The 108,103-nt window shown below is 71.0% G+C and carries 91 protein-coding genes, 1 pseudogene and 1 riboswitch; of the genes and pseudogenes, 39 read left to right on the top strand and 53 right to left on the bottom strand.

The window, feature by feature from the left end; all coding sequences use genetic code 11:
- Positions 1-52 precede the first annotated feature (52 nt).
- The 3 genes from ACW9TB_RS29845 (at position 53) to ACW9TB_RS29835 (ending at position 2,930) form a co-directional block, all read left to right on the top strand.
- Positions 53-1,408 carry an MFS transporter gene (locus ACW9TB_RS29845; protein WP_472751409.1) on the top strand — a complete coding sequence of 452 codons (1,356 nt, stop codon included), beginning with the start codon at positions 53-55 and terminating at the stop codon, positions 1,406-1,408.
- A 147-nt stretch (positions 1,409-1,555) separates the two neighbouring features.
- The gene (locus tag ACW9TB_RS29840) at positions 1,556-1,900 is read left to right on the top strand and encodes an RNA polymerase-binding protein RbpA (protein WP_089205581.1); all 345 of its coding nucleotides are present in this window, start codon (positions 1,556-1,558) and stop codon (positions 1,898-1,900) included.
- A 193-nt stretch (positions 1,901-2,093) separates the two neighbouring features.
- A complete protein-coding gene (locus ACW9TB_RS29835; RefSeq protein WP_472751408.1) occupies positions 2,094-2,930 on the top strand; it encodes an isocitrate lyase/PEP mutase family protein in 837 nt (278 codons plus the stop codon).
- A gap of 54 nt (positions 2,931-2,984) precedes the next feature.
- Here the strand turns inward: ACW9TB_RS29835 and ACW9TB_RS29830 are convergent, their stop codons facing one another.
- Positions 2,985-4,175 carry a PP2C family protein-serine/threonine phosphatase gene (locus tag ACW9TB_RS29830; protein WP_472751407.1) on the bottom strand — a complete coding sequence of 397 codons (1,191 nt, stop codon included), beginning with the start codon at positions 4,173-4,175 and terminating at the stop codon, positions 2,985-2,987.
- Between the two features lie 233 nt (positions 4,176-4,408).
- Positions 4,409-4,669: a hypothetical protein gene (locus ACW9TB_RS29825; RefSeq protein WP_472751406.1), complete on the bottom strand. Its 261-nt coding sequence runs from the start codon at positions 4,667-4,669 to the stop codon at positions 4,409-4,411.
- A 248-nt stretch (positions 4,670-4,917) separates the two neighbouring features.
- On the opposite strand from ACW9TB_RS29825, the gene ACW9TB_RS29820 reads away from it, so the two are divergent.
- The 3 genes from ACW9TB_RS29820 to ACW9TB_RS29810 are packed head-to-tail and all read left to right on the top strand — an operon-like array spanning position 4,918 to position 7,256.
- Positions 4,918-5,790 (top strand): MHYT domain-containing protein, encoded by an 873-nt coding sequence (locus ACW9TB_RS29820; RefSeq protein WP_472751405.1) that lies wholly within the window; start codon positions 4,918-4,920, stop codon positions 5,788-5,790.
- Between the two features lie 18 nt (positions 5,791-5,808).
- Complete coding sequence (locus ACW9TB_RS29815; RefSeq protein WP_472751404.1) at positions 5,809-5,979, top strand: hypothetical protein; 171 nt, start codon at positions 5,809-5,811, stop codon at positions 5,977-5,979.
- On the top strand, positions 5,976-7,256 hold the full coding sequence (locus ACW9TB_RS29810; RefSeq protein WP_472751403.1) for a phosphotransferase: 1,281 nt from the start codon (positions 5,976-5,978) through the stop codon (positions 7,254-7,256). Before ACW9TB_RS29815 ends, ACW9TB_RS29810 begins: the two co-directional genes overlap by 4 nt.
- Positions 7,257-7,281: 25 nt before the next feature.
- Here the strand turns inward: ACW9TB_RS29810 and ACW9TB_RS29805 are convergent, their stop codons facing one another.
- On the bottom strand, positions 7,282-7,470 hold the full coding sequence (locus ACW9TB_RS29805) for a hypothetical protein (protein ID WP_472751402.1): 189 nt from the start codon (positions 7,468-7,470) through the stop codon (positions 7,282-7,284).
- A gap of 526 nt (positions 7,471-7,996) precedes the next feature.
- Here ACW9TB_RS29805 and ACW9TB_RS29800 point away from each other — a divergent pair.
- The 3 genes from ACW9TB_RS29800 to ACW9TB_RS29790 all read left to right on the top strand — a co-directional run bounded on the left by ACW9TB_RS29800 (position 7,997) and on the right by ACW9TB_RS29790 (position 10,361).
- Positions 7,997-9,118 carry a S1 family peptidase gene (locus ACW9TB_RS29800; protein ID WP_472751401.1) on the top strand — a complete coding sequence of 374 codons (1,122 nt, stop codon included), beginning with the start codon at positions 7,997-7,999 and terminating at the stop codon, positions 9,116-9,118.
- Between the two features lie 64 nt (positions 9,119-9,182).
- Positions 9,183-9,749 (top strand): snapalysin family zinc-dependent metalloprotease, encoded by a 567-nt coding sequence (locus tag ACW9TB_RS29795; RefSeq protein ID WP_472751400.1) that lies wholly within the window; start codon positions 9,183-9,185, stop codon positions 9,747-9,749.
- A gap of 468 nt (positions 9,750-10,217) precedes the next feature.
- A complete protein-coding gene (locus tag ACW9TB_RS29790) occupies positions 10,218-10,361 on the top strand; it encodes a hypothetical protein (protein ID WP_472751399.1) in 144 nt (47 codons plus the stop codon).
- Between the two features lie 230 nt (positions 10,362-10,591).
- Here the strand turns inward: ACW9TB_RS29790 and ACW9TB_RS29785 are convergent, their stop codons facing one another.
- From ACW9TB_RS29785 to ACW9TB_RS29770, 4 genes and pseudogenes are all read right to left on the bottom strand, one after another.
- The gene (locus ACW9TB_RS29785) at positions 10,592-11,512 is read right to left on the bottom strand and encodes a hypothetical protein (protein WP_472751398.1); all 921 of its coding nucleotides are present in this window, start codon (positions 11,510-11,512) and stop codon (positions 10,592-10,594) included.
- Positions 11,509-12,054 (bottom strand): RNA polymerase sigma factor, encoded by a 546-nt coding sequence (locus tag ACW9TB_RS29780; RefSeq protein ID WP_472751397.1) that lies wholly within the window; start codon positions 12,052-12,054, stop codon positions 11,509-11,511. Before ACW9TB_RS29780 ends, ACW9TB_RS29785 begins: the two co-directional genes overlap by 4 nt.
- 143 nt (positions 12,055-12,197) lie before the next feature.
- A pseudogene (locus ACW9TB_RS29775) lies at positions 12,198-12,489 on the bottom strand (PD-(D/E)XK nuclease family protein); the annotation flags it as partial.
- A 158-nt stretch (positions 12,490-12,647) separates the two neighbouring features.
- Entirely contained in the window at positions 12,648-13,238 is a 591-nt protein-coding gene (locus tag ACW9TB_RS29770; protein ID WP_472751396.1) for a hypothetical protein, read from the bottom strand.
- A gap of 927 nt (positions 13,239-14,165) precedes the next feature.
- Here ACW9TB_RS29770 and ACW9TB_RS29765 point away from each other — a divergent pair.
- Positions 14,166-22,109 carry an RHS repeat-associated core domain-containing protein gene (locus ACW9TB_RS29765; RefSeq protein ID WP_472751395.1) on the top strand — a complete coding sequence of 2,648 codons (7,944 nt, stop codon included), beginning with the start codon at positions 14,166-14,168 and terminating at the stop codon, positions 22,107-22,109.
- Between the two features lie 27 nt (positions 22,110-22,136).
- Complete coding sequence (locus ACW9TB_RS29760; protein ID WP_472751394.1) at positions 22,137-22,754, top strand: hypothetical protein; 618 nt, start codon at positions 22,137-22,139, stop codon at positions 22,752-22,754.
- A 176-nt stretch (positions 22,755-22,930) separates the two neighbouring features.
- On the opposite strand, the gene ACW9TB_RS29755 is transcribed toward ACW9TB_RS29760, so the two are convergent.
- The 4 genes from ACW9TB_RS29755 to ACW9TB_RS29740 form a co-directional block, all read right to left on the bottom strand.
- Complete coding sequence (locus ACW9TB_RS29755) at positions 22,931-23,071, bottom strand: hypothetical protein (RefSeq protein WP_472751393.1); 141 nt, start codon at positions 23,069-23,071, stop codon at positions 22,931-22,933.
- Between the two features lie 527 nt (positions 23,072-23,598).
- Positions 23,599-24,369 (bottom strand): helix-turn-helix domain-containing protein, encoded by a 771-nt coding sequence (locus ACW9TB_RS29750; protein ID WP_472751392.1) that lies wholly within the window; start codon positions 24,367-24,369, stop codon positions 23,599-23,601.
- Complete coding sequence (locus ACW9TB_RS29745) at positions 24,369-24,584, bottom strand: hypothetical protein (RefSeq protein ID WP_472751391.1); 216 nt, start codon at positions 24,582-24,584, stop codon at positions 24,369-24,371. The genes ACW9TB_RS29750 and ACW9TB_RS29745 overlap by 1 nt, the downstream gene beginning before the upstream one ends.
- A gap of 530 nt (positions 24,585-25,114) precedes the next feature.
- Positions 25,115-25,546 carry a hypothetical protein gene (locus tag ACW9TB_RS29740; RefSeq protein ID WP_472751390.1) on the bottom strand — a complete coding sequence of 144 codons (432 nt, stop codon included), beginning with the start codon at positions 25,544-25,546 and terminating at the stop codon, positions 25,115-25,117.
- Between the two features lie 19 nt (positions 25,547-25,565).
- Here ACW9TB_RS29740 and ACW9TB_RS29735 point away from each other — a divergent pair, with 19 nt between their 5' ends.
- Positions 25,566-26,135 (top strand): hypothetical protein, encoded by a 570-nt coding sequence (locus ACW9TB_RS29735; RefSeq protein WP_472751389.1) that lies wholly within the window; start codon positions 25,566-25,568, stop codon positions 26,133-26,135.
- A gap of 253 nt (positions 26,136-26,388) precedes the next feature.
- On the top strand, positions 26,389-27,348 hold the full coding sequence (locus ACW9TB_RS29730; RefSeq protein ID WP_472751388.1) for a MerR family transcriptional regulator: 960 nt from the start codon (positions 26,389-26,391) through the stop codon (positions 27,346-27,348).
- Positions 27,349-27,451: 103 nt separating this feature from the next.
- On the opposite strand, the gene ACW9TB_RS29725 is transcribed toward ACW9TB_RS29730, so the two are convergent.
- Positions 27,452-28,114, bottom strand: a complete 663-nt coding sequence (locus ACW9TB_RS29725) for a hypothetical protein (RefSeq protein ID WP_472751387.1) — start codon at positions 28,112-28,114, stop codon at positions 27,452-27,454.
- A gap of 633 nt (positions 28,115-28,747) precedes the next feature.
- Between ACW9TB_RS29725 and ACW9TB_RS29720 the strand changes: the two genes are divergently transcribed.
- Positions 28,748-29,503, top strand: coding sequence for a DinB family protein (locus ACW9TB_RS29720; protein WP_472751386.1), 756 nt, complete (start codon positions 28,748-28,750; stop codon positions 29,501-29,503).
- A gap of 518 nt (positions 29,504-30,021) precedes the next feature.
- Here ACW9TB_RS29720 and ACW9TB_RS29715 read toward each other — a convergent pair.
- The 4 genes from ACW9TB_RS29715 to ACW9TB_RS29700 all read right to left on the bottom strand — a co-directional run bounded on the left by ACW9TB_RS29715 (position 30,022) and on the right by ACW9TB_RS29700 (position 32,105).
- Entirely contained in the window at positions 30,022-30,414 is a 393-nt protein-coding gene (locus ACW9TB_RS29715; RefSeq protein ID WP_472751385.1) for a hypothetical protein, read from the bottom strand.
- A 231-nt stretch (positions 30,415-30,645) separates the two neighbouring features.
- Complete coding sequence (locus tag ACW9TB_RS29710; protein ID WP_472751384.1) at positions 30,646-30,933, bottom strand: hypothetical protein; 288 nt, start codon at positions 30,931-30,933, stop codon at positions 30,646-30,648.
- 58 nt (positions 30,934-30,991) lie between these two features.
- On the bottom strand, positions 30,992-31,348 hold the full coding sequence (locus ACW9TB_RS29705; RefSeq protein ID WP_472751383.1) for an LLM class flavin-dependent oxidoreductase: 357 nt from the start codon (positions 31,346-31,348) through the stop codon (positions 30,992-30,994).
- A 268-nt stretch (positions 31,349-31,616) separates the two neighbouring features.
- Complete coding sequence (locus tag ACW9TB_RS29700) at positions 31,617-32,105, bottom strand: GNAT family N-acetyltransferase (protein WP_472751382.1); 489 nt, start codon at positions 32,103-32,105, stop codon at positions 31,617-31,619.
- Positions 32,106-32,445: 340 nt separating this feature from the next.
- Here ACW9TB_RS29700 and ACW9TB_RS29695 point away from each other — a divergent pair, with 340 nt between their 5' ends.
- On the top strand, positions 32,446-32,889 hold the full coding sequence (locus ACW9TB_RS29695) for an SRPBCC family protein (protein ID WP_472751381.1): 444 nt from the start codon (positions 32,446-32,448) through the stop codon (positions 32,887-32,889).
- 284 nt (positions 32,890-33,173) lie between these two features.
- Here ACW9TB_RS29695 and ACW9TB_RS29690 read toward each other — a convergent pair whose 3' ends face one another.
- The 4 genes from ACW9TB_RS29690 to ACW9TB_RS29675 all read right to left on the bottom strand — a co-directional run bounded on the left by ACW9TB_RS29690 (position 33,174) and on the right by ACW9TB_RS29675 (position 39,547).
- The gene (locus tag ACW9TB_RS29690) at positions 33,174-33,740 is read right to left on the bottom strand and encodes an FxsA family protein (protein ID WP_472751380.1); all 567 of its coding nucleotides are present in this window, start codon (positions 33,738-33,740) and stop codon (positions 33,174-33,176) included.
- Between the two features lie 194 nt (positions 33,741-33,934).
- A complete protein-coding gene (locus ACW9TB_RS29685; RefSeq protein WP_472751379.1) occupies positions 33,935-34,687 on the bottom strand; it encodes a polyprenol monophosphomannose synthase in 753 nt (250 codons plus the stop codon).
- Positions 34,687-36,555 (bottom strand): apolipoprotein N-acyltransferase, encoded by a 1,869-nt coding sequence (lnt, locus tag ACW9TB_RS29680; RefSeq protein WP_472751378.1) that lies wholly within the window; start codon positions 36,553-36,555, stop codon positions 34,687-34,689. Before lnt ends, ACW9TB_RS29685 begins: the two co-directional genes overlap by 1 nt.
- Before the next feature lie 643 nt (positions 36,556-37,198).
- Complete coding sequence (locus tag ACW9TB_RS29675; RefSeq protein WP_472751377.1) at positions 37,199-39,547, bottom strand: HelD family protein; 2,349 nt, start codon at positions 39,545-39,547, stop codon at positions 37,199-37,201.
- 171 nt (positions 39,548-39,718) lie between these two features.
- On the opposite strand from ACW9TB_RS29675, the gene ACW9TB_RS29670 reads away from it, so the two are divergent.
- From ACW9TB_RS29670 to ACW9TB_RS29645, 6 genes are all read left to right on the top strand, one after another.
- Positions 39,719-40,915 (top strand): ROK family protein, encoded by a 1,197-nt coding sequence (locus tag ACW9TB_RS29670; protein WP_472751376.1) that lies wholly within the window; start codon positions 39,719-39,721, stop codon positions 40,913-40,915.
- 74 nt (positions 40,916-40,989) lie between these two features.
- A complete protein-coding gene (locus ACW9TB_RS29665; RefSeq protein ID WP_472751375.1) occupies positions 40,990-42,333 on the top strand; it encodes an ABC transporter substrate-binding protein in 1,344 nt (447 codons plus the stop codon).
- Between the two features lie 6 nt (positions 42,334-42,339).
- Entirely contained in the window at positions 42,340-43,281 is a 942-nt protein-coding gene (locus tag ACW9TB_RS29660) for a carbohydrate ABC transporter permease (RefSeq protein ID WP_472751374.1), read from the top strand.
- A complete protein-coding gene (locus ACW9TB_RS29655) occupies positions 43,278-44,180 on the top strand; it encodes a carbohydrate ABC transporter permease (protein WP_472751373.1) in 903 nt (300 codons plus the stop codon). Before ACW9TB_RS29660 ends, ACW9TB_RS29655 begins: the two co-directional genes overlap by 4 nt.
- Positions 44,177-45,436, top strand: a complete 1,260-nt coding sequence (locus tag ACW9TB_RS29650) for a 6-phospho-beta-glucosidase (protein WP_472751372.1) — start codon at positions 44,177-44,179, stop codon at positions 45,434-45,436. The genes ACW9TB_RS29655 and ACW9TB_RS29650 overlap by 4 nt, the downstream gene beginning before the upstream one ends.
- Entirely contained in the window at positions 45,433-46,404 is a 972-nt protein-coding gene (locus ACW9TB_RS29645) for an N-acetylglucosamine kinase (RefSeq protein WP_472751371.1), read from the top strand. The genes ACW9TB_RS29650 and ACW9TB_RS29645 overlap by 4 nt, the downstream gene beginning before the upstream one ends.
- 56 nt (positions 46,405-46,460) lie before the next feature.
- On the opposite strand, the gene ACW9TB_RS29640 is transcribed toward ACW9TB_RS29645, so the two are convergent.
- On the bottom strand, positions 46,461-47,420 hold the full coding sequence (locus tag ACW9TB_RS29640; RefSeq protein WP_472751370.1) for a LysR family transcriptional regulator: 960 nt from the start codon (positions 47,418-47,420) through the stop codon (positions 46,461-46,463).
- A 191-nt stretch (positions 47,421-47,611) separates the two neighbouring features.
- Between ACW9TB_RS29640 and ACW9TB_RS29635 the strand changes: the two genes are divergently transcribed.
- The gene (locus tag ACW9TB_RS29635) at positions 47,612-48,670 is read left to right on the top strand and encodes an SDR family oxidoreductase (protein WP_472751369.1); all 1,059 of its coding nucleotides are present in this window, start codon (positions 47,612-47,614) and stop codon (positions 48,668-48,670) included.
- Positions 48,671-48,675: 5 nt separating this feature from the next.
- Here ACW9TB_RS29635 and ACW9TB_RS29630 read toward each other — a convergent pair whose 3' ends face one another.
- The 3 genes from ACW9TB_RS29630 to ACW9TB_RS29620 form a co-directional block, all read right to left on the bottom strand.
- Complete coding sequence (locus ACW9TB_RS29630) at positions 48,676-49,611, bottom strand: nucleoside hydrolase (RefSeq protein ID WP_472751368.1); 936 nt, start codon at positions 49,609-49,611, stop codon at positions 48,676-48,678.
- A gap of 116 nt (positions 49,612-49,727) precedes the next feature.
- Positions 49,728-50,204, bottom strand: a complete 477-nt coding sequence (locus tag ACW9TB_RS29625) for an Lrp/AsnC family transcriptional regulator (RefSeq protein WP_472751367.1) — start codon at positions 50,202-50,204, stop codon at positions 49,728-49,730.
- A gap of 47 nt (positions 50,205-50,251) precedes the next feature.
- Positions 50,252-51,862, bottom strand: coding sequence for a sensor histidine kinase (locus ACW9TB_RS29620; protein WP_472751366.1), 1,611 nt, complete (start codon positions 51,860-51,862; stop codon positions 50,252-50,254).
- A 159-nt stretch (positions 51,863-52,021) separates the two neighbouring features.
- Here ACW9TB_RS29620 and ACW9TB_RS29615 point away from each other — a divergent pair, with 159 nt between their 5' ends.
- The 8 genes from ACW9TB_RS29615 to ACW9TB_RS29580 all read left to right on the top strand — a co-directional run bounded on the left by ACW9TB_RS29615 (position 52,022) and on the right by ACW9TB_RS29580 (position 63,733).
- Positions 52,022-52,984, top strand: coding sequence for a pirin family protein (locus ACW9TB_RS29615; protein WP_472751365.1), 963 nt, complete (start codon positions 52,022-52,024; stop codon positions 52,982-52,984).
- Positions 52,985-53,283: 299 nt separating this feature from the next.
- Positions 53,284-54,957: an ABC transporter substrate-binding protein gene (locus ACW9TB_RS29610; RefSeq protein ID WP_472751364.1), complete on the top strand. Its 1,674-nt coding sequence runs from the start codon at positions 53,284-53,286 to the stop codon at positions 54,955-54,957.
- A gap of 6 nt (positions 54,958-54,963) precedes the next feature.
- Positions 54,964-55,920 carry an ABC transporter permease gene (locus ACW9TB_RS29605; RefSeq protein WP_472751363.1) on the top strand — a complete coding sequence of 319 codons (957 nt, stop codon included), beginning with the start codon at positions 54,964-54,966 and terminating at the stop codon, positions 55,918-55,920.
- A 205-nt stretch (positions 55,921-56,125) separates the two neighbouring features.
- Entirely contained in the window at positions 56,126-56,989 is an 864-nt protein-coding gene (locus ACW9TB_RS29600) for an ABC transporter permease (protein ID WP_472751362.1), read from the top strand.
- Complete coding sequence (locus ACW9TB_RS29595) at positions 56,986-60,303, top strand: dipeptide ABC transporter ATP-binding protein (RefSeq protein ID WP_472751361.1); 3,318 nt, start codon at positions 56,986-56,988, stop codon at positions 60,301-60,303. The genes ACW9TB_RS29600 and ACW9TB_RS29595 overlap by 4 nt, the downstream gene beginning before the upstream one ends.
- Positions 60,300-61,331: a 2-oxoglutarate and iron-dependent oxygenase domain-containing protein gene (locus ACW9TB_RS29590; protein ID WP_472751360.1), complete on the top strand. Its 1,032-nt coding sequence runs from the start codon at positions 60,300-60,302 to the stop codon at positions 61,329-61,331. The genes ACW9TB_RS29595 and ACW9TB_RS29590 overlap by 4 nt, the downstream gene beginning before the upstream one ends.
- A 3-nt stretch (positions 61,332-61,334) precedes the next feature.
- A complete protein-coding gene (locus tag ACW9TB_RS29585) occupies positions 61,335-62,105 on the top strand; it encodes a DUF427 domain-containing protein (protein ID WP_472751359.1) in 771 nt (256 codons plus the stop codon).
- Positions 62,106-62,323: 218 nt separating this feature from the next.
- Complete coding sequence (locus ACW9TB_RS29580; protein WP_472751358.1) at positions 62,324-63,733, top strand: dihydrolipoyl dehydrogenase family protein; 1,410 nt, start codon at positions 62,324-62,326, stop codon at positions 63,731-63,733.
- Between the two features lie 170 nt (positions 63,734-63,903).
- Here ACW9TB_RS29580 and ACW9TB_RS29575 read toward each other — a convergent pair whose 3' ends face one another.
- Together ACW9TB_RS29575 and ACW9TB_RS29570 are read right to left on the bottom strand one after the other, a co-directional pair.
- A complete protein-coding gene (locus tag ACW9TB_RS29575; protein WP_472751357.1) occupies positions 63,904-65,067 on the bottom strand; it encodes an acyl-CoA dehydrogenase family protein in 1,164 nt (387 codons plus the stop codon).
- A 369-nt stretch (positions 65,068-65,436) separates the two neighbouring features.
- Positions 65,437-66,552, bottom strand: a complete 1,116-nt coding sequence (locus ACW9TB_RS29570) for a M24 family metallopeptidase (RefSeq protein ID WP_472751356.1) — start codon at positions 66,550-66,552, stop codon at positions 65,437-65,439.
- A gap of 294 nt (positions 66,553-66,846) precedes the next feature.
- Here ACW9TB_RS29570 and ACW9TB_RS29565 point away from each other — a divergent pair, with 294 nt between their 5' ends.
- From ACW9TB_RS29565 to ACW9TB_RS29555, 3 genes are all read left to right on the top strand, one after another.
- The gene (locus ACW9TB_RS29565) at positions 66,847-67,995 is read left to right on the top strand and encodes a PP2C family protein-serine/threonine phosphatase (protein WP_472751355.1); all 1,149 of its coding nucleotides are present in this window, start codon (positions 66,847-66,849) and stop codon (positions 67,993-67,995) included.
- Between the two features lie 17 nt (positions 67,996-68,012).
- Positions 68,013-68,915 (top strand): 5'-3' exonuclease, encoded by a 903-nt coding sequence (locus ACW9TB_RS29560; protein ID WP_472751354.1) that lies wholly within the window; start codon positions 68,013-68,015, stop codon positions 68,913-68,915.
- 153 nt (positions 68,916-69,068) lie between these two features.
- Positions 69,069-70,526, top strand: a complete 1,458-nt coding sequence (locus ACW9TB_RS29555; protein ID WP_472751353.1) for an RNB domain-containing ribonuclease — start codon at positions 69,069-69,071, stop codon at positions 70,524-70,526.
- Here ACW9TB_RS29555 and ACW9TB_RS29550 read toward each other — a convergent pair.
- From ACW9TB_RS29550 to ACW9TB_RS29520, 7 genes are all read right to left on the bottom strand, one after another.
- Entirely contained in the window at positions 70,508-73,237 is a 2,730-nt protein-coding gene (locus ACW9TB_RS29550) for a DEAD/DEAH box helicase (protein ID WP_472751352.1), read from the bottom strand. The two genes, ACW9TB_RS29555 and ACW9TB_RS29550, sit on opposite strands and share 19 nt — an antisense overlap.
- Before the next feature lie 145 nt (positions 73,238-73,382).
- Positions 73,383-74,258: a diacylglycerol/lipid kinase family protein gene (locus ACW9TB_RS29545; protein ID WP_472751351.1), complete on the bottom strand. Its 876-nt coding sequence runs from the start codon at positions 74,256-74,258 to the stop codon at positions 73,383-73,385.
- Between the two features lie 17 nt (positions 74,259-74,275).
- Positions 74,276-75,217, bottom strand: a complete 942-nt coding sequence (gene tatC, locus ACW9TB_RS29540; protein WP_472751350.1) for a twin-arginine translocase subunit TatC — start codon at positions 75,215-75,217, stop codon at positions 74,276-74,278.
- Between the two features lie 58 nt (positions 75,218-75,275).
- Complete coding sequence (gene tatA / locus ACW9TB_RS29535) at positions 75,276-75,611, bottom strand: Sec-independent protein translocase subunit TatA (RefSeq protein ID WP_472751349.1); 336 nt, start codon at positions 75,609-75,611, stop codon at positions 75,276-75,278.
- On the bottom strand, positions 75,611-75,865 hold the full coding sequence (locus ACW9TB_RS29530; protein WP_472751348.1) for a hypothetical protein: 255 nt from the start codon (positions 75,863-75,865) through the stop codon (positions 75,611-75,613). Before ACW9TB_RS29530 ends, tatA begins: the two co-directional genes overlap by 1 nt.
- 24 nt (positions 75,866-75,889) lie before the next feature.
- On the bottom strand, positions 75,890-76,846 hold the full coding sequence (locus ACW9TB_RS29525) for a helix-turn-helix transcriptional regulator (protein ID WP_472751347.1): 957 nt from the start codon (positions 76,844-76,846) through the stop codon (positions 75,890-75,892).
- Positions 76,843-77,799: a helix-turn-helix transcriptional regulator gene (locus ACW9TB_RS29520; protein WP_472751346.1), complete on the bottom strand. Its 957-nt coding sequence runs from the start codon at positions 77,797-77,799 to the stop codon at positions 76,843-76,845. Before ACW9TB_RS29520 ends, ACW9TB_RS29525 begins: the two co-directional genes overlap by 4 nt.
- Positions 77,800-77,838: 39 nt before the next feature.
- Here ACW9TB_RS29520 and ACW9TB_RS29515 point away from each other — a divergent pair, with 39 nt between their 5' ends.
- Complete coding sequence (locus ACW9TB_RS29515) at positions 77,839-78,924, top strand: DUF3866 family protein (RefSeq protein WP_472751345.1); 1,086 nt, start codon at positions 77,839-77,841, stop codon at positions 78,922-78,924.
- A 161-nt stretch (positions 78,925-79,085) separates the two neighbouring features.
- Here the strand turns inward: ACW9TB_RS29515 and ACW9TB_RS29510 are convergent, their stop codons facing one another.
- The 6 genes from ACW9TB_RS29510 to ACW9TB_RS29485 all read right to left on the bottom strand — a co-directional run bounded on the left by ACW9TB_RS29510 (position 79,086) and on the right by ACW9TB_RS29485 (position 85,267).
- Positions 79,086-80,042: an FKBP-type peptidyl-prolyl cis-trans isomerase gene (locus ACW9TB_RS29510; protein ID WP_472751344.1), complete on the bottom strand. Its 957-nt coding sequence runs from the start codon at positions 80,040-80,042 to the stop codon at positions 79,086-79,088.
- Positions 80,043-80,137: 95 nt separating this feature from the next.
- Complete coding sequence (gene pafA, locus ACW9TB_RS29505; protein ID WP_030904553.1) at positions 80,138-81,496, bottom strand: Pup--protein ligase; 1,359 nt, start codon at positions 81,494-81,496, stop codon at positions 80,138-80,140.
- A 172-nt stretch (positions 81,497-81,668) separates the two neighbouring features.
- The gene (locus tag ACW9TB_RS29500) at positions 81,669-82,382 is read right to left on the bottom strand and encodes a hypothetical protein (RefSeq protein WP_472751343.1); all 714 of its coding nucleotides are present in this window, start codon (positions 82,380-82,382) and stop codon (positions 81,669-81,671) included.
- 168 nt (positions 82,383-82,550) lie between these two features.
- Positions 82,551-83,354, bottom strand: coding sequence for a proteasome subunit alpha (gene prcA / locus ACW9TB_RS29495; protein WP_472751342.1), 804 nt, complete (start codon positions 83,352-83,354; stop codon positions 82,551-82,553).
- A 25-nt stretch (positions 83,355-83,379) separates the two neighbouring features.
- Positions 83,380-84,198: a proteasome subunit beta gene (gene prcB / locus ACW9TB_RS29490; protein WP_472751412.1), complete on the bottom strand. Its 819-nt coding sequence runs from the start codon at positions 84,196-84,198 to the stop codon at positions 83,380-83,382.
- Positions 84,199-85,057: 859 nt separating this feature from the next.
- Complete coding sequence (locus tag ACW9TB_RS29485) at positions 85,058-85,267, bottom strand: ubiquitin-like protein Pup (RefSeq protein ID WP_472751341.1); 210 nt, start codon at positions 85,265-85,267, stop codon at positions 85,058-85,060.
- Positions 85,268-85,682: 415 nt separating this feature from the next.
- On the opposite strand from ACW9TB_RS29485, the gene ACW9TB_RS29480 reads away from it, so the two are divergent.
- Positions 85,683-86,477 (top strand): serine/threonine-protein kinase, encoded by a 795-nt coding sequence (locus ACW9TB_RS29480; protein WP_472751340.1) that lies wholly within the window; start codon positions 85,683-85,685, stop codon positions 86,475-86,477.
- Between the two features lie 260 nt (positions 86,478-86,737).
- A complete protein-coding gene (locus ACW9TB_RS29475; RefSeq protein ID WP_472751339.1) occupies positions 86,738-87,577 on the top strand; it encodes a serine/threonine-protein kinase in 840 nt (279 codons plus the stop codon).
- Positions 87,578-87,745: 168 nt separating this feature from the next.
- Here the strand turns inward: ACW9TB_RS29475 and ACW9TB_RS29470 are convergent, their stop codons facing one another.
- The 10 genes from ACW9TB_RS29470 to ACW9TB_RS29425 all read right to left on the bottom strand — a co-directional run bounded on the left by ACW9TB_RS29470 (position 87,746) and on the right by ACW9TB_RS29425 (position 99,663).
- The gene (locus tag ACW9TB_RS29470) at positions 87,746-89,068 is read right to left on the bottom strand and encodes a cobyrinate a,c-diamide synthase (protein WP_472751338.1); all 1,323 of its coding nucleotides are present in this window, start codon (positions 89,066-89,068) and stop codon (positions 87,746-87,748) included.
- Positions 89,062-89,664 (bottom strand): cob(I)yrinic acid a,c-diamide adenosyltransferase, encoded by a 603-nt coding sequence (gene cobO, locus ACW9TB_RS29465; protein ID WP_329079316.1) that lies wholly within the window; start codon positions 89,662-89,664, stop codon positions 89,062-89,064. The genes ACW9TB_RS29470 and cobO overlap by 7 nt, the downstream gene beginning before the upstream one ends.
- 93 nt (positions 89,665-89,757) lie before the next feature.
- Positions 89,758-91,926, bottom strand: coding sequence for a VWA domain-containing protein (locus tag ACW9TB_RS29460; RefSeq protein WP_472751411.1), 2,169 nt, complete (start codon positions 91,924-91,926; stop codon positions 89,758-89,760).
- Between the two features lie 95 nt (positions 91,927-92,021).
- Entirely contained in the window at positions 92,022-92,585 is a 564-nt protein-coding gene (locus tag ACW9TB_RS29455; RefSeq protein WP_472751337.1) for a histidine phosphatase family protein, read from the bottom strand.
- A complete protein-coding gene (locus tag ACW9TB_RS29450) occupies positions 92,582-93,325 on the bottom strand; it encodes a CbtA family protein (protein ID WP_472751336.1) in 744 nt (247 codons plus the stop codon). Before ACW9TB_RS29450 ends, ACW9TB_RS29455 begins: the two co-directional genes overlap by 4 nt.
- A 7-nt stretch (positions 93,326-93,332) precedes the next feature.
- On the bottom strand, positions 93,333-93,527 hold the full coding sequence (locus ACW9TB_RS29445) for a CbtB domain-containing protein (RefSeq protein WP_472751335.1): 195 nt from the start codon (positions 93,525-93,527) through the stop codon (positions 93,333-93,335).
- A 17-nt stretch (positions 93,528-93,544) separates the two neighbouring features.
- Positions 93,545-93,678: riboswitch (adenosylcobalamin (AdoCbl) riboswitch) on the bottom strand.
- Between the two features lie 136 nt (positions 93,679-93,814).
- Positions 93,815-95,332: a depupylase/deamidase Dop gene (gene dop / locus ACW9TB_RS29440; RefSeq protein WP_472751334.1), complete on the bottom strand. Its 1,518-nt coding sequence runs from the start codon at positions 95,330-95,332 to the stop codon at positions 93,815-93,817.
- Positions 95,333-95,419: 87 nt separating this feature from the next.
- Positions 95,420-96,577 (bottom strand): acyltransferase family protein, encoded by a 1,158-nt coding sequence (locus ACW9TB_RS29435; RefSeq protein WP_472751333.1) that lies wholly within the window; start codon positions 96,575-96,577, stop codon positions 95,420-95,422.
- Positions 96,578-96,815: 238 nt separating this feature from the next.
- Positions 96,816-98,579, bottom strand: coding sequence for a proteasome ATPase (gene arc, locus ACW9TB_RS29430; protein WP_472751332.1), 1,764 nt, complete (start codon positions 98,577-98,579; stop codon positions 96,816-96,818).
- 205 nt (positions 98,580-98,784) lie between these two features.
- Complete coding sequence (locus tag ACW9TB_RS29425; RefSeq protein ID WP_472751331.1) at positions 98,785-99,663, bottom strand: tRNA (adenine-N1)-methyltransferase; 879 nt, start codon at positions 99,661-99,663, stop codon at positions 98,785-98,787.
- A 118-nt stretch (positions 99,664-99,781) separates the two neighbouring features.
- Here ACW9TB_RS29425 and ACW9TB_RS29420 point away from each other — a divergent pair, with 118 nt between their 5' ends.
- Positions 99,782-100,888, top strand: coding sequence for a GNAT family N-acetyltransferase (locus tag ACW9TB_RS29420; RefSeq protein WP_472751330.1), 1,107 nt, complete (start codon positions 99,782-99,784; stop codon positions 100,886-100,888).
- Between the two features lie 113 nt (positions 100,889-101,001).
- Here the strand turns inward: ACW9TB_RS29420 and ACW9TB_RS29415 are convergent, their stop codons facing one another.
- Together ACW9TB_RS29415 and ACW9TB_RS29410 are read right to left on the bottom strand one after the other, a co-directional pair.
- Positions 101,002-102,225, bottom strand: a complete 1,224-nt coding sequence (locus ACW9TB_RS29415; RefSeq protein WP_472751329.1) for an aminotransferase class III-fold pyridoxal phosphate-dependent enzyme — start codon at positions 102,223-102,225, stop codon at positions 101,002-101,004.
- 127 nt (positions 102,226-102,352) lie between these two features.
- Complete coding sequence (locus ACW9TB_RS29410; protein WP_472751328.1) at positions 102,353-103,267, bottom strand: carbohydrate kinase family protein; 915 nt, start codon at positions 103,265-103,267, stop codon at positions 102,353-102,355.
- Positions 103,268-103,373: 106 nt separating this feature from the next.
- On the opposite strand from ACW9TB_RS29410, the gene ACW9TB_RS29405 reads away from it, so the two are divergent.
- Entirely contained in the window at positions 103,374-103,973 is a 600-nt protein-coding gene (locus tag ACW9TB_RS29405; RefSeq protein ID WP_472751327.1) for a TetR/AcrR family transcriptional regulator, read from the top strand.
- 140 nt (positions 103,974-104,113) lie between these two features.
- Here ACW9TB_RS29405 and ACW9TB_RS29400 read toward each other — a convergent pair whose 3' ends face one another.
- On the bottom strand, positions 104,114-104,902 hold the full coding sequence (locus ACW9TB_RS29400; protein WP_472751326.1) for a serine/threonine-protein kinase: 789 nt from the start codon (positions 104,900-104,902) through the stop codon (positions 104,114-104,116).
- 120 nt (positions 104,903-105,022) lie between these two features.
- On the opposite strand from ACW9TB_RS29400, the gene ACW9TB_RS29395 reads away from it, so the two are divergent.
- Complete coding sequence (locus tag ACW9TB_RS29395; RefSeq protein ID WP_472751410.1) at positions 105,023-107,074, top strand: cation:proton antiporter; 2,052 nt, start codon at positions 105,023-105,025, stop codon at positions 107,072-107,074.
- A gap of 91 nt (positions 107,075-107,165) precedes the next feature.
- Here ACW9TB_RS29395 and ACW9TB_RS29390 read toward each other — a convergent pair.
- A partial coding sequence (locus tag ACW9TB_RS29390; RefSeq protein WP_472751325.1) for an FHA domain-containing protein occupies positions 107,166-108,103 on the bottom strand: 938 nt, incomplete at its 5' end.

The following is a 108,103-nucleotide window of genomic DNA, read 5'->3' as shown; positions in this document are numbered from 1 at the left end:
CCTCCGCCCCACCTCCCCCGCACCCCCACCCCCGACACACCGAGGACCGCCCATGACCTCCGAACAGGTCGTCGAGGACTCCCCCCAGTCCCGACGCCGCGAGCAGCGCGGCTGGTACTTCTACGACTGGGCGAACTCCGCCTTCCCGACCACCATCCTGACGGTCTTCCTGGGCCCGTACCTGACGACGATCGCGGAGACCGCCGCCCAGGGCCGCCCGTACGTCGACGTGATCGGGTTCGACGTGCGGCCCAGCGCCTACTACTCCTTCGTAGTGGGCTCCGCGGCCATCCTGCAGATCATCCTGATGCCCATGGTGGGCGCGCTGGCCGACCACACCGGCCGTAAGAAGGAGCTTCTCGGTCTCTTCGCCTACATCGGCGCGGGGGCGACCGTCTGCTTCTGGTTCGTCGCCGACGGGCGCTACCTGCTGGGCGGCGTGCTGTTCCTGGTGTCCAGCGTCGCCTTCGCCGCCGCGTTCGTGATCTACAACTCGTTCCTGCCGGAGATCGCCACCGCGGACGAGCGCGACAAGGTCTCCGCCAGGGGGTGGGGTTTCGGCTATCTCGGCGGCGGCCTGCTGCTCGCCCTCCACCTGGTGCTCTTCCTCGGCCACGAGTCCTTCGGCGTCACCGAGAGCGAGGCCGTGCGTATCGCCCTGGCGTCCGCGGGCCTGTGGTGGGGCGGGTTCACGATCATCCCGCTGCTGCGGCTGCGCAACCGGCGGGCGACCCCCTCAGGCGCGGAGAGCGCGGGCCAGGCCGTGACGGGCAGCTTCCGCCAGCTGGGCCGCACGATCAGGGAGCTACGGCGCTATCCGCTCACCCTGGGCTTCCTGGTCGCCTATCTCGTCTACAACGACGGCGTGCAGACCGTGATCTCCTTCTCGGCCACCTACGCCGACAAGGAGCTCGGGCTGGCCCAGGAGGTGCAGATCCAGGCGATCCTGATGGTGCAGTTCGTGGCCTTCTTCGGGGCGCTGCTGCTCGGCAAGCTCGCCGCCTCGTACGGGGCCAAGCGGGTCGTGATGGTCGCGCTGGTCGCCTGGATCGCCGTGGTGGCCGTGGCCTACTTCCTGCCCAGGGGCTCGGCCCTGCCGTTCTTCGCGCTGGCGTTCGCCATCGCGATCGTGATGGGCGGGACCCAGGCCCTGTCGCGGTCGCTCTTCTCCCACGTGATCCCGAGGGGCAAGGAGGCGGAGTACTACAGCCTGTACGAGATCAGCGACAAGGGCTCGACGTTCCTCGGGTCGTTCACCCTCGGCCTGGCGCTCCAACTGACCGACAGCTATCGCCTGGGAATCATCTCTTTGGTGATCTTCTTCGTGCTCGGTTTCGTGCTGCTCGCCCTCATCGACCTGCCCAAGGCCATCAGATCGGCCGGAAACGAGGTCCCCGAACGCATCTGAGAAGCCTCGAAAAAAGGGTCCTTCGCAGACCGGGTCAAGAACGTGCGATTGGATCACCCTGTCTGTGGGAATCCACACACGGTACCAAGCGTTGTACGCCGTGGGAGACGAACCCCTCACGACGGGGCCCTCAGGAGGCATTCAGACATGGGCGAGCGTGCGCTACGCGGCACCAGACTCGGGGCGACCAGCTACGAGAACGACCGCAACACCGATCTGGCCCCGCGCCAGGAGGTGTCCTACACCTGCCCGAAGGGCCATCGATTCGACGTTCCGCTTGCCGCTGAAGCCGAGATCCCGGCGACCTGGGAGTGCCGCATGTGCGGCGCGACCGCCCTCCGGGTGGACGGCGAGCTGCCGGAGGCCAAGAAGGCCAAGCCCCCGCGAACGCACTGGGACATGCTGCTGGAGCGCCGCACGATCGAGGACCTGGAGGAGGTGCTCAACGAGCGCCTGGCGATTCTACGCGCCCAGCGCCGCAAGAGCGCCTGACCGATTCGAAGATTTCGGAGAGTCACAGACCCCCGGTCCCGCAAGGGCCGGGGGTCTGCGCTTTCCCCGACCCCTGAGACCCCTGAGACCCCCGGTAGGTCGTTCCCGGCGGCGGGCGAAGGGGAGGTGGCCCAATCGATTGGTGCGGAATTGGCCCTGAGGGTCGGTCCACTTCCCGCCTAGGGTCGCCCTCATGAGTACTTCGACCGCTTCGACCGATGGGGACACCGGCGGCACCGCGCCGACGACGGCCCGCGGGAAGGCCTCGGCACTGCGGGCGCTGCACGTACCCGGCCGCCCGCTGGTGCTGCCCAACGTCTGGGACGCCGCGTCGGCCCGCGCCGTCGAGGCGGCGGGCTTCCCGGTGATCGCCACCGGGAGCGCCGCGATCGCCCCGGTGCTCGGCTACGACGACGGCGAGGGGACGCCCGCGGAGGAGATGCTCGCCGCGATCGCCAGGATCAGCCGCTCGGTCGGCCTGCCCGTCACCGCCGACATGGAGCGCGGCTACGGGCTGGAGCCCGCCGAGCTGGTCGGGCGGCTCGTCGCCGCGGGGGTGTCCGGCTGCCTCCTGGAGGACTCCGACCCCCGTACGGGCGCGATGGTCGACGTCGACGAGCAGGTCGCCCTGCTCGGCGCCGTCAGGGCCGCCGCGACCGGCGCGGGCGTGGACCTGGTGATCAACGCCAGGGTCGACACCTACCTCCACGGGACGGGGAGCCCCGAGGAGCGGCTGGCCGAGTCGCTGCGGCGGGGCCGCCGCTACCTGGAGGCGGGCGCCGACTGCGTCTACCCGATCTTCGCGGCCGCGGCGGGGGCCGTCCGCGCACTGGTCGAGGGAGTCGGCGGGCCGGTCAACATCCTGTTCCGCCCCGGCACGCCGTCGCTCGGCGAGCTGGCGGACCTCGGGGTGGCCCGGGTGAGCTTCGGCCACGGCCTGCACGAGGCCGTACGGGCGCACACGGCCCGGATGCTCACGGCGATCCGGGACGGCGAGAGCCCCTACCCTCCCGGGCCTCCGGCCCCCTGACGGGGCAATCACGACCTCGCCGCCCGAAACCGCCCGGGAACGCCGGGGCCGGGCTCAGAGGCGCAGTTTCCCCTGGGCGCCGCCGCGCCACTCCACCAGCAGGACGGTCGCGTCGTCCTGCAGCACCCCGTCGTGATACTTCAGCACGCTGCGGACCAGGCGGCGCAGGGTCTCGGGCACGGGAAGGCCGTCGGCGTTGCGGCGGATGATGAAGTCGACGAAGCGCTCCAGGCCGAACTCCTCGCCCGTCCGGTTACGGGCCTCGGTCATGCCGTCGGTGTAGAGGAGCACGCGGTCGCCGGGCTCCAGCTGCTCCCTGCAGAGGGTCACCGGCAGCCCGAGGCCGAGCCCCATCGGGTGGGCGGGCTTGCACCGCAGGGTGGCGACCCAGCGCCCTCCCCTGATCACCACCGGCGGGTGGTGGCCGCGGTTGACCCAGGTGAACACGCCGGTCCGCGTGTCCAGGTTGGCCAGGACGGCCGTGGCGAAGCGGTTGCCCAGGCCGAACTCCTTGATCAGCACCTCCTCGATCCCCTCGCTGACCTCGACCAGGTCCGCGCCCTGGCGGCGCCGGTTGCGGCAGGCGGCCACCGCGAGGTTCGCGGTCAGCCCCGCGGACGCGTCGTGCCCCATCGCGTCGAAGACCGCCAGATGGACGGACTCGCCGGACAGCGCGTAGTCGAAGGCGTCGCCGCCGAGCTCGTAGGCCGGTTCGAGCGCGGCGCCGATCACCACCTCCTCGTTGGCGAAGGTGAGCGACGGCAGCAGGTTCCACTGCATCTCGGCGGCGACGTTCATCGGCCGGGTCCGTACCAGCCGGGCGTAGGAGTCGCTCTGGGAGCGCTTGCTCACCAGCAGCAGCGCCGTCATGGACGCGAGATGCCTCATGTCCTCCTGGACCCCGTCCTCGTCCGTCTCCGGCCGGGCGCTGACGCGCAGCACCCCGAGGCGTTCCGTGCCGTCGAGCAGCGGCACCCACCAGCGGCCGGGTTCGTCTCCCGAGGGGGGCCTGAACAGGACGCGCACCTCCTGGAAGGCCCGCCCGGCCAGCGTCCCGTCGATCCGCAGCTCGTCCCTGTCCTCTCCGGCGCCGTGGCCGGTCAGCGGGCGCAGCACGTCCTGCTGCAGGTCGGCCAGGTAGATCCGCACGTCGTGCAGGCCGACGTGGGCGGCGTGCTCCCCGACGAGGGCCGGGAGCTTCTCCACCGCGCTCATGTGGCTGGCCTCGGCCAGTCCGGCGAGCATTCTCGCGCGTCCCTCGCAGGGGCCCGCCCCGGCGCCCCCGCCGTTCTCTCGTCTTCCATCCGTTCGCGGCACAAATGGCACAGATCCGTCCACGGCCACTCCTCGACAACTCCGGCCTCATCGGACGGCGGACGCGAGCGGCGCGTCCGGCGCCCATCCAGAACCTCTACCCCCTGCCCGGGAGGTTGACCCGGCCCCCTCGGGCCCCCAGGTCCCCCGTGCCGGGCGGCGGGTCACCACTCGTCGGCGGGCAGGTCGACGCCGTTGACGCGGTCGTAGATGACCACTCCGTCGGACAGCCTGACCACGCGCACCCTCCTGGCGAGCCCTGCCGTCTCCAGGCTACGCGCCGAGTGCACCGCGTAACGCGGGGAGTGGTAGCGGTCGCGGGTGCTCCCGTGCGGCTCGTCGCGATCGCAGACGACCTCGTAGCGGTCCTCCGGCCATATCGGAGGGGGCGGCGTCTTCTGTCCTCGACCGGCGAGCCTGGTCATCGGCCCGCCTCCTCTCCTGGATGTTCACGTCAAGTGAGCGAAACAGTCACTGCGTGCTCGTTTTAGACATTCTTAATCACCACATTATGGCCATTCGGAACAGGGGAACTGTAAGGTGAGCACCCCTCGTAGTGATTGGCCGGTCAACCAGTCACGATACGGGCCACCCCACGATCATCCCCGTCCGGCCGGTCAGGCCCGGCCTCGTTCTGGCACGTTCCAATCCTCCCCGTCCGCAGGAGCCCGTCATGCCTCCCATCGACCACTTCGCCTACGGGCTCGTCACCCCGGCGGCCTCGTACATCATGTCGAGCATCGGCTGCCTGCTGGGGCTGCTGCTCGCCGCGCGGGCACGCGGGGCGGAGGGCGGCTCGCGCGCGCTCTGGCTCGGCAGCGCGGCCCTGTCCATCGGCGGGACCGGCATCTGGGTGATGCACTTCATCGCGATGATGGGCTTCGACGTCCCGGGCACGTCGATCCGCTACGACGTACCGCTGACCATCGCGTCCGCGCTGCTCGCGGTCGTCGTCGTCGGCGCCGGTCTCTTCCTGGTCTCGCGCAGGGAGAACAGCACCGGCGCGCTCGTCGGCGGCGGGCTGCTGACCGGCCTGGGCGTGGCCGGGATGCACTACCTGGGCATGGCCGCCATGAACATGTCCGTGCACGTGAGCTACGACCCCCTCCTGGTGGGACTGTCGCTGCTCATCGCCGTGGTCGCCGCGACGGTGGCGCTCTGGTTCAGCCTGCGGGTACGCGGGGCGCTCGCCACCACCGGCGCCGCCCTGCTGATGGGGATCGCGGTCAATGGGATGCACTACACCGGCATGTTCGCCATGGCGGTCGGCGCCCACAACGCCTCCGCGCCGACGGGCGGGGCGCAGGGGATGGACTTCATGCTCCCCCTGCTCGTCGGGATCAGCATGCTCACCCTCGGGCTGCTCCTGTCCATCTTCCTGTCCCCCTCGGAGGAGGAGATGCGCGAGGACGCGAGGCTCCTGTCCCAGCTGCGGCGCAACCGTGCGGGTGAGGACTCCCAGCCCTCCGGGCCGATGGAACCCCACTCGCAGCCGGTCCGGCGGCACGAGCCCTCCCTGTTCGACGACCACGGCTCCGGGCGCTGACCTCGTCCCACCCCTGTCTTGGCCGTTGTCTTGGCCTCGGCGAGAACCGGTCCCGCAACCGGCCCCACCCTCGACGCCCGGCTCGGCCCGGTCCCGGCCCCCGTCCTGGTCCCCGTCCTGGTCCCCGTCCTGGTCCTCGCGAAAACCCGTGGCACCGGCGGCCTCGCTGACGGCACACTGCCCCCGTGAGCGAAGCATCCGGCCGTACGGTGAGCGCCCTTGTGACGACGGGCGCCGAGTGGCTGGGAACGGTCGGGCCGTTCCCCGTGGCGGTCCCCTGGTGGGCCGAGGTCGGATCGGTCGTGGACCACCTGGAGGGCGTGCTCGGCACGCCCGTGGTGGTGCTGCGCCTGGTCGACGCCGAGGACGGCGGCCACGGCCCCCGCGACGGCCACACGACCTATCACGTCGAGGCCCTGAGCCGCCCCGCGACCGGCCTGGCCTCCCTCGGGCGCGGTGACGCGGACGCCACCGGGAGACCGTCCGCGCCCGGAGCCCCGGGAGACCTGGCGGGTCCCGTGGCGCATCGGGCGGAGTGGGCGAAGGCCTCGGGGGTGCGCGAGGCACTGGGCTGGGCCGAGGCCGCGCTGCGCGAGGCGGGCAGGCCCGCCGAGGGGCCCGCGCGACAGGTGCGGACGTGGAACCTGGCGGGGCTGTTCCGCATCCCCACCCGCCCGGGACCGGTCTGGCTGAAGATCACTCCCGCGTTCGCCGCCGACGAGGCCCGCGCGATCGGGATGCTCGCGGCGGAGGATCCCGGCCTGGTGCCCGCGATCGTGGCGTCCGACACCCCGAACCGGCGGGTGCTCCTGGAGCACGTGCCCGGCGGCGACGGTCACGGGGCGTCGCGAGAGATCGTCGCCGAGGCGGTGAGCCGCCTGGCGAGGGCACAGGCGGCCCTCGCCAGGCACGGGGACGGGCGGCTCGGCGGGCTTCCCGACCGTACGCCCCCGGCCCTGGCCGCCCCGGTGGGTGAGCTGCTCGACGGCGAGGCGGCCGGTGACCTGGACGCCGGGGAGCTGCGCCAGGCCCACCGGCTGGCCGGCCGCCTGCCGTCGCTGGCCGCCGCGCTGGAGTCGTGCGGCCTGCCGCGCACGCTGGTGCACGGCGACTTCCACCCGGGCAACTGGGTGTCGGGGCCGCGCGGCACCGTCGTGCTGGACCTCGCCGACAGCCACTACGGCCACCCCGCCCTCGACGGGCTGCGCCCCCGCGACTTCCTGTCCCCCGACCGCTGGGAGGCGGCCTCGGAGGCCTGGTGCGAGACGTGGGCGGCGGCCGTCCCCGGCTGCGACCCGGCCCGCGCGCTGACCCTGGCGGAGCCGCTGCAGCATCTCGCGTACGCCGTCCGCTACCAGGAGTTTCTCGACAACATCGAGCCCAGCGAGCGGCGCTACCACGAGGGCGACCCGGCGCACGCCGTCCGCGCGGCCGTAGCCGCCGCCGAGAAGATCGGCGTCCTCTGAGGTCTGCTCCTTAACCGGTTACCCGTCACTCACCCGCGCACAGGGCGGGGGCCTTCTGGTACGGGTAGACGTGGTCCAGCTCGTGGTCGGGCGGCAGGACGCAGCGGCGCTCACCGTGCTCGGTGTGCGGGCACCGGAGCGCGTCACTGCGGCGCGGCAGCGTCGCCGTCTCCTCGCTCCCGTCGGCGTCGGCGACGGCTGCTTCGTCAGTCATGGTGCGTGTCCTTCTGTGACATCCGGGCCGTGACGGCCGGGCGGTGAGCGACCTGGACGACGGCCCGCGCGAAGTGTGTCCGGGGAGGACGCGGAACGGACGTCGCGGGGGCGCCTCCCCGCCGACCGGCCACACGTGCGGTGCGGCGATCTATCTTCGCGAGTTCCGGATGTCCAGAACAAGTCATCGCCGTTGCTCCGTTTGATTGCTGCCAGGAATCGGCACCTGCGCGCCGAAGGCGCGGCGACCAGTCTTCCAGAGTTCCCCCCGGCCGCGCGAGTAGCGGAAGCGCGCGATCGTCAATCGCTCCCCCGCCGTTTCGGCTGCATTCCCCAGCTGTTTCGGTCACCTCGCCCCGCCCCGGGAGGAAGGCGTCCTCGGCCCTCGTACGATCACCGCGCGGCCGGTCCGACGGAGGCCCGGAAAAAGAAATCAAGCCCCATAACATCGCGATAGGGACTCTTTGGGAGATCCCTCCGTGCGCCTCTGGCCAATACCTTGACAGCACCCCTCACAAGGAGTGTCTATGTTACGTCGAGGTACCCTCCTGGCCGGCGCCACCACCGTGGCCCTGTACCTGGTCGCCACCGTGGCGCCCGCCGTCGCAGCATCCGCCCCCCCTGCCCCCCAGCCTCAGCCCGCGATGCTCGAGGCCCTCCAGCGCGACCTCGGCCTCACCGCCGAGCAGGCCGTCCAGCGCCTGGCCAACGAGCACCGCGCGGCCGCCTCCGAGGCCGCCCTGACCCAGGAGCTCGGCGCCGAGTACGCCGGCGCCTGGCTCAACGGCGACGCCTCCCAGCTCTCCGTGGCGACCACCGACGCCGCCGACGCGGGCGCCATCAGGGCCAAGGGCGCGCAGCCCGTGATCGTCGGCCGTTCCCTCGCCAACCTCGACGCCGTCAAGGCCAAGCTCGACGGGGCGTCGGCGGAGGCGAAGGCGGGTGCCTCCCTCTGGTACGTCGACGTCGCGACCAACAGCGTCGTGATCCAGGCCGGCAACCAGGCCGCGGGCGAGGCCCTCGCCGCCGCCGCGGGCGCCGACAAGAGCGCCGTGAAGGTGGCGCTCTCCACCGAGAAGCCCCAGGCCTTCATCAACCTCATCGGCGGCAACGCCTACTACATCGGCGGCAGCCGCTGCAGCATCGGCTTCTCCGCGCGTCGTGGCAGCGCCCCCGGCTTCGTGACCGCCGGTCACTGCGGCAGGGCGGGCAGCGTCACCAGCAGCCCGTCCGGCTCCTTCTACGGCTCGTCGTTCCCCGGTAACGACTACGCCTGGGTCTCCACCCCCGGCCACACCGTGACCCCCTACGTCCGCGGCTCCGGCGGCGCCAACGTCACCGTCCGTGGCTCCACCCAGGCGTCGGTCGGCTCCTCGATCTGCCGCTCCGGTTCCACCACCGGCTGGCGCTGCGGCACCATCCAGCAGCACGGCGCCACCGTGAACTACTCGCAGGGCTCGGTGAGCGGCCTGACCCGCACCAGCGCGTGTGCCGAGCCCGGCGACTCCGGCGGCTCGTTCATCTCCGGCAGCCAGGCCCAGGGTGTCACCTCCGGCGGCTCGGGCAACTGCAGCTCCGGCGGCACGACCTACCACCAGCCGGTCAACGAGATCCTCTCGGCGTACGGGCTGACGCTCGTCACCGGCTGATCTCCCCTCCTCACCAGCTGCTCCCCGTGAGCAACCCCCCGATGGCCGAGGAGGCCCGCTAGAAATGTCAAGGATCATTCGCTTCGGCGTCGCCCTCATCCTGGGGCTGGCCTTCCTGGTGACGGTCACCCCCGCCCAGGCAGCGCCCGCCCACGCGGCGGACGCCCGTACGGCAGCGGTTCGCGTGCTCAGGTACGACGCGAGCAGGGCCGCGGAGTTCCGATCCGCCGTGGACCAGGCGGCCCAGATCTGGAACTCCAGCGCCCCGAACGTACGGCTGGTGGCCGGCAGTCCCGCGGACTTCGTGGTGATCGCCGACAACGGCTGGCCCCGCGCGCAGCCCATCAGCCTGGGTCGCGGAACCGTGTGGATGGGACGACAGGCGACCGCGGAGGGTCACAACCCGCTGCGGATCGCCGCCCACGAGATCGGCCACATCCTGGGCCTGCCCGACCGGCGTACCGGTCGGTGCACGGACCTGATGTCCGGCGCGAGCGCGGGCACGAGCTGCACCAACGCGAACCCGAACGCGGCGGAAAGGGCCGAGGTCCAGCGTAACTTCGCCGGATTCAGCCCGGCGATCGACTTCGGTCGGATCTACGTCGACAGTCCGGAGCACGCGGCGTCCTAGACATCCGCGAGCACCTCGCCGGTCCGGCCGTCCCCTCGGCCGGGCCGGCGAGCCCGTTTCGGGGTGTCGGTAAAGCCAGGTACACGCGATTGAGTCCGCCCTGTTCAGCGGCGCCCTGCTGGTCGGCGGGGAGATGGCCGACGGCGTTTTCGAGATCGGCGCGGGTGGGCAGGGTGTAGCGGCGGGTGATGTCGAGCCGGGCGCGGCCGAGGAGTTCGGCGACGACGACGATGCCGACGCCCGCGCGCGGGAGGTTGGCCGCCAAGGCGATGCACACCTTCAGGAACCCTGCCCGCCGGGCCCCCTACCAGCCGAAGGATCCCCGGCGAACCCCGCGCGACATCTCTGACAAGACGTTCAACGAACTGTTCGCGGCCTTACCCGCGCACCGCGACCGCACGCCTCGGAACTCCTCGGCGTCAGCCAGGACCGGGTCAGCCCCGGTGACCAGAGGTAAGTGATGAGATCTTGTCGCACATCTCACCCGGCCACAGTGACAACATCAACTTCTTCGGCGTCATCACCGTCGAGGGTGAGCTGGCCAAACTCGGCACCACCGGGTGGCGCCCCTTGAGAGCCGCACGGCTCCATGACCTGACACCGGCTCCCTGACCTGAAAGGCGAGGGCGGTGATGGCCCAGGCAGCGTCCGGGCCATCGTCGCCGAGGTAAGGCAGCGCTAGGGCATGGCCACGGTGGTGCCGCTACTGACCGGCAAGGCCGTAATGGGCGGTGGTGGTGATGTGACCCACCAGGACCTAGGGGATCCCGCAGGACCCGGGGGATCCCGTCGGCGCCGCGGCGCCGACGGGATCGGAGTCGTCAACGCGTGTCAAAGGCCGTTCAGCAGGCGACAAGAGGGGCGGTGTCCCCGGCGTGCTGACGGCAGAATGCGGGGGGCGGAGTCGTGTCGGGCCCGGGAACGACGTGCACGATGATCGCACCGTCGTTGTAGGTCCGCGCACTCGCCGCTGCCCAGGCGGGATCGATGCGGGAAGCAGGGATCTTCCCCTCGGATCCCTCGGACGCGAAGCCTCTCCCCTCCTTCCGCGGCCAATCGATTGTGTAGCTCACCCGAAGGCCGCGTTCGCGAGCGATCCGCACGACCTCGGCTGCGCTTTTGTCCTCGACCGCCACCCCCGCCAGGACTTCACCCGGCAGCGTCGCGTCGACCGGCACCTCGTACCGCTCACCTGGCCGGGCCGGGCGGCCGAGCCTGAACTCCGCAGGCCCGGTCAGGTCCGCGCTGACACGCATGCTGCCCAGGCATCCCTCGACGCGCTCCTCGCATTCCGCGTGTTCGTACACGACGCGGCTCTGGTCGTTGTCCTTGCGAACGAGTTCGGCGTACGGGAACGGATCGCGGGGTGAGACGGGCACCATCGTCACTTTGACGTCCAGGCCGACCCTGCGAAACACTTTTCGCAGGTCGTCCGGGTTCGGGTCACCCTTGGTGAAGTAGAAGACGTAGTCGTTGCCGTCGCGGTCGATCGTCACCGCCTCCCCCGCGTACACCTCATCAGGAGTGCCGATCACCGCCGACGCGAGGGCGATGCCGCCCCCCAGCAGCGTGGCGGCGGCCGCACCGATCAGCAACCGCCATGCGCGCCGAGGTGGCCGCACCAGCCGCGGCTTCGCCCGTGCGGGCTGTGGCTCCATCGTGTAGATCTGAGCCAGGAGCGCGTCCGCCCCATTGGAGCGCGCGCTACCCGCCAGGTCCTCGTCCAGGACGGGTGCCTTGCCGCGGAGCATCTCGTCTTTCACCGTGTCTCCTTCCGAATGCGTATCCGGCCCGCGTGCACGGCCTGTGAGCCTGATTGTTGCAACGCTTCGGCGAAGCGTTTGCGTGCCCGGTGCAGGCGGATGCGTGCGGCGCCGCCCGAACATCCGAGCACCTTGGCGATCTCGCCTGAGCTGAGTCCCTCCCAGGCGGCCAGGGTGAGTACCTCGCGGTCGTCGTCGCTGAGCCGGTTCATCGCCTCGTCCACCGCGTCGAGTTCGTCCGGGCGAACACTGACGGCGTGCAGCCGCTCGGTCTCCGCCATGAACTCGGCGTGCCAGGCCGTCCTGCGCCGCTCTCCTCGGTGGTGGTTGGCCAGGATCTTGCGCGCCACGCCGTACAACCACATCCGGGCGCGGTCGCCGTCGGGTAGCTCAGCGACGCGCCGCCAGGCGATCAAGTACGTCTGTGCCACTACGTCTGCGGCATCCTCGGCGTTGACGCATCGACGCATGGCATAACCGAGGAGCGGTTCATACGTGCTGCGATAGACGGCCTCAAATCGGGCGCGGTCATCTTCATCCACATGTCATCCTTGCCGGTCGCGGACTTACACCCCACACGTGTCCGCACGCCCCTCAGGTGTTTCATCCCGGCTGAAACCACCTCAGAGTAGATCGGGCGGCAGGGCTCGGCCCTGGCCGAGGAACCCCGGGGGCAGCTCAGGACGGGCACGGACCCGACGAGGGCGATCAGGCTGCGCTCGTCCAGGAGGTCAACCGGCCGGACGGTTTTGCTGAGCAGAACGTAGTGGAAGGCCGCGCTGACCTGCGCCAGGGGGCGGGACCAGGCCAGCCGGTAGGCGGTGAGCTGGACCGAGGCGGCGGCCGGTCTTCCAGTCGACGACCTCGTAGCGGCCGTCGGAGACCTGGAACACCGCGTCCATCCGGCCACGGACCACCCGGTCGGCGATCATGGTCTCGAAGGGGACCTCGACGTCGGACGGCGAATCCCAGTCCGCCGTCGCCGCCGTCCGTGGCAGGGGTAACCGGTACACGCTCGCCAAGGCGGAGTATCTGATCGGTGGACTGGCGCGACGCGCTGCGGGCCCGGAAGACTGGACGCCGTACGCCGATCCCATCTTCTGGGCTGGCTTCCAGGTGCACGGTCGTTGACCGCTCAGCACAGAGGGGTTGTCAGCTCGTCGACGGCCACACCGGACCGGCTCCGCCTCCGGAAAAGCATCACGAGCTCCACCGGCGAAAACCCTTGCCCGCCCAGCACGAACTGCACCCGCGCGGCGAGGTCGAACCGGGCCCGAACAGCACTCCCCTGCGGCTTGCGCACCAGCATGAACAGCCGCTGCGGCCCGTTGATATCACGCTGCTCGGTGCGGTAGAAGCTCCACCCCGGACGGGTGCCACGCAGGTCGAAGGCGGCGATCCGGCCGGTGTACCGGATATGCTCGCGCATCCGTTCTCTGGAGGGCAGCGTCAGCGCGGCCGACACCGGCTCGAATTCGAAGGAGATTTCCGGCTTCAGTCCCGAGGTGACCGTCACCATCTCACTCTCCTCCGCCAGGATGGGGAACAGGTCGTACGCGATGGCCGTCCCGCCCGTCCCCTCGGTCTCCAGGCTGACCGCGAACCGGGCATCGGTGAACCGGCAGCCCGGGGCGGCGGTGAAGGAGCAGACCAACTCCACCTGGTAGAACTGGTATCCGGCGAGCTGGCGACGCAGAGCGGGCGGGGCGTCCTCGTTCGGCTCCACCTCATAGACGACGGGCTCTCCGATGGAGATGTGGCCTGGACGCGCGGAACGGGAGCGTCAGATCGGCCTGGCCGCCCTTGGTGGCATCCGGCCCCATTTCCTCGGCCAGCAACAGCACATCGAGCTCGGACAACCGCCCCTCCGCCACGAAAAGCGGTCGCTCCTTATCCACAGCAGGCGCCCCAGCAAAAAGGAACAGTATTCTCCCGATTCACGACATGGGCTTATCAGATTCCCTCCGAACAGTCCACCGACTGGCGCCGAGCCGGTTAATGGCCTGCCACCAGTAGCCCAGGTCCTGGCCCCTGGCGTAGGGCGCGCTGGGCGGCCTTGTGAGCGAGCGCGCCACGCAGCCGCATCTCCGCTGGCCAGCCGCCCGTGCATCAACGGGCCGTTGACACATGCCGCCGCCTCCGCTTCACATTTCCCTGGATAAGTGGGGTTATCCAGGGAGCTGAGGCTCGCACGAGGTTCTCGTCCGCGTCCACATCCGGACATGCCGCGACTCATGCGAAATGAGCACTGTCGAATGCGGCCCGGAAGCCGTCTCGCCCGGACGAGCAGGAGACCTCACCGTTTGAGCGGAACGTCACCGCACACTCCCTCTGCGTCGGATTTGGGCGTTCCGGTCCGGTTACCCAAAGAGGTTGAATGTGTACGCATACAGGATACTTTTATCTTAAACGTGGCCTTAAAGCCTTTATTTCCTCCTTATGTAGATCTTGCGCGTTTAAGTGATCTATGGGTAATTTCTGATCGTTTGCTTGTTGCGCGCTCCGAACCGTCGACCCCGGCCCCGCTGTGGGCCTGGTGGCGGGCTGGGGTAACGCGGGAGCGGTTGGCTCTCGCGCTGACTTGTTCGGAGGGTGACGGCGTATGCGCCGCAGTCTGTCGCGACCGCGTCCGATCGGCCGTAGAGCATGGCAGGTGGTAGCGGTCATCGCCGCGGCGATGCCGGGCCTGCTGCTGTTTCAGGCACTTCCGGCTTCGGCCGCGGCCACGGTGCGGCCGGTCGTGCTGGTTGACGGCGAACCGGTCACTCCTGAGCAGTTGACGGGTTCAGCGGCGGGTTTTCCGTCGCTGGTCGATTCGGCGGCCACGGCGACGACAGTGAAGGTGGCCCCTGACGGCAGCGTCAAGGGCGAAAAAAGGCCCCCGGGGTCGTTGTCGGCTGACGTCAAAGACGCTGTGCCTGCTAAGAAGTTCACCCGTTCCTCGCCGGGCAAGCTCGGTTCGGGGGTGTTGTCGCCGCAGGCTCGTGACAGCGCGTCGTTGATGGGCATGACGATCGCGAGCTACTACCCCGATGATCGATCCTCGGTGGACAGTCTCACTCCGGAGTTGCGTGCCTATGGCTACAACGGCGGCCTGGGAGGACCGTATTACGAGTACCAGTACAAGGTCTGCCTGTTGTTGGAGAATGGCAACCTCGGCGCCTGCACGCTGTCGGAATGGCGGAACATGTTCGACGCCGGGTGGAAGGTGCCGGCGGGCGCGCTGAAGTGGGGCAAGACGTACGTGTGGGAGGTGACGATCCGCGACACCACCACCCAGGAGACCGGCACCCGGTCGAATCTGAGCTTCCTCACCGCGGTGCGCCAGCCCGTGGTGAGCTCCCAGCTAGCCACCCGCGGCGCCAACGGCCAGGAGTTCCACCAGCTCGCGGGTAACTACACCACCACCTTCACCGACGCCTCTATTCCCACTGCGGGCCCGCCGTTGTCGGTGGTGCGCTCCTACAACAGTCTCGACGCACGCACCAACGGGATGTTCGGGGCGGGCTGGTCAACCCGGTTCGATATGAAGATCCAGCCCGAGGCCGGCACCCCGCAGTCGCTGCTGGTGACTTACCCTGATGGCCGTGTGCTGCGCTTCGGGCACAAACGCACCGCCGGGGGGATCACCTCTTTTCAGTCTCCGCCGGGCGTCAACGCCACGCTGGCCACCGTCGCAGGTGGTGGGTGGCGGCTGAAGGATTCCGCGTCAACCTCTTACGTCTTCGATGCCCAGGGGCGTTTGAGCACGTTGACCGACAGCCGGGGCCGGGCACAGAGCCTGGTGTATGACGCGGGTGGCAAGCTGGCCACGGTTACCGCGACCGGCGGCCGTTCTCTGGCTTTCACCTGGACCGGGGATCGTGTTACGGCGGTGTCCACCGCCCCGGTCGACGGTCAGCCGCTGCGGTGGACCTACATCTATGACGCTCAGCGTCTGAGCCAGGTGTGTGCGCCGGTGGCGGCGCCCAACTGCACCACTTACGGCTACACCACCGGATCGCGGTATCGGGGGGTCGTGCTCGATGACCGCCCGCTGGGGTACTGGCGGATGGGTGAGGTGCGCACCGTCAGCCATCCCGAAGGCTCCTACACGTGTTTTCCCGACGAGAGTGGCCAAAATGGCTGTACTCCCTTGCCCTTCGGGGTGCAGACCGCCAAGCCCGGCGCACTGACCGGGACCACGAACGCCTCCGCCAATTTCCAAGGTAGCGGTACCTCCTCAGGGATCGAGGAGTGGGGGCTGTTTCCCAAGCTGGGTAAGAGCATGTCGGTGGAGTCGTGGTTCAAGACCACCAACTCGGGTTTCATCTTCTGGGCCGGGGGCGGCGGCTGGGACCCTGCCTCGCCTGGTTACGGGGTTCCTGGCCTGTATGTGGGTACCGACGGCAAACTGCGCGGGCTACTGGATTCGATGATGGAGGGCACCCCCACCCCCGTCACGTCAGCGCAGGTGGTCAACGACGGCCAGTGGCACCACGCGGTGATCACCGCAGGTGCCGGGGTGACGAAGCTGTATGTCGACGGCGCCGCGGCTGGATCAGCCAATCTGGGGGTGGAGTCGATGAGCTGGATGGGCAGCACCGTCATCGGCAGTGGCGCCGCCGACTCATCACTGCCTGGCTCCCCGGCGGGCCGCCCTAATCCCACGGAGTTCGGCTTCAAGGGAGTCATTGACGAGGTCGCCGTCTACGACCAGGTACTCAGCCCCGCACAGGTCAGCGCTCACTACGCCGCCCGCGCCGAAGCGCCGTTCAAGCTGAACACGATCACGCTGCCCTCGGGGCGCCAATGGATGTCGACTGCCTACAACCCGGCCAACGACCGGGTCGCCACCCACGTCGACCAGCACGGCGGCACCTGGAAACTCGGCGAGCCCACCTACTCCTACGACTCCGTCGAGTCCACTGAGCTGATGACGGTCTCGGTGACCGACCCCAACAACAACACCCTCAAATATGCTCACGACGCCTGGCGCGACCACCGCCCGGTCAGCAGCACTGACCAGCTGCTCAAAGTCACCAAGTACGAGTACGACACCGGCGGCTTCACCACCAAGATCACCGACCCCAACAGCGTCGTCACCGAGCAACTCAACGACGAACACGGCAACCCCGTCCAGGTCAAGACCTGCCGGGCAACGGGAAGCTGCCAGAGCACCTACCGGGAGTTCTACCGCAACAGTGCCGATGAGTTCGACCCGCGCAATGACCAGGTGACCGTCAGCCGCGACGCCCGATCCGCCCACTCCTTCGACGCCACCTACGCCACCAAATGGGAGTACACCCCTCAAGGGGAGGTGACCAAGCAGACCACTCCGGCCACCTCGGATTTCCCCGCTGGCCGCTCGACCAGCACCACTTACACCGACGGTACCGAACCAGCCATCGGCGGCGGCACCACTCCAGCTGGGTTGCTGAAGGTGGTCAAGGATCCCAAACTCAACGAGACGACCTACCGCTACAGCGCTGCCGGAGATTTGGCTGAGCAGACCAGCCCGTTGGGGCTGGTGACTAAGTTCGCTCATGACGGGGTGGGCCGGGTGGCCTCGCGAACCGAGGTGTCGGCAGCTCATCCCACTGGTATCACTACGACGTTCACCTACGACGGGCTCGGACGCCTGCTGACGCAGACCGCTCCGGGGATGAAGAACGAGGTCACCAACGTCACCCACACCACCAAGACCGTCTACACCTACGACCCGGACGGCAACAAGCTCACGGAGACGGTGTCGGATCTGACCGGTGGTGATCCGGCGCGCATCATCACCTACACCTACGACGGCAAGGGGCGGGCGGAGACGGTCACCAACCCCGAGGGCGGCGTGACCCGCTCCAGCTGGGATGTCACCGGTGCTCTGGCCTCGACAACCGATCCGGTGGGCACCGTCTTGACCTACGCCTACACCAAGCGCGGCGAACCGGCCTCCGTGACGCTGAAGAACTGGACCGGCAGCCCGGTCACCCCACAGACAGCGCAGGATGTGGTGCTGCAGGCGCTCTCCTATGACGACGGGGGACGTTTGTACGGGCAGGTGGACGCGATGGGCCGCAAAACTCGCTACACCTACTTCACCGACAACCGCCTGTCCCAGGTGATCGGTGATGACGTCCGCCTGAACGATTCGGCCACGACGACGGACGTGGTGCTGGAAGACAACACCTACGACGCGGCCGGCAACCTCACCAAGCGGGTCAGCGGCGGCGGCAAAGTCACTGTCCAGTCCGTCTACGATGCCGCGAGCCGCCTCACCTCCACCACGTTCGACCCTGCCACCCTCGGGCGCAAAACCGCTTTCGAATACGACGCGGCCGGCAACGTCACCAAGAAGACCTCCACCGCGGCCGGTACCACCCGCGTCGAATCCGCCTCCTATCTCCATAACGCGTTGAACCAGGTGACCCGGCAGACCGTGGAGAACGGCGCCGAGGACCTGGTCTCCACCAGCGTCTACGACGACCGTGGCCTGCTGAGTGCGGCCACCGACCCACGCGGCAACGCCTCCGGCGCCACGCCCGCGGACTTCACCGCCACGATGCGCTACGACCTCGCCGGTCGACTGATAGAAGCCAAATCAGCGCAGGTGACGATTGAGAAGAACGGCGCCACCGCCGCTGCCGGGCGGCCCACCGTCAGGTACGGCTACAACAGCGCGGGCCAGCAGACCCACATCGTCGATGCCGAGGGGCGCACCACCACTCTCGCCTTCGACAAGGCCGGGCGCCTGGCCTCGACCACGGGTGCGTCCTACACCCCGCCGGGCGGCGGCGCGATCACCCCCACCGTCAGCTTCGGCTACGACGCGGCCGGGCGGCAGACCACGGTCACCGACCCGCGCAACCACGTCACCTCCACCGTCTACGACGCCTTGGGGCGGCCGGCCAAGGTCACCGAACCCGGTCCGTCCGGACCGGGCGGCGCCTGGGTGGCCGAATACGACCTGCTGGGTGAGCAGCTCGCGGTGATCGACCCCACCGGCGCCCGGAACGAGGCCACCTACGACGGCCTCGGCCGGCAGATCACCCAGACCGTGATCGAGCGCAAGCCCACCACCGCGGCGCACATCACCAAGCTGACCTACGACGCTGCGGGCAACCTCACCAAGAGCGTCGCCCCCGGTGACAAGACCACCACCTATGAGGTCAACGCCGCCGGGGAGGTCACCGCCACCGTCGCCCCCGCGACCCCCACCTCCACTACCCCGGCCAGCCGCACCACCAGCTTCGGCTACGACCTGATGGGCCGGCAGACCAAGGTGACCGACGCGCTCGGCAACGCCACCGAGGCCACCTATGACCTCGCCGGCCGCAAGACCGCCGCCAAGGACCTCACCGGCACCAGTACGGTACGCACCGTCGACTTCGGCTACGACCTGGCCGGTAACCCGATCAGCACCACCTCCGGCGAGGGGTACATCACCCAGCGCACGTTCGACGCCGCAGGACGACTGACCTCCCTGATCGAACCGGTCACCGCGACCTCGTCGATCACCTCAACGTTCGGCTACGACGCGAGCGGGGCACGCACCCGCACCACCGACGGCCGTGGCAACGCCACCTGGACCACCTACAACGCTCTTGGTTTGGTGGAGTCGGTCATTGAACCCTCCACCACCGCCCACCCGAACGCCGCCGATCGGACCTGGACCAGCGTCTACGACGCTGCGGGCAACGCCACCGCCACCGTGCAGCCGGGCGGAGTGCGCATCGATCGCACCTTCGACCACCTGGACCGGATGACCGCGGAGGTCGGCAGCGGAGCCGCGATGGCTACCGTGAACCGCGCGGTCACCTACGACACCGCAGGCCGGGTCACCGCGATCGGTGACTACACCGTGGAGTACAACGACCGTAGCCTGCCGACCAAGGTCTCCAAGGCCACCAACCCGGTCGCCACCTACGCCTACGACGCGGCGGGTAACACCACCCAGCGCGTCGACCCGACCGGCACGGCCACCTACACCTGGGATGCCGCCGACCGGCTCAACACCGCCTCCGACCCGGTGACTGGGCGCACCTGGACCTACGGCTACGACAACGCCAACCGGCTCACCAGCAAAACCTCCGCCAACCCGGTCGGCACCCAGACCTACGGCTACGACACCATGAACCGGCTTACCTCCCAGACGGTGAAGAACAGCTCCGGCACCGAACTGTCAAAGATCGTCTACGGGTGGGACAAGGACGACAACCTCACCACCAAGACCACCACCGGCACCGCCGGAGCCGGGGTCAACACCTACGCCCACGACCGCTCCGGACGGCTGACCTCCTGGACCGCGCCCGGCGGCGCCGTCACCGCCTACGAGTGGGACGCCTCCGGCAACCGCACCAAGGCCGGCAGTCAGACCTTCACTTACGACCAGCGCAACCGGCTCACCTCCGGCGCCGGAGTCGACTACACCTACACTCCCCGCGGCACCACCGCCACCGAAACCAAGGCGGGCGTCACCCGCAACCTGGCCTTCGACGCCTTCGACCGGCTCGTCTCCGACGGTGAGGCCAGCTACGGCTACGACGCCCTGGACCGGATGACCTCTCGTACCGCCGGCTCCGTTCAGCAGCGCTTCACCTATTCGGGGCTGAGCAACGACCTCGTCACCGTCGCCGACGGCGCCAACACCACCCTGGCCAAATACGGCCGTGACCCGTTCGGCGGTCTGCTCAGCCTGCAGGAAGGCGCGGGACCCGCGCTCGGTGTGATGAACGACCTGCATGGCGACGTAGTGGGCACCTTCTCGGCCACCGCCCTGGTCGACTCGGTCGCCTACGACCCCTTCGGCGAGGTCACCCACCGCACCGGCACCGCCCGCACCGTGGGCTACCAGGGCGAGTACACCGACCCCGACACCGGCAAGGTCAACATGCACGCCCGCTGGTACCAGCCCGGCACCGGCACCTTCGCCTCCCGCGACACCGCTACCCTCAACCCCGACCCATCGGTCCAGGCCAACCGCTACACCTACGCCAACGCCGACCCCCTCACCCACACCGACCCCACCGGCCACGCCTCAATTGTGATCAACAACCCCATACCGTCCCCACCCCCGAAGGGCGACCCGTCCACCCCGGTGTACTACGCCTGGCCCAACCAGCCGTGCTGCCTTTACCCCCAGTTCACCGACGAAGACCAAATGAAAGAATGGGAAAGGCTCTGGGGCGACTACTCGCGAACACCGCTACTCAAGGACGAAGAAGCCAAAAGATTGGGCGTTCTTCCCAACGGCAGGCCCATGCCCAAGGGCATGAAAGACGACTTCTGGAACGCGAACGCGGACGCGCAGGAGGAATTCCTGCTGCTGTACAACGTCAGGCAGATGTACAGCACAGAAGTCACCGACGACGACATAGTTTTTCAGTGGGTGCTGCTCAATCCTCCAACAACTTCGCCAACGTCGCCTGGCGCACCCCCCGCTTCACCGGATGGCGACGGACAGCGGGTGGATTGCAGGAAGATGCACTCGAAGAAGACCTGTCAAGCATTGCAGGACGCCGCAAAAAAGGTCCTTCTTCTACAGGAATTCAACAAAGAGTGCGCCACGCTCACCATAAAAACATTCGCCGCAAAGTTCGATAAATGTGTAAATTATTTAGGCTACCTTGGAATTGATACAAGTAAAATCACGGTGTCCACGGGGAAGCGTGGACTGGATGCATTTCTCAAGTTCATCTCCCCGCTGGTAGGCCCTACCGAAGGGATTGTGAATCTATTTTTTGAAGACGCGATGGGTTGCGTTGAGGGCGACGCGATCGCGTGCACGCTTATGGCCGCTAATTTCGTAACCCCTCCTGCTCGCGCGGTCGCCGCAATAGCTAAAATTGGGAAAGCCGCCCCAATAGTCGGAAAAGCCTTTAATAAGGCAGTTGCGGCGTGCCGGCGAAGCAGCTTCCTTCCAGGCACCAAGACACTCATGGCTGACGGTTCCCTCAAACCGATCGAAGAAGTAAGGGTCGGAGATAAGGTTCTGGCCACCGACCCCGAAACTGGTGAAACAGGAGCCAGGTCCGTTATCGCCCTCATCACGAGCGAGGGTGTCAAGAATCTGGTGCAAGTCACTGTCGACACCGACGGGGCCAAGGGCATCAAAACCGGTGCGGTCATAGCCACCGACAATCACCCATTCTGGGTTACTGAGCTGCAAGACTGGCGAACAGCTGGAGAGCTGCGGCGGGGCCAGTGGCTGCGGACCAGCTCGGGAACCTACATCCAAGTCGCCGATGTCGCTCGGTGGACGGTTGCTGACCAGCGCGTCCACAACCTTACGGTAGACGACCTTTCCACCTATCATGTGGTGGCGGGGAACGCCAATATTCTTGTCCATAACGACAACCCCATACCGCCAATCATCCAGGATATGCTCAAGCAAATCATGAACGGGACGCTAAAGCAGCGCATAAGTAATAACAAGCCGGATGTTTTCGAGAATCTCGGCGGAGTCAGAAAGGGGATCTGGTGGAAGGGTGCAAAAATTTATGGCATCGAAGGAAATAATGACTATCGAATCCTCGTAAAGGATGGCAGATATGCTTGGATCGGCCCGAAGGGAGGAAAGAGAGGCAATGGGCACGACTACAATAAGATCATGGATCTATGCTGATAATTCTTACATGGGAAAGGGATAATTTTGAACGAAGAGTTGGCCGCAAGGCTGATGTTGGGCTTTGGTCTGAGACTTGTTGGCGTCAAACGTGGGACGGGTATCCCTACCTTTATCGCGGGAATGGTGACATCTTGCGGCCAGGAGGAGGGGCGACGCGACCGGGTTGTCGAACTTGATGACCCTGATCGTGCCGCGAAGTTCAATGCCGACTGGTACGCAATGGCAACCGAGTTCGGGCTTTTCTCGACAGATCGCCGCTTCCTGGTTTCCCTCAGTCCTGCCATCGATCCAGCCTTCGACCAGGCTCGTGAGAAAACCGATGACTGGGAAGATCCCGCCTGGTGGGAATCGGTGTGGATACTAGTGGAACTGCTAAATGATTGGGATCTTGCAGGTGCAGGAGCAGAATCTCGCGTTCTGGGCTCGGGATACGGTTACCCGTCATTTGTCATGTCCGCCGTGGATGGATCAGTCTTCGTCGTAGGAACAGTATGGCAGGACAGTATTGGAGTAGCTGTCTTGCCCACGCCTTACTGCTCGCCGACTCTTCGAGACTCAGCCCGCAAGAGCCTTGGCTCGCGGACAGCCTCAGAGAACGAAGACCTGGCAGTTTGGTTGGCCCGCGGCAAAGAGTGCACTTAATGAAGTTTGTCAGCAAAGGGACCACTCTAGAAACTCTACGTGCTCATCGAGAGGTCTCCGCTACAGCACCCGCAGGGCACCATCACCAGCGAGCGGGGGCTCGCGTCCACATGGGCCACCGTTTCCGACCTCAGGCAGTAGCGGCACTCTAGGAACACGGCGACCGCGGAGTCCGATCAGATGCGGTGCTCCCACACCGGCGGCGGCTCGGCTCGCGGCGGGGGAGGTTCGGCAGGCTCGTGCTCGGCACCGACCCAGCCCCGGCCGTGGCAGAACCGGCACGCGATCCGCAGTCGGCCCAGCCGCTGGCCGCCCATGCCCTCCGCATTCGGGGCAGGTGATCGGGTCGCTCATCACCGCCCCGTCCCGGCGCACGCGGTACACGCCACCCAGACGCTCTGCTTCTGGCCGCTGCCGTTGCGGTCGATCTATTCGCCACCCGCACCCAGGCAGGTACCGCAGATCGGCGGGTCCTCTTGCTCCTCGCCATACCTCGACGCTACGCCGCCCCAAGAACCACGTCAGGTCCTTCCCGGTCCCCTTACCTGCCTTTTTCCCCGCCCTGAAGCGCAGGGGACTGGACCATCCTCCCGCCTTTTGTGATGTAGATTCATTTTCTCGTTTCGAGTCGCGTGGTCGTCGTGGTGGCCCATAAGGCGGTCGGCGATTGCGGCGGTCAAGGCCACGGGGCAAGCGCAGCGCAGCCCAGGGGCCTTGAGGGCCGCGAAGCCGACAGCCATACTTCGGGCCGCGACTACCACGTTCCTGGCCAAGGGGCGGCCCCCATACCCACATTAAGTGGATCTTGAAGGCCGAGAGGTGGGTAGCCGTCCCCTGATTGCTTTTAACCTGCGTGCCGACGAGCGGCGCCCGGAAGGCGGGTGATGCTGCTTTGGGTCCTGCCCATGCGGATCCGGCGCCAGGACGTTGTCCAATAGGTCAGGTCCTCTTCGCTGCCTCCGCAGCCGTGAATGAAGGCCGTGACGACTTTGAGCGAGGGCAGGCGGGCGGGCTTGTTGACGTCGAGCGCCTCGCACAGGGTGCTGGCTCCTACGGTCCTGCCCGCGTTGATGGCGATCTCCCGGTAGGACGGCTCGCCGGCCCAAATCTGGAAATCCCTCATCAGTTCAAGGAGTTCCTCCTTGGTGGTGGCCGTCAACGGGTCCGGCTTCAGTCCGTATCCGAACGCGTCTTCACGCAACCGGTGCAGGGAGTCCTTCTCCTGGAAAGCAGTTCCCGCGTGGACACCGCCGGGGTGAGGGGCGAGAGGATCGGAATTCTCTGTCTCGGGGTTTTCGATCTCGGAAGGCTGTTCCGAGCGCAGTTGAAGATCCCTGAGCCGTTCCCAGGAGTATCGGATATCGAATCGCAGCATGGGAACGGCTTCGCACGCTTCCACTATGCTCTCGAGCGTCTCCTTGCGGGGGATCATGCGCCCGCTCATCATGGCCGACAGCGTGCTCGCCGGTATCCGTGCCTGGGTGGCTATCTGGCTCGGAGTCAGGCCGCTGCCCAACATCGCCTGCTGGAGCAGGTTGCCCAGCACGTTTTGTTCCATCGCGAAGGTGTGCTCAGCAGCGAGCTTCGGCAGGCTCACCGAGGGGTTCGGATCCATCAAAGGGCCTTTGATGGATCTGCGGCGGGCTTGGTGAGCTGGAGCACCACACCGGTCATGGTGGTGATCACCAGCAGGGTCACCTCGATGGCCATGCCGAGGAGATGGGCCGCGATCACGAAGATCAGCAAGACAACGATGAAGACCAGTCGCCACACCGGGAAGTCTTCGGTGTGGGGGGTGCGGGTGCAGGGCGGCGCGTACACGCGCAGCACCACCTTTCATGGGCTCTCATGCCTGACCAGGCAGGGATACGGGAGGAAGCGCGGCCTGGGGTTGCAGCCCTCATCTGGCCTCGCGTGCAAGTCATGATGCCGCACAGCCCGAGGCAAATCCGCCCTTCCAGGGAATCGAACAAATAGGATAAAAGCTCTCATTTTCTGCTAACGACGCTTTTGCTGCTTCAGATCTGCCCATCGCCGTCCGCTGCCCATCGAAGGTGTTCGGTGGCGTTCGGCAGCGTTCAAAGGTGCTCGGCCCCCCTGAGGCACTGCCCGGGGCCAGCACAATGACGTCATAACAGGAACATCGCAGCTGAGCTCGGTGTTGTCTGCTCTGTCTCGCTTCGGCGGGACCCTTTGATGTCGCTCTTGTTTTGACCAGGCAGGGTGTCAGAGGACCGCGGGGGTTCGCCATTGCAGTGGCGAACCCCCGCTTCACGCTCCCGCAATCACCGGTGAGCTCACGCACCTGATCCGCGCCCGCAGGGGAGTCCGGAAACTTCCAGGAACTTCGCCGTCGTGGGTCACAGACCCAACCCTGGGCGGGGGCTTTTGGTGGTGGGTGGGCGGTAGGTGGGTGTCCGGCGGGCGGAGCGGGCGACCTGGCGCTGCTGCGTTTCGGCGTGCTCGCGGGCCTGCTCGTTTCGGGCGCGGACCCGCTTGGCTGCGGCCGGATCTTGGCGGGCGAAGTCTTGGTCGCGCCGCACCTCCTGGTCGATCCCGTGGCGGTGGTCGCGCTCGGCGACCAAATCAGCCAGCAGGCGAGTGGTGCGCTCGTGCTGGCCGGCGGGGGAGGCGGCGATGGTGCGGAAGCTGAGCCGGGTGGCTGCGACGCGTTGGCGGTCGGCCAGGCCCGGCATCACCCGCTCCACGCGCTCGACGATCGTCTTGTTCAGCACCTTGGCGAAGGACGTCGAGTCGCCCAAGAGGCGGCGGCGCGCCTGCAGATCGGCCACCCTTGAAGAGGCGGGCGGCGTGCAGTGCGGCCTGTTCGACGCGGGCGGCGGCTTCGGCGCGGCGGGCGGCCCTGGTCATCGCCTGGGAGACCTCCTGCAGCCGCTCTTGGAGCCGGGTGCGCCGGCTGCTGGGCAACAAGGCGCGCAGCCCGCTGTTCTTCTCGGCCAGCGCCGCCCGCGGCCGAGCAACGCGCTGCTGAGCGCGCTGGTAGGTGCCCTGGGCGTCTTGGCGCCGATCGCCAGCGGTATGGGCTTGGTCCAGGCGCTCGCATTCATCGGTGAGCTCGGTCTTCACCCGGGCGCCGATGGCGGCGACCTGGTCGGCCTCCTCGCGCTCGCGGCGCCGTTGCTGGGCGACCTGCTCGGCCAGGGTCGTCGCGTGGGCGGTCGTCTCGATGCGCGCCCGCAGGGCCGCATCGCTGAGCAGGCCGTACGGGTGATCGGGGCGGGTGACCTCATCCAGCGCCACGCGGGCGGCCACCACCAGGGCCGCCTCGGCCTCGATGGCCGCCAGTTCGCGGGCCCGCACCGCGGCGATCGGCTCGTGAGGAGATCGTCGGTGCGATCGTCCTGCAAGGTGGCGGCGTAGGCGCGTGAACATCGGACTCCCCGGTGCCATCTGATGCCGTTGCCGGGTTGAGTCTCAAGTGAGGTGAGGCCTCATAGTCGTTCACGCACTCATCTGTTCCTAGGCTTGGGGAGTTGCCAATGACTGCTGCGCGTACCCGTTGTTGGTCGTCAGCTCAGGTCATGTCCTTTGGCGGCGTCGGCGTCTGCCCTGAGCGGCTGGTCCGGGGGCAGGCCGGGCATGCGGTGCCGGTCGATGAGTCGGGCTGGACCGCGTGAACGTCGACGGCCTTTACACGATCGGCCAGGTGGCCCGACTCACCGGGCTGCCGGTGCCGACGATTCGCTTCTACTCCGACGAAAGACTGGTGCCGCCGGTCGGCCGGTCACCCGGTGGATACCGGCTCTATGACGACGAGGCGCTGTGCCGTCTCGAACTCGTCCGGACGCTCCGTGATCTCGGTGTCGATCTTGCGACGGTCGCGCAGGTGCTCACGGATGCGCAGAGCCTGGCCGACGTCGCCGGTCAGCAGGTCGCGGCTCTGGAGACCCAGATCCAGACCCTGCGGGTACGGCAAGCTGTGCTGCGCTACGTCGTCACTCATGGCGCGGACGCGGCCGGAATCGCGCGCGCCAACCGGCTCGCCCGGCTGACCGCTGAGCAGCGCCGTCAGATGGTGACCGGCCTCACGGGCGAGGCGACTCGCGGGCTTGACATGGAGCCCGGCTTCGCCGCGTACCTGCGATCGATGCTGCCCGATCTGCCGGATCACCCCACGGCCGAGCAGATCGAGGCATGGCTGGAGCTGGCTCACCTCGTCAGTGACCCCTCCTTCCTGGAAAACGTTCGTCGGGCGTTTGAGCGACACGCCGCCGACCGTTCCTCCGGTGCCGAACACGGCGACCCGGAGAGTTGGCGACAGGCCGAGCGGGCCGTCGTGGACCTGGTCGGCGGGGCCATGGCCGACGGTATCTCTCCGACCTCTGTGCCGGCCCAGGCCATCGTGGAGGAGCTGGTCGCCGCATTCGCCGCCGCGCACCGGCGCGACGATGACGCCGAGTTCCGGATCTGGCTTGCCGAACGCGTCCGCATCGGGGCAGATCCCCAGGTCTCGCGGTATTGGCGTCTGCTGGCCTTGATCAACGGCTGGCCCCCCAAATCCGATCCGGTGCCGGCGGCCCGCTGGTTCCTCACCGCGCTCGAGGTGGCCGTCGGCATCTCAACCGATTGCTAGGTTCTTACCCCCGGCCGGCCACCCTCTCGGCGCCGCTGGCGCAAGACCCCGCCCTCGCCTGTCGCGGGAGGGCGGGGTGACTCGGCGAGTCGGGGCCATCCTTCTACGGGGTGGGGTGGTGCCGAAGAGCCTGAATGAACCAGTCGAACACCGATGTGAGGATCGGTGGTGCCGGCCAGCCGTTGATCGTGGACAGCAGACGGAAGTACTGCCCGGCGCGCGGGTCGTTCGCGACCTCCAGGCGGGTCAGCAGCTTCCGGCGATACTCGACGCTGTCGGGGTGACCGAACGTCGCCGTATATCCGGCGATCAGGTCCGTCAGGAGCGGCCGTGCCGCTTGCGAACTCGGTTCGACGCCGTCGGCCTGGGCCTTCTGGACCCGTTCACGGACCAGGTCGGTCACCTCATGGTGGAGCCCGGTCTGGTCTCCGGCTGCCCTTTCGGCCGCCTGTTGCTCGGCCATACGGCGGACACTGGCCTTGAAGTCGGGGTCCTGGATCAAGGCGGACAGTTCCGCCCAGGCCTCCAGCTGCGCGGAAGTCGGATCGGCGGGCATTTCAGGGACGGCCGACCGCATCATGGCGACGAAGTCGGGGTTGGCGTCCAGATCGCCGAAGATCTCGTCGATGAAGCCGTTGATGAGGCGCTTGCAGTCCTCAGCGGACGGTGTCGCTTGTCGGGACATGAGAATTCCATCTTCCAAGAGGGCCGAAATTCGATCGTGGTCGTGAGACGGAACGCGCTCCAGCGAGTACTCGCCGTTCACAGCACCGATCCTGGGGCCTCTGGTTACTTGAGACTCAAGCCCGAGAAAAGGTACGCCGGTCATCGCGGTAGCTCGACAGGAAATCTCCGGGCGACGGTGATCAGTCCTCGTCTTCATCGTCAGGAGCGTCCGGTTCGCGCAGTGGCCGGTGGCCGCCGGGCAGTTCGGGCCGGTGAAAGGAGCACCGGCCATGGACGTTGATGTGCTTGCGGATGAACGGCGACAGCCGTGCGACCTCGGCGATGTAGACGGCCGCGCGGTAGGCCGGGACGCCGTGCTCACGAGGTCGGTCTCCTCGGCGCGGCGCCGCTGCTCGGCTTCTTGGGCGGCCAGGCGGGCATTCCAGACCTCGATCGCCGCGACGGGTAGCAGGGCGGCGGCGTCGCGCTCGGGGCCGCGGCGACGCAGCGGCACCGGCTCGCCCGTCCCGGCCCGCTCGACGAGCTCGGCCAGGCGCGCCCGCGCATCTCGGATGCCGATCTCCTCGACCTCGCCCCCTCGGTCGCGGGCGATCGGCGCCCCGCGGCTGGCCTATGTCGCTCAGGCGAAGCGGGACGCGGGCGTGAGCGCGTTGGCCTCGAAACTTGGTTGCCAAAGGTGGCGCAGGCGGGACGGGTGCGGAAGACTGCCTCGATGGCTGCTGAGTACGCCCAGAGTGACCAGTTCCGTGGTGCCCGAATCCACCTGTGTGACCTCGCCGGTCTTGAGATCCGCGACTGCGAGGTCAACGGCCTGAAGATCGTCGACTGCTATGGGAGCGACGTCTACCTCGGTGGCGACTTCAAGCGTCTCGTCGTCAACGACATCGACGTGACCGCCTACGTCGAGGCCGAGCTCGACCGGCGCCACCCCACGCGGGTGCTGGCGCGTGAGGCCGCGTCCCCCGACGACTACCGGGCTGCCTGGGATGCCATCGAGGCGCTGTGGGCGGCGACGCTCGACCGCGCCAGGCTCCTGCCCGAGGCCAAGCTGCACGAGCAGGTCAACGGCGAGTGGTCGTTCGTCGAGACCCAACGGCACCTGCTGATGGCCTGCGATGCCTGGCTCGGCAATGCCGTGCTGGAGGAGGATGCGCCGTACCACCCGTTGGGCTTCCCTCACGGCGGGATGCCGCCCGACGCGACGGCGAAGCTCGGTCTCACCCTCGAAGCCACCCCGACCCTCGACGAGGTGCTCGCGCCGCGGCTCGCCCGCATGGCCGCGATGCGGCGTGTCGTCGACGGGCTCACCGAGGCCGAGCTCGATCGGGTATGCGGTCGCAGGCCGGCGGACCCGTATCCCGAGCAGGAGTACGTCGTGCGCCGCTGCCTCAAGGTGGTGCTGAAGGAAGAGGCCGAGCATCACCGTTATGCGGTGCGCGACCTCGCCGTGCTCGAGGCCGGTGCCTGAACTGGCGCCGCTCCCCGTGCCGAGCAGCCGTTCCAGTTCAGGGGCGGCTTGCGCTGCTTGGGGGCCGATCTCGCCCAGTACCGCGGCAGCCCGGCCCCACTCATCGCGCTCAAGAAGCGCGGTCAGCTCCGGGACGATCCGTGCGACCTCGGCGGTCTGTGTGGCGGCCCACCGCGCGAGGGTCTCCAGCACAGAGCGCCGCAGGTCATCGGCGCGGTCCGGGCGCAGGTGCGGGGAGATCGCGGGGGTCAGGGAGTGCGCCCAGGGCGCGCATGGCGTCAGCAGTTCCGCGAGTGAGGGCGCGCTCGGCCAGAAACTGGGCTTCCCGGTGCGCTGTTCGTAGAGCGTGAAGCCTGTCTTTCGCCGGGCGAGCAGGTCCAGGAGGCCGGGGACGGCGCGGTCGTCGCCGGACCAGGCCAGGCCCCACAGCGCGATGTTCGCCCAGGGCGCGTCCAGGTGGGCGGCCATGAGGTCGGCGTCGCGGGCGTCCTCGCGACAGGCGTGTGCGGCGAGGATCCTCAGGGCGAGAGCCGGATCGTCCAGGGTCTCCACACAACCGCGCAGCGCGGACAGCAGGCCGGGCACGCGCGCGTGGAGGAGCGCCCCGCGATGTTTCGAACGCCATGGCAGAAGTCAGGCCGGGCGCGCGCGTGGAGGAGCGTTTTGACCGCCGCGTCGACGCCCGCGACGCGCAGACGCTGTTCGGGGCGGGCGAGCAGAGCCAGGCAGACCGCTTCGTTGTCGCGCCGGTCGAGATCGCGCAGCACGTTTCCGGCCGCGTGGTCGGGGTTACGCGAGGCGAGGTTGCTGTGCGGCAGTGCAACGGGCTCGGTGGTGAGTCCCGCGATGATCGGAGCGGTGGGGATCGGGCGGCCGGGGAGCGCCTTGGCCAAAGCGAGGGTCGCGTACATCGCGTGATGGGCATCAGCGTCCTCCCCTGGTCACGGAGAAAGACGAGGACCTCGGGCAAGACGGCCGCCGAGAGGCGCTTCGCGAGGCTGCCGAGGGCGAGCAGCGTGTCGGTCCGAATCGAGATGTCGGGGTCGGGCCACCCGGCGACGAGCGCTCGGGCGACCTCGTCGGGGTCCTCGGTGTCTTCGCGAAGAGCCCAGATCGCCCCCGTCCGGACGGCCGGGTCCTGATCACCGAGCAGGGCGAGCAGGCCGGGCCCGCACCCACGCCCCAGGCCAATCGGCGGCCACGAAGCGGGCAGCGACCACCGCGGCCGTCCCCGCCAGGCGCGCGAGGATCTCCAGCACCTCCGGACGGCACAGGACGCGCGGCGACCCGGCTGCCTCCACGAGGAACGGCAAGATCGCCGGGGCGGCCGTGCAGACGAAGCCGCCCTGGTGATGGAGCTCGTTGAGGAGCTCATCAGCTGCGTCGAACGCCTCGTCACCGACGAGAAGGGAGCGCAGGAGAGCGGGCACGTCGCAGCGACCCCAGTAGGCGTAGGTGAGTTCACCTCACGCGATGTCGTCGACGCCCTCAAAGATCACGTAGCGACCATAACGCCTGGTCGGATCTAAAAAAGGCGGTATGCCGCGGCCGCAGCCGGGCGATCGGACGCTCGTGCGCGATGGCGAACACCGGCTCGACGAACGCCTTGGCGCCGAGTCCCAGTCCGAGCGTGTACCGGCCGCGGGGGGCTGCCTGCGTCGTCTGCGCCCGCGCGCCGACCAGCAGCGGGTGGCGTCCGAAGATGGGCACCGCGGAGGTTCCCACGTCCAGGCCCGGGACCTCCCGGCCGACGATCCCGGCCAGGGCGACGGAGTCGTAGTCGAAGCGCTGTCCGAACCAGACCGAGTCGATTCCCGTCGACCTCACCGCCCGCGCCTGGTCCACGACGGCGTTCTCCGCGTCCGCCGGACTGATAGAGCAACACCTACGACTAACCCGATCAGTTGGCCATGAATTTCTGTGCGGACGGCCGCCGGTCGAGGTCGGGTTATCGGCAATGAAGCCGTCACCAGCCCAGGTCAGCGGACTGGGGTAACAGAGAGAACAAGTGTTCTGGCAGGTGGGTCCGGTCCGGCCGCGAGAAGTGTCACCACAGTCGCGCGTACCTGGCGACACGACTCTTGACGACAGACCGGGAGTCGCGGGACGAACGTCAGAGGAGCTTCTCGAAGCACAGGGAGCCCGGGAGCCGGTCGTAGGGCGGGAAGACGGGGACGGGCGTGTAGCCCTCCCTCTCGTACATCCTCACCGCGTCCGGCTGGCGGGGACCGGTCTGCAGGACGACCCGGGAGGCGCCCAGCGCGCGGGCCGCGTCCTCGGCGGCGGCGAGCAGGGCCCGCGCCACGCGGGTGCCCCGATGGGACGGGGTCACGAACATCCGCTTGAGCTCCAGGTCGTCGCCGAGCCCGCGCAGCGCCACGTGCCCGACCGCGACCTCCGCCGCGTAGGCGACCCCGGTGTAGGCGACGGTCTCCGGCTCGACGTTCATGCCACCGGGTACGAGGCCGATGACGGTGAGCATGTCGGCGTAGCGGGCGTCCATCTCCTCCGTCATCGCCCGCCGGAGCGCCACGGCCGCCGTGTCGTCCCAGCCGACCGGCCTGACCTCGACCAGGCCGGTTCCCTGTGCGAACGCGGTCATGTGCGGACCCGCCCCTCTCCCGTTCTCGCGGCCACGGACCGTACGGGGCGCGTCGTCACGCCCTCCCGGTTCCAAATCACACGAAATTCCGACTTAAAAAGTAGAAAAATAGGATTTTTCTGTCAACGCCAACTCTGCCAACGTCGACGGGGTCCGTCGACGCCCACGGCAGGATCTCACGGGCGCGGTCACGGTCATGGGGCGGCCACCGCTCACGAGATCGGCCACCGGCCAAGACATCGGTCTCCGGCCAAGGGATCAGTCTCCAATCACGGGATCGGTCTCCAATCACGAGCACGGGCACGGGGGTCGGCCACCGATCACGGGGAAGGATCCGGGGATGACCCGTTCCCGTATCAGCGTCTCGGTGGACGCGCGCGCCCGGCCCGAGCAGGTGTTCTCCGTCCTGACCGACTGGCCGAGACACGACGAGTGGATGGTCCTGACCCGGGCGCGCGTCACCGCCGGGGACGGCCACAGCGCCGGGAGCCGCCTGGCGGCCTTCACCGGGGTGGGACCGGCCGGGTTCCTCGACACCATGGAGATCACCGAGTGGGACCCGCCGAGAAGCGTGGCGGTCCGGCACACCGGGCGGCTGGTACGCGGCACCGGGGTCTTCCGCGTGCTGCCCCGCGAGGGCGGCGGCAGCACGATCGTCTGGGAGGAGGAGCTCGACGTGCCGTTCGGCATGGCCGGGCGGCTCGGCTGGCGGGTGATCAAGCCGCTGAACGCGGCCCTGTTCCGGCTCTCACTGCACCGCCTGGCCGCGCTCAGCGACCGGTGACACGGCGACGGCGAATCAAGGTGGCCACGCCGCTCAGCCATGCCCAGCGGTCGGTGAGCGCGGCGGTGGCGAATCAAGGGCCGGAACATCGGCGGTCGGTGACACGGTGGCGGCGAATCAAGGTGGCCACTCCGCCTGACCGCGCTCAGCGGCCGGTGACACGGCGGTGGTGAAACAAGATGGCCACGCCGCTCAGCCATGCCCAGCGGTCGGTGACACGGCGCCGCCTGACCGCGCTCAGCGATCAGTGAAACGGCGGTGGCGAACCAACCGCCTGGCCGCGCTCAGCGGTCGGTGAGACCCCGGCCCGGGTCTCCGGCGCCGCCCGGTGTGCCCGCGCCGCCCGGCTCGTCGCGGACGACCTCGCCGTGGACGACCGGCCCGGAGCCCGGGGGCCTCCCGGCGTCGCGCAGCACGTCGAAGGGCGAGCCCGCGCCGCCGAAGGGCGAGCCGAGCCCGGCGCCCGCCCCGCTCCTGGCGACGAGGGTGCGGACGCGGCGGGCGAAGAACCAGGATCCGAGCCTGCGGACCATCGGCCGGGTGAACGGCAGCAGGCACAGGAAGCCGAGGATGTCCGTGAGGAAGCCCGGGGTGAGCAGCAGCGTGCCGCCCACGAGGATCAGCGCGCCGTCGGCGAGCTCGCGGTCGGGCATCCGGCCGCTCTGCAGCGCGCCCTGGAGGTTGCGCCAGGCCCGGCGGCCCTCGCGGCGCACGATCCAGGCGCCGAGCAGGCTGTCGGCGAGCAGGATGGCCACGGTTGGCCACCCGCCGATGACCTGACCCACCTGGATGAGCACCCATATCTCGAGGACAGGGACCACGAGGAAGGTCAGGAACAGCAGAATGCGCATTTTCGCCTCAACTCATGCGACGGCCGTACGACATGGACAACGTCCCGGAGTGGCGGCGCGTTCCGTGTTCGCTCAGCGTGGACGGCGTCCTCAGCGGGCTCTCAGGTTGGCGCCCCCGGGGTCCGGGGGCCGGTGGCCTCGCGGGGCGGCGCGGACGGCGGGGGGCCGGACGGCGCGTCCGCGAGGTCGCGGGGTCAGCGGCCCCGGCGGCGGCGCAGGCGGTCGGGCAGGCCGGTGACGCCCCAGACGGTGACCCGCCACAGGGCCTCGGCCACGATGCCCCGGCTCATCTTGCTGGCCCCGACGGTGCGCTCCACGAAGGTGATGGGCACCTCGGTGACGCGCATCCCGCCGCGGGCCGTACGCAGGGTCAGGTCCACCTGGAAGCAGTAGCCCCGCGACTCGACGTCGTCCAGGCTGATCTTCTCCAGGGCCGGGGCGCGGTAGGCGCGGAAGCCGGCGGTGGCGTCGCGGACCGGGAGGCCGAGCACGAGCCTGGTGTAGATGTTGGCGCCGCGCGACAGGAACTCCCGCGAGGCCGGCCAGTTGACGACCCTGCCGCCCGGCACCCACCGGGAGCCGATCGCCAGGTCGGCGCCCTCGGCCAGCGCGTCCAGCAGCTTGGGCAGTTCCTCGGGCTGGTGGGAGCCGTCGGCATCTATCTCCACGAGGACGCCGAAGCCCTCCTCCAGGCCCCAGCGGAAGCCCGCGATGTAGGCGGCGCCCAGGCCCTGCTTGCCGCCCGGACGGTGCAGCACGTGGACGTGGTCGTCGTCGGCCGCCAGCTTGTCGGCGATCGCCCCCGTACCGTCGGGGCTGTCGTCGTCCGCGATCAGGAGGTGGGCGTCGGGCACGGCCTCGCGCAGCCGCCGGGTGATCATCGGCAGGTTCTCCCGCTCGTTGTACGTCGGGACGATGACGAGCACCCGACCAAGCATCCGCTCCATCACACGTCTCCCACCTGCTGATCGTCCTCCCGGTTCGCGGGGTGTTCCGCGCCGGGCGTCCGGCGCCGCCAGGCGGCGGCCACCGCCCCCGCACCCACAAGTATCAAGGCCCATTCGGGCAGCGCGCCCACGCGTGTGGCGATGGTTTGCGCGGTCCTGACCGGGACGGTCAGCACGTTCATCGCGGGTACCAGCTCGCCGGTACGCCAGGCGATCTCGCCGGTGGGGGTCACAGATGCCGATATACCCGTAATTGCGGAAGTGATCACCGCTCGATTGTGCTCCACGGCCCGCAGCTGGGACATGGCCAGCTGCTGCGGCGGCAGGTTGGTCAGGGCGTAGGTGGCGTTGTTGGTCTGCACCACCAGCGGCGTGGCGCCCGTCCTCGCGGTGTCGCCCACGATGCCGTCGAAGGCCACCTCGTAGCAGTTGATCGCGCCGACGGTCACCGGGCCCAGTTCGAGGTCTCCGTCGCGCGTGCCCGCGATCGACTGCCTGCCGACCAGGGAGGCCCGCTCGAACAGGGCCAGTACGAGGTCCTTGAGCGGGGTGAACTCCCCGAAGGGGACCAACTGCTGCTTGTCGTAGTAGGCGCCGGGGCCGGTGACCGGGTCCCAGACGATGCTGCGGGTCGCCCGGTTCTTGTCGCCGATCCTGACCACGGCGCCGACCAGGACGGGCACCCCGACGTCCTTGACCGCCGCGTCGATCTCGCGCCTGGCGAACGCGTCGCTCAGCGGGTCGATGTCGGTGGAGTTCTCCGGCAGCACGATCAGGTCGGGGCGGGGCGTCCTGCCCTCCCGGACGTCCCGGGCCATCTGGTGGAGCATCCGGGTGTGGTTGCCCAGGACCACGGCGGGCTCGTCGCCCAGCGGGTGCATGCCCCGGCCGGGGACGTTGCCCTGGATGACGCCGACGGTCACGTTCCTGCCCTCGTCGCCGTACCGGGGAACGGCGAGGGCCGCGGCCGGCACGGCCAGTGCCCCGGCGAGCGGCAGGGCCAGCGCCCGCCCCCAGCGCGGGCGCGGAGCGGGCCGGGAGCCGGAGGACGCGGGCGGGACCGGGGACAGGATCGGGAGGAGGCGCAGCGCCGCCAGGGCGAGCAGGCCGCCGCACAGGGCCACCGCGAAGCTCACCAGCGGCGCCCCGCCGAGCGCCGCGTACGGGGTGAAGATCGACTCACCCTGGCTGAAGGCCACCCGCGCCCAGGGGAATCCGCCGAACGGGAACCGTCCCCGCGCCCACTCGGCCGCCACCCAGAGCGCGGCGCCCCACAGCGGCCACAGGCGCAGCCGGGTCACCAGGGCGACACCTGTCCCCCAGGCGGCGTAGAAGACGCTCTCCATGGCGACCAGGCCCAGCCAGGCGTCGGCGCCGATCGGGCTCACCCAGTACAGGGCGGGCAGCAGCAGGGCGAACCCCACGAGGAGACCGAGCCACGTGCCCCGGCGCGGCCGGGTGCCGCGTACCGCCAGGATCGCCAGGGCCATGCCGAACGGCGCGAGGAACCAGAGCCCGAGGGGCGGGAAGGCGAGGAAGATCAGCAGTCCTCCGGCCACCGCGCCCGCGACGCGGGCGAGCAGCGCCAGACGCGAGCCGGGGGGCGAGGCCAGGCGCGAGCCGGAGGGCGAGCCTGAGGGCGGGACCGCCGGGCCGTCCGCGGGACCCGCCACCGGCACGGCCGCCGCATCGTCCACGGAACCGGCCGCCGAGCCCTTGACGGAACCGGGGGGCGAATCGGGGGCCGGGCCTGGGACGGAGCCGGGCGTCGAACCGGGAGTCGAACCGGGGACGCGGACCGGGCCGTTCGCGGGGTCGCCCGTCGCGGACCTCTCCGGTACCGGGGCGGCCGTCTTGTCCTGCACCACGGGCGGGGCTCCTTGCGATGTCGTGCGGGCGGGTGGCGCCTGGTCTTCCCAGCCGGTGTTCGGCCGCTGCCCAGCCGATCTGCTCGGCCGGTCCTCACCGGCCGGTCTTCCTAGCCGGAACGCTACCGCCCAGCGGGCACGCCCCCAAAAGTCCCACCACACATTAACCAGAAACAACAACAAAGCACTTCAAACCCGACAAAAACCACTGCTCGTGGGCCCGTACGCGGCAACGGGGCGGCCCGGATGTCCGTGGACACCCGGGCCGCCCCGACGCTTGCGGCGCTCGCACGGGAGCGGGAAGAGGGCCCGGACGACCCTTCGGACCGGTTCCGTCCCGTCGGCGGCGAGCGCGGATTGCCGTTGTCTACTGGGTGCCCGGACCCCTCCTGGGTCCAACCCCCCGCCCGGAAGGAGTGCCCCGCCTCGACGGACTGCCGGTCCTGCGCCTGGCTGTACGGACGGGGTGTTCCCCCGTCACGGGCGCAGGAGACGGCGATGTCGAAAGGCGGCCGACCGGCCAGTCCCGTGCTGGACTGGGCAGCAAACTACCGAGCCCAGCGCAGATGTCAACCGTGTCACTAACAGCGGAAACACCAAGTTTTCGCAGCTGGGACATGATCGACGAGAGCCGTCAATGGTCTCATGTGATCCGATGTCTCTCAAGTCGAGCGAGGGCGTCGGGAAGCGGGCCGTCGTGCACGACGCCAAGCCGCTGGGTGGCGCGGGTCAAGGCCACGTAAAGGTCGCTCGCCCCGCGCGGGGACTCGCCCAGGATCAGCTCCGGTTCGGCCACGACGACCGCGTCGAACTCCAGCCCCTTGGCCTCGGCGACGGTCAGCACCGCCACCTGCGAGTCCAGGGCCGCCGCCCCCGGCCCGGCCACCGCGCCGTCGACGGAACGGACCACGATCTCCCCGAACTCCGCGGCGCGCGACTCGGGGACGATCACGACGAGCCGCCCGCCCTCGACGACCTCGGCCTTGACGACCTCGCCGAGGGAGGCCGTCGGGGAGGCCGCCCACGGGTGCGTCCCCGTCTCCCTGACCGAGGTCGGGGCGGTCAGCGACGGGTCGACCAGGGCGAGCACGTCGGCGGCCACGGCCATCAGCTCGACGGGGGTGCGGTAGTTGACGCTGAGGGTCTCCTCGCGCCAGCGCCCCGCCACGTACGGGTCGAGGACCCGGCCCCAGGAGCGCGCCCCGGCCGACGAACCGGTCTGGGCCAGGTCGCCGACGATCGTCATCGACCGCGTCGGGCAGCGGCGCATCAGCATCCGCCAGTCCATCGGCGACAGCTCCTGCGCCTCGTCGACGATGACGTGGCCGAAGGCCCAGGTGCGGTCGGCCGCCGCGCGCTCGGCGGTGGTCAGGAAGACGTCGTCGCCGAGGTGGCGGGCGGCGAACCTCTCGGCGTCCATGATGTCGGACAGGCCGGTCAGCTCCAGGACCTCCTTGGCGTAGGCGAGCTGGTGCTGCCGCTCGTCGAGCGCGGCGGCGCGCTGCGCCGCCTGCTCCTCCTCGGCCATCCACGCCCCGGCCCGCAACACCGCGGGGTCGATGTCGCCGAGCAGCTCGGCGGCCTCGTCCAGCAGCGGCACGTCGGACTCGGCCCACCAGTTCTCCCCCGCGCGGGGCGGCTCGCGCAGCATCAGCTCGCGTTCGGCCCCGCCGAACTCGGCGGCGGCGTGGTCGAGACGCTCGCGGGAGGTGAACAGCGCGATCAGGAGCTGCTGCGGGGTGACGTAGGGCCACAGCCGGTTCAGGGCCGCCTTGACGGGCCGCTCGGTACGGAGGTCCTCGCGGATGTCGGCCAGCTCGTCGTCGTCGATCATCCCCTTGCCGAGCTGCCTGGCGGCCTGCCGGGCGAGCGCGTTGAGCAGGTGTCGGACGAAGACCGCGCGGGCCTCGTTGTGCGCCCTCTTGGAGCGGGCCGCCCGGCTGCGGGCGGCCTCCAGGACGTTGCCCTCCAGCCTGAGGGTGTAGCGGTCGAGCTTGATCTCGATCGGTTTGCGCGGCACCCGCTGCCGCTCGCGTACGGCCCGCGCGACGACCTGGGCCATCCGGGCGTCGCCCTTGACCGCGGCCACCTCCGGCCGCTCCCTGCGCCCGGGGACGACCCCCGGGTACAGCTCGGAGACGGTCGACAGCAGCACGTCGGTCTCGCCCAGGGAGGGCAGCACCTGCTCGATGTAGCGCAGGAAGGTCAGGTTCGGCCCGAGGATGAGCACGCCCCTGCGGGCCAGTTTCTCCCGGTGGGTGTAGAGGAGGTAGGCGGCGCGGTGCAGCGCGACCACGGTCTTGCCGGTGCCGGGACCGCCCTGCACGACCAGCACGCCGTTGAGGTCGGAGCGGATGATGCGGTCCTGCTCCGACTGGATGGTGGCCACGATGTCGCGCATCCGGCCGGTGCGCTTGGCCCCCAGGGAGGCGAGCAGCGCGGCCTCGCCGTTGAGGGTGGCCACGTCCTCCTCGGTGAGGCTGTCGAGGTCCAGGAGGTCGTCGTCGACCCCGATCACCGTACGGCCCCTGGTCTGCAGGTGCCGACGCCGGGTGACGCCCATCGAGGCCGCGGGGGTGGCGCCGTAGAAGGGCTGCGCCACCGGCGCCCGCCAGTCGATCAGCATCCGGCGCTGGTCGTCGTCGGCCATGCCGATGCGGCCTATGTAGAGCGAGGTGTCGTCGGCGTTGTCGAGCCGGCCGAAGCACAGGCCGTTCTCGACCGCCCACAGGCGGCCCAGGCGTTCGGCGTACATCCCCGCGAAGGTGTCGCGCTCGGAGCGGTTCTGATGCGTGCCGCCACTTCCGCCCTGCGCGAGGACGCCGTCCAGCTGTCGCTGGGTGCGCTCGCGCAGCAGATCGAGCCGGGCATAAAGGCAGGAAACGTACTCCTGCTCCCTGGCCAGCTCGATTTGACGGGTTGCCGTCGCTCCATTATCGTTGCTAGTAATGGGATACTCCGGGCCATTGCGCTGGTTGTTATGACAAACCATCACCCTAGCAGGTCCGTCGAGAAGTTTACCCGCCCCTCCGTCATCACAGCTTGATTGCGGCGTTCCCTGCCTGCTTGACGAGAATCCGCCGGGTTCCTTACATTCACTCGGAGTTAGGAAAGTTTCCTAACTCTGCTTCATCGGTGAATGTAAGACGCACACGGAGGACCAGTGGCCCAGCCGACGCCCGGCACCCCCAGCCTGCTGCGCGCGATCAACGATCGCGCCGCCCTGCAGGCGCTGCTGGAGCGCGGACCGCTGACCCGCCCGGAGATCGGCGCCCTCACCGGCCTGTCCAAGCCCACCGCCTCGCAGCTCCTCATCCGCCTCCAGGAGGCGGGCCTGGTCGTGCTCGACGGCATCCGCGAGGGGCTGCCCGGCCGTACCGCGGAGGTCTACCGGCTCAACCCCGCCGCCGCGCACGTCGCCGCGCTGGACGTCACGCGCGCGGGCATCGACGTCAGGGTCGCCGACATCACCGGCGCCGTGGCCGGCGAGTATCACCTGCCCAGCCCCGGCCGCTCCGGCGGCGACGCGCTGGAGCGGGTCAGGGCCGCGCTGGAGGGCGCGGGCGCCCCCGCCGCGCTGCGGCGCGTGGTCATCGGCGTGCAGGGCACGATCGACCCGGGCACCGGGAAGATGGCGTACGCCACCAGCAAGGACATGCCCGGCTGGCACATCCCGGACCTGGTCCGCACCCTCGGCGACGGCCTGGGCGTGCCGGTCGACATAGAGAACAACGTCAACCTCGTCGCCCAGGCCGAGCAGGCGCACGGCGTGGGCCGCGGCCACCGTGACTTCGTGCTGCTCTGGGCCGACGAGGGCCTCGGCGCCGCGCTGGTCCTCGGCGGCCGGCTGCACCGGGGCGCGACCGGCGGCGCCGGGGAGGTCGGCTACATGCCCACCCCGGGCGCGCCGACCGCCAGGGACACCGGCCGCTACGCCAACCACGGCTACCAGGCCCTCACCGGCGGCCCGGCGGTGCTCAAGATCCTCAGGTCGTACGGTGTGCGCGGCACCGCGCCCGCGCAGGCGGTGCTGAACGCGGTGCAGGCCTCCGCGTCCACCGGCAGGCGCGCCGACGACGCCCGCGCCGGGCTGCGCGACATCGCCTCCCGGGTGGCCGTCGGGCTGGCCGCGATCACCTCCGTCGTCGACCCCGAGATCATCGTGCTGACCGGCGGGACCCTCCTCGCCGGCGGCGACACCCTGCGCGAGCTCGTCGAGCACGAGCTGCACGCGCTCACCATCCCCAGGCCCCCGCTGCTGCTGTCAACCGTCGAGGGAAACCCCGTCCTCGCCGGGGCGCTCGACCTCGCCCTCACCACCGCCAGGGACGAGGTCTTCAGCTCCACCGTCCCCTCCTGACCCCAACCGCACACGAACCGTTCGGACCCCGCCCGGAATCCCGCCAGATCCACCGCTCCCAGGAGGCAGCCGTCGTGCACCGACGCTTTCTCACCTTCGCCCTGGCCGCCCTGACGGCCACCGCCCTGACCGCCTGCACCGCGGGCACGGAGAGCGCGCCCGCGCTGGGCGCGCAGCCCAAGCCCTCGGGCTCCGCCTCCGCCACACTACCGGCCTCCACCATCGAACTGTGGCACGGGTTCTCCGCGCCCGCCGAGGTCAAGGCGTTCGAGGACGCCATCGCGGGCTTCCGCACGAAGTTCCCCCAGATCACCGTCAAGCTGGTCAAGGGCGTGCAGGACGACCAGATCACCCAGGCGGTGCGCGGCGGGAAGGCACCGGACGTCGCCTCCTCGTTCACCACCGACAACGTGGCCCAGTGGTGCCGCAGCGGAACGTTCCAGGACCTCACCGAGGTGATCAAGCAGGACGGCATCGACCTGTCCGTGCTGCCCGAGGTCTCGCGCTCGTACACCGAGTACGACGGCAAGCGGTGCGTGATGCCGCTGCTCGCCGACGCGTACGGGCTCTACTACAACAAGGCCCTGATGAAGGGCTCCGAGCCGCCCAAGACGCTCTCGGAGCTGACCGAGCTGACCAAGAAGCTCACCGTCCGCGACGCCGACGGGACCATCAAGGTCGCCGGGTTCGTCCCGAGCTTCCAGTACTACGAGAACTCCGCCTCGCACATGGCCCCGATGGTCGGCGCGACCTGGTACAAGCCGGACGGCACCTCGGCGGTCGGCTCCGACCCGGCGTGGAAGGAGCTGCTGCGCTGGCAGAAGGAGCTCGTCGACTGGTACGGGTACGACAAGCTGGAGAAGTTCCGTAAGAGCCTGGGCCAGGAGTGGTCGGCCGACCATCCCTTCTACAAGGGCAAGATCGCCATGGTCCTGGACGGCGAGTGGCGCAACGCCATGCTCGCCAACGAGGCGAAGGACATCGACTACGGCACCGCGCCGCTCCCGGTCGCCGACGCCAAGCCCGACCTGTACGGCAGCGGCTTCACCGCGGGCACGGTGATCGGGGTGCCCAAGGGCGCCAAGAACCCGCAGGCCGCCTGGGAACTGGTCAAGTATCTGACCACCGACACCTCCGCGCTGGTCACGCTCTCCAACGCGCTGCGCAACGTGCCGACCACCAAGGCGTCGCTGGAGTCGCCCGACCTGGTCAAGGACGCGAACTTCCAGACCTTCCTCGACATCTTCGCCCACCCGAAGACGAGCACGGTCCCGGCCAACGTCAACAGCACCTTCAACCAGGACTCCCTTCAGGAGTTCCTGGTCAAGTGGGAGAACGGCTCGGCCACCGATCTCGACGCCGGGCTCGCCGCGGTCGACAAGCGCCTCGACGACAAGATGAAGCTCTCCGGGGGCTGATCCTCGATGAGCATCGTCCACGCCGCGCCGCCTCGCAGGCGGCGCGGCGAGGGCCTCAAGGCCCTCCTTTGGATGTCGCCCTGGCTGGTGGGGTTCGCGGTGTTCTTCGCCTACCCCCTCGTGGCGACGGTCTACTTCTCCTTCTACCGCTACGACCTGTTCACGCTGGAGTTCGTCGGCCTGGACAACTACCGCTACTTCCTGGTGGACGACCGGGCCTGGGTCTCCATCAAGAACACACTGTGGCTGGTGGTCCTCATGGTCCCCGCCCAGGTGCTGTTCGGGCTGGGCGTGGCGTGGCTGCTCACCCGGCTCAAGGCGGGCGTCGGCTTCTTCCGCACGGTGTTCTATCTGCCGTCGCTGATCCCGCTGGTGGCCGGCACGGTCTCCTTCGTGTTCCTGCTGAACCCCTCGGGGCCGCTCAACCAGTTCCTGGAGTTCTTCGGGATCGTCGCGCCCGACTGGTTCGGCGACAAGGACTGGTCCAAGCCCGGCCTGACCATGCTGGCCATGTGGGGCATCGGCAACACCATGATGATCTTCCTCGCGGCCCTGCTGGACGTGCCCAAGCACCTGTACGAGGCGGCGGCCATCGACGGGGCGGGCGCGTGGCGGCAGTTCAGGAGCGTCACGCTGCCGACGATCTCGCCGGTGCTGATGTTCTCGACGGTCACCGGTGTCATCTACGCCCTGCAGTACTTCACCCAGGCGATGATCGCCTCCCGGGTCGCGGCGGGGGTCACCGACTCCCCCGGCAGTGCCTTCGTGCCCGGCTACCCCGAGTTGTCGACGCTGACGCTGGCCCAGTGGCTGTTCCACGTGGGCTTCCGCGACTTCAGCATGGGGTACGCCTGTGTGCTGGCCCTGCTGCTGTTCGCGTTCTCCACGATCTTCACCCTCATCCTGCTCCGCCGGTTCCGCGCGTTCGACGAAGGAGGAGACCGGTGACCACCCTGACCGGCCCGGCCACCCGCCCCACCGGGATCGCCTCCCGCGGGCCGCGCTCCGCCGCGCGCGGCCCGCGCGTCCGGGTGATCCTGTACTGGATCGCCACCCACGCCCTCGCCGTGGCGCTGTCGCTGATGTTCGTCGGCCCGCTGGTGTTCGTGGCGCTGACGGCCGTCATGAGCAACGACCAGGCGCTCACCGGCGACCTGTGGCCCCGCGACTGGAACTGGTCCAACTTCGCCGACGTGTTCGCCAAGTCACAGCTGCTGTCCTGGCTGGGCAACACGTTCCTGTACGCCGGGCTCGGCACCGCGTTCATGCTGCTGTCGTCGATCCCGGTGGCGTACGCGATGGCGCGTTTCCGCTTCCGGGGGCGCAAGCTGGCCTTCCTCGCGGTCATCACGATGATGATGCTGCCGCCGCAGGTCGTCGCGGTGCCCGTCTATCTCATCTGGGCGCGCCTGGACCTCACCGGCACGCTGTGGCCGCTGATCCTGCCGATGCTGTTCGGCGACGCCTTCTCCATCTTCCTGCTGCGGCAGTTCCTGGTCACCATTCCCAGGGAGTACACCGAGGCCGCCCGGGTGGACGGCTGCTCGGACTTCCGGACGCTCGTCAAGGTGATCCTGCCCATGGCGCGTCCGGCGATAGCGGCGGTGGGTCTGTTCCAGTTCTTCTACTGCTGGAACGATTACTATGGTCCGCTGCTCTACGCCCATACAAACGAGGCAAGCTGGACGCTCTCCCTCGGGCTGGCGTCCTTCCGGGCACTGCACAGCGTGCAGTGGAACCTCACCATGGCGGCGACCCTGCTCGTCATGGCCCCGGTCATCATCGTGTTCTTCTTCGCCCAGAAGGTTTTCATCGAGGGCGTCACGCTGACAGGAGTAAAAGGGTGAAACTCGCCGTTGTCGGGGGCGGCTCGACGTACACGCCGGAGCTGATCGACGGGTTCGCGCGGCTGCGCGACGAGCTGCCGCTGACCGAGATAGCGCTGGTCGACCCGGACACCCACCGGCTGGAGCTGATATCCGGCATGGCGCGCCGGATGCTGGCGCGGGCCGGGCACCCGGCCAGGGTCGTCGCGACCACCTCGGTCGAGGAGGGCGTCGCCGGGGCGCACGCGGTCCTGCTGCAGCTGCGCGTCGGCGGCCAGGCCGCGCGCGACGTGGACGAGACGCTGCCGCTGGAGTGCGGCTGCGTCGGCCAGGAGACGACCGGCGCGGGCGGGCTGGCCAAGGCGCTGCGCACGGTGCCGGTGGTGCTGGACATCGCCGAGAAGGTCAGGAGGCACGCACCGGACGCCTGGATCGTCGACTTCACCAACCCGGTCGGCATCGTCACCAGGGCGCTGCTGGAGGCCGGGCACCGGGCCATCGGCCTGTGCAACGTGGCCATCGGCTTCCAGCGCCGCTTCGCCGCGAACCTGGGCGTCGCCCCCGAGCGGATCTCGCTGGGCCACGTCGGCCTGAACCACCTCACCTGGGAGCGGGCCGTCCACCTGGACGGGGTGGACGTGCTGCCGAAGCTGCTGGAGAGCCACGCCGAGGAGATCGGCCAGGACGTCGGCCTGCCCGCCGCGCTCATCCGCCGCCTGGGCGTGGTGCCCTCCTACTACCTGCGCTACTTCTACGAGCACGACCTGATGGTGCGGGAGCAGCGGACCAAGCCGTCGCGCGCGGCCGAGGTCGCGGCGATGGAGAAGACCCTGCTCGACCTGTACGCCGACCCCTCGGTGGACACCAAGCCGGAGCTGCTGGGCAAGCGCGGCGGCGCCTTCTACTCCGAGGCGGCGGTGGCGCTGATCGCCTCGCTGGCCGGTGACCGCGGCGACACCCAGATCGTCAACCTGCGCAACGACGGCACGCTGCCGTTCCTGCCCGACGAGGCGGTCATCGAGGTCCCGGCCACGATCACCTCGGCGGGCGCGGCCGCGCTGCCCGTCGACCCGGTGGAGCCCCTCTTCGCCGGGCTCATCGCCCACGTCACGGCGTACGAGACGCTGGCGATCGAGGCCGCGCTGCACGGCGGCGAGGATCGCGTCACCGACGCGTTACTGGCCCACCCGCTGATCGGCCAGGCCTCGCTGGCCGGAGACCTGGCCAGGCGCCTGATCGAGGCCAACCGCGCGCACCTGTCCTGGGCGACCGCGTGAGAACGGTCCTGGCCGTCGACGGCGGCAACAGCAAGACCGACATCGCGCTCGTCGCCGAGGACGGCTCGGTCCTCGCCACCGGGCGCGGCGGCGCCTTCCAGCCGCAGACCACGGGGGTGGGCGTCGCGATCGACACGATCGGCGACATCGCGCGCTCCGCGTTCGGCCCCGGCGCGGCCACGCCGTACGCCGACCACGTGGCCGCCTACGTCGCGGGCGCGGACCTGCCCGCCGAGGAGGAGGCGCTCCGCGCGGAGATCCTCTCCCGGGGGTACGGCGGGGAGGCGACCGTCGGCAACGACACCTTCGCATTGCTGCGCGCCGGGGCCTCCGGGCCCGCCGGGGTGGCCGTGGTCTGCGGCGCGGGCATCAACGCGGTGGCGGTCTCCCCCTCGGGGGAGGTGGCGAGATACCCCGCGCTGGGACGGCTCACCGGCGACTGGGGCGGCGGCCTCGGCCTCGGCGAGGAGACGCTCTGGCACGCCGTGCGCGCCGAGGACGGCCGGGGCCCGGCCAGCGCGCTGGACCCCGCGGTCCGCGAGCACTTCGGCACCCGCACCGTCGAGGAGGTGTCCCTGGCCATCCACTTCGGCGAGCTGCCCTACGGCAGGCTGAACGAGCTGGTCCCGGTGCTGATGGCGGTCGCGTCCGGGGGGGACGGGGTGGCCCGCTCGCTGGTGGCGCGGATGGCCGAGGAGGTCGTCGTGCTCGCGGTGGTCGCGATGCGCCGCCTGGACCTGCTCTCCGTCCCGATGGAGGTGGTCCTGGGCGGGGGTGTGCTCACCGCCCGCGACCCGCTGATGGGCGAGCTGCTGGAGCGGGGCTTCGCCGAGAGCGCCCCGCAGGCCAAGCTGATCGTCGCCGACGTCGCGCCCATCATGGGCGCCGCCCTCCTGGGCCTGGACGCCCTCGGCGCCACCGAGGAGGCCAGGGCCCGGCTGCGGGCCCACTTCCACGCCCTGACATGATCCTGGCTCCGCCCATGGCATGACGGGGTGACATCACACCGCACACGGCCCGCGTCTCACGGCGCGGGCCGCGGCGCGTGACGGGCCCCGACGCCTGGGGAGCCCGGGGAGCCGGGGGTGTCCGGCGGGGGCAGGAGCGTGGCCGCCGCGCTCTCGGCGAGCAGGGCGAGGAAGGCCCCGCCGAGGGCGTCGAAGCCGGTGCGCGCGTAAGCGGTGAGGACCCGGGTCACGGCGGGCCTCGGCCGGAGGACGCGACCCTCGTACCCGCCGGGCACGATGTTGGCGGGGATGAGCGCGGGCCCGAGACCGGCGGCCGCGAGGGTCGGGGCCGACGCCGTCTGCTCGGTGCGTACCGCGATCCTGGGCTGGAACCCGGCCTCCGCGCAGGCGCGGTCCAGGATGTCGGCCAGGCCGTTGCCGGGGACGTAGTGGACCCAGCGGCGGTCGCGCAGGTCGGCCAGGTCCACCGAGGACGCCCCGCCGGACGCGAGGGGGTCGCCGGAGGAGACGGCCACGACGAACTCCTCGACCCCGAGCGTACGCACCGGCCCCGTCCAGGACGCGGGCCGGGGGCCGACCGCGAGGTCGGCCTGCCCGCTCGCCATCGCCTCCGCCAGCTCGTCGGCGTGGCGGTGCTCGAAGAGCCTGACGTCGACCCCGGGGTGGCGGGCGCTCCAGGCGCGCAGCGCGGCGGGCAGCACGCCCAGGCTGACCGAGTAGACCGTGGCCAGCCGCAGCTCTCCCCCGGCCAGCCCGGTCGTCCGGCGTACGGCCGACAGGGCGCGGGCCGCGTCGGCCAGGGCGGCCCGCGCGTGGGGCAGCATCGCGCGCCCGGCCGCCGTGAGGTGGACGGCCCTGGGCAGCCGTTCGAGCAGGGTGGCGCCGACCGACCGCTCCAGCGCCCGGATCTGGTGCGACAGGGCCGGTTGCGTGACGTGGAGGGTCTCGGCGGCCCGGGTGAAGGAGCCCTGGTCGACGACGGTCACCAGGTATTCGAGCTGTCGCAGGCTCAGCATGCACAAAAATTATCAGAACCGCATAGATCATGATTTTGGGTTATACGAAGCCGCGAGCGCCCGTCATAAACAACGCTCATGGCCGCGACAAGGAACAAGCCTTGGACTCATGGGAGGGGGCCCGCGCAGAATCGGATCGCCCGGGAGCGCGACCGCGCACCGGCCCGTCCGTACCGATCGGGAGAACAACGATGAGCACCCAGCCCAAGGTCGCCCTCGTCGTCGGCGCCCAGGGGGTGATCGGCCGCAACCTGGTCGACCACCTCGCGGCGCTCGGCGACTGGGACGTGATCGGCCTGTCGCGCCGCGGCGGGGAGAGCGCGGGGCGGGTCCGCCACGTACGGGCCGACCTGCTCGACCGGGACGACTGCCTCAAGAGACTCGGCGAGCTCACCGGCGTGACCCACATCTTCTACGCCGCCTACCAGGACCGGCCGACCTGGGCCGGGCTCGTCCCGCCCAACCTCGCCATGCTCGTCAACGTCGTCGACGCGGTCGAGCCGGTGGCGCCCGGCCTGCGGCACGTCAGCCTCATGCAGGGGTACAAGGTCTACGGCGCGCATCTGGGCCCCTTCAAGACCCCGGCCCGCGAGAGCGACCCGCACCACATGCCGCCGGAGTTCAACGTCGCCCAGCAGGACTTCCTGGAGGAGCGCCAGCGGGGCTCGGGGTGGACGTGGACGGCGATCCGCCCGTCCGTGGTGTGCGGCTTCGCCCTCGGCAACCCGATGAACCTGGCCATGGTGATCGCGGTGTACGGCGCGATCTCGAAGGAACTGGGCCTGCCGCTGCGCTTCCCCGGCAGGCCGGGCGCCTACGACACGCTGCTGGAGATGACCGACGCGGGGCTGCTGGCCAGGGCGACCGTCTGGGCGGCGACCGACGAGCGCTGCGCCAACCAGGCGTTCAACGTCAACAACGGCGACCTGTTCCGCTGGAACGACATGTGGCCGAGGATCGCCGGGTTCTTCGGCCTGGAGGTGGCCCCTCCCTTGCCGATGTCGCTCGACGTCGTCATGGCCGACAAGGAGCCGCTCTGGAACTCCATGGTCGAGAGGTACGGGCTGGAGCCGCACCCGTACCAGGACGTGTCCTCCTGGGCCTTCGGCGACGCCGTGTTCTCCTGGGACTACGACTTCTTCGCCGACGGCTCCAAGGCCCGGCGCCTCGGCTTCCACGAGTACGTCGACACCGAGACGATGTTCCTGGACATCCTCGGCGACCTGCGCCGCCGCAGGATCATCCCCTAGGAGGCTCAGGGCTCGATCGACTCCGCGACCTCGGCGTAGACGGTGAGCAGGAGGTCCCAGAAGCGGCCCGCGTCGAGGGAGGTGCCGACGAGGGCGTTGGGGGCGCGGCCCCGGAGGGCGAAGTCGGTCACGGTCATCCCGGCGGTGAAGCGGCCCGCCGTCTCGACGTCCACGACGGCGGGTTCGAGGGTGATCAGGGAGGGGTCGATCAGGTGGGCGATCGCGCAGGCGTCGTGGATCGCGGGCCCGTCCTCGGCGGTGATCATGCCGTAGAAGCGCACGCACGGCAGGAGCAGGTCGGCGCCGAGCCTGCCCATGGCCGCCATGCGCCCCGCCACCGCCTCCGTGGTCACGGCGGCGCGGCTCACGTCGAGACCGATCATGGTCACCGTCCAGCCCGCGCCGAAGACGACCGCGGCGGCCTCGGGGTCGGCGGCGATGTTGAACTCGGCCGCGGGAGAGAAGTTGCCCCGCGTGTAGGACCCGCCGAGGATCGTGAGCCCCCTGGCCCAGCCGGTGATCGCGGGCTCCCTGAGCACGGCGAGCGCCACGTTGGTCAGCGGGCCGATGGCGACCAGGGTCACCTCGCCCGGGTTGGCGCGGAGTGTCTCGATGATGAAGTCGGCGGCGTGCCCGGCGGCGGGCGGGAGCGACGCCGGGGGCAGCAGCGCGTCCCCGAGGCCCGAGCCCCCGTGTACCCCGGCCGCGTCCACCCGGGGGCGCAGGAGGGCGCCCGCGCTGCCCGCGACGACCGGCACGCCGCGAAACCCCAGGAACTCGCGGAGCCGCAGCGCGTTGTCGGTGGTCCTGGCCAGCTCGACGTTGCCGCCGACCGTGGTGATCCCGAGGATCTCCAGCTCGGGGCTCCCGTGGGCGAGGACGAGCGCCAGCGCGTCGTCGATCCCCGGGTCGCAGTCGATGATGATCTTTCTGGGAGGCACCCGTCCAGCTTGGATCAATCACCTCATTCCCGGCAAGTCAGGAGTAACCCTCCGGGAAGCGGAGCGCGGGCCGGTCACCGCCGCCCGGAGAGACGCCGACGAGCCCGCCGGGCAAGTCAGGCGCGTTCCTCGGGCTTCCCGTTGTCCTGGCCCACCGGCTCCGGGGTGCGGTGCTCGTACGGCGTGCTGAGCACGACCGTCGTGCGGGTGGAGACGTTGGCGGCGGTGCGGATCTGGTTCAGCAGCTCCTCAAGGGCGATCGGCGAGGCCACCCGGACCTTGAGGATGTAGCTCTCGTCCCCGGCCACGCTGTGGCAGGCCTCGACGGCACTCAGGTGGGCCAGCCGCTCCGGGGCGTCGTCGGCGGCGGCCGGGTCGATCGGCTTGATGGAGACGAACGCGGTGAGCGAGAGCCCGATGGCGTCGTAGTCGACCAGCGCGGCGTACCCGCGCAGCACCCCGCGCTTCTCCAGCCGGCGCACCCGCTGGTGCACCGCCGACACCGAAAGCCCGGTCTCCCTGGCGAGATCGGTGAAGCTCATCCGGCCATCCCTGGCCAGCAATGTGACGATACGGCGGTCGATCTCCTCCATCCGGTAAACGGTAACGGCATTCGGATCCCGCACATACCGTCCGCGTGTCACGGCCCGGTCCCAACCGTGATCTCCGGGGGGCCCTCCTGCCCGGTCTCCTCCTCCCGCTCCGGCGCGACGGCCTCGGCGGGCAGCGTGATGACGAAGCGGGCGCCCCCGGTGTGCTCGGTGTCCAGCCGGATCGTGCCGCCGTGCTGCTCCACGATCTTCCTGCAGAGCGCGAGGCCGATCCCGGTCCCCTCGTAGGCGTCCCGCTGGTGCAGCCGCTGGAAGATGATGAAGATCTTGTCGGCGAAGTTCGGGGGGATGCCGATGCCGTTGTCGGTCACGGTCATCCGCACCTCCCCGTCGAGCCGCTCGGCCTCGATCACGACCCGGGGCGCGCGGCCGGGGTCGCGGAACTTCAGGGAGTTGCCGATCAGGTTCTGCCAGAGCATCACGAACTGGGTCCGGTCCCCGACGACGGCGGGCAGGTCGCCGACCTCGATCTCGGCCCCTGACTCCTCCAGCGCCGCGGAGAGGTTGGCCAGGGCCCTGCGGACCACGTCGTTCAGGTCCATCTCGACGGGTTCGCCACTGACCCGGCCCACCCGGGAGAAGGTCAGCAGCTCGTTGATGAGCACCTGCATGCGCTTGGCGCCGTCCACGGCGAAGTCGATGTAGGTGTTGGCCCTCTCGTCGAGCTGGGAGGCGTACCGCTGCTGGAGCATCTGGCAGAAGGAGGCGATCTTCCGCAGCGGCTCCTGAAGGTCGTGCGAGGCCACGTAGGCGAACTGCTCCAGCTCCGCGTTGGAGCGCTTCAGCTCCTCGGCCTGGGCGGCGACCCGCAGCCGGGAGCCCCGGGCCTCCTCCAGCTCGGAGACGATGCGCACGCGCATCGCCTCCATGTCGTCGGCCAGCTCCGCGAGGTCGGCGGGGCCGCCGGTGTCGACGTGGTGCGCGAAGTCTCCCCTGGTGACCCGGCGGGAGGCCTCGCGCAGCCGGGCGAGCGGGCCGAACACCGCGATCCTCAGCAGCACCGCCACCGTGACGATGGTGATCAGGAAGGCGGCGAGGATGCCGAAGAAGGTGGCGTCCCTGACCGTACGGGCGGCCCCCAGGTCGGCGCGGGCCAGCTCCCTCGCGTGGTTCCAGGCGGCGTTCTGGGTGTCGAGCGCCTTCCTGACGGCGTCGAAGGAGCGCTTGCTCTCCTCGGACTGCCCGGCGCTCACGCTCTCCGGGCCCTCGTCCCTGACGCTCGCGATCATCGGTTCCGCGTGGCGAATCCGCCAGTCGGCGGCCAGCCGCTCCACGTCCCGCAGTGCCAGCAGCGGCTCCGCGCCCGGCACCAGCCGCGCGATCTGCGCCGACACGGCCAGCTCGTCGCGCAGCCCGTTCACGTACGGCTGCAGGAACTCCTCCTTGCCGGTGATGACGAAGCCCCGCACCCCGGTCTCCTGGTTCAGCAGGGTCGCCTGCAGACGCTCCGCCTGGATCCTGCCCACCGAGATGTGGTCGATCAGCCTGTTGGAGGCGGACGCCGCGTTCTGCAGGACCGTGGCGCCGACGATCGCCGACACCCCGAGCAGGAGGGTCATGGCGAGCAGCACGACGTTGAACCACGTCTGCGCGCTCCAGCGGCTCTTGCGGGATCCGCTCGGAGGTGTCTCGGTGGTCATTCGGCCTCTCACTTCACGAGGTGTCCGTCCCGCCGGGGCGGCAGGTGTCCGGCGGGGTGGACGAAAGATACCGGAACGAGCCGCCGCCCACGCGTGCGATCCCGTCCCCGGAGGAAGGCCCCTGCCCGTGCCCCGGGGATCGAGTCGTACAGTCACGGCATGAGCAACCTGGAGACGGATCCGCGGGAGTCGGCGTGCGGCGGCCTCGCGGACGTGGCGGCGGAGCCGGTGAACGAGCTGCTGACCGGCCGGGACGTGGTGCTGGGCGGACCCCGGGCGATGAGGGTTACCAGGACCCTGCCGAACCGGGACGTCAGGATGGTCGGCGCGTGGTGCTTCGTCGACCACTACGGCCCCGAGCGGGCGACGATGCACGTCCCCCCGCACCCGCACACCGGCCTGCAGACCGTCAGCTGGCTCGTGGAGGGCGAGGTCCTGCACCGCGACAGCGTCGGCAGCGAGCAGCTGATCAGGCCCGGCCAGCTCAACCTGATGACCGCCGGGCGGGCCATCTCCCACGCGGAGGAGTCGCCCGCCGAGGCCGTGCTGCACGGGGTCCAGCTGTGGGTGGCGCTGCCCGCCGCCGCCCGCGCGACCGCCCCGGCCTTCGAGCACCACCCCGTGCTGCCCACGCTGTCGTCGCCGGGGGTGACGGTGACCGTCATCATGGGCGAGCTGGGCGGCGTCACCTCCCCGGCGACGGTCCACACCCCGCTGGTCGGGGCCGAGGTGACGCTGGAGGCCGGTGCGGAGACCTCGGTCCCGCTCCGTCCCGGCTTCGAGTACGCCGCGCTGGCCCTGTCCGGCACCGTACGGGTCGGCGGGACGGACCTCTCCCCCGGCCCGCTGCTCTACCTGGGCGGCGGGCGCTCGGAGCTGGTCCTGGGCGCCGGGGAGGCCGAGGGGGGCGGGCGGCTGCTGCTCCTCGGCGGCGAGCCGTTCGAGGAGCGGATCGTGATGTGGTGGAACTTCGTCGGCCGCAGCCACGAGGAGATCGCCGAATTCCGACGGGAGTGGATGGAGGGCGAGGCGTTCGGCACGGTGCCGGGCACCGGAGCCGCCCCGCTGCCCGCGCCCGAGCTGCCCCTGACCACCCTCAAGGCGCGCGGGCGCCGCCGCTGACCCGGGCTCCGTCTCCCGGTGCGCAGGGCGCCCTCCCCGTGACGGGGAGGGCGCCCTGCGCTGTTTCGTTCCGGTAACGCTGTTTCGTTCTGGTCAAGCCGTTTCGTTGCGGTAAGGGAGCACAAGGACCTGGAGCGGTGAGAAGGGGCGGGAAAGGCCACGGCATCCGGCCCCGATCGACCGCGCGCTCTTGACAGCCCATTATTCCTACCTGAATAGTGTGGATATATTCGAGCCGCCGCAGGACGTCGCCGAGCTGCGCGGATCCTCACCAGCCGCGACCGCGAGGAGACCCTCCGATGCAGGAATCCCCCCACCCCGGCCCCCCGGGCGCCTCCCTCGCGAGCCCCGGAAGCGAGGTGCTGTCCCGCCTCCCCGGCCTGTCCCGCCGCCTCTTCCTCGGCGCGGCCGGGGGCGCCGCGCTGACCGGGTTGCTCGCCGCCTGCGCGGGCGGCGCGGGCGACACGGCGAGCGCGGGCGGCGGTCCCCAGGCGACCCCCGCCGCCCCGCAGGGCACGCCGAAGACCGGCGGCGTCCTGCGCGCCGGATCTCCCCCGCCGCCGACCGCGGTCGACCCCGTCACCATGTACGACGGCTCCGCGATCGCGATCGTCCAGCTGGTGGCCGACTACCTGATCTGGCTGGACCGGGACTTCAAGCTCGTACCCCGCCTGGCCGAGAAGTGGGAGTCCGAGGAGGGCGGCAGGCGCTGGGTCTTCTCCCTCAGGAAGGGCGTCACCTTCTCCGACGGCACGCCGCTGGACGCGAAGGCGGTCAAGGCCACCTTCGACCGGCTGCTCGACCCGAAGAGCGAGTCCGCCGCCGCGGCGGCGTTCGACTCGGTCCTGGCCAGGGGCGGCATCGGCGTCCGGGGGGACTCGACGGTCGTCTTCACCCTGGAGCGGGCCTTCTCCGACTTCCCGTACCTGGTGTCGGCCGGGAACTACAACGCGGTGATCCTCAAGGAGGACTACGCGGGCGACTTCACCGCCAGGCCGGTCGGCACCGGGCCGTTCCTGCTGGAGTCGTACGACGCCTCGGGCGGCGCGGTGTTCACCCGCAACCCGAAGTACTGGGAGCCGGGGAAGCCGTACCTGGACGGTGTGCGGATCACCTTCTACGCCGACGACCAGGCTGACCTCCTGGCGTTGCAGAGCGGCGAGATCGACGCCCAGATCCTCAGCCGTCCCGCGCTGGCCGGGCCGCTCAAGGGGATCGGCGGCATCACCGTCGACCAGGTCCAGGGCACCGGCCTCACCGCCTTCACCCTGCGTGTGGACCAGCCGCCCTTCGACAAGAAGGAAGTGCGCCAGGCGATCGCGTACGCCCTGGACCGGCCGGGGGTGAACGCGGGCGTCTACGACGGCATCGGCGCGCTGGGCAACGACCACCTGTTCGCCGCCCTGTTCCCCGCCGCGCCGCCGGACGTGCCGCAGCGGGCCAAGGACCCGGCGAAGGTCGCGTCGCTGCTCGCCGCGGCGGGCGTGAGCAAGCTCTCCTTCGCGCTGACGTACGATCCGCCGAGCAAGGACTACGCCCTCACCGTGCAGGACCAGCTCAAGCAGGTCGGCATCGAGGTGGAGCTCGACCAGCGCACCTCCGGGGACTTCTACGGCGGCGACCAGGAGAAGGACACCCCCTGGCTGTTCACCCCGGCCAACCTGGTGGGCTGGGCCGGGCGCGCGGTGCCCAGCCAGTTCATCATCCCGATGGTCAAGAGCGGCGGGGTGTGGAACGGCTCGAAGTACGCCAACCCGGCGCTGGACGCCGCCACGGACGCCTACGACTCGGCGACGACCGACGAGGAGCGCAGGGCCCAGGCCGCGATCATCGCCAGGGCGCTGCACGAGGACGTCCCGGTGATCATCGCGGTCTGGAGCGGCACCGTCCGGGCGTACGACGGCGAACGCTTCACCGGCGTTTCGGCCCATCCGTCGAGCTATGTCGACTTCAGCTCGGTCTCGCGGCTGTAGCGCGGTATGAGGAGATTCCTGCTCCGGCGGCTGGCGGCGATCCCGCTCACCCTGCTCGCGGTGTCCCTGATGGTCTTCGCCGCCACCGAACTGGTCCCCGGTGACGTGGCCCGTACGATCCTGGGCCGCGAGGCGGGCGAGGAGGCCGTGTCGCGGCTCCGCGGGCAGCTGGGGCTCGACCGGCCACTCGCCGACCGCTACACCGACTGGCTGTCGGGGTTCTTCACCGGCGGGTGGGGCGACTCCTACACCCTCGGGGTGCCGGTCCGCGAACTCGTGCTCGGGCGGCTCGCCGACTCGCTGGTCCTGGGCGGGCTGGCGTTCGCCCTGCTGGTCCCGGTCGCCGTGACGCTCGGGCTGGTCGCGGGGGTGAACCACGACCGCGCCGCCGACCGGGTCATCAGCGTCACCGGGCTGGCCCTGGGCGCCATACCGGAGTTCGTGACGGGGGTGGTGCTGCTGGTCGTCTTCGCGGTGCGGCTGCGCTGGTTCCCCGCCTCGGCCCAGGCGCCGGACGGCGCGACGGTCGCGGCCCGGCTCGGCCACCTGGCGCTGCCGGTGATCTCCCTCGTCCTGCTGTGCACCGGCTACGTCGCCCGCCACGTGCGGGCCAGCACGGTGGCGGCCGTGGAGAGCCCGTACGTCAGGGCCGCGGAGCTGCGCGGTCTCGGCCGGGCCCAGGTGGTACGGCGGCACGTGCTGCGCAACTCCACGGTCCCGGCCGTCAGCGCGCTCGGTGTGCAGCTGCAGTTCCTGCTCGGCGGGCTGGTCGCCGTCGAGCTGCTGTTCAACTACCCGGGCATCGGCGCCCTGCTGCTGCAGTCGGCGATCGACAAGGACCTGCCGACCCTTCAGGCCACCGCGATGGTGCTCGGCGTCCTCTACATGCTGATCATCCTGGTGGCCGACCTGGCCTACCGCCTGCTCGACCCCCGGGTCCGGCTCGGGGGGGCCGCCGCGTGACCGGACGCACGAGAGATCCGGCCGGTGAGCACACGGTTGGTGGAAGCCGGGCCGATGCGCGCACAGCCGGTGGAAGCCGGGTCGATGAGCGTACGGCCGGTGAGCGCCGAGCCGGTGAGCGTACGACCGGTGGAAGCCGGGCCGATGGGCGTACGGCCGGTGAGCGCCGGGAGATGTCGGGGGCCGGGCGCGGGAGGGGGTCCACATGAGCGCCGTCACAGCGAACACAGGCGCGGGCGCGGGCGGGGTGCGGCGGCGGGTGGCCGGGCGCGGTTTCCGCGTGGCCCTCGTCGCGGGCGGCACGCTCGTGCTGGCCTGGGCGGTCGTCGCCGTGTTCTGGCCGCAGCTGGTCCCCTACGACCCGCTACGGCACGACCCCCTGAGCCGCTTCCTGCCCCCGGGTCCCGAACACTGGCTGGGCACCGACCAGTTCGGCCGCGACACCTTCTCCAGGATGCTCGCGGGAGCCCGCCCGGTGCTGCAGGTGGCGCCGCTCGCGACCGCGCTCGCCGTCGTGGCGGGCACCGCGGTCGGCCTGGTGGCGGGGACGTTCGGCGGCCTCGTCGACGAGATCGTCATGCGGCTGCTCGACGCGGTCGTGGTCTTCCCCGCGATCATCGCCGCGGTGCTGTTCGTGGCGCTGACGGGCCGTTCGGTGACCGTCATGGTGCTGGTCGTCGCGGGATCGTTCGTGCCCATCGTGGCCCGCAGCGTCCGCGCGGCGACACTGGTCGAGCGGGAGAAGGCGTACGTCGAGGCGGCCAGGTTGCGCGGGGAACGCCCCTGGTCGCTGATGCGACGGGAGATCTTCCCCAACGTCGGCACGACCGTGCTGGTGGAGGCGACCTCCCGGTTCGGCGACGCGATCTTCGCCGCCGCGACGCTGTCGTTCCTGGGACTCGGCCAGCCGCCGGGCTCCCCCGACTGGGGCGCGTCGGTCTCGGACAACCGCGTCTGGCTCCAGCTCGCGCCCTGGACCGTACTCGCCCCGGCGCTGGCCATCGCCTCGCTGGTGGTGGGGATCGCGCTCGTCGCCGACTCGCTGCGCGGCAGATGGGAGGCGTCGTGACCCGGACCGGACGCGCCGGGGCGGCGGGGACGGGCGAGGCTCGCCTCCCCGCCCCGCGAGAGCCCGTGACCGGGGGCACCGGCCGGGGACTGCGGGTGGCGGGGCTGTCGGTCTCCTACCGTACGGCGCGCGGCGAGACCCCGGCGGTGACGAACGTCTCCTTCGACGTGGCCCCGGGCGAGACGTACGGGATCGTGGGCGAGTCGGGGTGCGGCAAGACCACGCTGAGCCGCGCGCTGGGCCGCCACCTCCCGCCGGGGGGTTCGATCACCGGCGGCGGGGTGACCGTGGACGGCGTCGAGGTCCTGGACCTCTCCCCCGCCGACCTGCGGCGCTGGCGGACCACCTCGCTCGCGGTCGTCCACCAGGAGGCGGGCAGCTCGCTCGACCCGACGATGCGGATCGGCGCGCAGCTCGCGGAGGTCCTCAGGCTGCGGGGACGCGGCCGGGCCGAGGCGCGGCGGGAGGCGGTCTCGCTGCTGGCCGGGGTACGGCTGCCGGACCCGGCCGCGATCGCGCGGCGCTACCCGCACCAGCTCTCCGGCGGACAGCAGCAGCGCGTCGTGATCGCAGCCGCGCTGGCCACCCGCCCCCGGCTGCTCGTCCTCGACGAGCCGACGACCGGCCTGGACGCGACGGTGCGGCACGAGATCCTCGACCTCGTCTGGGCGCTGCGCGCGGAGACGGACGCGGCCGTGGTGCTGATCAGCCACGACCTGGCGCTGGTCGGGCGCCTGTGCGAACGCGTCGGTGTCCTGTACGCGGGGCGCATGGTCGAGGAGGGCCCCGCGGCGGAGGTGATGGCGAGCGCGCGGCACCCCTACACCTCGGCGCTGCTGGCGAGCGTCCCCCGGCTGGGCGTCTCCCGCCACACGCGGGAGCTCGTGGCCGTCCCCGGCCGACCTCCGGTTCCCGGGGAGGAGGTCCGCGGGTGCGCGTTCGCGCCCCGCTGCGCCCTCGCCGACGACCTCTGCCGGGAGACCCCGCCCGTGCTGGAGACCGCCCCCGGCGGGCGGCGGGCCCGCTGCCACCACACCGACCGGCTGCTCGCGGCCCCCGTTTCGTTTTTCGAGGAGCGGCCCGGTACGCCTTTCGAAAACCGGGCCGGTACGCCTTTCGAAGAGCAGCCAGGTTCGCCTTCCGAAGGAGAGCCCGGTTCACCTTTCGGAAAGCCACCCGGTTCGCCCTTCGGAAAGCCACCCGGTTCGCCCTTCGAGAAGCCGCCCGGCGCGGCCGGTTCCCCCTTGGACCCGGCCGACCCGACCGGTCCGGCCGGTGGTGCGGATGCCCCGCGCGGGGTGCCGCTGCTGGAGGTACGCGGCCTGACCAGGAAGTACGGCCGGACCACCGTCGTCGACGGGGTCCACCTGACCATCGGCCGCGCCGAGGTCCTCGGCCTGGTCGGCGAGTCGGGCAGCGGCAAGACGACGCTGGCCCGCGCCGTCGCCGGGCTCGGCCCCGGGGGGACGGGGACGATCGCGCTGCACGGGCGGGAGCTGGCCGCGACCGTGGGACGGCGTGACGCGCGCGACCGCCGCCGCGTCCAGATGGTCTTCCAGAACCCCGAGACGTCGCTGAACCCGAGCCACACGATCCGCACGATCCTCACCAGGGCGGTCCACGGGCTGGGCGGTTCCCGTACCGCCGCCGAGCTGGCCGCGCGGGCCAGCCTGGACGACCACCTGCTGGACGCCCGTCCCGACCGGCTCTCCGGGGGCCAGAAGCAGCGGGCCGCGATCGCCCGGGCCTTCGCCGGAGATCCCGAGCTGGTGGTGTGCGACGAGCCGGTCTCGGCTCTCGACGTGAGCGTGCAGGCGGGCGTGCTGCGGCTGCTGTCGGAGCAGCAGCGGCTGACCGGGACGTCGTACCTGTTCATCTCGCACGACCTCGCGGTCGTCGGCTACCTCGCCGATCGGATCGCGGTCATGTACCGCGGCCGGATCGTCGAGCAGGGGCCCGCCGGGCGGGTGCTCTCCGGTCCGCACCATCCGTACACCGCCTCGCTGGTCGCCGCGTCGCGGGCCGGGCTGGACGGACCGGAGAGCGCCCGCCCGGCGGGAGAACCGGCGAAAAACGCGCGGGCGGACAAGACCGGACAGAGCGAAGGGACCGGGCACAGCGGCGAAAAGAAGCGAGCCGCCAAGACCACACAAACCGGCCAAAACGGCGGAAACGCGCGAGCGGGCGCGGCCGGGTGCGGGTTCGCGGCCCGCTGCCCGCTGCGGATCGAGGGGCTCTGCGACGCGGTGGACCCGCCGGTGGTGGACACCGGCGACGGCCACGCCGTCCGCTGCCACCTCGACCCGGGCGACCTCCCGCGGACCGCCGTCCGGGAGACCCGGAACGCACGAGAAGACGTACGAGAAAAGGAGGACGGACCTGTCTGGAACACGCCCGTAGTTTTCCCGCCAGCCCTCATGGAGGCACCGATGTCATCGAAACTCGCGGTACCCGAACAGGAATTCGCCCTGCTGCCCGAGCTGGCCGAGAGCCTCGGCCTGCCCGGCCCCGATCCGCACCGCGTCCAGCGCCGCTGGGTCACCGTGGTCAGCGGCGGCCACGTCAGCGGCGTCAGCTGGGACACCGGCCCGGCCGAGATCGTCCTGCTGCACGAGGCACGCCGCAGCGCCCGCTCCTGGGACCGGCCGCTGCTCGCGCTCGGCCGCCCGGCCCTCGCGCTGGACCTGCCGGGCCACGGCCGGTCGGGCTGGCGCGGGAACGGCGTCTACTCCCCGCGCAGGCTCGCCCCCGCGGTGAGCGAGGCGATCCGGTCCTTCGCCCCCGCCTCGAAGGTCGTGGCCGGTGCCGGTCTCGGCGCGCTGACCGCGATCGCGCTGACCGCCCGCTCGCCCGACCTGGTACGCGCCCTGGTACTGGTGGACACCCTTCCCGGCGCCTCGGGGGAGCCGGGCACCGCGCCCGGCCGGTACACCTCCCGGGAGAAGGCGCTCGACCGGCTCAGGGAGGCCAGACCGGACGCCGCCGAGGAGGACCTGGTCGCCGACGTCCGCTACGAGCTCGCCGAGGAGTCCGACGGGACCTGGACCTGGCGCCACCACCTGGGCAACCTGCCCGCCGAGGCGGCGGCGCACCTCGGCGACGAGACCCTCTGGGAGCAGCTGGAGGTCCTCTCCGGGTACGAGGTGCCCGTCCTGCTCGTACGCCCCGCCACCGGTGGCCGCCTGAGCGAGGCGTCCGTCGGCGAGCTCACCCGCCGGGTGCCGTCGGCCCGGCTCGTCACGGCGGACACCCCGGCCGAGCTGGCCGGGGTGCTGCGCGAAGCGCTCGACACGATCCAAGGGAGAATCGCATGACCGCCCAGATCCCCGTCATCGACCTCGAACTGGCCCTGAGCGACGACGCCCCCGAGGAGCTGATCGCCTCGGTGCGCGCGGCGGCCGAGCAGGTGGGCATCATCCAGGTCGTCAACCACGGCGTCTCCGCCGAGCTGATCGACGACTTCCACGACCGGATCGGCCGCGTCCTCGCGCTGCCCGCGCGGGAGAAGGCGAGGCTGGCCAGCCCGACCGGGCACCCCTACCGGGGCTGGCGGCAGTGGCCCGACGACTTCGGGCGGCTGGAGCTGGAGCGCTTCACCATCGGCCAGTTCGACACCGTCGAGGAGGCCAGGGCCGCGGGGCTGTCGGAGGAGTACGCGCAGCTGTACGCCCACCCCAACGTCTGGCCGCCGCAGGAGCCCGGCCTCGCCGGGGTGGCCAGGCTCTACCACGACGCCTCGGTCCGCGTGGCCGAACGGGTGCTCGCCCTCTACGGCCGGGTGCTCGGCGTACCCCTGTCGACGTTCCCGATCTCCGGGCGCCCCTACTACACGAGCTTCGTCGTCAACGACTACCCGACCTGGACGCACGAGGGCGCCGGGGGCGACGACGACAAGCTGCTCCTGCTGGAGCACGCCGACGGCTCGGCGCTGACCGTGCTGCACCAGCGCGGCGACTACGCGGGACTGCAGGGGCAGGCGCCCGACGGGAGCTGGATCCCGGTACCGATCGTGCCCGGCGCCCTGCAGGTCTTCTCCGGCCACATCCTCACCAAGTGGACGAACGGGCGGCTCCGCCCCGGACGGCACCGCGTCGTGGCGGGCGGCACGGTCACCCGGCGCTCCACGGGCGTCTTCTGGCACCCCAGCCTCGACACGGTGATCGAGCCGCTGGAGCCGTTCGTCGGCCCCGAGGGCAGTGACTTCGAGCCGGAGCTGCTGTGGGACCAGGCCGGAAGGCAGGTCGAGGAGTATCTGCAGGTCTTCGGGCGGCCCGACCAGATCGCGGCCTGGCGCGAGCGCAGGCCGTACGTCGCGGAGCTCGCGGAACTCACGGAGGCGTAGGCCGTGCCCGCCTCCGGAACGTTCGACTGGGAGCCCAGCGAGCGCTGGGTCCGCAGGACCAGGGGCGACGTCACCGTCGTCGACAGCCGCGACCCGGTCCTGGTCTGGGAGACGTCGCACCCGGTGCCCCGCTACGCGTTCCCCGCGTCCCAGGTCCGCTCCGACCTGCTGCGCCCGGCCGCCGACCCGGCGACCGGCGCCCACGAGGGGTCCACGGTCTTCTACGACCTGGTGATCGGCGGCGAGACCGTCGCGAACGCCGCGTGGAGCTACCCGGCCCTGCCCGATCACATCGCGTTCGAGTGGTTCCAGCACGACGGCGAGGTACTCGACCACTGGTACGAAGAGGAGGAGGAGATCTTCGTCCATCCCCGTGACCCGTACAAGCGGGTCGATCCGGTGCCCAGCTCGCGGCACGTCAGGGTCGAGATCGGCGGCAGGGTCGTCGCGGAGACCCGGCGCCCGGTGCTGCTGTTCGAGACGGGCCTGCCCACCCGCTACTACATCCCCCCGGAGGACGTGAACTTCGAGCTGTTCGAACCGACGGCGAGCAGCACCCGCTGCCCGTACAAGGGAGTCGCCTCCTACTGGTCCGCGCGCGAGGGCGGGTCCGTCCCGGCCGACGTGGCGTGGGCCTACCCCGACCCGATCCCGGCCGCCGAGAGGATCAGGGACCACGTCGCCTTCTACAACGAGGTCGTCGACATCGTCGTGGACGGCGTGAGGCTCGAAAGGCCCGTGACCCTCTTCAGCGAGCGCCTGTCGGAGTCCTGAGACGGGATTCCCGCCTCTCCCCGCCCCGATCCGATCCGACCCCGATCAGACCCCGATCCGGCCCCGACCGCGGTTCCCGCCGCGACCGGGGCCGGACCCGACCCGCCGGGACCCCGGAGCATGGCCCCGGTCCCGTCCGGAGGGTGCGAAGCTGGTACGGCCGGTGCCGCCGGGGGTGGCGCGCGGTCGATGGGCCGGTTCTCTCTGGGAGGTAAGTCGTGTCGGACGAGTTCGACGTGGTGGTTGTGGGCGCGGGCCCCGCGGGCGAGAACGTCGCCGACCGCGCGGTCAGGGGTGGGCTGACCGCCGCGATCGTCGAGGGCAACCTGGCGGGCGGCGAGTGCTCGTACTGGGCGTGCATCCCCAGCAAGGCGCTGCTGCGCCCGGTGGATCTGGCCGCCGAGGTCTCCCGGGTGCCCGGTTTGACGGTGGGCCCGATCGACACCGCCGCCGTGCTCGCCCGGCGCGACGAGGTGGTGTCCAACTTCGACGACGCCGGTCAGGTCGAGTGGATCGGGAGCGTGCCCGCGGAGTTCGTCCGGGGGCACGGGCGGCTGGACGGTCCCCGGCGGGTCACGGTGACCGCGAAGGACGGCTCGGTCCGCACGCTGACCGCCCGCCGGGCGGTCGTGCTGGCCACCGGCAGCGACGCGGCCGTCCCGCCGATCCCCGGCCTGGCGGAGGCGTCGCCGTGGACGAGCCACGAGGTGACGGCCACGAGGAGCGTGCCCGGACGGCTGGCCGTGCTGGGCGGCGGCGTGGTGGCCTGCGAGATGGCCCAGGCCATGCACGGGCTCGGCGCCCGGGAGACGACCGTGCTGGCGCGCGGCGGGCTGCTCGGCAGGATGGAGCCGTTCGCCGGGGAGCTGGTGGCGGAGTCGTTCGCCGAGGCGGGCATCACGGTACGCACCGGCGTCCAGGTGACGAGGGTCGAGCGGCCCACGCCCGGGGGCCCGGTGACGGTCCACCTGTCCGAGGGCCCGTCCGTCGAGGCCGACGAGCTGCTGGTGGCCACCGGCAGGCGTCCCGCGACCGGCGACATCGGCCTGGAGACCGTCGGCCTGGAGGCCGGGAGCTCGGTGGAGGTCGACGACAGCATGCGCGCGACCGGCGTCCCCGGCGGCTGGCTGTACGCGGTGGGCGACGTCAACGGCCGCGCCCTGCTCACCCACATGGGCAAGTACCAGGCGCGGGTGTGCGGCGACGTCATCGCGGCGCGGGCCAAGGACGAGCCCGACGACCTGCCCGGCCTGCGCGACGTGGCGGACGCGTACGGCGCGCCGCAGGTGGTTTTCACCGACCCGCAGGTGTGCTCGGCCGGCCGGACCGAGGCGCAGGCGCGCGCCGAGGGGTTCGACGTCCGCGTGGTCGAGTACGACCTGGGCAGGGTCACGGGGGCCTACCTTCAGGGCGACGGCTACCGGGGCAGGGCCAAGGCCGTCGTGGACGAGCGGCGCCGCGTGCTGCTCGGGGTGACCTTCGCCGGTCCCGCGGTGGGCGAGATGCTGCACTCCGCGACGATCGCCGTCGTCGGCGAAGTGCCCCTCGACCGGCTCTGGCACGCCGTGCCGTCCTTCCCCACGGTCAGCGAGATCTGGCTGCGGCTGCTGGAGGCGTACGGGCTCTGACACGGCGTCCGGACCCTAAAAAAGGCATCCGGGCCCTGAAAAGCGTCCGGATCCTGAAAAGGCGTCCGGGTTTTGATCGGGGCGTCCGGGCCGGGAGGCGACGTGCCCTCACGGCCCGGACCACCGCCGGGGCCACGCGGCGGGTCACCGGCGGGTGGCCGCCGAGGGTGTCACCGCCCGGCGTTCTCGGCGTCCCTGGCGAGGGCGCGGCCGATGACCAGGCGCTGGACCTGGTTGGTGCCCTCGACGATCTGCAGGACCTTGGCCTCCCGCATGTGGCGCTCGACCGGGAAGTCCTCCACGTACCCGTAGCCGCCGAGGACCTGGACCGCGTCGGTGGTGACCTTCATGCACATGTCGGTGGCGAAGAGCTTCGCCATCGCGGCCCGCGTCCCGTACGGCCGGCCCGCGTCGCGCAGCCGGGCGGCGTCCAGGTAGAGGGCGCGGGCGGCGGCGATCTGGGTGGCCATGTCGGCGAGCATGAAGCCGACGCCCTGGAAGTCGATGATCCGCGAGCCGAACTGGCGGCGCTCGGCGGCGTACGCGGTGGCGGTGTCGAAGGCGGCCTGGGCCACGCCCACGGCGCAGGCCGCGATGCCGAGCCTGCCGCCGTCCAGGGCCGCCATCGCGATCCGGAAGCCCTCCCCCTCGGAGCCCAGCAGCGCCTCGGGCGCCAGCCGCACCCCGTCGAAGCGGACCTGCGCGGTCGGCGAGGACCTCATCCCCATCTTCCGCTCGGGCACGCCGAACGACAGCCCCTCCGTCCCGGCGGGCACGTGGAAACAGGAGATGCCCCGCGCGCCGTCGGCCGAGGTGCGGGCCATCAGCGTGTAGAAGTCGGCGACGCCGCCGTGGGTGATCCAGGCCTTCACGCCGTCGACGGTGTAGCCGCCGTCTCCGGGAACCGCCCTGGTCGTCAGCGCGGCGGCGTCGGACCCCGACTGCGGCTCCGACAGGCAGTACGCGCCCAGCCACTCGCCGCCCAGCATCTCGGGAAGCAGCGCGGCGCGCTGCTCGGCGGTGCCGTAGGCGGCCACCGGGAAGCACGACAGCGTGTGGACCGACAGGCCGAGACCGACGGCCAGCCAACCGGCCGCGAGTTCCTCGATCACCTGCAAATAGACCTCGTACGGCTGCGCCGCCCCGCCGTGCTCCTCGGGGTAGGGAAGGCCGAGCAGCCCCGTACGGCCGAGCGTGGTGAACACCTCCCGGGGGAAGCGCCCGGCGGACTCGTCGGCCGCGGCCCGGGGCGCGACCTCCTTGCCGATCAGGTCGCGGACCAGGTCCATCAGGTCATGGGCGTCGCCGGTCGGCAGAACGCGCTCAACGGTCATCTGAGTCCTTCCAGCGTGGAGACCCCGCCCCGGGGTCACGGGGAGGGGGTCGCGCCCGCGTACCCCGGGTCCCGGCACGAAGTCCCGGCGAGGTCCCGGCACGGGCGGCGAGAGGGCGGCCGGGGTCACCGGCCACCCCGATTCTGACACCCGCCGCGCGACCACCGCCACGCGACCGTACCCGCCCCCACGCCCATGCCCACGGCCGTGCCCGTCCCCACAAACCGCACCCGTGCCCGCGCCCGTCCCCATGGACAGAGCCCGCGACCGCAGCCGTGCCCGTCCCCGCGACCGGGCGAGAACCGGGCCGCGCCCGTACGAGACGAGGCGAGACCCGCCTCGCGGCCAGGCGCGGCCGTCCAGGAGCCGCTAGACGACCACCAGCTCGCGGGGGCGGTGGTTGACCCGCTCGCCGCCCTCGTCGGTGCAGACGAGGATGTCCTCGATGCGGGCGCCGTGCGCCCCGGGCAGGTAGATGCCCGGCTCGACGGAGAAGGCGAAGCCGGGCTTCAGCGGCTCGGCGTTGCCCGCGACGATGTACGGCTCCTCGTGGGTCTCCAGGCCGATGCCGTGGCCGGTGCGGTGGATGAAGTAGTCGCCGTAGCCCTCGGCCGCGATCACCTCCCGCGCGGCGGCGTCGACCGCCTCGCACGGCACCCCGGGGCGCACGGCGTCGCAGGCGGCCTGCTGGGCGCGCCTGAGCACCTCGTAGTACTTCATGAAGCCCGCGGGAGGCTCGCCGACGGCGTAGACGCGCGTGGAGTCGGAGCAGTAGCCGCCGGGCATCTGGCCGCCGATGTCGACCACGATCGGCTCGCGCTCCTGGACGACGCGGTCCGACAGCTCGTGGTGCGGGCTGGCGCCGTTGGGCCCGGAGCCGACGATGACGAAGTCGACGGTGGAGTGACCGGCCGCGATGATCGCCTCGGCGATGTCCCTGCCGATCTCGCGCTCGGTCCTGCCGGCCCGCAGGAAGCCGGGCACCTGGGCGTGCACGGCGTCGATCGCGGCCCCCGCCTCGCGCAGCGCCGCCACCTCGGCCGGGGTCTTCCGCATCCGCAGCCCGCGCAGGACGGTCCCGGCGAGCACCTGCTCCGCGCCGGGGATCGCGTCGCGCAGGCGCAGCGACTGCATCGCCCACATCCGGTCGGCGAGGCCGACCTTGCGCACCGCGCCCAGGCGCTTGCCGACGACCGCGTACGGATCGTCGGTCTCGTCCCAGGGAACGAACTCGACGCCGAGCCGCGACGCCGGGGAGTGCTCGGCCGCGGGCAGTTCCAGGCGGGGCACCATCAGGAACGCCTCGCCCTCGGCCGGGAGCACCAGGCAGGTGAGCCGCTCCGACGACAGGGCCTCGTACCCGGTCACGTAGCGGAGGTCGGGGCCGGGCGTGAGCAGCAGCGCGTCGAGCCCGGCGGCGGCGGCCGCCTCGCGGGCGGCGGCCAGGCGGGTCACGGGATAGAGGTCAAAGGACTCCGTCGTCACACCGACCAATCTAATCCCGGCCGGAACGGCGATGCGTCCGGCCCCGGCCCGGGAACCGAAAGTCAGGGAAAGGAAGGCACGAAGGCGACCCCGCCACTACAATCTGTTGAAGTACGATCACATTTTGTTGGCAAAATATCCGTAAAGCCACACATTTCGAGAGCGAGCTACATGGTCGGCGTAGTGGGCGGCCACCAGCCACCCCTCCACCCACGAAACGACCAGGTGACCGATCCGGCCCCGCCGACCGCCGCTGGGATGGTGCAGCGGTTACGCGATGAGCCGGACGAGCACATGGCCGTTGAGCGACAACTCCTCACCGCACGCCTGGCGCACGCGGAGCGCATGGGCGAGATGGGCTGGACCAAGTGGGATCTCCAGACCGGAGAGTCCACCTGGTCCGACCAGGCGTACACCATATTCGGCCGTGTCCCCGGCGACGGCCCGATCCCCCTGCGCGACCTGACCGGTCACGTCGAGGCGGCCGACCGGCCCGACCTCGACCGGCTGCTGTGGTCCGTCGTGCACCGGGCCGAGTCCGGGGAGGTCGAGTTCCGCATCCGCCGCCACGGCGAGCTGCGCCACCTGCGCGCCGTGCTCGACCCCGTCGCGACCGGCGGGCTTCCCATCGTGCACGGCGTCGTCCAGGACATCACCTGCCGCCGCCGCGCCGAGCGGATCATGTCGGAGTCGCGCAGCAAGCTGCTGCGGGTCCGCGAGCAGGTCGCGGAGGAGCACGACATGAGCATGGCGCTGCGCGAGGCGATCATGCCGGGCCTGGGAGACACCATCGACCTGCCGCACGCGCGCATCGCGGTCCGCTACGTGGCGGCGGGGATCAAGCCCGGTCTGGGCGGCGACTGGTACGACGCCGTCCCGCTGTCCGACGGCAGGGTGCTGCTCGCCATCGGCGACGTGTCCGGGCACGGGATGCCCGCGATCTCCCAGATGGCCCAGCTGCGCCACGCCCTGATCGGCCTCGCGATGACCGGCCAGTCCCCCGACAGGCTGCTGGCCTGGCTCAACGACCTCGTGCTGCACCGGATGCCCGAGACGACGGCGACCGCGGTCGTCGGCCACCTCGACCCGGCCACGAGGAGGTTCACCTGGGGGCAGGCGGGGCATCCGGCGCCGATCCTGGTCCGCGACGGGACGGCCACCCAGCTCGACTCGCCCGCCGGGGTGCTGCTGGGCGCCACCCCCGACGAGCCGTACGAGCTGGCCGGGGTCGAGCTGCGGGAGGGCGACCTCCTGCTGCTGTTCACCGACGGGCTGGTGGAGCGGCGCACCCGCGACATCGACGAGGGTCTCGCGCTGACCATGGAGGCCGCGGCCCTGCTGAGAGGAGACCCGAACGACGGGCTCGACCGGCTCATCGAGGTGATCGGCGGCCCCAACCCGGAGGACGACACCTGCGTTCTGGCGATCGGGGTGCTCGGCTGATTGGTTAAATGGTCGCCATGCCCGGCCTGATGCTTCTCGACACCCCCTCGCTGTACTACCGCGCCTTCTACGGCATCCCCGAGTCGATGACCGCGCCCGACGGGATGCCCGTCAACGCGGTGCGCGGCGTCATCGACATGATCGCCATGCTGGTCCGGCGGCACTCCCCCGCCGAACTCGTCGCCTGCATGGACGCCGACTGGCGCCCGGCCTTCCGGGTGGCGGCCATCCCGACGTACAAGACCCACCGGGTCGCCGAGGGCGGCGCCGAGGAGACTCCCGACACGCTCGCCCCGCAGGTGCCGGTGATCGAGCGGGTGCTCGACGCGGTGGGCATCGCCCTCGTCGGCGTGCCCGGCTACGAGGCCGACGACGTGATGGGCACGTTCACCGCGCGGGCGAGCGGCCAGGTCGACGTCGTCACCGGCGACCGCGACCTGTTCCAGCTGGTCGACGACTCCCGGCCGGTCCGGATCCTCTACACCGCCAGGGGGGTGAAGAACCTCCAGCTGGTCGACGAGGCGGCCGTCGCCGAGAAGTACGGCGTCCCCGGCCGTTCCTACGCCGACTTCGCCACCCTGCGCGGCGACCCCAGCGACGGGCTGCCGGGCGTGCCGGGGGTGGGCGACAAGACCGCGGCGGCCCTGATCACCCGGTTCGGCTCGCTGGAGGCGCTGCTGCGCGCCGTCGACGGGGGTGAGGGCGCCGATGACCTGACCGCCGGGCAGCGCGCCAAGCTGTCGGCGGCCCGCGACTACCTGCGGGTGGCCCCCGAGGTGGTCCAGGTCGCCCGCGACGCCCCCCTGCCCGAGGTCGGCATCGCGCTTCCCGCCAAGCCGCGCGACCCGGAGGCCCTGGCGGCCCTAAGCGAGCGCTACGGCCTCTCCGGCCCGCTGGAGCGCCTGACCTCCGCGCTCTGACCCCGCTGGCCACAGCTGAGCCTGCCCACGCCACCGCCCAGCCCCCACGCCGACGTCCGGCACGGCCTCACCTCCTCGCCCCCGGGCCGCGCCGGTCACCGTCGTCCCGACCGGCCGGTGAGGGGGCCGCCGCGAGCCGGTAGGTTGCTCCCTGTGCCTCACAAGAGCATCCGGGTGCCCGGAGAGTCCCATCCGCGGCTCGACGACGGTTTCGAACGGATCCGCCGTGAGATGAAACTGCCCGAGGGGTTCCCCCGGGCGGTGGTCGACGAGGCCGAGTGGGTCGCCGAGGTGCCCGCTCTGCCCCGGCTCGACCGGACCGACCTGCCGCTGATCACCATCGACCCTCCGGGGGCGATGGACCTCGACCAGGCCGTGCACCTGGAGGAGCAGCCCGGCGGCTACCGCGTCTGGTACGCCATCGCCGACGTCGGGGCGTTCGTCAGGCCAGGCGGCGCGATCGACGCCGAGGCCCGCGTCCGGGGCGAGACGGTCTACATGCCCGACGGGCGCGTGCCGCTGCACCCGCCCGTGCTGTCCGAGGGCGCCGCCAGCCTGCTGCCCGGCGTGACGCGGCCCGCCGCGCTGTGGTGCGTCGACCTGGACGCCGAGGGCCGGATCGTGGGCGCGGACGTGACCAGGGCGCTGGTACGCAGCCGCGAGCGGCTCGACTACGACTACGCGCAGGCCGCGATCGACACCGGCACCGCCGACGGCACGCTGCGGCTGCTGGCCGAGATCGGCCGGCTCAGGCTCGCCCAGGAGCGGGCCAGGGGCGGCGTGACGCTGCCCACCCCCGACCAGGAGGTCGTCCCCGACGGTGACGGCTACCGGGTGGAGCTGCGCGCCCCGCTGGACGCCGAGGCGTGGAACGCGCAGATCTCGCTGCTGACGGGCATGGCCGCCGCCTCCATGATGCTGGACGCCGAGATCGGCCTGCTGCGGGTGCTGCCGCCCGCCCCGGCCGAGAGGATAGCCCAGGTCCGCCGGGTGGCCGCCGCCCTCGGCGTGCCCTGGCCCGAGGGCGCCGGGTACGGCGACGTCGTGCACTCCCTCGACCCGAAGATCCCCGAGCAGGCCGCGTTCCTTCAGGAGTCGACGGTGCTGCTGCGCGGCGCCGGATACGTCGCCTTCAACGGCGAGCCGCCCGCGCAGGCGGAGCACGCCGCCGTGGGGGCGCCGTACGCGCACGTGACCGCTCCGCTGCGCCGCCTCGTCGACCGCTACGCCACGGAGATCTGCCTGGCCATCGCGGCGGGCGAGCCGGTGCCCCAGGACGTCCAGCGGGCGATGGGCGAGCTGCCGGAGATCATGCACGCCACCGGGCGCCGCGCGGGCGGCGTCGAGCGGGCGTGCGTGGACCTGGTGGAGGCCTTCGTCCTGCGCGAGCGGGTGGGCCAGACGTTCGACGCCGTGGTGATCGACGTGGCCGAGGACCGGCCGTGGGGCCAGGTGCAGGTCACCGACCCGGCGGTGGTGGCCCGCTGCGACGGCGAGGCGCTCCCGCTGGGGGAGACCGTACGCGTGCGGCTGACGCGCGCCGACCCGACCACCCGCGAGGTCCGCTTCAGCTTCGAACCGGGGACCGGGACTCAGGTCACGGACGAGTAGGCCACCACACCACGCCGCAGGGCGTCCATCGACTTGCCCGCGGTCTGCTTGACCTTGCTCCCCGCCGGGGCGGCGTCGGAGATCTGGCCGAGGAGGTCGAGCAGCTGCTTGGTCCAGCGGACGAAGTCTCCGGCGGCCAGCTCCGCACCGGCCACACCGTCGCGGAGCACGGCGTCCAGGGTGTGGCCCTTGGCCCAGCGGAAGGCCGCCCAGGCGAAGCCGAAGTCGGGCTCCCTGATGAACGACAGGCCGTGGTCGCTCTCGATCGACTCCAGCTCACCCCAGAGGCGCACCATGTCCGCCAGCGTCTTCTGGGCCGCTCCCGCGGGGATCCTGGGCTGGCGGGCGTCGTCGGCCTGCCGCGACTCGAAGACCAGTGACGACACGCACGCGGCCAGCTCGGCCGGGTCCAGGTCGTTCCAGAGCCCCGCGCGCAGGCACTCGGCGGTCAGCAGGTCCAGCTCGGTGTAGAGCTGGGCCAGGCGGCGGCCCTCGGCGGTGACGCTCTCGCCGTCGAGGTAGCCGAGCTGGTCGAGCACCCCGCAGACCTTGTCGAAGGTGCGGGCGATGACGTGCGAGCGGCCCTCGACCCGGCGGCGCAGGCCCTCGGTCTCGCGGAGCAGCTTGTGGTAGCGCTCGGCCCAGCGGGCGTGGTCCTCGCGCTCGTCGCACCCGTGGCAGGGGTGCTGGCGGATCTCCCGGCGCAGGCGGTTGATCTCGTCGTCCTCGGCGGCGTGGTCGCGCGCCCTGACCGGCTTGCCGAAGTCACGGTCGCCGATCTTGGCGTGCACGGAGGAGACCAGGTTGGCCCGTTCCTTGGGCGAGCGGGCGTTGAAGTTCTTCGGGATGCGCAGGTGCTCGACCGGCTCCACCGGGACGGGGAAGTCGGCCGGTGACAGCTTCTTGACCTGCTTGCCGATGGTCAGCACCAGCGGGGACGGCCCCTCGCCCCGGGAGTTGAGGCCGGGGTCGAGGACGACGGCCAGACCGGCGCGGCGCCCGCCGGGCACCCTGATGATGTCGCCGGGCTTGAGCGCCTCCAGCGAGCGCAGCGCCTGCGTCCTGCGGGCCGCGCCGCGCTGGCGCGACAGCTCGGCCTCCCGGTCGGACAGGGCCCTGCGCATCGCGGCGTACTCCTCGAAGTCGCCCAGGTGGCAGGTCATCGCCTGGCGGTAGCCCTCCAGGGCCTCCTCCGCGCGGCGCACCTGCTTGGCGATGCCCACCACGGCCCGGTCGGCCTGGAACTGCGCGAACGAGGACTCCAGGAGGGTCCTGGCCCGCTCCCTGCCCACCTGGCCGACGAGGTTGACCGCCATGTTGTACGAGGGCCGGAAGCTGGAGCGCAGCGGGTAGGTGCGGGTGCTGGCCAGGCCGGCGACCTGGAGCGGGTCGGTGCCCGGCTGCCACTGGACGACCGCGTGGCCCTCCACGTCGATGCCGCGGCGCCCGGCCCGCCCGGTGAGCTGGGTGTACTCGCCGGGGGTGAGGTCGGCGTGGGTCTCGCCGTTCCACTTGTCGAGCTTCTCGATCACCACGGAGCGGGCGGGCATGTTGATGCCCAGCGCGAGGGTCTCGGTGGCGAACACGGCCTTGACCAGGCCCCGGGTGAACAGCTCCTCGACGACCTCCTTGAAGGTCGGGAGCATGCCCGCGTGGTGGGCGGCCAGGCCGCGCTCCAGGGCGTCGCGCCACTCCAGGTAGCCGAGCACGCCCAGGTCCTCGTCGGGCAGGTGCGCGGTGCGCTCGTCGACGATCTGCCGGATCTCGTGGCGCTCGGCGTCGCCGGTGAGCCGGATGCCGTCGTGCAGGCACTGCATGACGGCGGCGTCGCAGCCTGCCCTGGAGAAGATGAACGTGATCGCGGGCAGCAGGGCGTCGGCGTCCAGGCGCTCGATCGCCGCCGCCCGGTCCGGCGGTCCGTTCCTGCGGGGCCGCGAGTAGCCTCGGCGCCCCCTGCCGTACGCCTGGCGCTCCTCGTCCTTGGCGATGCGCAGGAGGTTGGGGTTGATCTGCGGGCGCCGGTCCTCGTCGCCGGTGACGAACAGGTCGTAGATGCGGCTGCCGACGAGCATGTGCTGCCAGAGCGGGACCGGGCGGTGCTCGTCGACGATGACGCTGGTGTCGCCGCGGACCTCGCCCATCCACTCGCCGAACTCCTCGGCGTTGCTGACCGTGGCCGACAGGGCGACCAGGCGCACCGACTCGGGCAGGTGGATGATCACTTCTTCCCAGACCGCGCCGCGGAACCGGTCGGCGAGGTAGTGGACCTCGTCCATCACGACGAAACCGAGCCCCGCCAGGGTGGAGGACCCGGCGTAGAGCATGTTGCGCAGCACCTCGGTCGTCATGACGACGATGGGGGCCTCGCCGTTGACGCTGTTGTCACCGGTGAGCAGGCCGACCTTGTCGGCGCCGTACCGCTTGACCAGGTCGTTGTACTTCTGGTTGGACAGCGCCTTGATGGGGGTGGTGTAGAAGCACTTGCGACCCTCCTGCAGGGCCACGTGCACCGCGAACTCACCCACGACGGTCTTGCCCGAGCCGGTGGGGGCCGCCACGAGGACCCCGTCGCCCGCCTCCAGCGCCCGGCAGGCGTCGAGCTGGAAGTCGTCCAGCTCGAAGTCGTAGAGGCCGCGGAACGAGGTCAGCGCCGGCCCGCTCTCGGCCTGGCTCTGACGGAAGGCAGCGTATCGTTCCGCTGGGGTCGTCATGCCTCCAGCCTACCGATATCGGGATTCCGGTCCGCCCCCCCTTTCTTCCAGGGGCCGGCCGGTCACACGGGCGATTCCGGACAGGCCGTCGAACGGCACAGGGCGGCACAGGGCGGCGCTGAACGGCGCTGGGGCCCCGGCGGGCCTAGACGAGGACCGCCAGCGCGCCGGGGACGATCTCGCACGTCAGCGGGGTGGGGCCGACCCGCTCGCCGTCGGCGTAGGCGATCACTCCCGGCGCCTCCAGGGTCACCCGGCGGGCCCGGCGCATGGTGACGGCGGGGTGGGCGCCGTGGGAGCCCCGGTAGACGCGGGGGAAGGTACGCAGGAACTCCCCCCGGGGGACGGCCCCGAGGATCGTCACGTCCAGCAGGCCGTCGTCGGGGACGGCGCCGGGGCACACGCGCATACCGGCGCCGTAGGAGGAGGTGTTGCCGACCGCGACCAGCATCGCCTCGCGCTCGACGACCTCACCGTCCAGGTCGATCCTGAAGGGGATGGGCCGGAAGGAGCGCAGCTCCTCGGCGAGGGCGACCAGGTATCTGGCCATGCCGGGCGGCCAGGTCATCGTGTTGGCCCGCTCGTTGACCCTGGAGTCGAAGCCGCAGGCCAGCACCCCGGCGAACCACTCGTCCTCGCCCGCCTTCGCGGCGTCGACCGTGCGCACCCGCCCGCGCAGCACGGTGTCGGCGGCGGCCAGCGGCGCCTTCAGGGGGATGCCGAGCGCGGCGGCGATGTCGTTGCCGGTGCCCACCGGGATGACGCCCAGCGGCACGCCGCTGCCCGCGACCGCCTGGACGGCCAGGTGGACCAGGCCGTCGCCGCCGAAGGCGACCAGCGCCTCCGGCTCCTCGGCGACGGCCGTGCAGGCGCGTTCCAGGGCGTCGGAGGCGGAGTCTCCGAGGATCACCGAGACCTCGCGCCCGCCCTGCCTCAGGCGGTCGAGCACCGGGGAGAGCAGCCCCCGCGAACGGCCGCCGCGGGCGGCGGGGTTGACGAGGACTGCGATCTCTGCGGGCACAGACCGGAACTTATCCCCTATCTGCCGGGGTCGGTGTCGGTCGTTCTCGAATCGATAGGAGCCGGTTCCCCGACGGGGACCACGTCGCCCAGGGGCGAGGCGTCGTCGTCGAGGGAGGAGGCCTCGTCGTCGGACAGGTGGGAGAAGTCGTCGCCGTGCTTGGACCGCCTTCTCTCCCTGAGGTACATGAACCCCTCGGCCAGGGCGAAGAGCACCACCATCGGCAGGGCGAGCGCGATCATCGTGAACGGGTCGCCGCCGGGGGTGGCGACCGCGCCGAAGACGAACATGATGAAGATGACCATGCGGCGGTGCTTGGCCACCAGCGCGTGCGGCAGCACCCCGATGATGTTCAGGAACACCATGAGCAGCGGTAGCTCGAAGGAGATGCCGAACACGATGAGCATGATCAGCGCGTAGCCGAGATACTCGTCGATCGTGATGCCGGTGAGCGTTCCCGGAGGGGCGAAGCCCAGCAGGATCGACAGGCCCGTGTCCATCACGAAGTAGGCGAGGGCCGCGCCCGCGAGGAACAGCGGCACGGCCAGCATGATGAACAGGATCGAGTAGCGCTTCTCGTTGCGGTACAGGCCCGGGGTGACGAAGCCCCAGATCTGCCACAGCCAGATCGGCGAGGAGACGACGAGGCCGAACATCGCCGCGACCTTGAGGTTCACGAAGAAGGAGTCGAAGACGCCGAGGATCAGCATGGTGCACTGCCCCGGCCTCAGCTCCTGCGCCTGGGGAAGCCCGCAGTAGGGGGCCGAGACGAAAGACCAGATCGGGTCGAAGAAGATGAAACCGACGACGATTCCGGCGACCAGACCGAGCAGGGCGATGACCAGTCGGTTACGCAGCTCGCGCAGGTGCGCCATGAGCGGCATGCGACCGTCGTCCGCCTCGGGGGGCGGGGGTGCCGCCCCGTTCCGGCCCGATTTGGGCCACTTCAGCAGCGCCATTCGCGAATCCTGGGGTGACGAGTCGGGTGATCAGGGTAGATCTTCAGGCTACCGCCGATCACTGCGACCTGGGCGCTCCGGCCTGGGCGCGCAGCCGGGCGGCCTGCTCCTCAAGCCGGCGAGCCTCCTCCTCGGCGCTCAGCGGGGGAGCCGGGGCCGGGGTCGCCGCCGGGATCGGCTGCGGGACCGGGGCCGCGGGCTGGGGCTGCGCCTGGACGACCGTGGCGGTCGCGGTCGGCGGCTCATCCTCGTCGCGGAGCTTGGCGGTCTCCGACTTGAAGATGCGCAGCGACCGGCCGAGCCCGCGGGCGGCTTCCGGCAGCTTCTTGGCACCGAAGAGCAGCACCAGAATCAGGCCGATGATGATCAGCTCAGTGGGTCCGAGGTTGGGCATTACACATCCTTACGCCGGGCGACGTGCAGTATCTGCTCCCGATCGTACGCTCCCCCGGGGACAGACTCATCCCTTTGGCCCCGTACAGCCGCCGTACGCTCTCCGAACAGAACCCGAACGGGCTCCAGTCTCCCCTCCGTGCGGTCGACCTCGCGGCCCAGCTCGGCGGCCGCACGCAGCACGCGGACGGCCAGGAGGGCCAGGACGGCCAGCCCCGCGACGGCCAGCGAGATCGCGGCGAAGATCCAGCTCATGTGGGGAGACTCCAGATCCGTACGTCAGAAAACCGACTCGTAACGATTCAGCGCGGCGGTGGCCGCGGCCCGGACGCTCTCGTCCAGCGAGGCGGGCGAGACCACCCTGCCGGTGTCGCCGAGGCGCAGCGCCAGGCGTACCAGCCAGCCCTGGTCCCTGGCCCGCAGGGCCACCCGCAGGCGGCCCTCGCCGAGCTCCTCGACCCGCTCGCACGGGTAGTACTCGGCGACCCAGCGGCCCGCGGCGGTCAGCTCCAGCTCCACCAGCTCGTCGGTCGGCGAGGGCCGGAACACCCCGGGCGTCACCTCGTCGGCCACCGCGTCCGCGGGCGGGGCGGCGGGCACGTCGAGCACGTCGACGGAGAGCATCCGGTCCACCCGGAACAGCCGGACCGCCTCGGCCCGGTAGCACCAGCCGGACAGGTAGGGGCGGCCGTCCACGACGACCAGGCGCATCGGATCGACCTCGCGCGGGGTGATCTCGTCGCGTCCCGGCACGTAGTAGCGCAGCGACAGCCGCCTGCGGCTCCGCAGCGCCTCGTTGACGCTGGGCAGCGCGTCGGGCGCGGCGTCGACCTCCACCGCGACCTGGCTGCTGACCGCCGCCGCGCCCTCGCCCGAGGCCTGCTCGAACTTGGCGATGACCCGGGCCAGCGCGTCGCGCTCCCCGAACTCCGGCATCTCGGCGAGCAGGCGCAGCGCGACCAGCAGGGCGCTGGCCTCGTCCACGCCCAGCCGCAGCGGGCGGGCGATGGTCTCGGCGTTGTCGATGACGATCTCCCCGCCGTCCCACGACACGTCGATCAGGTCGCCGGGGGTGTGGCCGGGCAGCCCGCACATCCACACCAGCTGCAGGTCGTCGATGAGCTGCTTCTCGCTCAGCCCGAAAATCTTCGCGACCTCGGGCACCTGGGCCCCCGGGTGCGACATCAGGTAGGGAACCAGTGCCAGCAGCCTGGGCAGGCGATCGGCCGTGCTCACGCGAGTGCTCCCTTCAGGCGGCAGATGACCGCGTCACGGGCGTCCGGCGGGCCGACCACCTCGGCGTCCGCGGCGAAGCCCACGATCCACCCGGCGAGCCTGCCGGGGTCGGTGAAGTCGACGTCCAGCTCGTCCCAGCCGTCACCGGCGGGCCGCACCGCCTTCGCCACCTGGCGCAGCCCCTGGCAGGTGTCCCGCCTGACCCGGACGAGGGCGGTGCGCTCGCGGACGGCGGCGTCGCTGAACCCGACCATGGACCTGATGTCGACGCCCTCGGGCACCACCACGGCGCCGGGGCGGCCGACGGTGGTGACCGTGCCGCTGATCCGGCTGAGCCGGAAGACCCTCGGCGCGTCCCGGTCGCGGTCGTGGCCGACCATGTACCAGCGGCCCCGGCGGCTGACGACGCCCCACGGCTCCACAGTGCGGGTGAGCACGTTCTGGCTGGCCGCCGCCCGGTAGGCGAAGCGGACCGCGCGCCGGTCGCGTACGGCCTCCCAGAGCGCGGGGAAGGAGGGGTCCTGGGTGTCGACGCGCAGCTCCAGCGCCCCGCCGAGCACCCCGTGGGCCTCGTCGGTCTGCACGCCCCCGGCGCGCAGCTTCAGCAGGGCCCCGCTGGCCGCCTCGGCCAGGCTGGCCCGCTGCCACACCTGGGCCGCCAGGCCCACCACGGCGGCCTCGTCGGGCTCCAGGGTGATCTCCGGCAGCTCGTACGCCGAGCGGACGATCCGGTAGCCCGGATCCTCCTCCCACGGGTCCTTGTGGACCTCGATCGGGATGCCTATCTCCCGCAGCTCGTTCTTGTCCCGCTCGAACATCCGCTGGAAGGCCTCGTCGTTGTCGGCGTCGTAGCCCGGCACCGCCTGGCGGATGTGCTCGGCACTGAGCGGCCGCCGCGTGGCCAGCAGGCAGATCACGAGATTGAGCAGCCGCTCGGTCTTCCGGCGCGACATCCGGCCTCCTCCCTGTTCGAGTGACGCTACCCTTCCCCCGTGATCAGATGGCGCAGGGGTGAGGTCGTACGGATCCGGCGCGAATGGCCGGGGGCGGTGGAACTCGACGTGACCACCGGGGACGGTGAGGCTCGCGCGCTCGCCTATCCCGCCCTGGTGGGACGCCCCGAGCCCGGTGACGTGGTGCTGCTCAACACGACCGCGCTCGCGATGGGTCTCGGTACGGGAGGCTACGCCATGGTGGTGGCTGTTCCCGACCGTTTGCCACAAGATCCTCAAGGCCCCGGACACCTGGTGAAGGCACGCTACACCCCGTTGCAGGCCACCGTCCTCGGCGCGGACGAGCAGGATTCGCCCTTCCACGAGGTCCTGCGCGACGCCGACTCCGTGGACGGCATGCCGGTGATCGTCGCTGACCTGCACTCGGCCCTGCCCGCGATCCTCTGCGGCCTGTACGGGCAGAACCCCCCCGAGCCCGGGAGAACGCCCGTCAGGGTCGCCTACGTGATGCTCGACGGGGGCGCGCTGCCCGCCTGGTTCTCCATGTCGTGCGCGCGGCTGCGGGAGACCGGCTGGCTGTGCGGGGTCGTCACGGCGGGCCAGGCCTTCGGCGGCGACGTGGAGGTGGTGACCCCGCACACGGGCCTGCTGGCGGCCAGGCACGTCCTGGAGGCCGACGTCGCGATCGTCACCCAGGGGCCGGGCAACCTGGGCAGCGGCACCCGCTGGGGTTTCTCCGGCGTCTCGGCCGGCGAGGCGGTCAACGCCGCCGCCGTCCTGGAGGGCCGCCCGGTCGCGGCGCTGCGGGTCAGCGAGGGCGACCTGCGCGAGCGTCACATCGGGGTCTCACACCACTCGCTGACCGCCTACGGCCGGGTGGCGCTGGCCCCGGCCCAGATCGCCGTGCCCGTGCTGCCCGGCGACTTCGGCAGGCGGGTGGCCGAGCAGTCGCGCCCGCTCGCCGCGCGGCACGAGCTGGTCGAGGTGCCGGTGGACGGGCTGTACGAGGCGCTGCGGGAGTCTCCGGTACGGCTGTCGACGATGGGCCGGGGCCTGGACGAGGACCTGGCCTACTTCCTGGCCTCGGCCGCCGCCGGGCGCCACACGGCCTCGCTGCTGCCGTAGCGGTTCTCCGCCCGAAACCGGGACCGGCCCACGGCCCGGACGGCAGGCCGGACCGTGGGCCGGGAAGCGCGGAGCCCGGCCGTGCGCGCACGGCCGGGCTCCGGGACGGGGCAGGTCACCCCGGTGGATCGGTGAACCGGTGGATCAGTGGATCGGCGGGGTCAGTAGGCGCCCAGCACGTCGACCAGGAAGACCAGGGTGTCGGTGCCCTTGATCTTGTCGCCGGAGCCCGCCTTGCCGTAACCGAGATCCGGCGGGATGCTCAGCAGCACCCGGCTGCCGGTCGGGACGCCGACCAGACCCTGGTCCCAGCCCTTGATGACCTTGCCCGCCCCGATCTGGAACATGATCGGCTGACCGCCACGGGACCAGCTGCTGTCGAACTCGACGTCCGATCCCCAGATCTTCCCGGCGTACTGGACCAGGATCGACTGGCCGGACTTGACCTCGGGGCCCGTACCCTTGATCACGGTCTTGGCGACGAGCTCCTTGGGAGCCTTCTCCTTGGTCTTGGTGGTGAGCTTCGGCGCGGCGTCACCGGCTGGGTTCTCCACCTTGACACCGTCGAGACCGGGGTCGGTCGCGGTGCCCTTGGCGGCCTTCTCCTGGGGGACGCCCACGACGTCGACCACGAAGACCTGCGACTGGCCCGGAGGGGCCTGCGCCTGCTGCTCGGCGGGCAGCGCGTCCTTGGCGACGATCGACATGAACCTGCCGCCGCCCTTGGTCTCGGCGAAGCCCTTGCGGAGGATCTCCGGGACCTGCTCGTTGAGCGTGATGACCTGCGGCCCGCCCTCGTCGTAGGTCGACCCGGCGAGCTTGTTCTCCTTGCCGTCCCAGGTGAAGACGGTGAAGTTGGCGATGACACTGGTGCCGAGCTGGGCGGCCTCCCCCGTGGTGCCGGGGGTGAGCACCTTGAAGGAGGAGGTCTCGACGACCTTGGACGGGAAGGCGACGGTCGGCTTGGCACCGGCCTGCCCGGTCACCTGCAGCTCGGTGACCCCGCTGCTGCTGCTGGCAGGACTGGAGGCGCCGGTGGCCACGCCCCCGCCGGAGCCGCATGCTGCGGCGAACATCAGAGGCACTGCGGCCAGTACGGCCATGCTGCGGCGGCGCATAGGTATCCCTCAAGCAGACGTCAGGTTCGCGCCACACTACCCGTCCCGGCGTACGTAGGAGGTAAGGCCGGGACGAGCTTGCCGAAGTATGACCGTCACATTCCGGCGATGAGCTTGTCCACCCTCTCGTCGACGCTGCGGAAGGGGTCCTTGCACAGCACGGTGCGCTGTGCCTGGTCGTTGAGCTTCAGGTGCACCCAGTCGACGGTGAAGTCGCGGCGCTTCTCCTGCGCCTTGCGGATGAACTCACCGCGCAGCCGGGCCCGGGTGGTCTGCGGCGGCACCGACTTGGCCTCGAAGATCTTCAGGTCGGAGGCCACCCGCTCCACCGCGCCGCGCTTCTGCAGCAGGTAGAACAGGCCACGGCGGCGGTGCACGTCGTGGTAGGCGAGGTCGAGCTGGGCGACCCTGGGGCTCGACAGCGGCAGGTCGTACTTCTTGCGGTAGCGCTCGATCAGCTGGTATTTGGTCACCCAGTCGATCTCGCGGGCGACCTTGTCGAGGTTGCCGGTCTCGACCGCGTTGAGCGTGCGCTCCCACAGCTCCAGCACCCGGTGGCTGATCTCGTCGCCGCCACGGCGGTCGACGAAGTCGCGGGCCTTGGAGAGGTATTCCTCCTGGATCTCCAGCGAGGACGCCTCCCGGCCGTTGGCCAGCCGCACCCGCCGCCGCCCGGTCATGTCGTGGGAGACCTCCCTGATGGCCCGGATCGGGTTCTCCAGGGACAGGTCGCGCATCACGGTGCCCGCCTCGATCATGCGGAGCACCAGGTCGGTCGCGCCGACCTTGAGCAGCATGGTCGTCTCGCTCATGTTGGAGTCGCCGACGATGACGTGCAGGCGGCGGAACCGCTCGGCGTCGGCGTGCGGCTCGTCGCGGGTGTTGATGATCGGGCGCGACCGGGTGGTGGCGCTGGAGACGCCCTCCCAGATGTGCTCGGCCCGCTGGGAGACGCAGTAGACCGCTCCGCGCGGGGTCTGCAGCACCTTGCCCGCGCCGCAGATGATCTGCCGGGTGACCAGGAACGGGATCAGCACGTCGGCCAGGCGGCCGAACTCGCCGTGCCGGCCCACCAGGTAGTTCTCGTGGCAGCCGTAGGAGTTGCCCGCGGAGTCGGTGTTGTTCTTGAACAGGTAGATGTCCCCGGCGATGCCCTCCTCGCGGAGGCGCTTCTCGGCGTCAACGAGGAGGCCCTCCAGGATGCGCTCGCCCGCCTTGTCGTGGGTGACGAGCTCCACGACGTTGTCGCACTCGGGGGTGGCGTACTCGGGGTGGCTTCCCACGTCGAGATACAGGCGCGCCCCGTTGCGGAGGAAGACGTTGCTCGATCGGCCCCAGGAGACGACACGGCGGAATAGATAACGCGCTACCTCGTCGGGTGACAGCCGCCGCTGCCCCCTGAACGTGCAGGTGACGCCGTACTCGTTCTCAAGCCCGAAGATGCGACGATCCATTGCCTCACACTATTCGCCGAACCCCTCTCGCGGGAGGGATCATGGGGTTTTCGGTCGTACGGCTTATGCCCCAGGCTGTGAGCGGCTAAGCGCGGGCGCGGTCCATGCCCGGCCCGCGCCCGGTTCCCACCGGGTGTGAGGGGTGCGGAGGCGCCGGGATCGGCGGTTCCGATCAGCCTCCGCCCTGCCAGAAGATCTCGACAACCTTGGTGATCCTGCCGTTCTCCGTGGTGATCAGGGCCGGTCGGTGGCGGCCCTCCACCCCGGTCAGGGAGGCCGCCTCCCTGACGTCGCCGATCAGCGTCTCGCGGGCGCAGCTCTCGGTGCCGAGGCCGGTGGCCCTGTCATAGGTCCGCGCCGAGCCGTCACAGCCGTCGGCCGCGAGATACCGTACGTCCTCGGCGACGGGCGCCGCGTAGCGGACCACGTCGCCTTCCTCGGGACCGTCGAAGTGGCCGTCCTCGCCGCCGCGCTGGACGAAGCGGACCGGCCTGTACTCGGCCACCCCGTCGTCGTCCACGTCGGTGAGCCAGCCCCGCAGGACGCCCTCGAAGGGCGGCGGCTGTCCCTTGCTCCAGTCGTGCTCGGGAGGGTCCTGGAACTCGGTACCGAAGATCTCAGGGACGGCCGAGGGCCTGGAGGCCGGGGTGAGCCCGGATGCGGGTACGGAGAGGGCGGGCGCGGAGGAAACGGGCGCGGAGGAGGCGGCGGCCGGGGAAGGGGCCGGGGCGGGTTCCGCGGCGCAGCCGGACGCCAGTGCCACGGCCGCGAGCAGGGCGAGCGCCACGCCGGGCCGTCGCGAAGCGGCAGGGGTGGGGGCGGCCGTATGGAGGGCGAGCCTGGTCCGGGCCCGGGGGGTGGTGTCGTTCACGCAGGGTGTGACCACGGCGGAACGGGATCGGTTGGCCGGAGGGAATGTGATCCAGGGCACAGTGCCGGTGGGCGGTCCCGTCCGGCGAGGGAGTGCCGTCCCCGGGTGGGGGCACTCCCGCGCCGGACGGTCAGCCGTGCGGTCAGCCGTCCGGCGTGGCACCGGCGTCGCCGGTGGGCGCGCTCAGCCGCTGGACCCGGTGTCGATGTCGCCGTCGGGGGCGGTCGGCGGGGCGCCGGGCGTCTCGGGCGCGGAGAGGGGGTTCTCCTCCTTGGCCGCCTGGGCGGCAGACTCGGCCGCGGGGGCCCCGTCGGCCAGCAGCCGCTCCAGCCTGGGGCCGTTGAGCCGCAGGAACTTGCGGTGCGGGCGGTTGCGGTCGAGCACCGCCACCTCCAGCTGGTTCGCGGGGAAGCGCTCGCCTCCGGGCTCGGTCAGCGCGAACAGCGCCGCCTCCAGCGCCTCGCCCAGCGACAGGCCGTCGCGGTAGCGCTCCTTGAGACGGCTCGCCACCGCCTCGGCCTGGCCGCCCATGGCCACCAGGCCCGCCTCGTCGAAGACCGAGCCGTCGAAGGTCAGCCGGTAGATGTGGTCCTCGTCGGAGGAGTCGCCGACCTCGGCGACCACGATCTCCACCTCGAACGGCTTCAGCGACTCGGTGAAGATCTGGCCGAGGTTCTGCGCGTAGAGGTTGGCCAGGCCACGGGCGGTGACGTCGTCGCGGGCGTAGGTGTAGCCGTTGATGTCGGCGTATCGGATGCCGCCGAGGCGCAGGGCCTCGAACTCGTTGTAGCGGCCGACCGCGGCGAACCCGATCTTGTCGTAGATCTCGCTGATCTTGTGCAGGGCGCGGGACGGGTTGGGTGCGACGAACAGGATGCCGTCCTCGTACTGCAGGACGACGACGCTACGGCCCCGCGCGATCCCCTTGCGCGCGTAGTCCGCCTTGTCCCGCATCTGCTGCTCGGGCGAGACATATCCAAAAGGCATGGACACCTGGGGTGATCCTCTCGTGTTAGCGCAGCGGGGCGGTGGGACCGTCGGGGCGGTCCGCCCGGGATTCGATCACGACCCGGACGAGCTCTCCGACCTCCTCGTCGGGGAGCCGGTGGTATCCGTCGGCGGTGATCACCGCGACGACGGGCCAGATCTTGCGGATCACGTCGGGACCGCCGGTCGCCGAGTCGTCGTCGGCCGCGTCGTAGAGGGCCTGGATCAGCGTCAGCACGGTGTCCTCGGGTGAGGCGCCCTCGCGGTAGAGCTTCTTCAGCGCGCCCCGCGCGAAGATCGAGCCGGATCCGATCGAGTGGTAGTCACGCTGCTCGTAGGGGCCGCCGCCCACGTCGTAACTGAAGATCCGGCCGCCGTCGACGTCGGGGTCGTAGGCGGCGAAGAGCGGGACGACCACGAGCCCCTGCATCGCCATCGGCAGGTTGCCGCGGATCATCGTGGCGAGCCGGTTGGCCTTGCCCGTCACCGAGAGCGTGCGGCCCTCGCGCTTCTCGTAGTGTTCGAGCTCCACCCGGTAGAGGCGGGCCATCTCGATGCCGGTGCTCGCCGCCCCGGCGATGCCCATGCCCGAGTGGTCGTCGGTGCGGAACACCTTCTCCATGTCACGCTGGGAGATGATGTTGCCGGAGGTCGCCCGGCGGTCGCCCGCGATCACCACGCCACCGGCGCACATCGCCGCGACGATCGTGGTGGCGTGCGGGATCTGATCGCCCACCGGGGTTGCCAGGGCCTCGTTACGGCCAGGCAGCAAGTCCGGCGAATGGGACCTGACAAACTCGGTGAACGAGGAGCTCCCGGTGTCGGTAAAGATGTGATTCACCATGCCGGCGGGCAGGTCCCTGTGAGATCCCACGCGACTCCCTCCAAAGGTGCAGTCCTTTAAGGCCCGACCTTACTCATCTTGCCGTGTTGCTTGCACTTCCCTGGATCAGCTCAGCGCGAACCACCTCCGCCGGGCTTTTGAATCTTTACGGGTGATCGGCCCCGGCCGCCGGATCCGTCGCGGATCCCCCCGGACACGGCGAACACGACGGCGCCGCGAAGGCGACCGGCGGCCCGTACGGCCCGCCCGGACCGCCCAGACCGCGCGGGCGGGCCCCGCCCGCGAGGGGCGCGTGGACGGCACCCCCGGAGAACGCGGGACGGTGCCCACAAAAGGGACGGTGCCCATAGAAGGAGACGGTGCCCATAGGAGGCGCGTAGACGGTGCTCGCGGAAGGACGTCGCGAGGGCCGGTGCCCGGCGGAGAGCGCGGGACGGTATCCGCGAGGAGCGCGTAGGCGGCGCTCGCGGAAGGTTCGGGGCGGCGCCCGTGGTGCTCCATCGCGCCGGCTCCCGTCACGGAGGTGGCGGGGCCGGCGGGAACGGCCGGCCCGCCGGGCCGGGAACGGTCGCGGCCGGATCGGCCCGCGCCTTCCCGTTTCGTACTCCGGACGGTTCTCATTCCCTCCGGGAACCGTTCCCGGAGGGGTCTCCCCTTGATCGACTCAGCGTGTTCGCGGCGGCTGGAGGCGGAGCACCCGGGAGGGCGCGCCCCCGGCGGGGGACGGCCGCACGTCACCCGCCCGCCGGACCCGGCGGGAGCCGGGCCTGGCCCGCGGTCAGGACGGGTCTCCCGGCTCCCCGCCGGATCCGCCCTCACCCCTGACCTTGGATCTGACCGTGAATCGCGGTGGACGGACCTACTGTCCGCCCTTCTGGACGTAGCTCCTCACGAACTCCTCGGCGTTCTCCTCCAGGACCTCGTCGATCTCGTCGAGGATCGCGTCGACGTCGTCGGAGAGCTTCTCGTGACGTTCCTGGACGTCGGAGGTTTCCGCGGCGGCGGTCTCCTCGACCTCCTTGTCGGTCCGGCCGGTCTGCTTCTGGCCGCCGGTGTCCTTGTTTGCCATGTGTGGCACCTCCACCTGGGGGACGGATCTGATTCATATCTTCCCCGAACCGGGCGACATTGCGCGCGGATCGTCCCGCGATCTTTACGGGAGCCCGTACGGGCCGTGCCGAGGTCCTGCCCGCCAGGGAACCCCTCCCGGGGCCCCAAGGCAAATCCGCCCCCTCGGCCGGATGGCGGCCCCACCTCGTCCCGCGCCTTCCGGCCGCTCCCACAAGGGGCGCCCGGCCGCCCCGGCGCGAGGCGAGGGAGAATCGGGGCCGGGGCCGTCTTCGGGGATCCGGAGCCGCCGGGGCGCCGCTCACCTGCCCGATGTGACCACCGTCACCCCCGGATCCGGCCCGGTTTGGCGTTCGGAGGGAGATAGGGAACGTTCCAGGTAGGCCTTCGGGACGGAAAACTGCGATCATTGGGAGGTGAGCACCATCATCGCGCGCAGGTACAAGCTCGTCTCACGCGTCGGCCAGGGGGCGACCGGCGTCGTCTGGCGCGCATACGACCTGCTTCTGGAGCGTGAGGTGGCCCTCAAGGAGATACTCCTGCCACCCGGGGCCGCCGCGGCCGAGCAGCGGCGGCGGGTGGTCAGGGAGGCGCGCATGGCGGCGCGGCTGAGCCACCGGGGCATCGTGACGGTGCACAACCTCACCGAGGAGGCCGAGCGCCTCTGGATCGTCATGGAGTTCCTGGAGGCGCTGACGCTGCACGACACGCTCGTGCAGGCGGGCCCGCTCCCGGTGGACCTGGTGGCGGCGATGGGGTGCCGCCTGCTGGAGGCGTTGCGGCACGCGCACGACGGCGGGGTGATCCATCGCGACATCAAGCCCGCCAACATCATGCTGACCGGCGACCGGGTGGTGCTGGCCGACTTCGGCTTCGCCGCGCCGGAGGGGGCGGCGACGACCTCGACGCGGGGCACCCCGGCGTTCATCGCGCCGGAGGCGCTGCAGGGCAGGGGCGGCACCCGCGAGGCGGACATGTGGTCGTTCGGCGCGACGCTGTACATGGCGGTGGAGGGCCGGACCCCGTTCCGTACGGTGAACTCGATGGCGGCGCTGGTGGCGGCGCTGCGCGAGCCGCCGAGGGCGCCGAAGCGGGCGGGCGCCCTGGAACCGGTGCTGCGGGGGCTGTTGCGCAAGGATCCGCGGGCGCGGCTGAGCGCCGCGCGGACCTCGAAGATGCTGGAGGACGTGCGCTGTTTCAGCGCGGCCTGAAGCCGTTCGCGAGCGTTCCGAAACGCGTTCGCCGCCCCCCGGGCGATTTTCCTGATTCCGTAATCAGGCTTTACGGCATGGAACAAAATTCCGTCGCGCCCATGCGTCTAAATCGTTACAGAGAATCACCATAGGTAATCACATAGTGCGCCGTCGCAGGTGAAAATATGAACCAGCTGAGGGGCCCGGCTTCTATGTGCAACAGGTGATTCATGGGAACAGATGCGGGAAAGGCACGCTTACTAGGCGATCGTTATCAGTTGGACTCGCCGATCGGGCGGGACGGCGTGGGCACGACGTGGCGGGCCCACGACTCCCTGCTCAGACGGAATGTGGCGATCAAGGAGATCCAGCCCCGGTTCGGCGAGAGCGGGGCGGACATCCACGACGCGCGGCGGCGGGCCCTGCGCGAGGCGCGCTCCGCCGGGAGGCTGAACCACCCGGCGGTGATCTCCGTGCACGACCTTCTCGAGGAGGACGGGCGGCTCTGGATCGTCATGGAGCTGCTGGAGGCCCTCACGCTCAAGGAGACCGTGCGGCACCTGGGCCACCTGCCGATCCACTGGGCGGCGTGGATCGGCTTCCAGCTGCTGAGCGGGCTGCGCCACGCGCACGGGGCGGGTGTCCTGCACCGGGACATCAACCCGCGCAACATCCTGCTGACCGGCGACCGGGTGGTGCTGGCCGACTTCGGCATCGCGGCGCTGCACGGCGATCCAGACAGCTCCTCGACCGTGCCGCTCGCCCACGTTCCCACCTTCGTCGCGCCGGAGCGGCTGCGGGGCGGGGCGCCGACCCCGGCGGGCGATCTGTGGTCGTTCGGGGCGAGCCTGTACTTCGCGGTGGAGGGCCGTCCTCCGCGCCCCACCTCCCGTACGCCGGCGCCGCGCGGCCCGGCGGACGGCGGGCACGAGGATCCGGCGACGCTGGCGGGGGTGCTGTGGCCCGTCCTGGAGGGGCTCCTCCGGCGCGATCCGGCGGCCCGCATCAGCATGGGGCAGGCCGGTCGCATGCTGTCGGCGATCCTGCACACCGAGGGGGTGGCCCTGGCCCCGCCGCGGCTGCCCGCGGCCCGGCTGCCCCCGGACGCCTTCGCCTAGGATTCCGCGCCCCTCACCCGACATTCAAGGCGAGGAAAATCGCCTTTCGTCCCTTCTTTCGCTTCCGTCGCGCGGGACCGGCCGTTTCACGACGGCCGGGATGCCTTTCCCTGAATCTCCCAATGAATGGACAAACAACCAGAATCACTCCGAACGAAAAACGGGGGGTCAGACGGCCGGGACGCGGCGGCAGGCCTCGACGAACCTGGAGGCCAGCCGTGGGCTACCGGCCCAGTGCAGGTGCAGGTAGGAGGCGGTGATCCGGCCGTCGGCGAACCCGTCGGCACCGCCCCGCCAGCGGAACAGCGGCCGGTCGGGGACGGGCTCGACCGCGGTGCGGTGGAACTCGTGGCCCCGGTAGCGCTCGCCGTCCCTGGTGAGCGGCGAGTCGCGGACGGCCACCGCGTCCCGGTAGCCGAGGGTGAGGGTGCCGGTCATCCTGGCCTCGATGTCGAGGACCCCGCACATCGGCCTGCCGTCCAGCCTCCTGGCGAGGTACAGCAGGCCCGCGCACTCGGCCGAGATCGGCCCGTCGAACGCGGCGACCTGGTCGCGCAGCGGCTCGTTGGCCGACAGCTCGGCCGCGTAGACCTCGGGGAAGCCGCCCCCGATGACGATCCCGCGAACCCCGTCGGGGAGGGCCTCGTCGACGAGCGGGTCGAAGGGGACGACCTCGGCCCCCGCCGCCGCCAGCAGCTCGGCCTGCTCGGTGTAGCCGAAGGTGAACGCCTGCCCTCCGGCGACCGCGATCCTCGTGACGGGGGCGGCGGGCGGCCCGGGACTCCACGGGACGGCGGGCAGCGGCGGCGCGGTACGGGCGAGGCGCAGGAGTTCCTCCAGGTCGCAGGAGGAGGCGACCAGGTCCGCGACGGCGTCCATCGCCCTGACGGCCTGGGTGCGGCGCTCGGCGGCCGGAACCAGGCCCAGGTGCCTGGAGGGGGTGGCGACGGCGTCGCTGCGGCGGATCGCGCCGAGCACGGGTATGCCGCTCTCGGCGAGCGCCTCGCGGCAGATGGCCTCGTGCCGTTCGGAGCCGATCCGGTTGAGGATCACCCCGCCGAGCCTGACGCGGGTGTCGTAGGAGGCGAAGCCGTGGACCAGCGCCGCCACGGAGCGGCTCTGCTTGGCGGCGTCCACGACCAGGACCACCGGGGCGCCGAGCAGCCTGGCGACGTGCGCGGTGGAGGCGAACTCGGTGGAGCCCGCGCCGTCGTACAGGCCCATCACGCCCTCCACGACGGCGACGTCCGCCCCGGCGGCGCCGTGCAGGAACAGCGGGGCGACGAGCTCCTCCCCCACCAGCCAGGGGTCGAGGTTGCGCCCGGGGCGTCCGGTGGCCATCGCGTGGTAGCTGGGGTCGATGTAGTCGGGCCCCACCTTGTGCGGGGAGACCGCCATGCCCCGGCGGGCGAGGGCGGCCATCAGGCCGGTCGCCACGGTCGTCTTGCCCGCTCCTGAGGCGGGGGCGGCGATGACCAGCCGGGCTACCACTCGATGCCCTTCTGACCCTTCTGCCCGGCGTCCATCGGGTGCTTGATCTTGCCCATCTCGGTGACGAGGTCGGCGGCGTCGAGCAGCCGGGGGTCGGCGTCGCGGCCGGTGACGACGACGTGCTGGCCGCCGGGGCGCCCGCGCAGGGTCTCGACCACCTCGTCGACGTCGATCCAGCCCCACTTCATCGGGTACGTGAACTCGTCGAGCACGTACAGGCGGAACGTCTCCGCGGCGAGGTCGCGCTTGATCTGCTCCCAGCCCTCGCGGGCGTCGGCGGCGTGGTCCTCCTCGCTGCCGGGACGCTGGATCCAGGACCAGCCCTCGCCCATCTTGTGCCAGGAGACCGGCCCGCCCTCACCGGAGTCGCCGAGTACCCGCAGTGCCCGTTCCTCGCCGATGCGCCACTTGGCGGACTTGACGAACTGGAAGACCCCGATCGGCCAGCCCTGGTTCCAGGCGCGCAGGGCCAGGCCGAAGGCGGCGGTGGACTTGCCCTTGCCCGGTCCCGTGTGGACGATCAGCAGCGGCCGGGTACGGCGCTGCCTGGTGGTCAGGCCGTCCTCGGGCACGCTGACGGGTTTGCCCTGCGGCATCGTCGCCCTCCCTTCGCTGTCATGCGACTCACTTCACTGTCGTACGGCACGGCGTCCTCGCCGCGCCAACCGCCCCTGCCGGTCCTTTGGCGGTCACGCGGCGCCGCGCCGCTCGCGGACCATTCCGGCCAGGTCGGTGAGGTCGTCGAGGTGTACGGTCTCCGCGCCCATCCGGGCCGCCAGGGAGGCGGCGAGGCCGAGGCGCACGTGGCCGCCCTCGCAGTCGACCACCACGCCCGCCACCCCGGCCAGCAGTCCCGCCGCGCGGTGGGACTCCTCGACGGTTCCCGAGGTGGCCCGCCCGTCGGTGACCAGGACCACCAGCGGGCGCCTGGACGGGTCGCGCAGGCGCTCGACCCGCAGCACCTCGGCGGCCCGCAGCAGACCGGCGGCCAGCGGGGTCCTGCCTCCGGTGGGAAGCTCGCGCAGCCGGGCCGCACCGGCCTCGACGGAGGAGGTGGGCGGCAGCACCAGGTCGGCGCGGGCGCCCCGGAAGGTGACGAGCCCGACCTTGTCGCGGCGCTGGTAGGCGTCGAGAAGCAGGCCGAGCACCGCTGTCTTGACCGCGCGCATGCGCTGCCTGGCGGCCATGGAACCGCTGGCGTCCACGACGAACAGCACCAGGTTGCCCTCGCGGCCCTCGCGGACCGCCTCCCGGAGGTCGCCGCGCCGCAGCAGCAGTCCCGGCCCGCTCCTGCCCCGCGCGACCTGGTACGGGGCGGCGGCGCCGACGGTGGCCCGCAGGTGGAGGGAGCCGGGGTGGCCCTCGGGGACCCGGGCCCCCGTGGTACGGCCCAGGGGCGTCCTGGCGCGCGACCGGCGCCCCGGGGCTCCCGCGCCGACGCCGGGGACGGTGAACAGCCTGGTGCCGCCCCCGGGCTCGGCGTCGAAGGTCCGCTCGCGGGCCGGTACTCCCCCGGCCGTCTCCCCCGGTTCCCGGGGATCCGCCGGGGCCTCCCGCATGCCGGAGGCGTCCCGGGCGTCCTGGGTGTCCGGGGGTACGGGCCGGGGGGCGTCCCCGTCGTGACCGCCGGTGCCGTCCGTGCCGTCCGTGCCCGGGTCGTCCGGGGAGGCGCCGCCGTCGGGCGCGGGGCCGTCCGGGCCTCCGTCGGGGTCGGTGCCCCCGGGGCCGCCGGAGTCGTCCGGGCCCTCGGGATCGCCGGGGTCGTCGGGGATCTGGTCCAGGAGGTCCTGGAGCTTGGACTCGTCCAGGCCGGGCGCGTCGAAGGGGTCGCGGCGGCGGCGGTGCGGGAGCGCGAGCCTGGCCGCCTCCCGTACGTCGTCGGCGGTGACGGAGGTGCGGCCCTGCCAGGCGGCGTGCGCGATCGCCGCGCCCGCGGTGACCAGGTCGGCCCGGAGCCCGTCCACCTCGAACCCCGCGCAGACGGTGGCGATCCTGAGCAGTGCCGCGTCCGGCAGGACGACCTGGGCGACCCTGGCCCGGGCCTCGGCGATGCGCGCGGCGAGCGCCCGCTCCTCGTCCGACCAGGCGGCGGCGAAGGCGTCGGGGTCGGCCTCGAAGGCCAGGCGGCGCCGGACCACGTCCACCCGCTGGGACGGTTCCCGCGAGGCCCGGACCTCCACGGTCAGCCCGAAGCGGTCGAGCAGCTGCGGGCGCAGCTCCCCCTCCTCGGGGTTCATCGTCCCGACCAGCAGGAACCGGGCGGCGTGCCGTACTGACACCCCCTCGCGCTCGACGTAGCAGGTCCCGAGGGCGGCGGCGTCGAGCAGCAGGTCCACCAGGTGGTCGTGGAGGAGGTTGACCTCGTCGACGTACAGGACGCCCCGGTGGGCACCCGCCAGGAGGCCGGGTTCGAAGGATTTCACGCCCTCGGTGAGAGCTCGTTCGATGTCGAGGGAGCCGACGAGGCGGTCCTCGGAGGCGCCGACGGGCAACTCGACCAGACGGGCGGGCCGGGCCTCACCGGAGCGGGCCGCCTCGGGCCGGGGCGCGGAGGACGCGGAGGACGCTGCCGCGCCGGTCCGGACGGTGCCTTCTGTACGGGCCTCGTGCGGCCCGTCGGGGCAGCCGGGGTCGGGGGCGGCGGGGTCGCAGGAGAAGCGGCAGCCGGGCACCACCTCGACGGGCGGCAGGAGGGCGGCCAGTGCCCGCACGATCGTGGACTTGGCGGTGCCCTTCTCCCCCCTGACCAGCACTCCCCCGACGCGGGGGGAGACCGCGTTGAGGATCAGCGCGAGTTTCAGGTCCTCCAGCCCCACGATCGCGGTGAAGGGATAGCGGGAGTCAGGCACCTTCGGGATCTCCTTTTCTGCGGCCGAACAGCCAAGCGGCCGATTAGCCGGATGGCCAGGTCACCGGGTCGTCACGTCAGCCGGGCCTTCGGGTGTTCACGTCGTCATGGGGAGTAGCTGAGCCGCCAGCGCCCGCCGCGTCCGGTGAGCGTCACGCGGGCCAGCGGCGCGACGTCGACGCGCCAGAAGGCCTGGGCGGGGGCGCCGAGGGCGTGGACGACCGCGGCGCGGATGATCGCCGGGTGGGTGACCGCGACGGCCCTGCCGGGAGCGCGGGCGGCGAGCCAGCCCGACACCCTGGCGAGGAGCGCGGTGACCGGTTCCCCGCCGTGTGGCGCCGCGCCGGGGTCGCCGAGCCAGGACGCGAGCGCCTCGGGTTCGGCGGCCTCGACCTCGCCGAGCGTCAGGCCGCTCCAGCGGCCGTAGTCGCAGTCGGCCAGCAGCGGGTCGGGCTCGGCCCGCAGGCCGAGCGCCGCCGCCGTCTGGACGCAGCGCAGCTCGGCGGGACAGGCGGCGGGGCCGGGGCCGAGGTCCCGCGCCATCGCCTCGGCCCGGCGCAGGCCGCGTTCGTCGAGTGGTTCGTCACCCGGGAACGCGGCCCGTACCGTCGCCGAGGTGGAGGCGTGGCAGACCAGGAGCAGGCGGGTGACCCCCGAGGGGGTCGTCACACCGGGCCGCGCCTGCGGGCGGCGAAGGCGAACAGCGCGCCGACGCCGGTCCAGAAGACCACCTGGGTCCCGATGGAGGCGACCCTGAAGTCCCACAGGAGGTCGGCGGGGAAGCCCTGGGGCACCTCCGAGATCTCCGGCAGGAGGATCCAGGCCGCGACGACGGGGATCAGCACGGTGGCGCCCGCCGCCAGCCAGCGCACCCACGGTTCGCTCCGCGCGGCGTAGCGGTAGGCGGCGGTGCCCGCGGCGACGGCGAGGATCCCGATGACCACGGCGACCAGGTAGAGCACGGTGCGCTGGTTGATGGTCTCCGGATCACCGACGGCCGGTGGGTTGGCGGGATATTTCACGAAAGGGATGAGAACGACGGAGGTGAACGCGGCAGCGGCGAGGGTGACCGCGAGCACCGGTTCCGAGCGGGGTCCCGCACGGCCGCGTACGGCCGCGTAGACGAGGGAGAACAGGCCCCCGACCGCCAGGCCGTACAGGCCGAGGGCGAGGAAGAGCCCGAAGCGCTGCCCGTCCCTGCTGACCAGGGCCTCCTCCTCGTCGTGGGAGTGGGCCGCGGTCGCGGTGTCGTCGTGTGATTCGGCCGGGGCGGCGGCCGCGGCGGCCGCCTCCTCCAGCGCGATGGCCTGGTCGATGCGCGGTTCGCCGACGGTGTAGGCGAAGACGGCCGCGAGCAGCCCTGCGAGCAGTCCGACGACGAGGCCCCGGACGATGAGTTTGGTGATCACCGATGGCTCAGTGGCACGGTACGCCGAGCAGGTGGCGCCCGTCGTGCATGAGTTCGTGCAGGTAGTTTCCCGCCTGGGAGATCGCTCCCTGGTCGAAGGTGACCAGGTAGGCGAGGAGCAGCAGCACCGGTACGGCGAGCAGCCAGCGGGTGAGCGAGGGCCATGGGATGGGCTGGTTGTGCGGTGCCGAGATCTGGCTCACGGCCACCTCCTCCGGGATTGACGCGTCCCTTTTCGTAGGTCGGTGGCGGCCGAGTGTGACCTGACTCCCGGCTCCTGGGAGCCGGTTACAGTGGCGCGACCGCACCGGAATCTCACCGGATTTCCCTCGCACCGCCACAAAACACCCGGAACGTATCCCGGTTCTCCGTCCTCCGTCAATCCGGATGTCCGCTTTGACGGGATCCGGTGTTCCAGAGTTTCCCGACGGCCCCGGACACGCCGAGGGGGGAGGCGGCCCGGCCGGGCCGCCTCCCCCCTCTCAGGAGGTCACTGCTCGCCGGTCAGCGCCGTCACCAGCTCCGCGGCGGTACGGCAGCGGTCGAACAGCTCGCCCACGTGGGCCTTGGTACCGCGCAGCGGCTCAAGGGTGGGGACGCGCTGCAGCGACTCGCGGCCGGGGATGTCGAAGATGACCGAGTCCCAGGAGGCCGCGGCCACCGACTCGCTGTACTGGCTCAGGCAGCGTCCGCGGAAGTAGGCACGGGTGTCGTTGGGCGGCACCTCGATGGCCCTCTGCACCTCTTCCTCGGTGACCAGGCGCTGCATCCGGCCCCGGGCGACCAGCCGGTTGTAGAGCCCCCGGTCGGGACGGATGTCGGAGTACTGGAGGTCGACGAGCTGCAGGCGCGGGTGCGACCAGGGAAGGCCGTCACGGGTGCGGTAGCCCTCCAGGAGCTCCAGCTTGGCCACCCAGTCGAGCTCCCCGGACAGCTGCATCGGGTCCTCCGCCAGGCGGGTGAGGACCGACTCCCAGCGCTCCAGGATGTCCTTGGTGGGCTCGTCCAGGCCGTTGGCGCTGCGCTCCTCGGCGTACTTGCGCGCGAGCTCCAGGTATTCCATCTGGAGCTGCACGGCCGTCAGCCTGCGGCCGTCGCGCATGGAGATCTCGTACTTGAGCGTGGGGTCGTGCGAGACCGCGCGCAGGGCCTGGACGGGGTTGTCCACCGCGAGGTCGCGGGTGAAGTAGCCGTCCTCGATCATGGCCAGGACGAGCGCGGTGGATCCCAGCTTCAGGTAGGTCGAGATCTCCGACATGTTGGCGTCGCCGATGATGACGTGCAGGCGGCGGTATTTCTCCGGGTCGGCGTGGGGCTCGTCCCGGGTGTTGATGATCGGCCGCTTGAGCGTCGTCTCCAGGCCCACCTCGACCTCGAAGAAGTCGGCCCGCTGGCTGATCTGGAAGCCCTCGCCCCGGGAGTCCTGGCCGATGCCGACCTTGCCCGCGCCGGTGACGACCTGCCGGGAGACGAAGAACGGCGTCAGGTGCCTGACGATGTCGGCGAACGAGGTGGCCCGGCGCATGAGGTAGTTCTCATGGCAGCCGTAGGAGGCGCCCTTGTTGTCGGTGTTGTTCTTGTAGAGCTGGATCGGGGCGTTGGCCGGCATCGCCGAGGCGCGGACCGCCGCGTCGTGCATCACCCGTTCGCCCGCCTTGTCCCAGATCACCGCCGCCCGAGGGTTGGTGCACTCGGGCGTGGAGTATTCGGGATGGGCGTGGTCCACGTACAGCCGGGCCCCGTTGGTGAGGATCACGTTCGCCAGGCCGAGGTCCTCGTCGGTCAGCTGGCTCTGGTCGGCCACCTCCCGCGCGAGGTCGAACCCTCGTGCGTCCCGCAGCGGGTTCTCCTCCTCGAAGTCCCACCGCGCGCGCCGCGCCCTGGCCGCCGAGGCCGCCAGATAGGCGTTCACGACCTGAGAGGAGGTCACCATCGCGTTGGCCCCCGGCTGTCCGGGCACGGAGATGCCGTATTCGGTCTCGATGCCCATCACCCGCCGTACCGTCATGCGCACCCTCTGTTCGTCAGGGACTGATTCTCTCCGTGGTATCTATTCCCGACCCTAGACCCTTCACTATGCCCGGTGGTCGGACAGTTATGGCACCGAAGCCTTTTCGCCCGTTGCGAGGGGGAACGAGGAGAGCGCGGGGAGCTGTGACGGGGAAGGGGATTCGCCCCTCCGCCGCCTCCGGGATTTGACGAACTCCTGAAGCGGGCGCTCGGCCACCCGGTACACCAGGTAGGAGAACGCCATCGCGGCCAGCACGGTGACCAGGGCGGTCAGCGGGGGCGGCAACACGTCCCGCAAGGCCGGGATGATCAGGACCGCGGCCGGGGTGTGGAACAGGTAGAGCGGGTAGGTGAGCGCGCCCAGGACGACCAGGCCGCGCCAGCGCAGCCACCCCAGCCAGCCCAGCGCCACCATCGCCATGAGCACGTAGAAGCCGATCACGGTGGCGATCACGGCCCACTCGGGCACGGGCATCGCGGCGTAGCCGACGTTCTCCACCCGCCCGGCCACCCGGTCGATCGCCGCGCTGACGGCCAGGCCGCCGCTGATCCCGGCCAGGCACCACAGGACGAGCCTGGGCCCGAACTTCGTCATCAGGAAGAACGCCATGCCCCCGACGAAGTACGCCGCGTACTTGGGCATGATCACGAGATCGACCCACGCCTCGTCGCTCCCGGCGAAGAACCCGGCCGCCAGCAGCCAGACGCCCATGAAGACCAGGCAGCGGTTGAGCGTCACCCCGGTGATCACCAGGATCGAGATCAGCACGTAGAAGCGGAGCTCCACCCAGAGCGACCAGTAGACGCCGTTGGCGTCGTAGACGCCGAAGGCCCGCTGGAGCATCGTCAGGTTGATCCCGTACTCGCCGAGGCCGAGCTTGGGGTCCAGGGCCTTGGCGGCGGTCAGCCCGTAGACGGCGGCGGTGACGGCCACGCTGACCCAGTAGGCGGGATAGAGCCGCACCAGCCGGGAGAGGGCGAACGCCCCCAGGCCGCGTCCCCAGATGCTCATCAGGATCACGAAGCCGCTGATCATGAAGAACAGCTCGACGCCAAGGATGCCGAGCCCGGAGAGGGTGGAGATCGCCGGGAACAGCTCGGCCGGGCGCTCGCCCCACACCGAGGCGAAGGCGATGAAGAAGTGGAAGGCGAGCACCGCCATGGCGGCGAAGAAGCGCAGGAGGTCGAGTTCGGCGAGGCGGCCACTTCCCCGAAGCGCCTCGCGGGACCCCGTGCCGTTCACCGGGCGGCCGGTCCGGAATGTTCACGCACGCCACTTGGACGGCGTCTCGATCATTCGGGTTCCCTGTGACCGCTGTCTATTTCTGTCCACTTACGGGACGGATGTGAAAAGAGATACCGACCTACATCAACAAAAAGGATGAAACAGGACATTAAATACGTACGGAAAATCAGCCGGAGACGCCGGCGGCGCGGCCCCCGTGCGGGGGCCGCGCCGTCGGTCACGCGTGGCGGTAGATCTACAGATACTGACCGGTGTTGGCCACCGTGTCGATGGAGCGCCCGGCCTCGGTGCCCTGCTTGCCCGTCACGAGGGTACGGATGTAGACGATCCGCTCGCCCTTCTTGCCGGAGATGCGGGCCCAGTCGTCGGGGTTGGTGGTGTTGGGCAGGTCCTCGTTCTCGGAGAACTCGTCCACGCAGGCCGCCAGGAGGTGCTGGATCCGGAGACCCTTCTGGCCGGTCTCCAGGAACTGCTTGATCGCCATCTTCTTGCCGCGGTCGACGATGTTCTGGATCATCGCGCCGGAGTTGAAGTCCTTGAAGTACAGGACCTCCTTGTCGCCGTTGGCGTAGGTCACCTCGAGGAAGCGGTTCTCCTCGCTCTCGGTGTACATCCGCTCGACGACCCGCTGGATCATGCCGGAGATGGTCTCCTGGCGGTTGGAGCCGTGCTCGGAGAGGTCGTCGGTGTGGAGCGGCAGCTCGGGGATGAGGTACTTGGAGAAGATGTCCTTGGCCGCCTCGGCGTCCGGCCGCTCGATCTTGATCTTGACGTCCAGGCGGCCGGGCCGCAGGATCGCCGGGTCGATCATGTCCTCGCGGTTGGAGGCGCCGATCACGATGACGTTCTCCAGGCCCTCGACGCCGTCGATCTCCGACAGGAGCTGGGGAACGATGGTGTTCTCGACGTCGGAGGAGACGCCCGAGCCTCTGGTCCGGAAGATCGAGTCCATCTCGTCGAAGAACACGATCACCGGGGTGCCCTCGGAGGCCTTCTCGCGAGCCCGCTGGAAGACCAGGCGGATGTGCCGCTCGGTCTCGCCGACGTACTTGTTGAGAAGCTCGGGACCCTTGATGTTAAGGAAGAAGCTCTTGCCGGACTGGCCGGTCTTCTCCGCGACCTGCTTGGCCAGGGAGTTGGCGACGGCCTTGGCGATGAGCGTCTTGCCGCAGCCGGGCGGCCCGTAGAGCAGGACGCCCTTGGGCGGGCGGAGCTTGTGCTCGCGGAAGAGGTCGGCGTGCAGGTACGGGAGCTCGATGGCGTCCCGGATCTGCTCGATCTGCCGCATGAGCCCGCCGATCTCCTCGTAGGAGATGTCGGGCACCTCCTCCAGGACGAGCTCCTCGACCTCGGACTTGGGGATGCGCTCGTAGACGTAGCCGGAACGCGGTTCGAGCAGCAGGGAGTCGCCCGCCCGGATCGGCTGGTCCATCAGCGACTCGGCGAGCTTCACCACCCGCTCCTCGTCGGCGTGCGAGATCACCAGCGCGCGCTGGCCGTCCTCAAGGAGCTCCTTGAGCATCACGATCTCGCCGAGGTCCTCGAAGCCGAGGGCCTCGACCACGTTGAGCGCCTCGTTGAGCATGACCTCCTGGCCACGCTTCAGCGACTCGACGTCCACCGCGGGACTCACGTTCACCCTGAGTTTGCGGCCACCGGTGAAGACCTCCACCGTGCCGTCTTCTCTGGTTTCGAGGAACACGCCGAACCCGGACGGCGGTTGCGCCAGCCGGTCTACCTCCTCCTTCAAGGCGACGATCTGGTCCCTGGCCTCCTTGAGGGTGGCCACCAGACGCTCGTTCTGGCCGGTTACGGCCGCGAGGTTCGCCTGCACGTCATGGAGACGCTCTTCGAGAATCCTGGCCTGCCGGGGAGACTCCGTCAGCTTCCGACGCAACGCGGTGATCTCCTCCTGCAGGAAGGAGACCTGTGTTGTGAGGTCGGCGACCTCCCGTTCGCGCTGCGCGGCACGAGCCTCAGCGTCGTCGCGAGCTGCCACGGCGTCACCTCCTTCCCAGTCGAGACCGACTACTCAAAACCCTACCCATCTAGGGGCTGTCCCTTACCTGGCTGAGCAGTGTTCATATGACTACATTAAGTGCGTGATGATTAATCCCTTTTGGTGCATTTAGTACTAGAAGTATAAGAACACGAAGGTCCGCTCCCGTGTCACTCTCCCAGGGACCGTCGTGGCCGAATCGTCATCATGTGGCGGAAGACGTGGAAGTCGTGGACTCCTCGCCATGTGCCCCCTTCGCCGGACGTCTACGTCGAGGTGGTGGCGTCACCCCGTCGGCCATGCGACGGGCCGTGACCAGGAACCCGGTGTGGCCGACCATCCTGTGGTCGGGCCGCACGGCCAGCCCCTCGACATGCCAGTCACGAACCAGGGTCTCCCACGCATGGGGCTCGGTGAAACTCCCGTGCTCCCGGAGAGTTTCGACCGTACGCGAGAGCTGGGTTGTGGTCGCGACATAACAGCAGATCACACCCCCTGGGGTGAGAGCCCGGGCCGCGGCGTCCACACATTCCCACGGGGCGAGCATGTCCAGGATGATCCGGTCGACGTCGCTCTCGTCGAGATCCTCGACGAAGTCGCCGACCACCAGACGCCACTGTTTCATCGGCCCGCCGTAGAACTTCTCCACGTTCTTGGTGGCGATCTCGGCGAAGTCCTGGCGCCGTTCGTACGAGGTGAGGGTGCCCTCGGAGCCGATGGCGCGCAGCAGGAAGCAGGTGAGCGCGCCGGAGCCGACGCCCGCCTCCACCACCCGGGCGCCGGGGAAGATGTCGGCCATGGCCACGATCTGGGCCGAGTCCTTGGGATAGATCACCGCCGCGCCGCGCGGCATCGAGAGCGTGTAGTCCTGGAGGAGGTGCCTGAACGCCAGATACTGGGTGCCGCCGGACGAGCGCACCACCGAGCCCTCGGGCTGGCCGATCAGCTCACTGTGCGGGATTCCGCCCTTGTGCGTGTGGAACACGCCGTCTTCCTTCAGCGTCACCGTGTGGCGCTTGTTCTTGGGGTCGGTGAGCTGAACCTGATCCCCGGCCTGAAACGGCCCATGCCTGCGAAAACCCATGACGGCAAGGTTATCGGCGCGCGACGGTGTCCTCGGACGGCCGGGGTGAGGGCGGATGAGCGGGAGTGATCCGCAAAACGATTCGCCCCGTGAGGCGGCACCTGGTAGCTGTTGTGGGGTGTTTCCCCATGATGTGATTCCGGCCGGTCCCGTCGTCCTGAGGCCGCTGACCCCCGCCGACGCCGAGGCGATCGCCCGCGCCTGCGCCGACCCGGAGATCGCCCGTTTCCTTCCCCTCGTCCCCGTCCCCTACACCCACAACGACGCGCTTGAGTACCTGGAGCGCTGCCGGGAGGAGTGGCGGACGGGAGGGGCCCCGTTCGCGATCGCGGACGCGGTGACGGACGAGTGGCTGGGCAACATCGGCCTCATACCCCGTTCCCGAGGGGGCGTCGAGATCGGCTACCTCGTCGCGCCGTGGGCGCGGGGCCGCGGGGTGGCCACGGCCGCCACCGCCGCGCTGACCGCGTGGGGGTTCGGCCACGGGGCCGAGCGCGTCGAGCTGCTCGCCGACGTGGAGAACCTGGCCAGCCAGCGGGTCGCCCTGGCCGCGGGTTTCCGGCACGAGGGCGTGCGGCGCGGGGCCGAGGAGCGGCGTGACGGAACCCGGAGCGACCTGGTGGGCTTCGCGCGCCTGCGCGGCGACTCCGGCGAGCGTGTGGCGCCCCTCCTGCCGGAGTTCCCCGGCGGGTCGCTGACCGACGGGGTCGTGCGGCTCAGGCCGCTCACCGCCGCCGACACCGCCGACTACCTGGCGCTGCAGAACGTGCCCGACGTCGTGAAGTACAGCGTCCCGCCCGAGCCTCCCACCTTCGAACAGGTCGAGGAGCGGTGCCGCACCGCGGGCGCGAACTGGCTGGCCGGCAGGATGGCCGAGGTCGCGATCCTGGACGCCGCGACGGGCGCGTTCGCCGGGGACATCCAGCTCAGCGGGGTGATCCCCCCGCTGGGGCAGGCGATGACGGGCTACAGCCTGCTGCCGGAGTTCCGGGGCAGGGGCTTCGCCTCCAGGGCGGTGGACCTGCTGGTCGGCTGGGCCTTCGAGCACACCTCCCTGGCCCGGATCATCGCGGGCACCTCCCCCGGCAACCTCGCCTCGCAGCGCGTGCTGGAGCGCGCGGGCTTCACCCGCGAGGCCCTGCTACGCGGGCTGCTGCCCGGCCCCGGCGGCACGCGCCTGGACGACCTGCAGTGGTCGCGCCTGCGGGACGACGCCCGGTCCTAGCCGTACGCGCCGTCCGGCCGGGTCCCGATCGGTTTCCAGCCGGGTGCCGACCGGATTCCAGCCGGGTTCCAGCCGGGTGCCGGTCGGTTTTCAGCTGGGTTCCGGCCGGGTTTTCAGTCGGCGCCGAAGCGGGCCCTGAGCTTGGCGTAGGCGGCGTCAGTGCCCTGGAGCGCCCGGTCGATGTCGGCGTCGGTGTGGGCCGCCGACAGGAACCAGTTGTGCCACGGGTGGAGGTAGACCCCCTCCTCCAGGCAGGCCGCGGCCCAGAACATGCCCTTGTCCAGCGTCGCGTCGCCCTCGAAGGAGAGCCACGGGATCTGCGCCGGCCCCGTCTGGTTGACCGTGAAGCCGTGGGAGGCGGCCTGGGCGGCGAGCCCCTCGCGCAGGCGGGTGCCCGCGCGCTCCATCAGGGCGATGCCGTCGATGGCGCGCAGCGTCTCGATCGTGGCCTTGGCCGCGGCCATCGGGGCGGCGTTGAACCAGAAGGAGCCGGTGGAGTAGAGCGTCTGGGCGGGCCCGCGCAGGGAGTCCACCCCGGTGACGGCGGCGATCGGGTGACCGTTGGCCATGGCCTTGCTGAAGGCGTACAGGTCGGGGCGCACACCCAGGGGCTCCCAGGAGCCGCCCAGGTCGATCCGCCAGCCGCCGCGCACGTCGTCGATCACCAGCGCGGCGCCGATCCGGTCGGCCAGGGCCCGCACCCCCCGGGCGAACTCCGTGGCGACGAGTTCCTGGTCCTCGAACGAGTCGTGCTTGAACGGCGTCACGATGATCGCGGCGACGTCGCCCTCGACCTGGGCCGCGGCGGCCTCGACGCTGGCGAGGTCGTTGTAGGTGAACTCGACCAGGTCCGCGCGCTCGCTGGGGGTCGTCCCCGCCGGGCTGGGCGTGCACCACGGGTCGGCCCCGTGGTAGGCGCCGTGCGCCATGAGGACCTTGGTCCTGCCGGTGGCCGCGCGGGCGACCATCAGCGCCTGGGTGGTGGCGTCGGTGCCGTTCTTGGAGAACATCACCCAGTCGGCCTGCGGGACGGTCTCCACCAGCAGCTCGGCGAGCTCCACGTAGACCGGTCCTGGACCGTTGAGGCAGTCGCCCGCGGCGAGCTGGGCCGCGACGGCGCCCTCGACGGCGGGGTGGCGGTGGCCGAGCACGACGGGCCCCCAGGAGCACATGAGGTCGACGTACTCGCGCCCGTCGGCGTCACGCTGGCGGCAGCCCTCTCCCCCGACGAAGAACTGCGGGTAGGCGGGACCGTGCAGGGCCGCGTTGAGATGGCCGTACATGCCGCCGGGGACGACCTTGGCGGCCCGCTCCCTGAGTTTGGCGTCGATGGACATGCGCCCGTCCTTTCGTCTGTGGGTTTTCGCCTCTGGATTCACGCCTCTGGATTCACGTCTCGTCTCCGGATCCACGTCCGGACAGGTCCGCCACCGCCGTACGTCCCGGAGGCCGCGAACGGCGAGGTCACCTCGCGTCGCGGAGCTCCCGCGCCCCGTCCAGACCGGCGTCCGAGCCGAGGCCCCCGGCGACGCGGGCGGCCAGCGCGGTGCCGAGCCGCGCGGCACCGGCCACGTCGCGGCCGTCGACCAGACCGGCGACGAACCCGGCGCAGTAGGCGTCACCGCACCCGGTGGTGTCGACCACCGGGACGTCGAGGGCGGGAACGCGGATGAGGCCCTGCGCGTCGGCGACGAGGCTTCCCTCCGCGCCGAGGGTGACCAGTACGGCCGAGGGGCCCTCGGCCAGCAGGGACAGCGCGGCCTCCGCCACGTCCCGGGTGCCGCTCATCAGCAGCGCCTGTTCGTCGTTGGGCAGGAGATAGTCGACGTGCGGCAGGAAACCGCGGGCCCCCCGCATGAGATCCGGCATGTTGGACAGCAGGTCCATGGTGACGATCGTGCCCGCCGCCCGCGCCTCGTCCAGCAGCGCGAAGAACGCGGGGTCGTACAGGCCCCAGGCGACGTCCATGCCGCCCAGGTGCAGGACCCGCGCGCCGAGTACGGTCTCGCGGGCGACGTCGGCGGTGGGCAGGCTCAGGTTGGCGCCGGGGACGTGGAAGGACGGGCGCCCGCCGTCGGGGCGGATCGGCAGGATCGAGGCGGCGGTCTGCTCCCCCGCCTTACGGACGATCCCGGTCACGTCGACCCCGCGCCGCTCCATCATCATGACGAGCAGGTCTCCGAGCTCGTCGTCCCCGATCGCTCCCACCGAGGCCACCGGGACGCCGAGCGCGGCCAGATCGACGGCGGTCGCGGCGGCGGCGCCCGCGGCGGTGACACGGATCTGCTCCAGCAGGTGGGTGTCCTGCCCGGCGGGGATCGACTCCACCGGTCTGGCGAGCACGTCCACGATGTGCGCCCCGAGGGTGACGACGGCCATATCGAGTCCTCCTCATGTCTTCAGCGGATAATAGACGGGCGACCGACTAAAGTGTCAACGGACCCGTTCGGGAATTCAGGAACTCGGGAACTCGGGAAGGAGCGAGGTGCCGAAGATCGTCAATCACGGCGAGCGCCGCGAGGAGGTCGTCGAGGCCGCGCGCCGCATCATCCTGCGCGAGGGCATCGAGGCCGCCACGACCCGGGCCATCGCCAAGGAGGCCGGTTACTCCAACGGCGTGCTGACCCACTACTTCGCCGACAAGGACGACATCATGCTGTCGGCGCTGCGTTCCTCGCACCGGCGCATCGTGGAGCGCCTGCGCGGCAAGCTGGCCGGTCTCACCGGGCTGGCCGCGCTGCGCGAACTCCTCCTCGACAACCTTCCGCTGGACGACGAGCGCGCCCGGGAGAGCGGGCTGGAGATCGGCTTCTGGAGCCGCAGCATGACCAGCCCGGCGATGCTGGAGGCGCAGCGCGCCGAGGCCGAGGAGCTGCGCTACCTGGTACGCAGCCTGCTCGGCGCGGCGGCCTCCGACGGGGAGGTCGCCACCGCCGACGACCTCGACGACGTCACCGAGCGGCTGCTCGCCCTCGTCGACGGGCTGAGCGCGCACCACCTGCTCTATCCGGACCGGCTCGGCGCCGCGCGCCTGGAACGGATGCTCGACGCCGAACTGGACCGCCTCCGCCCCACCGGCGGATGAACCCTGAGCGTGCCCGCGGCCCGGCCCTCGGGTGAGACACCCCGGCGGGCCCCTGAGACCGGCGGGAGGTCTCGGGCATGCAGGACGTCCCGAACCGGCAGGGCTCTCAAGCCAACAGGACTCTCAAACCAGCGGGACTCTCAAACCAGCAGGGCGTAGAGCCGGTCGGCCACTCCCCTGGCGGTGGGCCGCTTCGCGGTGTCGCCGAGGCAGGACTGGACCAGGTCCGACAGCTCGGGCCCCAGCCCCGGGTCGACCGACGGCGGCGTGCTGTTCAGCTTGCGCAAGGTCAGCAGCGGGTCGTGGGTGGGCAGCTCCCCGTAGAGGCCGTTGCCACTCACCGCCCAGTGCAGCGTCGCGCCCAGCGACCACACGTCCCCCGCGGGGGTGGGGGTCTCCCCCTGCAGCAGCGCCGGATCGGTGAACTCCACCGAGCCGATGTCGCCCATCCCGGTCACCGTCGCGCCCGGCATCAGCACCTGTGACAGGCCCAGGTCCGAGAGCTTGCCGCCGTCGTCGGTGAGCAGCACGTTGCCGGGACGGATGTCGCGGTGGACGATGCCCTCCTCGTGCAGCGCCTGCGCCGCGTGGGAGACGCAGGCGACCGCGCGCAGCACCCGCTCGCGCGAGGGAGGCTCAGCGGGACGCGCCAGCGAGCCACCCGGCAGGTATTCCATCGAGTAGTAGAACACCCCGCCCTGCTGACCGGCGTCGTAGAGCCTCACCAGGTACGGGGAGCGCACCGCGGCGAACGCCTTCAGCTCCCTCGTGGCCCGGCGGAACGCGTCGTTCCCGGTGCCGCCCACCACCTTCACCGCGACCAGGTCCGCCTCGACGGGCAACCGTTCCGGCTTCTTCGCCAAGTAGAACTCGCCGTGGTTGCCCGCCCCCAGTGACCGGACGAACTCGTAATCGGCGATGCCTTCCACCAACGGTCTCCCTCCATGCCTGCGCAACGTTCGCGACGACATCCCACACACGGTAACGTCGCCCTCGACATTCTCGGGGCTTTTCTTTGCATACGGAAAGCGTGCTCGCAAGTGCTGCACATGGATCTGCTCCTGCTCGATCTTGTCATCGTCCTCGCGGCGGCGCGGCTGTTCGGAGCGCTCGCCAGACGGCTCGGCCAGCCCCCGGTCATCGGGGAGATCGTGGCGGGCATCCTGCTGGGCCCCACACTGCTGGGCCCCCTGATCGGCGACCAGCTGTTCGGGCCCGAGATGCGGCCCCCGCTGCAGGCTCTGGCGAACGTCGGCCTCGTGCTGTTCATGTTCGTCGTCGGCCTGGAGCTGGACCAGAAGCTGGTCAGGGGCAAGGGCCGGATCGCGGTGACCGTGGCGCTCGGCTCGACGGTGGTGCCGTTCGTCCTGGGGTGCGTGCTCGCGCTGGCCATCGCGGGCGAGCACGTGGGCGGCGGCAGGACGCTGCCGTTCGTGCTGTTCATGGGCGCGGCGATGGCCGCCACCGCGTTCCCGGTGCTGGCCAGGATCCTCACCGACCGGGGAATGCAGCGCATCACGCTCGGCGGCCTCGCCCTGGCCTCCGCGGCCGTCATCGACGTGCTCGCCTGGACCGTTCTGGCCGTGGTGGTGGGCATCGCCGGGGCCGGAGAGGCCGAGGGGCAGTGGAAGGTCCTGCTCGCCCTGCCGTACGCGCTGGTGATGTTCCTGGTGGTCAAGCCGCTGCTGGCCCGCCTGGTGCCCGCGTACGAGAAGGCGGGGCGGCTGACGCCCGGCCTGCTCTCGCTGGTGCTCATCGGCCTGATCGGGTCGGCCTGGGCCACCGAGTGGATGCACGTCCACTTCATCTTCGGGGCGTTCGTGTTCGGCACGGTGATGCCCCGCGAGGGAGCGGAGCGGCTCAACCACGAGATCCTGGAGCGGCTGGAGCAGCTCGCCGTGCTGCTGCTGTTGCCGATGTTCTTCGTGGTGGCGGGTCTCAACGTCAACCTGCGCGAGCTCGACCTGTCCAGCCTCGGCACGCTCGCCGCGATCCTGGCCGTCGCGATCGGCGGCAAGCTGCTCGGCTCCTACGCCGCCGCCCGGACGCAGCGGCTGCCCGCCCGGCAGTCCTGGACGCTGGCCACCCTGCTCAACACGCGAGGGCTCACCGAGATCGTCATCCTCACCGTCGGCCTGCAGAAGGGCGTGCTCGACGACGAGCTGTACTCGCTGATGGTGGTCATGGCCCTCGTCACGACCGCGATGACCGGCCCGCTGGTGCGCAGGCTCTACCCCGACCGGCGGGTGGCCCGCGACATCGCCGACGCCGAGCGCGCCGCCCTCGGGGTGACCGCCGCCCACCGGGTGCTGGTGGTCGTGCCGGAACCTCCCGCCGAGCAGGCCCCGCTGGTCGCCCTGGCCACCACCCTGGCCCTCTCGAAGGCCCCGTCCGAGGTGGTCCTGGGCCACCTGCGCCCCTACCCGGCGGGGCGCCTGGAGGTCGGCAGCGGCCTCTCCTCGGAACTGGCCGAGCTGGCCGAGACCCTCCACGAGCTGGAGACACTGGCCGCCACGGCCCGCGAGCGCGGCTCCGACAGCAGGGTGGTGAGCCGGTTCAGCGCGGACGTGGCGGGCGAGCTGCCGGGGCTGGCCTCCGGCGCCCGCCCGGACCTGCTGGTGCTGCCCGCCGGTGTCCCCGGCCACGCCGGGATGCGCGACGGCGCCGCCTGCCGCGTGGTGACCGTGGCCATGCCCGTACCGTCGTCCGTCCCCGCCTCCGTCTCCGCGCCCGGGTCCCCGTCCGGGTCGCCGTTCGCGGCCGGGCAGGACGGGCCCGGCTCCGGGCCGGTGGCGGTGGCGGTGCATCACGGCTCGGGGGGCGACGCGGCCGCCCACGTGGCGCTCATCCTCGCGACGCTGTGGGACCGCCCCCTGGTCGTCACCGGGGGTAACCGCGCCTCGGCGCTGGCCCAGCGGCTGGCCAGGCTCGGGGTGGAGGCCACCTCGGGCCCGGTCCCCGAGGGCGCGCTGGTGGTGGCCGCCGACACCGCGAACGCCCCGGAGGACGCCCACCTGCTGGTCCGCGCCGAGCAGGACCCCGACCCGGTCGACTGGGCCGAGGCCGTCTCCGCCCTGCGCGCCCCGGTCCCACAGCCTTAACCGCCCGCCGCCCCGCTTCCCCGGTCCCTGACGCACACCGGGCGGCACAGCCATGGCCGTGCCGCCCGGAGGAAGGCGAAAGGAGGCGTTCTCAGCGGTTGCGGTGCGACTCGTAGCGCATGGTGCGTGAGACGCCGATCCGCACGGTGGTGCCGGGCAGGATCGCGACCGGCTCGTTCGGCGGGATGTCGTAGAAGTTGGGGTCGCCGGGCGGCTGGATCTGGGTGCCGTTGACCGACCCCAGGTCGACCAGGTTGACGTCCCAGCCGTCCAGCGCCACCCGCAGGTGGCGGCGGGAGACCGAGCCGTCGGGGCTGGTGACCTTGGCCGGGCGCACCGAGCCGTCGGCCACCTCGGGGGCCCGCTCGGGGTCGCGGCCCACCAGGTAGTCGGTGTCGAGCCGCAGCGTCAGGCCGTCGTCCAGGAGCAGCACCCCCAACGGCGGGCGCGGTCCCTTGTAGGGGACGAGGGTGCGCTGGACCAGCGCGATGCCGCAGACCGCGCAGTAGGGGACGCGGGGGTCGTTGAAGTGGTCGTTCTTGCAGTCGACCCCGTACACCAGCGGCCGCGCCTCGGGCTCGGCCGAGGGCCCCGCCGGGGGTTCGTTGCCCGGCTGCGAGCCCCCGGGCGTCAACAGCTCGTACTCGAACGGCTGGTCGCGTACGTCGATGGGGTCTCCGCCCATCCCGCTCGCCATGGCGGTGTCGATGTCCTCGTGGTGGACGACCGCGGGGGCGGGCCCGGTGGAGGGACCGCCGGAGTGACCGGGAGAGGAGAGCGGGCCCTGGGGCATCGGCTCGGCGTGCCACCCCTGCTGCTGCGGCTGCGGCTCGCGCCGAGGCTCCACCGGCGGGGCGGCCGGGGGGTAGGGCTCGGGCGGCCCCATCGGGTAGGGGGCGGGCGGGGCGGGCTCCGGGGGGGCCGACCACTCGGGGGGCGCCGACCGCTCGGGCAGACGGGTCCGGCCGCGCGGGTGCAGCGGCACCACGATCGGGAGGCGCTCGCTCACCGACAGCACGGCGTCGACCA

The sequence above is a fragment of the Streptosporangium sp. H13245 genome (assembly GCF_055690525.1).
Note: the sequence above shows the minus strand (reverse complement) of the source record. Positions and strands in the feature narration are given on the sequence as shown.

Excerpts from the sequence above, each read along its gene's own strand:
- ACW9TB_RS29845 (WP_472751409.1), top strand. The coding sequence starts at position 53 with ATGACCTCCGAACAGGTCGTCGAGGACTCCCCCCAGTCCCGACGCCGC.
- ACW9TB_RS29840 (WP_089205581.1), top strand. The coding sequence starts at position 1,556 with ATGGGCGAGCGTGCGCTACGCGGCACCAGACTCGGGGCGACCAGCTAC.
- ACW9TB_RS29835 (WP_472751408.1), top strand. The coding sequence starts at position 2,094 with ATGAGTACTTCGACCGCTTCGACCGATGGGGACACCGGCGGCACCGCG.
- ACW9TB_RS29830 (WP_472751407.1), bottom strand. The coding sequence starts at position 4,175 with ATGCTCGCCGGACTGGCCGAGGCCAGCCACATGAGCGCGGTGGAGAAG.
- ACW9TB_RS29825 (WP_472751406.1), bottom strand. The coding sequence starts at position 4,669 with ATGACCAGGCTCGCCGGTCGAGGACAGAAGACGCCGCCCCCTCCGATA.
- ACW9TB_RS29820 (WP_472751405.1), top strand. The coding sequence starts at position 4,918 with ATGCCTCCCATCGACCACTTCGCCTACGGGCTCGTCACCCCGGCGGCC.
- ACW9TB_RS29805 (WP_472751402.1), bottom strand. The coding sequence starts at position 7,470 with ATGACTGACGAAGCAGCCGTCGCCGACGCCGACGGGAGCGAGGAGACG.
- ACW9TB_RS29800 (WP_472751401.1), top strand. The coding sequence starts at position 7,997 with ATGTTACGTCGAGGTACCCTCCTGGCCGGCGCCACCACCGTGGCCCTG.
- ACW9TB_RS29795 (WP_472751400.1), top strand. The coding sequence starts at position 9,183 with ATGTCAAGGATCATTCGCTTCGGCGTCGCCCTCATCCTGGGGCTGGCC.
- ACW9TB_RS29755 (WP_472751393.1), bottom strand. The coding sequence starts at position 23,071 with ATGGGCGGCCAGCGGCTGGGCCGACTGCGGATCGCGTGCCGGTTCTGC.
- ACW9TB_RS29750 (WP_472751392.1), bottom strand. The coding sequence starts at position 24,369 with ATGGATCCGAACCCCTCGGTGAGCCTGCCGAAGCTCGCTGCTGAGCAC.
- ACW9TB_RS29720 (WP_472751386.1), top strand. The coding sequence starts at position 28,748 with ATGGCTGCTGAGTACGCCCAGAGTGACCAGTTCCGTGGTGCCCGAATC.
- ACW9TB_RS29715 (WP_472751385.1), bottom strand. The coding sequence starts at position 30,414 with ATGTACGCGACCCTCGCTTTGGCCAAGGCGCTCCCCGGCCGCCCGATC.
- ACW9TB_RS29700 (WP_472751382.1), bottom strand. The coding sequence starts at position 32,105 with ATGACCGCGTTCGCACAGGGAACCGGCCTGGTCGAGGTCAGGCCGGTC.
- ACW9TB_RS29695 (WP_472751381.1), top strand. The coding sequence starts at position 32,446 with ATGACCCGTTCCCGTATCAGCGTCTCGGTGGACGCGCGCGCCCGGCCC.
- ACW9TB_RS29690 (WP_472751380.1), bottom strand. The coding sequence starts at position 33,740 with ATGCGCATTCTGCTGTTCCTGACCTTCCTCGTGGTCCCTGTCCTCGAG.
- ACW9TB_RS29685 (WP_472751379.1), bottom strand. The coding sequence starts at position 34,687 with ATGGAGCGGATGCTTGGTCGGGTGCTCGTCATCGTCCCGACGTACAAC.
- ACW9TB_RS29675 (WP_472751377.1), bottom strand. The coding sequence starts at position 39,547 with ATGGTTTGTCATAACAACCAGCGCAATGGCCCGGAGTATCCCATTACT.
- ACW9TB_RS29660 (WP_472751374.1), top strand. The coding sequence starts at position 42,340 with ATGAGCATCGTCCACGCCGCGCCGCCTCGCAGGCGGCGCGGCGAGGGC.
- ACW9TB_RS29640 (WP_472751370.1), bottom strand. The coding sequence starts at position 47,420 with ATGCTGAGCCTGCGACAGCTCGAATACCTGGTGACCGTCGTCGACCAG.
- ACW9TB_RS29635 (WP_472751369.1), top strand. The coding sequence starts at position 47,612 with ATGAGCACCCAGCCCAAGGTCGCCCTCGTCGTCGGCGCCCAGGGGGTG.
- ACW9TB_RS29625 (WP_472751367.1), bottom strand. The coding sequence starts at position 50,204 with ATGGAGGAGATCGACCGCCGTATCGTCACATTGCTGGCCAGGGATGGC.
- ACW9TB_RS29620 (WP_472751366.1), bottom strand. The coding sequence starts at position 51,862 with ATGACCACCGAGACACCTCCGAGCGGATCCCGCAAGAGCCGCTGGAGC.
- ACW9TB_RS29615 (WP_472751365.1), top strand. The coding sequence starts at position 52,022 with ATGAGCAACCTGGAGACGGATCCGCGGGAGTCGGCGTGCGGCGGCCTC.
- ACW9TB_RS29610 (WP_472751364.1), top strand. The coding sequence starts at position 53,284 with ATGCAGGAATCCCCCCACCCCGGCCCCCCGGGCGCCTCCCTCGCGAGC.
- ACW9TB_RS29605 (WP_472751363.1), top strand. The coding sequence starts at position 54,964 with ATGAGGAGATTCCTGCTCCGGCGGCTGGCGGCGATCCCGCTCACCCTG.
- ACW9TB_RS29600 (WP_472751362.1), top strand. The coding sequence starts at position 56,126 with ATGAGCGCCGTCACAGCGAACACAGGCGCGGGCGCGGGCGGGGTGCGG.
- ACW9TB_RS29590 (WP_472751360.1), top strand. The coding sequence starts at position 60,300 with ATGACCGCCCAGATCCCCGTCATCGACCTCGAACTGGCCCTGAGCGAC.
- ACW9TB_RS29575 (WP_472751357.1), bottom strand. The coding sequence starts at position 65,067 with ATGACCGTTGAGCGCGTTCTGCCGACCGGCGACGCCCATGACCTGATG.
- ACW9TB_RS29565 (WP_472751355.1), top strand. The coding sequence starts at position 66,847 with ATGGCCGTTGAGCGACAACTCCTCACCGCACGCCTGGCGCACGCGGAG.
- ACW9TB_RS29560 (WP_472751354.1), top strand. The coding sequence starts at position 68,013 with ATGCCCGGCCTGATGCTTCTCGACACCCCCTCGCTGTACTACCGCGCC.
- ACW9TB_RS29550 (WP_472751352.1), bottom strand. The coding sequence starts at position 73,237 with ATGACGACCCCAGCGGAACGATACGCTGCCTTCCGTCAGAGCCAGGCC.
- tatC (WP_472751350.1), bottom strand. The coding sequence starts at position 75,217 with ATGGCGCTGCTGAAGTGGCCCAAATCGGGCCGGAACGGGGCGGCACCC.
- tatA (WP_472751349.1), bottom strand. The coding sequence starts at position 75,611 with ATGCCCAACCTCGGACCCACTGAGCTGATCATCATCGGCCTGATTCTG.
- ACW9TB_RS29530 (WP_472751348.1), bottom strand. The coding sequence starts at position 75,865 with ATGAGCTGGATCTTCGCCGCGATCTCGCTGGCCGTCGCGGGGCTGGCC.
- ACW9TB_RS29520 (WP_472751346.1), bottom strand. The coding sequence starts at position 77,799 with ATGTCGCGCCGGAAGACCGAGCGGCTGCTCAATCTCGTGATCTGCCTG.
- ACW9TB_RS29510 (WP_472751344.1), bottom strand. The coding sequence starts at position 80,042 with ATGCGCCGCCGCAGCATGGCCGTACTGGCCGCAGTGCCTCTGATGTTC.
- pafA (WP_030904553.1), bottom strand. The coding sequence starts at position 81,496 with ATGGATCGTCGCATCTTCGGGCTTGAGAACGAGTACGGCGTCACCTGC.
- prcA (WP_472751342.1), bottom strand. The coding sequence starts at position 83,354 with ATGCCTTTTGGATATGTCTCGCCCGAGCAGCAGATGCGGGACAAGGCG.
- prcB (WP_472751412.1), bottom strand. The coding sequence starts at position 84,198 with ATGGTGAATCACATCTTTACCGACACCGGGAGCTCCTCGTTCACCGAG.
- ACW9TB_RS29485 (WP_472751341.1), bottom strand. The coding sequence starts at position 85,267 with ATGGCAAACAAGGACACCGGCGGCCAGAAGCAGACCGGCCGGACCGAC.
- cobO (WP_329079316.1), bottom strand. The coding sequence starts at position 89,664 with ATGCCGCAGGGCAAACCCGTCAGCGTGCCCGAGGACGGCCTGACCACC.
- dop (WP_472751334.1), bottom strand. The coding sequence starts at position 95,332 with ATGACGGTACGGCGGGTGATGGGCATCGAGACCGAATACGGCATCTCC.
- ACW9TB_RS29425 (WP_472751331.1), bottom strand. The coding sequence starts at position 99,663 with ATGGGTTTTCGCAGGCATGGGCCGTTTCAGGCCGGGGATCAGGTTCAG.
- ACW9TB_RS29415 (WP_472751329.1), bottom strand. The coding sequence starts at position 102,225 with ATGTCCATCGACGCCAAACTCAGGGAGCGGGCCGCCAAGGTCGTCCCC.
- ACW9TB_RS29410 (WP_472751328.1), bottom strand. The coding sequence starts at position 103,267 with ATGGCCGTCGTCACCCTCGGGGCGCACATCGTGGACGTGCTCGCCAGA.
- ACW9TB_RS29395 (WP_472751410.1), top strand. The coding sequence starts at position 105,023 with ATGGATCTGCTCCTGCTCGATCTTGTCATCGTCCTCGCGGCGGCGCGG.